Raw genomic sequence first — 114240 nt, 5'->3', positions numbered from 1 at the left:
GCCCCGACCTCACCCGCCCCGCCCCGGGCGGGGCGCGCACCCGAACCAGCACTGCCGTACGAGGACGTCGACGGCGAGCGCCGATACCTGCACCTGGCAGACGTCGACGGAGGCATCGTCGCCACCACCGCCGACGGACAACCACTGGCCAGGACCGACGAACACGGCCAGCCCATCCGGGACACCGACGGCAACGACGAGCTGATCTGGGTCGACTCCGACGGCTACGAGGTACCACCCCCCGAGCTGGGCTCCGAGCACGACGACTCCGGTAAGAAGGGCGGCGCACTGTCCCGCCTGTTCACCATGGCCGGTACTCGCGGGCACTCCGACACCGACGACGCCCCCACCGTCGACTACTACGACGCCAACGGCGTCAAGATCTCCGGCTTCGACGTCGTCCCGCCCGGCGCCCCACCGGTATCCAACACCCGCGCCCGCGGCAAGCGGCTGCTCTACGCCGCCGGCGGCCTCGTGGGACTACTGACCGCCAGTGCCCTGGTGCTCGGCGTGGCCATGGGCTCGTCCCGTATCCCCGCCCAGGGGGCGATCAGCCCCAGCGAGGCCACCGCCTACCGCCTGTCGACGTTCCCCGTCGAGTCGGCGGCCAGCTTCGGCGCCCGCTACCTGACCGCCTGCTTCACCCACGGCGACAGCGCCCAGATGGAGCAGCGATCAGCGACGCTGACCTCGATGGCCGCCGGCAACGTCGCTCGAGAGTGCGGCTGGCAGTCCGGCGGGAAGACGCAGGACGCGTCCTCTGTCGTGTTCAACGGGTTCGTCGCCCCCGTCGACGGGTACGAGACCGGGCAGGCCGCGTTCTTGGGCTTCGACGTCGTCATCGACGGCGAAGCCATGGCCACCAGTGTGCCGGTGTGGGTCGGCCCCACCGAAGGCGGCGGCATGGCGATGCAGATCGTCGGTGACGTCGGACTGTCCCCGACGATCCCGGTGGCCGCCGCGCCGATGCCGCAACCGTCCCGCAACGTCGACCAGGAGCTCGGCGGCGAACTGACCGGCAGCGTCATCGAACCGTTCCTGACCGCGTGGGCGGCCAGCGACGCCCGCCAGATGAACCTGCTCACGGCCCGCGAAGCCAGCACCAACGTGCGCAACGGGCTCGACGGTGCGGTGACCCGGCCACAGGTCCGCACCGTGGTGGCCCACCCGGACAAGCCGATCAACCCAAGCCAGCCCGTCACCTACGACAACGGCGACACCGTCACCGTCAACGTCGCGCTCACCTGGACGATGTCGAACTCCGAGGCCACCCAGGAAGCCGGGTACCGGCTGTACCTGGTGCGCGAGGCCGACCGCTGGCTGGTCACCGACATCCAGAACGGGATGATCGACAACTCCGGTTCGCGCTCCAGCGGCGAGGGCGGCTACAACGACGCGCCCAGCAGCCGCGATTCCAGCTCCAGCGGCGGACTGTCGTCGAACAGCCCCACTACTTCCGCCGGAGCTCCCGGCGGATCCAGCAGCGGCGGACTCGGGTCGGTCGACGACCTGCAGTCCGGCGACGACTCCTCAACCGGGGAGTCGGGAACCAGCAGGCCGGACACCCCCTGACCGGCAGGCTTCACCACCCAGCGGCGCGGATCCACCCTGGCTCCGCCCACCACAGCAAAGGAGCACACCATGTCTCTGGTTGACACGATCCTGGCAGCCCCTGACGTGGCTCAGCACGTCAGCTACCTCGCCCAGCAGGCGCCCGCGACCGGCGGCGGTGGCGGCGGTGGCGCCGGCCAGGGCGAGGAGGGCTTCTACTCGATCCTGCGTCAGATCGGCGGGTTCGTCCGCAACGCCGGCCTGCTCATCCTCGCCATCTGTGTCGTCGCGGTCGGTGTCGTCGCCGGATTCAAGGCCGTGTCCAGCAAGGACGGCGGCGGCATCCGCGAAGCCATCTCCTCCCTGGGAGCCCTGCTGATCGCCGGGCTGATCATCGGCGGCGGAGCCACCCTCGTCGGCTTCGCGATGCAGTTCGGTGGCGAACTCGGATAGGGGCCGCCCAGCACCCGCTCCGACACCCCGGTGACCAGGAGAAATGATGACAGTTCCGTACGCCACGGACTACACGGCGATCGTTCATCACCGCTCCCGCATGGCCACCGCCAACGACATCAACATGTCGGGCCTGCCAGGCGGCGGGCTGGACATGCCCGCCGCAGGGTGGGGGATCGGGGGCATGGCGGTCGCGGCGGTGCCCGTCGTGCCGCTGTGGTCGCTGCTCGTGCCGGTCTCGGCGTGGTTCTCGGCACCGGTCCTGCTGTGCGTGTTCATCGCCGTCTACTGGGTGGCCCAGCGGGACACCGAGGGGCGGGAGACGTTCGCGCAGCGGATCCAGCTGACCGTGATGCGGATGTTCAAGCAGCCCACCCAGATCGCGGGCATGGCGGCTGACAAAGAGCCCACCCACTTCACGTGGGAGGCCATCGTAGCCCGTCCCGCAGGAATTGATGGGCCGGCGCTTCCGGTCCGCCAGTACGAGCACTACGGCTACGTCGACGAGATGCCTGCCGAACCGATCCAAGGACGGCAGTGGCCCGCCGCCGACGAGTCGGTAGCCCAGTGGCAGCGGCGGGTATGGCTCGAGTCCGGCGGTCAGCTACTGGCAGAGACATTCGAGCAAGAAGGTGCAGCATGACGTTCTTACTGATCATTCTCGGGTTCCTAGGCGTGTTCCTGGTCGGACTGGTCGTCTTCATCCAGGTCGTCGCGCCGATGCTGCGACGCCGCAAGAACGCAGCATCGGCCGCGACGGAGGGCGAGCGGCCCGAGGAGACCACCGAGGAGATGATCAATCGGCTCGTCGATCAGCGGAAGACGCGTAAGCAGGAGAAACGCCTCAACTACAGCTACGCCGAGGACGACCCCTTCTTCTTCATCTCCGGTGACGAGGTGTGGGTCGGGGTGGTGCCCGAATCAACGCAGGATTCCTTCCGTACCGCCAGCGAACAAATCGCGATCGTCGGCCATATCAATGACCTGTACCGGGGCATCCTGCGGTTCATGCAGCAGCTCGGAGACAAGGGCTTCACGGAAGTGCGCTGCCACGAGACTGTCCGGTTCCAGCCGGCCAACGTGGCCCGCTGGGAGCAGCAGTACCTCAAGCAGGCGTGGAACCCGTCCGCCCTGTTCAACGACCTACTGCACACAGGAGTGGCGCCGCACATCGCCGACTCCACCCCGGAGCGGCGCCGGATGATCATGGTGCGCATCGGCGTGATCAACGGCAAGACCACCGTGGATCCGCTGTCGGCACTGATGAACGACGGCATCGCCGACGAGCACTACGAAGCCCGCGAGCTCGCGTTCATGCGCAACCGCGCCCGCCAGTTCTACGACCGCATGGCCCAGCACGGGGCACTTCCCATGGACAGGTCCGACCTGTCGTGGCTGGTCCGCAAGACCATGTCCGGGCATTTCCAGCCAGATCCGGAGATCGGCTACTCGGCAACCCGGCCGTGGCGGGCCCAGTGGTTCGACATGTGGGCGTCGGCGACCGGGCGCGTTCTGCCGGATGCGGTGGAGATCCTGGAACCCGACCCGGAGAACGGGATCCCGCGCCGGTCCTACGTCACCACCCTGACTGTGGCGAATGTCCCCGAATCCCACATGGAGTTCGGCGAGTCCTCGGCGTGGGGCAAGGTGCTGCGTGACCTGCCGTACCCGGTCGAGGTGTCCTGGCGGTTCGCGCTGATGGATGAGAAGGCCTGGCAGAAGTTCGCCAAGAAGCGGATCGGTAACCTGCGCGACGAAGCGGCCAACCGCAACCAGGCGGCAAACAACCCGCCAGACGCCCAGACCGGCGATCTCCGGTTCGATCGCACCTGGGACGCCGCCGAAGAACTGCACGCACAGCTGCAACTCGAGCCAGCGCCGGTGATGATCGGGCAGCTGCGACTGGTGGTGGCCGCCCCCTCTCTGAGCGCACTGTCCGACGCCGTCCGCGAGGTCAAGAACGCGGTGACCACCATGACCTTGGAACGCAAGCGGGGCGTGCAGCTGGCCCTGCTGGAAGAGCAGCTTCCAGGGAAGGTCAACGTCGAACGCATCGGCAAGCAGTTCCTGTCCAAGCACGCCGGCGGCATCGACATCGGGGAACGCTGGTCCAGCATCGAGACACTGGCCCTGCCCCGCCTGGATTCCACCCCCACCGTCGGCGATCGCGCCGAGTTCAGGGGAGGCGTAACCAAGGGGTGGATGGGCCACCCGATCGGCTACAGCGTCGAAAACGGCGCGATCGTCCACTTCGACCCGTTCGTGGCGATCGCCCGCGACAACGCCGGCGGAGTCGCCATCATCGGCGCCTCCGGATCCGGCAAGTCCTCCCTATCGCTGATGCTGTTCTTCTGGCTGTCAGAGTCGGGCGTGCAGACCGTCGTCGCCGACCCCAAGAACGACTTCGAGGCCTTCTGCCACTACGTGGCGTTCGGTGACCAGGTCACCGATCCCCGCTTCGAGGACGAGGCCCAGTCCATGGACATCGAGCTCGGGGGGCCGGACTCGGCGTTCACAGTTATCAATCGCGATTTCTGGGAGCAGACCGACCTCATCGACCTGTGGCGCGGCCGAGCCGGGATGCTCGACCCGTTCCTGCTGTGCGACGACGTGCGCCGCGGCGCGAGCCTGGCCCGCGAGATCATTCAGCAGCTCATCGCCGATCCGAAGGAACGCAAGATCATTGATCGGGCACTGCAGACGATGCAGTCCGACTACGACCGTGTGACCAGCGAGGAAACCGACACAGGGGAGCCGAAACCGTTCGCGATGGGCCTGCGGCTGGTCGCCGGTTACATCGGCCAGGAGATCGAAAATCTGAACACCGATTTCCTCGGCCCCGAACAGGTCAAGAAGATGGGCGCCGCCGAGCAACTGGCCATCCGTGACCGCATCAAGGACCTGGAGGCGGTCGCCGACCGGCTCAACCGTGCCGCCGAAGAGGACTTCTCCAAGCTGCTGTTCGGAAACGGGGAGGACACCGGTCCGGCGACGGGAAATCTGCGCACGCTCGACAAGCGGCGAACCGTGATCACGCTGCGCGGTGTGGATCCGCCGAAGAAGGACAACCCGGAGGAGTGGTCACCCAAGGAGCGCAATGCCGCGGCAGCTCTCTTCACCGCCCTGTACCGGATTTCGGACGTGATGCAGTCGGTCCGGAAGGTCCACAAGCCGAATGGTCCCGCAGACGCCCCTCCGCAGCGCCGTCCGCGCGCACTGTTCGTCGACGAGGGCTACATGATCACCCGTATCCCGGCTGGCCGCGACCTGATCCAAGTGGCGTTGCGGCAGGGCCGGTCGTTCAACTTCGTCGTCGTGTTCATCTCCCAGCAGGCCTCCGACATCGCTGCCCTGCAGTCCAGCTCCGGCGAGGGGGACGAGGTCTCCACCAACCAGTTCCCCACCATCTTCGCGTTCTGGCAGGACTCTGACACCGAGGCGCTGGCCGCGCTGCGACTGCTGCGCGGCAGCATGGACGACGACGACCCGACGGTGGTCCGCGACCTGGCCAGACGGCTCACCAAGGCCGAAGGAATCCTCGGCACAGGACGCTGCGTGATGAAGGACGTCGACGGCCGAGTGGGCCCGATCCAGACCGACATGCTGTTCCGGGAGCTGTGGGCCGCGGTGGAAACCAACCCCAACTTCCGGCCGCACGTGCAGAACCAGCGGATAAGTGCGCAGGGCCGGGACTGGGAGACCGTGTCGGACACTCGCGACATGCTGCGCACCGGTGTGGTGCGCGGCGTGATCGCCGAGCACCACACTGCGACGTCCACGGTGTTCGAGATGGACGAGTGGGACCACTACCTGGAAGACGAACCGGCCTGACTCCGCATACCGTGCGGAGCTCACAGCGTGCTCGAGCCCTGGCGGCATGCCCCCGTGCGACGATGCACCCATCGGAGACCGCACACCCCACAGGAGTTCTGCTCGAGAAGGCTTCTGGGGGCGACAAGGAGACAACTCGTGCCCCGTACCGCTGTGGCCATGCTCGCCGGACCGGATCGTGCACTGTCGTGGGCGGATCGTCATGCACGGTCCCTCTACAGGGCCGTCATGGTGTCGATGGTCGCCACGGTTTTGCTGTGGCAGGCCCACGCACTCGCCGGCACGGCCGGGCTGGCGGTCTTCGGCACCGCTCTGACGGCGGTCGGCGCGACGGCGATCGGCTACCGGCGGGCGCCACAGCTGACGGGCACGCTGACCTCTACGGTCGCGGCGACCAGTCTGGTGATGATCACCGCGACCGCCATGGACCCGCTGTGGATGCTTGTCGGGGTCGACGAGATCGCCTTGATTTACACGGCACTGTTCGTCGTCATCGCGCTCTGCGCCTGGATCATGCCCTCCACGGGGGTGCACCGCGGATGGACCACCGTCGTCGGACAGGCCACGGTCGCCGCGACCCTGCCGCTGACGGTGTGGGCGACCGGCACCAGCTGGCGGGGGCTGGTGGTGGTCGCCGGCGCGGCTGCCGCGTTACTCGTCGTCGGCCTGCGGATCCGCAAGGTGCCTCGGCAAGCGCGGGCCCGCGGATGGCGTAGAGCTGTCCGCGGCGTCGTGATGGCGCTGGTGGCGGCCGTGCTGGCGATGTCAGCCGCGATAGCCAGTTCCGGTCAGGCCAGCGCAGTCTCCCTCGATCCTCGGGAGTGGATGGGCGCTGCCCGAGACGCCATGGTGTGCTCGGTGACCAGCCCAAACTTGTCTCCGGAGCCGGTCGGAACCGGGCCGGAGAGCCTAATCTCGAACATCAACTTCGGTGGTGCCGAGCAGCCGGGGCTGGGGGCCGCGGAGCAACCACCGCAGTACGCCGACGTCGCCACGAACTTCACCCGCGCCGGCCAGGAGGAGAACTACTCCCTGGGCAGCTACACCCTCTACGAGGTCGCCGGGCTGCGCGGCCTCAAGTGGGTCAACTGGCAGAAGACCCCGGACGGAGACGACGCCTGCGGGTTCGGGCCGTGGACGTCGGTGATGGTCGGGAACTTGCTGTTCAAGATCACCGTGTATGGGTTGCAGACCACCCTGGCGTTCAAGGAGTGGGCACAGGTCGAGAACCCATTGGCGATGCTCTACGACAAGGCCAACCCGATCGTCGCTGAGGTGTTCACCAAATTCGTGATGCCCATGGGTGGCGTGATGTTCACGCTCGCCGGGGTCGCCATCGGGGTGCGCGCAACTCGCACCACAGGGCTACGAGAAGGTCTCGGTGATGCCGCTGGATCGCTCCTGGTTCTCGCTCTGGCAGCGTTCGCCTACACCGGCGTGACCGCAGCCAGCTTCACCAACCCCAACGGCAACGGTTTCTACATGACCGCCGAGTTCCTGGACACCACAGCGGCCGGGCTGAACAACGCCTTCGCTGAGGCGGTGTTCTCGATGATCGACGGTAACGACACCACGATGTGCCAGCGGCCCGCCGGCGGCGGCGGTGACATCTCCCCGGTGGCGCCAGGCCAGCGCATCACCTCCTGCATCCTCGCCGAGTCCCTGGCCTACAAGCCGTGGGCCATCGGACAGTTCGGTGTCGCCGGCGCCAACCCCATACCGACGTCGACCCAACCAACTCGGTTTTCTAACCCCCTGGTGGACGCTGAACCGGCTATGGACCAAGGCAGCGGAGGGGCCAACGAGGCCGGACTGCCCTGCTACAACAACGTCCCCGACCACAACGGCATCGGCTGCGGTGACCTGCGCTCCTACCTCATCGCTCAGGAGGGAGGCCCCAGCATCTCGGCCCGTGTCAGCGCCTGCGTCAGCGGCGGGGCCGGCGCTGACACCGGTGACGAGGAAGCCGACTATGAAGTCCTCGCACGCTGCGAGCCCTACCACGCGGTGGCCGCGGACCTGTACCAGCAAGCCGAGTCCGGCGGGGGCATGCACCCCAGTAAGGCGGCTGACATCATCGGCGCCTACCAGGGGCAAGGGTCCTTTCCTCACGTAGCGCAAGCCTTCGCCTCGATGATCGGTGTCGTCGTCACCGGTGTTGGGCTGGGAAGCATGGGCGTGATCACCCTGCTGTGGCACGCCTGGCTGTGGGCGCTGTTCGTCATGGGACTATTCCAACTGCTGTGGGGCGCCTACCCCGGCAAGTCGAAAGTCGCCGTGCAGTGGGCGACCAACGTGCTGTCGACGTTCGCCCAGCGCCTGTTGTACGGCTTCGCGATGACGCTGATGATCTGGGTCATTTCCGTAGTGTTCTCAATGCAGATCAACACCGGAATCAAGATCCTGTGGACCATCCTGGTGCTCATCGCCAGCTGGATGATGATCCAGAAGATTCAGAACGCCGCCGCCGACAAGGCACCCAACATGGCTCGCTACGGCAAGGCCGCCGGCGCCGCTCCCGCCGCCGCCGCCGGCATAGTCGGATACAAGGGCCTATCTGCAGGCGTCAAGTACACCGGACGCAAGGCTGCCGTCGCCGGCGGTGCCGCCGCTCGGGGAACTGCGCGGGCGACCCGGGCCGGGACGATCGGCGGGGGCAAGGTGGCAGTGCGAGGAGCCCGGTGGGCCGGTTCCGCCGGCAGCGAGTTCGCGCAGCCGGCGCTAGATAAGAGCGTCGCCAAGACTGAGGCGGCACGTGCCCGGATCGGTGAAGGCCAGGGGACTTTGGTCGACCGGGCGCGCGTGAAGGCGTCGGATGCCAGTGGTGTCGCCCAAGAAGTGGGCGCTCGCGCCCGCTACGCCGGGCAGCGTACCGGGAATGTCGTTTCCGGAGCGGCCGGCCGTGCCCGCGACGCGATGGGCCAGTCGGCGAGCGCCCAGCTCCGAGGCGTCAAGGGAGCCCGCACCACATTGCATGAGTCACGTCAGGGACAACGCGCTGAACAGAAGGAGTACGAGATGCTGCGCCGGGAAACCCGCCAGGAAGACCGCGAGATGCTGCGCCGCGAGAGAGCAAAGCGGGCACGAGATCGGGAGAAGGCGCTCCGCTACGCAAAGGAGGACTTCGGCATGGGGGCCCCGATCAACCGTCCCGGCCGAGGCGGGCGGATCTGATGACGAGTGCCGTTCGCGACACCGACCACCTGCGTGAGGAGACGCGTCGATGAATGGCGACGATCCGGTGGCCGCGCCAGAGTCAACCATCCCGGCAGTTCCTGAGAGCGAGGATCTGGCCCGGTCTCCGCATGACGTCGAGGAGCGCACCAGCAACTCCGACGGGAGTGGCCCTGGCGACTCCCTGGCGCCGGCGTGGGACAACGACGCACTGAGGGTGGAGGTGCTGCTCGACGAGGACAACCCGCACCAGTCCGTCATGGAAGTTCTCGCAGGCGATCTTGAGGGGCGGCTCGGGGCCGTCATCATCGACTTGGGGCCCATGGAGGTGCGGGCCTTACTGCACCAACTCGAGGACGTGCTGCTGGCCCAGGAGATCGCCGAATGGGAAGCCGAGGGCAACGACGTCGAGGACTTCCCCCTGGAGCGGCAGCAGCGGAGCGTAGCGGACTACGACGATGACCTCGACGGGGACGATGAAGGCGACCTTGAGGACATGCCGCGGCGCGGAGTAGATCGCTACACCGACCCCCTTGCGGTGAAGACGTGGCTCGGCCAGAACTACCGGGTGTTCGGGGTGAGGGTCCAGTACCTTCTGGTCGGTCTCGCTGTGTTCGTCGGGCTGGTCATGGCGGTGTTCGGGGTGCTGCTGTGACTGCGGCGGAAGCGGCACATCACGACGAGCAGGCCAATGCGTTCGGCCTGTTCGGCAAACCGGTAGCGCGGTGGCTGATGTGGGGCGCACTGATCGTGCTGTGCGCCGGATGGGAATCCGGGGGCGAGCTGGCCCGGCAAGTCCTGATCACCGTCGCGTTAGTTTTCTCCGCCGCGCTCGTCTTCGACATCGTCGCGACAGCGGTCGTGACGACGGTGGTGCGGACAGCGCGCAAGCGCCGCGTCCACCGTGCTGCCGCCGCGAGCAGAAGCCATCGGGTGCGGGAGGAACCGCGGCCAGCGCGACGAAAGGCAAACCGATGACCACCCGTGTACGTGTCGTAGCCGGCGCCTTACTGACTGCTCTCGCCCTGACCGCATGCGGCTCCGGCGAGGAATCGGGAGAGGCGGGCACCGGCCCGGCGGTACAGCCCTCTACGGCACCGTCGACCATGGCTGCCCCGGCAACCCCAGGTATGGACGGAACTCCGCTGCCAGAGCCCACCCCCAGCCGCGGCGACGACGCGGACTCGGTGAAAGCCGCCGTGGAGAAGTTCACGATCCACTGGGCCTGCTACCGCACGTTCGCCCAACAACCGCAGAAGGAGTGGTTCGACAGCTGGTCGAACCTGGCCGCCGACGAGTTCGTGCAACGCCAGCGGATCGCGTTCGTCGACACCTGGTCATGGGCCTGGAACGAAGAGACCCAGGTGATCGGCTGCCAGCGCAAGGACGAGGTACGGGTAGCCGACACCGGAGACGGCACCTCGGTAGCCCGCATCACCGTTGACCGCCACCTCTACCACGCCGATGCGCGAGCCGCCGACGGCCGCGTCGAGACCAAAACCTACGACGTGGCCGTCGAGACCTCGGCCACCAAGATCCCCACCGTGACCGGCGCCGCTGAGACCCGGCCTGAGGCCCCGTTCCCTCCCCGCCCCGAATCCCTCGAGCGCTGAGCACAGGAAGAAGAGAATGACCCGCCCCGGACGCCCCTCACCCCTACCCGGCCCTCGCGGCCGCGCCGGCGGGGCCGCGTCGCAGGCGGGAAAGAGGCAGGCCAAACGCGCCACCGAAGGGGCGCTAACCGCTGCAACGGGAGGCGCTAGCAAGGCGGCACTGGCGCTACTGCCGTCCCCGATGGACTCGCCGGAAGACCGGAAGAAGAAGCAGCGTCGCCGCCGCATCCTCTACACCGTCGTCGCCCTGGTCATGGTGCTGCAGATGCTCATCGTGGCGACCATCGCGATGACCGTCGCGACCTCGATGCTCGGCGGCATCACCGGGTCGCAGTCCCCGCAGAGCGCCGGCGAGTGCGTGGACGTCACCGCTCAGTCGGGCAGCCCAGACGCTCCGAGACCCAGTCGCGGCAACGGACAGATGGGCTACCCGGTAGACCCGGACGTGCCCGAGACTTCACCGTTCGGGCCCCGCTGGGAGAGCTTCCACGATGGCCTGGACTTCGGCGGCCCCCTCGGAGCCCCGATCTACGCCGTCGCCGACGGCGTCGTGAAAGAGGCGGGACCAGCCTCCGGCTACGGGCACTGGATCATCATCGAGCATGAGATCGACGGCGAGAAGGTCGACAGCCTGTACGGGCACATGTCCGCCGCTGGCGTCCACGTCAAGGCCGGAGACAAGGTCAAAGCTGGCCAGCACATCGCCGACATAGGGAGCGAAGGGTTCTCCACTGGCCCGCACCTGCATTTCGGCGTGTACCCGGGCGGCTGGAGCCAAGGCGGGGGAGTGGACCCGAAGCCGTGGCTCGACAAGCTGCGCGCCGAATCGCCGGCTCCCGACACATCAGACGGCGACCGCCCGGCAGCCGAGCAGGTGTCGAACCGCACCGGGCCGAGTTCTGGGGGCCAGCCAGAAGGCACCGTCACCGCCGCAGACTGGGACAAGCTCGCTCAGTGCGAGGCGGGTGGAAACTGGGCCATCGACACCGGCAACGGCTACTCCGGTGGACTGCAGTTTTCGGCCCAGACCTGGACGAGTTTCGGTGGCGACGAGTACGCGCCGACCGCAGCCAAGGCCACGCGTGAACAGCAGATGGAGGTCGCGAATAGGGTTCTCGCCGAGCAGGGTTGGGGAGCGTGGCCGGCGTGCACCAACGGCACCTACCCGGAGCTCAAGCAGCTCAAGCCGGCGCCGCCGGGCACCTTCGTCCGTGATCGCGATGACGCCGAGCAGGGCGGTGACTTCGAGGACGGCCTCGGGCACATCGTCACCACCGCCAAGGACTCGGGCATCACGATGGGGGTGGCCGTGGCGAAGGCTTCGGGAGGCAGCCCTGTCACCGCCGGCGCCGCAGACACCGAGGCCTACGCGGCCTCGGCGATCAAGGTGGGCATCGCGGCTGCAGTGGAAAAGCACCTGCGCCAGGACGAGCAGGTGCAGGTCCGTCCTGAGCATGTAGTCGGCGGCGCCGGCATCGGCTTGGAAGCGGGAGAGTACTCGGTCTCGCGGCTCGAAGAGCTGATGATCACCAACTCCGACAACACCGCAACGAACGCGCTCATCGACAAGGTCGGTGGCTTCGACGCGGTCAACAGCGTCATCTCCGATGCAGGAGTGTCCAGCGGATACAGCCTCGGCAACATGATGATGGCGGCGCCGGGCGCCACCCGCTCAGAGGTGTCCGCCAGTGGGGCTGTGGCCTTCCTGTCCGCGGTGTGGAAGGCCTCCCAGGGCGGCGGCGGGTTCATCACCAAGGACGGTGCGGCCCGCATCGTCGAGCTGATGAAGCGGCAGACGGTGCGCACCAAGCTGCCCGCCCACATCCCTACAGGGAAGGTGGCGAACAAGACCGGAGAGAACACCGGCGTCTCGCACGACATCGGCTTCATCTGGCCGGAGAACGGCGACCCCGTCGCCGTTGCGGTGACCACCACGTTCAGCGGCGGCCCCAGCGCAGCAGACTCGGCGATCGCCGATGTCGGCAAGCTGATCTACCAGGAGTATGACGCCGACGCCGCCGCCGGCGCAGAGAGCGCAGGAGCCAGCGAGGGACTGCCGCCCACTCCGGCCGAGATCGGCAGCGAGGACCGACTGCAGGTGGACGCGGTGCGAGGGATGCGCACCGTGGTCGCCGAGTTCCCAGAGGTCAAGACGATCGGGGGGTGGCGAGAAGACGAGCGCAGCCCCGACCACCCGTCGGGGCGCGCCATCGACGTCATGGTCCCGATGGACGACGAGGGTAAGAAGCTCGGAGACAGGGTCGCCAACTACTTCACCGAGCACGCCGACGAGCTCAACGTCGTGTCCGTCATCTGGCAGCAGCGCTACTGGGAGGGCGGCGAATGGTCCGACATGGAGGACCAAGGCGACCCCACCGAGAACCACATGGACCATGTCCACATCTCGTTCCACGGCAACGGCGCCCCCAACGATGACACCACCTACAACGCGCCAGGCGGCGGGGAGGAGACCGACGAGTCGCGTCAGATCGAACGGGCTGACACCGACGAGGAGACGCTGTCGATGACGTTGACCCCGGAGCAGCAGGCCAACGTCAAGGCTCTCATCATCAAGGCCAAGGAGTCCGATCTCGATCCGCCGAAGCGGGCCGCGGTGCTGGCAGCGATGCTGTCCGGTCACCAGGCCAACTTCATCAACATGGACGCCGAGGAGAACGTCAACAAGATCGGCATCTTTGCCCAGGCGCCGTTCGGCGGAGAGTCCCAGCAGCAGCTGATGGACCCGATGCGTCAGGCCGGCAGGTTCATGGACCGGCTCGAAGAGATCGCCGAGGACAACGCCGGCTGGGCCACCGACCCCGGGCCGGAAGTGCTGATCGAGATGTACCCGGAACGGGCCTCCCTAGAGCAGGAACTCGAGCGGTGGGAGCCGCTGGCGACCGAGGTCATCGAGAACCTGTGGGACGACGAGAACGCCCAGGAAGGCATGCGGCTCGAGCGTCTGTCCGAGAAGGACTCCAGCTGCGCGGTCGGCGCCGGACAGCCCCTGGAAGAAGGGACGGTCCCGCCGGAGTTCGTCAAGTGGATCGAGCTCGGCGCTCAGGTCTGCGAAGAGGTCGACGCGCCGCTCCTGGCGGCCCAGCTGGAAGCCGAATCCGGTTTTAATCCCAGGGCTGTGAGCGGGGTCGGAGCGCAAGGCCCGGCCCAGTTCATGCCCTACACCTGGCCGCAGTGGGGCAGCCCTCGAGACGAAAACGGCAAACCAATAGGGCCGGTGGGTACGGGCGACCCGTTCAAGATCAGTGACGCGGTCATGGCCCAAGCGGACTTCATGTGCGCACTCAGTGACCAGATCCGCGGGTGGATCGACGACGGCAGCGTCAAGGGCGACCTGATGGAACTGACGATCGCTGCCTACAACGCCGGCCCCGGCGCAGTGCAGAACGCGGGAGGCATGCCCTCCGGCGGCGACTACACGACCCAGACCCAGCCGTACGTCGCCAAGATCATGGCCGCGCGCGGCAAGTACGCCGGGACCGGCAAAGTCCGTTCCTCGGGGGATCGGGGGAGCCGACCGTCCCGGAGTCGCGCCGTCAGCAAGGACGACATCGGAGCCCAGGCCCTCGAGGCCGCCCGCAAGTACGAAGGTGTCCCCTACGTCTGGGGAGGGAAGACCCCTGCCGGGCTCGACTGCTCGGGCCTGATCACGATCGCTTTCGCGGACATCGGGTATACCGTACCGCACGGGACGAAGGCACAGGTCGAAGTGGGAACGAAGATCGACGTCGAGGACGCTCGCCCCGGTGACATCGTGTTCTCTCGGTTCGAGGGCAATGGGCCGGAGCACGTGGCGTTCGTGGTCGAGCCAGGCAAGTCCTACTACGAGGCCCAGATGACCGGCGTGCCAGTGGGCGAGTACGAGCGGTGGGCCGCCGACTCCGTAGTGGTCCGCTACACCGCCGACGACCTCAAGCCCGTGCCGGGCAAGGACTAGAACGCCACAGCCCGCAGCCCGGGCCGGACGATGAGGGCTGAAATCAACGACAGGAGAGAACCTGATGAGAGCCGTTCCGCGTCGCCGCACCACCCTCCTGGCCTGTGCCGTGGCACTGTCGGCGGCCGCTGGCTGCAGCAGCGACCCCGAGCCGGAACCGCCGCCGGCGGCGCCGATCATCACCACCTCGGGACCTACGACTCCAACCGAGGACTGGCCCGTCCGCGCCCTCGGGGAACCCCTTCCGGAGGCAAAGGCGGCACAGGTGGACCGGGAGGACCCGGAAGCGGTCGCCGTCGAGGCCCTGCGGATCATCTACACCCGGGACACCACCCGCGAAGAGTCTTCCGGGCAGTCGTTCGCCCGCGCGGCAGACCTGATGACGGGCAAGCTGCGGGACGAACTCGTCATCGGTGCCACCAGTGCACGGCCGTCGCTGCAGTGGAGCCAGTGGGTTGCTGCGGAGGCGGCGATCGCCGCGGAGGCTGAGGTCACCCCGGAAGAGCACCCCGCCGACGAACCTGACCTGTGGCGTCGAGTGGTCGAGGTCCGCGAGTACGTCACCGCCGCCGACGGAACCAGAATGGGGGCGTTCCGTTCGGTGCACTACGCCGACGTGCGCAAGGAAGACCGCGGCTGGGCGGTCGATGCTATCCAGTTCGGCGAACGGCAGCCCGCCGACCGCTGACCGTCCAGTCCCCACCGCTTCTGCTGGTCACGGCGACACCACACCGGCACAACCGGACTTTAAGGTGATCGGCATGAACAGAACCGACATCCTCGACGCTCGCGGGGACAGCGCCCGAGGAGACGGTGCCGCCGACGCGGGCCGCTCTCTCAGCGGCATCCTGCGCGACCGTGTCCGCTACGCCAGGATGGATCAGGCCCTCAAGGCAGTCGCCTTCGGCTCGTTTGTCGCCGTCGCCGTGATGCTGGTGCTCGTCGTACTGGGACATGCACTGGCTGCAGTGTGGGTCGGCGGGATCGCACTGTCGGCGGCCGTGACCGCCCGATTCCTCGCCGCAACCCAAGGGGCCTCAGCGGTGATCGCGTCGTCGGCGACCGCAGCTGTCGCCACTATCGGTGCCGGCCTCACGGTCGGGGCCTCGTGGTGGGAGACGGTGATCGCGTTGGCGGCGATCGGCGTGACCCTGATCCCGATCAACCGGCGTCGCACGCGCCTGCCGGTGGTGCCGGTCGTCATCGCCGGACAGTGGTCGACGGTGGCGCTGATGCTGCTGGGAAAGTGGATCAGTGTCGCTGCCCCGGTAGCCGCGCTCGCGCTGTGCATTGCCCTGGTCTATGCCGTCGGCGACCGGGCCTCCGATCAGCGGGTAGCGCGAGCCAAGGCGCGGTCGGGCATCCAGGCCCGGACTATGCCTGTCGACCCCATGGCTATCGGCACCAAGGTCCCGCCGGCGATGTCGGTGCGCAACATCGAGGTTGGGATCGAGGCCGAGCAGGAGACGGCGAGCGTGCTGTCCACGTTGGGCCCGGAGTACATCGTGCTGCACTCTCGGAAGATTCCCGGTTCGGCCGCTGACTTGGACCACCTCGTCATCGGGCCGCACGGCGTGGCGCTGGTGGACTCCAAGTTCCGCGCTGGCGAGATGTCCTACCGGGAGCTCGATTTCGGGCAGGTGGACGAACGGGTCCTTCCTGATGGGCACAGCGCCAGGGGTCGCACCGACGCGTCGGGGAACGCTTTGCCTCCGCTGCAGGAGGCTGCGGTGGACGCGGCGATGGAAACTGATGATGCGGCATCGCCGGACCAGCCGGATGAGGCGCTGCCGCAGGCGGCGCTGGAGGCCCGCCAGCGGGCCTACGAGGTGTTCCGGGTGGCTGAGTTCTCCGGCAAGCCCGAGAAGGTCGGAGAGTGGTACTTGAACGGCTACCCGGCCAGTGCTGCCCTGGCGTCGTCAACGGCGTGGGAGGCTGCGCAGATCGAGAAGGCGCTCAAGATGCCCGAAGGCACCACGATCCCGGTGCTGCTGTCGATCCACGGCGCCCGGATGGACCGGGAGGCGGCCGCGATTCCGTTGTTCGATTCCGTCGGCGTCTACGAAAGGGACGCGGTGGTCACCCACTCGAGGGGGATCGCCGCAGCCATCCGGGAGCTGCCCACGGTCATCACCGAGCAGCAGAAGATCGACGATCTGGCCGTCGTGGTGGACGACCTGTTCCCCAGGTACAGCTGACCAGGATGAGACGGCCGCGGCCCCGCACCGGGATGGTGCGGGGCCGCGACGTCGCGTAGGGGAGGGGGCTGCGACCTGTTAGCCGAGGGCCCAGTGCTTCGGCCCGGCCGCGGCGAGCGCCTGCGGGCTGGTCGTCTCAGCGTTGATGACCCGCTGGTCCGGGCGCGTGTCGAAAGACAGCGGTAGCTCGGGTCGGTCTGCAGCAGCCACCGCGGTGATCACAGCGGAGAAGGCGAGCCCGATGAGTACCGGCCACAGGCTTGTGAACTCTCCGGCGCTGTACGGGTGGATCAGTGTGAGGGCGAACGATAGGCCCGCGGTGCCGGCCACACCGATCAGGGAGATGGCCGTGTTCTTCTGGGCGACGAGTCCGAGCAGCATCAGCGTGCCGATGCCGACGAGGACAGTGGCGCCACTGGAGATGAGCGAATCGAACATCTGCCGCTCCTTTCTGGTCTGCAGGTACCACACCAGTATGCGCACTGGGCATGCCGCTGTGAAAGGGTATCGGATTCCCTTTCCGGAATCCGCTTCCACCAGCACCAATCTGGTGGGGCTGCTGCAGAACTACCGGCGTCCGGTAAAGAGCGCCAAGAGCATCATCATCCCCGTCGGATCCGCGATCGCCGCCTTGCTGGGGTCGCCATCTTGGCCAGGAGCGGGGCGAAGTAAGGACTGCAGCTTCTCGCTGTCCATGGACTGCGTGCCCCGGCGAATCTCCCGCAGCAGTTGGCGGGCGCTGCCGGCCCGCTGACGCCGGGTCGCGCGGCGCCCGGCGTACCCGGGCGGGGTCTGTTGTTTGCCGGAGAACGGTTTCGCGGTGACCGGTCCGTCTGCGTCGGTGTCGCCGGCCGCTTCGGCGGCGTTGCGGCGAGCGCGTGCCTCAGCCCAGGCGGGGGAGTCAACGTCGGGAGCCGGGTTGTCTTCGCCGGCCCAGTTGACCAGCCTCGGGTCAAGGTTCGGTGAGGCGCCGCCCTGCTGGTCGATGTAGTCGTTGAAGACGTCCTCGAGGGTCTGTGGCGCTGTGGGGGTGGTGAAGTCGGCGGTCTCGTTGACGGCAGCACGAGCCTTGGTGCGCTCGTCGGCGGTCATCAGCCCCCACGCTTGCGGCCCGTTCTTCTGGATCGCCTCGAAGCGGGCTGCGGCGAGCTCTGCGCGGCGGGCGGCGTCGGCATGGCGGTCTCGCCAGGAGGCCCATACGTCGGGCTGTGAGCCGTTGACGTCCATCCGCACCTTGTAGCGAGCCATGCTGGCTCGAGCTTCGCCGAGCTCGAGCCACGCCTGGCGTGCGGCGGGGTGGCAGGACTTGAGGTCGATGGCCGGCATGAGTTTCTGCTGGCGCAGGCGTTCGGCGTGGAGTAGGCGGCCAGTGGCCAGGTCTCGGGCGAGAGTGCGTAGTTTCGGGTCTTTGGGGTCGGTGGAGGCGAGGGTTTCGATCGTGTCCTCGAGCTCCTTCTGTCGGTTGGTGGAGCTGTTGAGCTCGTTGTTCGCCAGGACCAGTGCTTCGTCGTTGCGTTGGCGGTCTTGGGCTGCCTTCTCCCAGGCGCGGGTGCCTGGATTGGCGGCAGCGAGGCGGTCTTCGATGCGCTTGCGGGTCGCCAACAGAGAGGTGATCTTGGCCCGGGTGTGCTTGGGGCAGCGAGGTCCGGGCTGGGCGCGACACATCGGAAGCGGGGTCCTCTCGACGACAGGCAGGCAGTGGTGTAGCCCATTGTCTGGCATCGTCGTGTCGCTGGCCGGAGCGTGCCGCCGGTAAATATGCGTGAGACCCGAGCTTGGCTCGGGCCTCATCACGTATCGGAGATAACCACACGGACCACTGAAGGCAACCGATGCGACGTGACGGTAGTGCCTGAACCGCCACGATTTGATCCCGGCCATAACCGGGATGTCGCAGTGCACGACGCCTTTGACTATAGAGGGTCCGCACTCGCTTTGCACGGACTGGCAGTGCGAAATGCGGTTCTCAGTCGAGTTCGGCGGCGAGTTGAGCAGCAGGAATCCAGTCGGCGCCGAAAATCTGGGCCACCCCCGAAAAGGTTGACGCATCAGAGTTAGTGCTGGTCGCGGAGGCAATGAGCCTTGACAACATCACCAGACCGGCCTGCTCTTCGATGGTGCCCATAGCCGCCAAGAGTGACCATGCGCACACTTGGTGATTTCGGTGTGCCCTCCCCATGGTCTGCTCCGCCAACAGCCCGCTGTAGCGCGCCTGGTGGAACAGCCCTCGCCGCGGAGTGTCGGTCGCGAAGGTGCCGTCAGCGAACTGCTCGCGCGCCTGCAAATTGATTGCCGTCGGGGTGTTGAACACCACGACCGGTGCCTGCCCTCGCTGGAACCGCATCCGTTCCGCTTCGGCGTTCGGGTTCGAGCCGTAGATGCGAGCCACCGGAACGCCGTGCGCCTCGAGCATGTCCGCGACCGGGTGCGCGGCCGTGGAGACCATCTCGGTAGCCACCAACACCTGATAGCCGCGCTCGAGCTCCGCGCGCACGGCGTCGACCGTATGCTCGGCGCGGATCATCGAGGCCTTCTGCCGCAGCCGCACGATCGCGGCGAGCCCGCGCGCGACGTCGTTGCCGGAACGGGCAATCTTCATCTCCCGCCGAAAGTCGCCCCACTCCAGCTCGTAGGCCCGCCACTGGTCTGGCGTGAGTTCCACGAGCTCGACGTCGAACGGGGGAGGGCCCCACGGGGCCGCACGGTTGAGCATCAGCGGGGGGTCGTGGCGCAACAGCACATCGCGGACCTTCGCGATCTCGCGTTGCTGGACCTGGAGAGACTGTTTGGCCTCCTTGGTCCAGGTCCACTTGCCGTAGGAGGTCTCCAGCGGCGTGCCCCGCGCCGCCAGCGCCTTGCCGAAATCGGCCCACTGGGCCGGCGGATCGCCGTGCACCTGGGCGAACAGCGACGACAGGTAGCCCCACTCGCCAGGATGATGGCCCGGGGTGGCGGTGACCGCCAGAACGAACGGGGCCTTCTCGGCGGGTGCGTCCAGTCTGGCCAGTCGGCGCATGTAGTCGGTGCGTTTGGAGGCGTGCCGGAACTGGTGAGCCTCGTCGGTCACCACGACGTCCGGGGCGATCTTCGGGCGGCCGTTCCGGGCGATGAGCTTGCCCAGGCTGTCCGACGGCATGATGATCCACCGCAGGTCGTCGTCGCCGAGCGCGGCGATGGTGCGCCGCCACGACGGGATCGTGATCCGTGCGGGCCGGTCCACGGTGATCAGCACAGTCTGGGCTCCCCGCATGCGGGCAATCACCTTCGCCGCGGCCACCGAGATCAGGGTCTTGCCTGTGCCGACGGAGTTCGCCAAGTAGATACCCCTCCACCCTCTCTGGGCCGCGGTGGCGATGGCGCGGACGTCCTCTCGCTGCTCTGGCCGCAGCGTCATCGGTGCCGACGTGGCCCCCGGCCCCTTGTTGCCGTTGAGTTCGTCCTCAAGCCAGCGCAGGTACGAGTAGGGCTTACTGGCGTAGGGGTGCAGCGCCTCTGGCAACTCCGTTCCGACGTAGGCGTGTGCGGTGAGCGCCTTGTAGTAGGTGACACCGGGCGGCTTCCCTCCGTCCAGTCCCCCCCAGGGGAGTTCGAGGAGCCATACGCGCTGGCCGGCTGGGATCGCTGGCAGGGCAGGTTTAGCAGAGGGGCGCCGCGTGGACTGCGACTTACCCCGCCGAGGCTTGGACTTGCTTCGGGACCGGGTAGCCATCAGCCGATGGCGGCCTGCACCCGCCGGAGCCGGGACTCGGCCTTGAGTCGCATCTCCTGGTTGTAGTGCGTGGCCAGCGCGAACGCGGAATCAACGAGCGGGCGGGACTGCTCAGTGATCGGCTGATCCGCGACCGCCCGCAGCAACACGGCCACCGCGCGGGGCCCCTCCGGGGAGGCCGCGAGAATGAGGCGGGCGTTGGACTTCTGCACGGCGGCGCAGACGATTCCGCCGGAGCGATCGGTGATGAAGGTGCGGAGAGACTGGGAGAGGGCCCACTGCCCCTGGGTACCGCGGTCGGCGCAGGCGTCGAGAGAGTCGGCGACTGCGAAGAGGAACTGCAGAACGCTGTCGTCGGTGTAGTCGGCGGGAGAGGCCACAGTGTGCTCCTGGTCGGTGCTGGCGGGTTCGCTCGCCTCACCCTAAGGGCCAGGCGTGTCGGCGATCGGGTTCGCCGGATCGGGTTCACACGAGACGGTGGCGGTGCCGTCCTCCTGGTGGTGTGCGACGACCTCGCAGAACCATGCCGCCGGCGTGGAGCTCGATGCGGCCAGCGTGGTCTGCGCCTCGTGAACGGAGTCGGCGAGTGCGGCGTCGCGCAGGGCGGAGGTCTCGTGGGCAGCTCCCCCCAGCGAGACCACCATCAGGGCGCAGGCTGCGCAGGCTGCTGGGGCGAGGACGTGGTCGCGCCACCACAGGGCTCGCCCCAACGTCGGAATGGTGCGGTGGGCGGCCGATCCGGTGATCAGCAGGGCGATGGCCACGACGACGGTGGCGACGGCGCCGAGGGCTGCCATCGCCACCCACAGGGGGGATGCGGCGGCGAGAGAGACCTGGTCGGTGGGGATCGTGGTGACGACAGGGGTGGGGTGGGTTCGCATGGTGGGCCTCGCTAGGGAAACCTGCACAAGGCAGGTGTCGGGCAAGACGGAAAAGGTGGGGTGGGTTCTCCGATTTTTTCACGGTAGCGCGCACCTACGACAGTGCATGAACCCCAGGTAGAGGCGCTATCGGGCGGTCATTCCTGGTGGGGGAGCGCCGCGTAGTAGGGGTTGGAGCGGGATGCGTTCCGGGTGGCTTGGCCCGAGGCCTCGAGGTACTTCTGAGTGCTGGCCAGGGTCGAGTGTCCGAGCAGGTCCTTGAGGACGTGCACGGGCACGCCGCTTTCGGCGAGCGCGATCGCGAAGCTGTGACGAAGCCGGTGGGTGTTGGCGCCGGGTGTCGGGGTGATGCCGGCACGGGCATAGGCGCGTTTGGTGCGGTACTGCACGGTGCCGCGGGTGATTCGTTGCCCGTCAGCGCCGACGAACAGTGGCTGCTCTGGGGCGAACTTGCGCCACGGCTTGCGCTTGGACCGGCGGCCTACCGGCACGGTCTCGGGGAAGCGGCGGGCCCTGCTGGCCAGGTAGGCCTCCAGGATCTGCGTCAGGCCCTCCTCGGCGACCAGGATCCGGTACTTGGAGCCCTTGCCGAGGATGCGGACGGTCATCGTCCCCGGCTCCTCGTGGTGGGGGGAGAAGTCGCCGATGTTGAGGGAGATCATGTCTCCGGTTCGGAACCCCAGCAGTAGCCCGGACAGGATGAGGGCGAGGTCCCGCTCCCGCCAGTCGTTGGGGCTGTCAGGGTCGGGCATGGCCAGCTGTGTCAACATCCGGTGCACATCGGGTTCCTCGAGGGACTTCGGCGGCGCTGGTGGTGGCCCGGCGTTGCGGTTGGGGACCGATTTCATCGGGTTGGACGCGATGTATTCCTGGTCAACCAGGAACTCGCACAGGCCATTCCACGTTGACCAGCAGCGTTTGAGTGAGGAAGTGGGCCGCCCCTTGAACCGTGTTCCGAACGCTTTCCAGAGAACCGTCTTGTCCAGCGCGTCGGACACGGTCAGTAGGTCGGAGGGCGTTCCGGTGTGGGAGGTGATGGCCTCGCAGATCCCTGCGTAGTCGCTGCGGTAGGCCCGCTGTGTGGCGTCGGCCTGACCGGACTTGTACGCCATGAACTGATCGAAGGCTGTATGCAAGAGCGTGCCCGAGAGGTTGCCGGACCCTGGGGTCGGGTCGGCGGCGGGCGCGCTGGTCATGCGTACAGCTCCTCGGGCGTCGGTTGAATGGAAACAGTAACGGCCGGCCTTGCCGAAGAGTAGGAGGGTGTGGCGCGCCCGCGTCCGGCGAGGCGTCACTCTACATCGGTAGAGGGTCAGGTTCCCTGTCCGTAGACTACATGGATAATAGACATTATCCATGTTGGGGGCGTGTGACCAGCGTGAAAATGTCGCGTATCTGTCGATTCTCAAACAGTCTGTCAATTTCTCACTGGCGTGTCACACGATTCGCAGGAATCTGTCACCAGTCTCGACGTCTCGGATGACTGGCAGTCGGTCCTGAACGAACTCGCCGACTCCTGATCTGAGCCACCGGGCGGACCAGAGCGGCCCGGCAGCCCACTCGGGTGCCGGGCCGTAGCTGTTGGAGCGGGTACCGCTCAGCAGGCGTCAAGGACGCGCGAGATCGCGTCCTGCTCGGCCGGGGTCACCCACAGCCCGTAGGCGCTCTTGACCTCGACCTGGGTGGCGACGTAGGTGCACCGGTACGGCTTGTTCGATGGAAGCCACGTCGCGGCGTCCCCGTCGCCCTTCTGCCGGTTCGCCGAGGCGTCCACGGCGACGAGATTGCGGGGATCGTTGGCGAACGCGAGTCGCTTCTCCGGGGACCACTGCTGGGCCCCGGTCTGCCAAGCGTGACTCAGCGCCACCCTGTGGTCGATGTCCACGTCGGAGGTGCGGTCGCGCGTGTACGCGATCGTCTTGCCCGTGTACGGGTCGTCCTGCAGGGTGCCGGCGGTGACGGTGCACCTGTCACGCATCTGGATGTTCACCAGGTCGCGGCGAAGTACGTCCTGGCGCTGGTCGCACCCGTTGCCCCCGTACTCGACCGGCACGTCGTCGTCCCACGCCCGCCCAAACTCTGACCGCGAGTAGCCGGTCTTCGGTGCCTTGCCCTTGACCTCGAGCCCCGCGAGCGCGGCCCTGGTGGCCCCCACATCGACCGTCCAGTCCCCCGCCGGGCTGGAACCCACCGGCTCCCCGGACCCGGTGGAGCCGAACAGGTCCTCCACCGCATCCGCCAGCGGATTGCCCGACGGGCTTGACGCCTCTACCGGCTCCTCTGCGGCCTGCTCGACGTGCACAACGTCGTTCTGTGCGGTGGGCGGGTTGACGGTGCCGACGTCTTCCCCCGAGATGTAGAGCAAGCCGGCGGCGACAGCGATCACCGCGGCGAATGACGACAGGCTGGACTTGCGCATCAGGTTCCTCTCCTGTGGCTGTGCAGTGTTCTCCGATGGGGTAATCGTCCCACCGTTTCCTGCCCGTGCAGTACCGGCGCGCTCCCCGAAGTGGCACCGCGCGGCCACACCCCCCGATTAGTCCCGCAGGCAGGAGTTGACCAGCTGAGCACCAGAACTCACCGGGCTCATCGCAACCGTCTTGCGCCCATCGGGCAGCCGGGTCAGGGTGCGGGCCTCGGCGGAGATCGCCAACACCTTGCCGGTGAGGTCCACGGCGAAGATGGCGGCGACGGCCTCGATCGCCCCGTCGTCCCGACGGATCGTCACCCCGACCGTGAGGACCCCGTCATCGCGCTCCTGCTGGACCGCCCTGCCCACAGATAGGCGAGGGGTCGACATCTCCTCGTCGATCGTCTCCACGACCAACGGGTCAACAGGGCCGCAGCCCGACGGCGGCGCCACTACGAACGACGGTGTCGCCGGCGGCCGTGCTGCTGGCTCCTCGTCGGATGCCGGGATCAGTCCGGCTGCGCAGTAGCCGACGGTGAGCAAAACGACCACGCTGAGGACAGCGATCGCCACAGCGGGCATGACCTGCGGGGAAAGGGTGCGTTCGCCGTCATCGTTGACGACTGTGACGCGGTCCAGCAGGCCCTTTTGGCGATCCCCCTCAGGATGCGCCACGTCGGTCCTCTGCGCGGCCCGCCCCCGATTCCTCAAGGCGCGCTAGCCGGTTGTGCGGCTGCATGGCATCACGGGTGTAGCGCCACTGGTGCAACGCCGTCTTGTAGAGCCGGCCGGTCTCGCTGCCGCCGAGCGCGGCGCGGGCGGCCGCGATCCCGGCTATCTGGGTGGCCCACCTGTCGCTGGTCTGCACGGCGGTGATGGCCCGTCGCCGTGAGGCGACGGCGATGGCTACTGCGAGGATCATGCACGACACCGCGGCGATCCCACCGGTCACTGTGTGGACGCTGCCGGCGGAAGCCGTGACACCCAAGCTGAGCGCGACAACGCCCAGCAGCAGAGAGAACGTGGGTACGGAGTCCCGTCGCGTCGGCCACCGGGAGGAGGCGACCGCGTGGGCGGCCAGCCAGGCCCCTTCCTCGGTGCCGGCCAAGGTCTTGACGATGTCGTTGCTGACCAGCAGGGTCCGCGGAGCTCGTCTCGAGGGGCGGGGCGATCCGGAGACGGTGACACCGCCCGTGGTGGTGATACGAACATCGGCAGGGCGGGCCGCGTCAGGGATGGTTCGCGCGGCCTCGCGGGCGGTGTCGAGCCACCATTCGGCCGCGATCCGGCGACTGGTTCGCAGCTCGTGCGGCTGACTGGCCGGGGAGGGCGTCAGGTCGTCGAGTGAGGCGTTCATGCGAGGTACCGCCGACTCGGGGCGTGGACAGCCAGCACAGGGCTGGCGTCGAGAGCTGCACGAAGAGACTCCTCACGAGTCGGACGCACGCCGCGTCGGTACAGGTCACGTTGCCGCTCCTGCGGCAGGGTCCCGGCCCGCCACGCGTGTTGCTGCCGTGCGAGCCAATCGCCGAGCCGGTTCCCCGACGGCGCGGTGTAGCTGCTGGGAACGATGCTGTCACCGTGTTCGTCGCGGTAGGCGTCGAGCTCACCCAGTAGCTCGCGCCATCGGCTCCCGGAGCGCCACCGCCGGCCCCGGGACCGATCTTCTTCTCCGCTCCAGGAGAAGCCGATGTCGTCGAGTTCGCGGACCCTCGAGGCGGGCAGGGTGCCAGCCATCCGTGCGGCTCGCACTCTGCGCACCCACACCCCCAGCGCGAAACCGCTGTCGGTGACCAGGCGAGGAGGGACGCCCCTGCCGGGGTGTGCGTCCCGCCAGCGCACGTACTGGCGCACGGGATCAGAGTCGGCGTCGAGGGTCGGATCGTCGAAGGTCATGGGGACATGCTCTCAGCGGGTCATGCCGCCACGACGGATCTAGAAGCCCTTCGGGGTCTGGAACAGCCGCCGCATGAAGCTGTGCAGGGCCCGGCTAGTCATGTCGGCGTCGGTGGCGGCGTTGTGGGCGTTGACGTACTCGACGCCGTTGGCCTGGCAGAAGTCCTGGTTCGTGGAGCCGACGGTGCCGTGATCGAACCGCTGCCGCAGTCTCATCGTGTCGATCACCCGAGGGGTACCGATGCCGTGCGCGCGCAACCACGTCTTCTCGAACTGGGCGTTGTGGGCGACCAGCGTGGTGTTGGGGTCGGACAGCAGTGTGGCAAGCCGCTTGTACTGGGCTGAGGTGTGGAACGGGGTCCGGTTGTCGACCATCTCCGGGGTGATGCCGTGGACGCTGGTGGCCCCGGTGCCTTGGCTGTCGCGGATCCGCTGGTCGATGCCGTGCAGTGAGTCGATACGTTCGACGACCTTGCCTTGCCCGTCTGTGACCACGACACCGGTCTGGATGATCTGCCCCTTGCTGGCGGAGCGGGAGTTGGTCTCGAAGTCGACGGTGACGTAGCGGCGGTCGGGGTTGGTGGTCGGGTCGTAGCTGCCGTACAGGTCTCGCACCGCCTGATCGGGCGACTTGCCGGCGTACACGGCGTCCTGGATCAGGCTGGCGGCCCTTTCCTGGCTAATCCCCCGATAGGCGGCCAGGTCGCGGGCGGTGGAGGCGTTCTTCTCCATCGACGACGCCGACCCGGGGTTTTTCACCCAGCCGAACGTGGACTTGTTCGGCCGCGGCCCGGCCGGGTTCTCCCGCTCGGTCTCCCATCGCTGCCACGTCGATGCCAGTTTCTCCTGGTGGTCGGCGATGGTTTTGCCGCTGGCGTCGAGCGGGTCGTCAACACCAATCCGGTAGTAGCGGGTCTCCCGGTCGTCGATACGGGCGGCGATCACCCCGTACTTGAGGCCGGCGGTGTGCAGGTACTGCGCCAGTTGGGCCCGGTACTCGGCGGGTGGCCCGTCTGCCCACGCGGCGGCGTCGGAGCCGGTCTTGCACTCGAGGAACCCGTCGATCGTCTGCCCCCCGTCGCTGGACAGGACAGAATCGACGTTGACCCCCTGGTACGGGATGTCGGGGTTGTGCCACGTCGCCTTCGCGGTCATCACCGTCACGTCGGGGTTGTCGGCGGCGAACTGGCGCACGATCACCGGCTCCCACGCATGCCCGCGGCCGAGCGGCCCGGTCGCCGAGGAGATGGACAACGCCTGCGCCTCGACATCGGCGTCGGTGATGGCGGTGAGCTTGGAGTTCTTGATGTCGGTTGTGGTGCGGTGGGGGTCCACGCCCAGGATCGCGCCCACGTCGGAGCCGCCGATCCACTGCTGGCGAGCTTCCAGCCACTCCCTCGAGCCCTCCTCAAAGTCACCGAGCTTGTGGCAACTGCCCAGGGTGTCGCCCGTCCATTCGGGAACCGGGTCGCGCTTGCCAAGCTCGAGCGCGGCCTGCGCTGTGATGTCCTTGTACTCCTCTACCGGGGCGTTGGCCTCCAGGTAGGCGCAGTGGGCGTCGTAAGCGTCGGCGCGGGCCTGCGCGAGTTGCTGCAGGGCGGCGGGGTCGTCGTCACCGGCAGTGGCCGATTGGGTGGCGGCGAACGTGGCGGCCGTGGCCTCGCGGCGCTCACGGGCAGCATCCCGGGTGGCGAGTAGCTGCGTGAACTCCTCCGAGTGGATCCGGTCGTCGATGTGCTGGCGCAGCTCCTCATCCGACAGGGCCGTCAGGTCGACGGCTCCGGGTTCGGTGTGGTGAATCTGGACAGCCTCGGCAGCGACCTTGGCCTTGTGCAACGCGATGTCCGCTGCGGTGATGTCGTCGATGGTGGCGGCGAGTCGGGCGGCCACCCGCCCCTGATCGGTGTCCAGCAGTCCGCTGTCGATCAGCGCGAGTTCAGCTTCGAGCTCGAGCTTGCGATCTGTGAGTTCTTGCACCCGTTGACTGGCGGCGACCACGGTGTCGCCGGGCTCCTTTGGGCAGGACCGCGGTCCACCGGGCTCGTTCGGGGATCGACACATAGGGCCTCGATTCCAAGGGTGCCAGCAGGGTTACTCCGATGACCCCGAGTTTAGAGGCGCCGCGTGCCGGGTCGGGACGTTCGGAGTAGCGACCGATGCTGCCCAGTCTGAGCGTGATCCGATGATGAACACTGGGCCAATCGTGGGCTTGCGCCCACGTGGAATTGCATGTCGTCACTGGTCAGGGGCATCTGCTCCCCCAGCTTTGTGGGCTGCAGCGATAGCGGCGTGGACCGAGGCCAGCAGCTTGTCGCCGAGGAACCGGGCGAGTTGGGCGCGACCCTTGTCGTCGTCGAGGCGGCAGCCGAGCACGTCCTGCAGAGTGAGGTCGCTGCCGGACCGCAGATGGGCGGGCACACGAAGCCGAGAACGCAGACGCGTGGTCCGCAGCTCTCCGTCGGCGTCGACATCTCCAGTCGGCACAGGCCGAGAGAGCGCGACGGTGAAGAAGGTCGGGGTTTCGTGCTCGACGGGAGGGACCCGGTAGGTGCCTACGACGTCAGCGGCCACGAGGAGACGGTTCAGGCGAGGATTTCCACCGAGCGGGCAGGCGAACAGGTGGCCGTCGCCCTCGCGGTGCCCCCACCGTTTGGTCCGTTCGGTGTACTCCTTTGCCGCGGTGATCTCGGCGTTGGAGTGCAACCGCAGAAGCCGCTTGACCTCGCGGGGTGAGACTTCCGGGGTGACGGAGGCGCGTTCGATGGCCCGGTAGGACAGTGCCAGACCGTCGGTGGTTGCCCGGTAGACGGCCTGGCTCTCTTCGAGTTGCGCCTCGGCGCGCTCCATCTCAACGGAGTTGGCCGCCAGGAGCGTCATAAGTTCAGCGCGACGCGCCAGCAGGGACTCGCGGTCCATCAGGCACCCCTTTCGACTGGTCGGCTGCTACGAGCCTAAAGGCCGGCCATGCCGGCGCCAGGTGACAGGTCCGGCGGCTGATCCGGGCCTGTGCGGGAAGCCTCCAACGCGGCGGCGACCCTCCCGGAGAGAGCGTCGAGGGTACTGCTGTGCCGGCGAGCGAAGTCGGGAGCGGAGGCCAATTCGGCGCCCCGGTCCCGTGCGTGTGGGGTGTCCAGGAACCGGTCCAGCTCGTCCACGGCTTGCACTAGCTCCCGATGCGCGGCGACCAGCGGCACCAACTGCTGCTCCCACACCTGCTCGGCGCGGGCGGTGAGCTTTTCGATGTCCCGCCTGGACTGTTCGTCCTCGGCGCGGCTGGCCAACCGCCGGCACTCGACGACCTCACCTTCCAGCACCTGCAGCTTGTGCAGCAGGCCCCATGTGGAGTCGAGGATGTCGTGGTAGACGGCACTGGTGTCCCCCAGCGCCCCGCTGCGGTACGACGAGGACTGCAGGATGTGCACCGCACCCATGACGATCGTGTCGGCGGCGTCTGCGCGCTCTCCGGGAAGGAAGTCGCCGCGCAGTATCCGGCGTGGGCCCAGCCCTTCGGTGCGGGTAGCGACGGCCGTTGAGACCTCCCCGGCTCGCCGTTGCAGACGTTGATGCACCAGGACCCATACGAGCGGCAAAACGATGAGACCGGCCAGGACCGCGAGCACAGGCGGCGCCCCAGCCAGGGCGGTTCCCGCCCCCACGATCGCGGCCGCCGCAACCGCCGCGGTGCCGGCGATGCCGCGCAACACATCCGGTTCCTGAGAGGCGCGGGCATGAGCTGCGGCGGCCACGGAGTCGCCGCGGAGCGGATTGGCCACCGACACCCAGGATCGACCGTTGTTGGTCAGCGTGATCCCGTCGTCCATGAGGCCTCCTCGGTGCGGGGTCGGGGTGTCAAGGGTGCAGGCTATCGCCGGGTCCGGCCAGCTGTGGTGGGGCGCGCACCGCGAGCTCTGGGAGCCCCGTTGACTACCGCGTCCTCGCGGAGCGCTTGGGCCCGGGCCTCCTGCCGCAGCATCGGGTACCGGGTGGCGATCTGCCGCAGAACTCGACCCTTGACGACGGCGCCGACAAACTCGTGGTCCTCCCGTGTCGCGTGGCGGCGCAGGAAAGTGCGAATCGAGTCGTACTCCGAGCAGCGGTGCCGGAGGTAGTTGACGCTCAATCGGGTCAGGAACTGGGGGTCGGAGTCCAGCGTCGCCGGCCGCCCGTCAGGGTTGCGGCGGTTGTAGTGGTCGATGGCTTGACGGAACAGGGATGCGGGCGACATCTCGGGAACAGTGATCTCGATCTGTTCGGCCAGGGCGATCAGGGTCTCGCGCCGGTAGCGGCGCTGCGGGCCGGTCACGAGCGGCCCCTCTCGGTGGGCACGGCGGTGCGCTTGCGCCCGAACCGGAACCGGGACGGCTTCTCCGCGGCAGGAACCCACTTCGGGGCCTGCGCTAGGACGGCCCCGAACGCGGCAGCCGCTGCAGGCTCGGGGACCAGGTCTGCGCGCCCGGCTTCGGCCCGCACCGCAGCCAGCACCGCCGTGTCCTGCCCGAATCCTCCGGTGACCTCCACGATCGGCTGTGTCGAGGTCGCGGTGCGGTCGGCGTCCCACGCCTGCTGCACCTCCTCGTGAGCGATCAGACCTGCCACCACCTGCTGCATGTGGGCGGTGGTGATCTGCCGAAGTCGGGGCCCGGCCAGCTGCCGGCGGCCCAGCGGCGCCGGGAAGTCCATGTCCACGTGGGCGGGCCAGGAGGAGCGTTCGGTACACAGTCGGTCTCGCCCGGCCGCCACCTGCGCAGCGGCCGCATCCCACCATGTGCGGTCTTGGGAGGACAGGTCGATGTGGGCTGCGGCAGCGGCGTCGGCGACCACGGCCCGGTCGACACCACGGGACCCGCCGAGCCGGTCAGTGTAGGTGAACGTCACCGACGCCTGTCCACGTCTCGAGAACGCGACGACAGCCACGGTGGCGGTGGAGGCACCAAAGTCCAGCACGGTGACGTGGGATGCCGCCGCCGGAGGCACCGTCTGTGCAGCGATCGCCTCTGGCCACGAGATCAGGGCGGTGTGTGGGGTGAGCCGAGCCAGGGCCCGCTGGTAGTCCGCTGCCAAGCCGTCCGGCCACCACGCCGGGTGAACCCCCACCAGCACGGTCGGTTCGGCGCCAAAGTGGGCGGCGGCAGAAGCCAGCGCAGGGCCGATGGCGACGCTGACCAAAGTGGCGCCGGACAGCGGGACATCGCCGATGATCTGAGGCGGTTTGTCGAGCAGCAGGTCGGGTCGGGGTACTCGGTCCACGGCTTGGCCTACCCAGGTGGAGGGGTGGGGGATGCCCTCGAGGTCCACGTAGGTGCTCGGGCAGTATCCGGCCTGGCCCTGCACGGTCAACACGGCCGGTTCGGGCGCGGTCGATGGCTGCGCGGCGGCTGCAGTGATCGTGGCCGAGCCGAGATCGACAGCCATCACCGGGTGCATCAGACAGGGGCCTTTCTTCTCGGGGTCGTCAGCGGCGGAGGTTGAGCGCTACCAGCATGCGGCATGGTCATGTCGGCCGTAGGGCTAGCCGGCGGGGCGGCGACATGAGGCGGTGCGAAGATGAGCGGCGAATCGGAGAAGCCGCAGCCGCACGAGAAGGGCCCACTGGGTGTGAAAGGCAACAAGGTGTCCACAGGGATCAGGTCGGCGTCGAGTCGGGCGCGGGAAAGCTTCGCGGGCCTGCCCAGCAGCTCGAAGACAATCATCGGTGCTGGGGCGCTGGTGGTCGTCATCGGCCTGCTGATCACGGTGACCGTGTTCATGTGGGGGCGCGATCCGAAGACCGACACCGACGCCTACCGTGGCCTGCTGGTCGATACGGGCGGGCAGGATCTGCCGGCACCGACGTTCACCGGCTGGGTCGGACAGCCCCGCGAGGATCCGCCGGGCGCGGTGGAGCCCGATGGGTCGATCACCGATGGGGCGCCGGCGGATTGTGTGCCCGGTGGGGAGCTGCACCGCGCCGCCCAGAACGTCACCCGGTCGTGGTCTTCGGCCTGGTCTGGGCAGACACTGAGCCTGGTGGCCTACAACGCGCAGATGGACATCGACATCGCTAACCCGGAGCCGCAGTCGCTGTCGGTGATCGACGCCTGGACCAAGGCGTGCCCGCGCACCACCTTCGTCAAGGACGGCATCCACCACGTGCAGAAGGTCCAGATCCTGCCCGTGGAGGCGGACTACTGGGGCATGGAGGACAACCGGGTCCATGTGGTGACGCTGACTCGCGTACGCGAGGGCCGCAACCTGGGTACCACCACCACCCTGTACGCGGTGTCGCGCTACCGGGACCTGACGATGCAGGGGGCGTTGACCATTCGCGGTTCGGTCACCGACGATGCGATTTCCACGCTGAACCTGCTGTGGGAGCGGCAGACCATGAAGGTCAAGGCGGAGTACAACACCTAGTCAGGCTGGCGGTTCAGGAACAGGTATCGCCCGGGGTGCGGGTTCGGACGTCTGGGCCAGCTCTCCGAGGAACGCCCGCTCGAACACCTGCCCCGCGGCGCCGTGGCGGACCTTGATCATCACGACCTTCAACTCGTCGGCCGTGTGTCCAGAGTCCTGCCCACCGACGGCGTACGGGCGGTGCAAGCCGATGATGACGTCCGCGTCCTGCTCGAGCGAACCAGACCCGCGGAGGTCATCGGCGCGCGGCAGCCGGTCGCCTTCGACGCTCGAGCGATTGAGCTGAGCGGCGACGACGGCGGCGACGTTGAGCTCCTTGGCCATGTCCTTCCAGCCCTTGGAGAAGTCCCCCAGCTCCTCGTGCTGAGCCTTCGCGCCGCGGCCACCGGGCGTACTCATGCGCTGGATGAAGTCCTGGAACGCGATGTCCAGATCGGCACCCTCGTCGCGGAACTTCATCCGTGCCGCAGCAAGCACCCGACGCTGATCGGCGAGCGTGGAGGCCTGGTCGTCGATCACCAGATGCCAGTTGCGGGTGATGTCGGCCTGCACCTCGGCGATCTTGTCCCAGCCGTGCGGCGGGATGTCTTCGGGCCACTTGTAGCGGTCCCGCTTGTATAGCTTGACCTCCGCGCACACGATGAGCTCGATGATCTCCTGGGCCGGCATCTCGTTGGAAAAGAACACAACCCCGGCCCCGGATTTGCAGGCCGCACGAAGGAAGTCGATCACCACGGACGTCTTACCGACACCGGGGCGGGCCGCGACGAGAGCCAGGTGCTTGCGCTCGAACCCGCCCGGCAGATACCCGATGCGCCGGCGGTTCGGGTCAGGGTCGTAGACCCCGTCAAGGTCCTTCCATCCCGTCGGCACGCCCACCAGCGGAGAATCCATGGTGCGGCGTCGCTGCAGTTCGCGCTGGTACTCGGCGACCTGATCGGCGAACTCCGGCAGCGTCACCGACACGTCCGCGCCGGTCTCCCGTAGCGCGTCGAGCTCGGCGAACACCTGATCAGGGGTGGCCCGCGAGGCCAGCATCCGCGACATGACCTCGTGCACCTGGCGGCGCTGGGTGGCCTCGAGGACCCGCTGCAGATGCACCCGCGGCACCGCCACCGTCAGCGACTCGGTGACCAGCCTGGTCACCGCGGCCGGGCCGCCGACGCCGCTGAGCAGGTTGGCCTCGTCGAGGGTCTGCACCACTGTCGGGGCGTCGATGGCATCGCCCACCCGCGCCAACGTCGTGATGGCGTGGAAGACCGCCCGGGTGTCGGGCGTGGTGAACGACTCCGCCGTCAGAACCGGCAGCGCCGAGCGCTGGAACTCGGCATCGCCGTCGAGCAGGGTGCCCAACACGACTCGCTCGGAAAGGGCGCTGTAGTCGCCGGCGTCGGGCGCTGCGCCGGCAACGCCCAGACTGTCGTCGTGGGGGTGGGGTTCGGTCATGGGAGCGGAGCCTAACGACGAAGGAATGGCGTGTGCGGCCTCTAGCGGCGCTGGCAGGCCAGAGACTCGTGCAGGCGCCGCGCAGGTTCTGGCATCGGGCCGGGTTCGGACAGCACCGATCCGGGCATGGGCTCGACGTCGGCGCCCAGGATCGACACCCTCAGCACCAGCCCCGGGGTGTCCAGCGCCCACGGGTGGGTGTGCTCCGGGGCGGCGAACGTCTTGGTCACTTGAGAGTCGATGACCCGCGCATCGTCGGAGAGCAGATGGAACCGGCTGGTCTTACGAGGAGACAGGGCGTCCTGCACCGCCCGGAGTAACTTGTCACCGTCCGGGGTGCCCGAAGGGGCGAGACGCGCGGGACGCTCCCCCACCGGCTCGACGGAGTCGCAGAACCCGGCGAACGGCATCCGCGCCGGCCACGGCACCGTCAGGCAGGCAGCGACCTGGACTGGGCCGTTGATCGGTGTCCAGTCCCCTCCGGCCTGCAGGAGGGCTCTTCGAGTGATCTCGTCGCGCCAGGCGACGAGTTCCGACCCGTTCTCGCGACGAATCTTCCCGGCGGCGACCGCCCGCATCGACCCCTGGGTGACCGGAACACCGTGCGCTACGAGCCAGAAGACACCACCTGACGCATCGTCCAGTCCCCCTCGGAAGTCTGTGGCGACCCGCCCGTCCCCAGTGCGTGTCCCGTCCCCCAGGTGCCGGACCGTGGACGCGGGCGCACTGGTGCGCCCGGAACGGCCCATCGTCTGTCGCCGCGGAGGAGCAGGCCGCAGCGGTGCCGCAACACCTGTGGAGCATTGGCTACACAAGTGGGACGAGGCCGGGATGACGCGGAACTGGCAGCCAGAGCACTGCTTGTGCGTGCCCGACTCCAGCAGCTGCCCCAGGTCAAGGGAGGTCATGCACCGACCTTATCGACGCCTCATGCCGGCCCCTCCTGGCCGCGAAATGGGTCAGGAGCAGCCGAATCGAGATAGTGCTGCAGTGTCGTGGCCGCGTGATTTGATGGGGCCATCGGAAAAGAACCCACCCCACACAGCGAAGGAAGACCGATGACGACCTTCACCCGCCAGACCCACCCGACCAGCTGGATCGGCTACACCGCCAACCCGACGAAGCCGACCGCCGTCAAGCGCGCCGTCGACGGCGAAGAGGTCACCGTCCCGGTCCGCCCCGACGTCTACGTCCGCGAGTTCACCTCCGTCCTCATCAAGGAGATCACGACGTCCGGGCGTGAGGGACGCGGCGGCACCCGCTCGGTGTCGGTGACGTTCGACGCTTCATCCTCGGAGACCGGCAGCGACAAGCGCCTCAAGCACGACTTCTCCGCCTCCACCGTGGAGGGCTCCGACGTGCACAAGGCGGCCGCCTGGTGCCACGAGCACAAGCAGCCGGTGTACGTGGCCATCGAGACCCGGCGCCGCTACAAGAACAAGTCCGGCGAGGTCATCCCCTACACCACCCCGATGCACGTTCTGCGAGGCTCCGAGCCCGACGGCACCCGCGCCAACTCCAACATCACCGGCGAGAACTGCGCCAACGTGATCGCTGTCATCGGCCCCGCCGACGACCCGGCCAAGAACATCATCAGCGCCGAGGCCGCCACCGACCCCACCGAGTGGGAGCAGTTCCGCCACAACCGTGACGGCTCCACCCCGCCCGAGGGCTGGGTACGCGTCTTCACCACCGACGGCCAGCCCGCCGGCGCCATCACTGTCGCCCCCGAGACGCCCGCCGCGACAGCCCCTGGCGCCACGGTCGACGCGCAGGCCGTCGCCGATCTCATCCTCGCCGCCATGCGCGGCGACACCCCAGAACGGCCGGTGCAGCGGCTCCGCTCCGTCGAGGGCAAGCAGTGGGAGACCGTCAACCTCGACGGCCGTCTCAACCCGGCCTCCTACGTCGTGCAGGCGATCCGCTGGACCCGCAAGGACGCGGTCGATCTGATCCAGAACGCGGCCTACGCCGACCCCGACACCGCCGCCCGGTTGGGTGACGAGAAGCTGGGCCGCGCTGCCACCGACCTGATCAAGCCCCTCATGTGGGCGGCAGACAAGGTCCAGGAGGCCGCCGTGGGCTACCAGCGGCAGGCCGAGCCGTCGTGGCGTGAGGCCGCGAAGTGGGTCGCGCAGGTCACCGCAGCCGAGCAGCCCTACAATCTGGCGTTCGTCGAGGATCGACACGCCGGCGGAGAGTGGATCAAGGCGGTCGCCGCGGCCGCCGGGGAGCTGTACTCCATGGCGCTGCAGATCGCCTCCGACATCGTCGGCGCCCCCACCGATGGCCCTTCTGACGGGGGCCCCGACGGCGGTTCCGGCGGACCCACCCCCGCCCCGGCCCCACAAAGCCAGGCGCAGCAGCCGCCCGCCCCGGCGGCGGAGCCCACCGGGCCGCAGGCGATGCTCGCCGACAGCGCGGAACTGGTGGCCCGCTGGGACGCGCTGATCGAACAGGTCGGCATGGCCGCCTACGTCGACCGCCTCAACCCGATCCTCGAGCGCACCTTCGGCACCCACCTGTCCACCCAGATCCCCGCCGACCGGTTCGCCACCGTCCTGCAGGCCTGGGAGTCCGACCCGGCCCGCTTCTGGGAAGCGGCGAAGGACGCCGCGCAGGCAACCGCCGCCTGACCGGGAACCAGCAAGGAACACCCATGCACAACGCCGACACTTTCGTGCGTCGCCCTGTCCAGGTCGAGGCGGTCCACTACCGCGAGGTCGCCCACGCCCGCGCGGTCTACGACCTGATGGGCTGGCAGCAGGACGACGACTTCGAGACGTGGCTGGCCGACTGTCACGCGGACCAGGACCACGAAACGACGCTGTACCTCGACGGAGGCGCCGCCCTCCGCCTCGGCCAGTGGGTCGTGCGCGACCCCCACACCGGGCACGCCCACCCCATCGACCACGACGACTTCACCGCCGACTATCAGCAGACCGGCCACACCCCGCCCGGCCACCCCACCGACGCCCAGGTCGTCGATGTGCTTGCCGCCCTCCCGGCCCGTCTGCACGCCAACGACTGCGGGAACACTTGCTGCTTCTGGATCGAAGATGACACCGGCGCCGACATCTTCGACGCCGACGCCGACGCCCGCCCGGCGGTGGCGGCCTTGGCGGCGGCGCCAGCCCTGGCCCGCAGTCTGGCCGCACTCCGCTCCGCCGTCGCCGCCGCCTACGCCGAACTCGACACTGGTGGCCGGCGAATCCTGGACACCCAGATCACCGGCGGACACCACGACATCGACCTGACCGTCCAGCGGGACGGCGACACCCTCACCGTCATCGCGTGCGACGGGCGCACCTGGACCATCACTGGACCACCGGAGGATCCGATCATCCGGGCCGCCGACGGCGCTGGCGTGTCCACCACCCGATACCTCGGCGCCCGCATCCTGCGCGCAGTCTCCGACTCCCCTCGCCTCGAGGGGCGTACCGATGGGTGACTAGCAGAGGATCGCCACCGTCACGAGCGCCGCCACCAGCCATGCTCGCCGTCGCGCCACCAGTCAGCAGGGCGAGGCCGGCGACACCACACCGGCAAATCGGGGTGGGATGCTGCCGTCGCAGGGCCCGACGTAGGGATGCCGCAATCGGCCGATGTCGTACCCGACTGATACACCACGAGATGAACCCCGAACAGGGAGAGGAGGAACTGATGCCCGCCACCGTCGAAGTGCTGCGCGCGTACCGGTTCTGCCTCGACCCGGCCGAGGCACAGCGGCAGGCGCTGGCACGCTACGCCGGCGCCGCCCGCTGGGGCTTCAACCAACGACTCGGGGTTCTGGTCGACGGTCACCGCCGGTACCTGCAGGAGGTCGCGTGGACGACCTACAGCGACGACGTCGACGAGGCTGGCGCCCGCGCTCTGGTCAAGGCCCGCGGTGGAGTGGACACACCCAGTCTGGCCGCGCAGTCGCGTGAGCTCACCGCCCTGATCGCCGACCACCGCGACCGCGCGGCCTCTGACCCGGAGGCCGAGGGGGCGTGGCTGCACACGATCAACCGCCACGCCATCATGGCGGGGATGCGCAACGCCGACCGCGCCTGGTCCAACTGGCAATCGTCGCACCGCGGCGAGCGGGCCGGTGCCCGGGTCGGCTACCCGAGGTTCAAGAAGAAGGGCCGCGCCCGCGACACCTTTTCGCTGTTCCACGACGTCAAGCGCCCCGGCATCCGGTTGGCCACCTACCGGCGCCTGCGACTACCCAACATCGGGGAGATCCGGCTGCACGACTCCGGCAAACGCCTCGGCCGCGCCATCGCCCGCGGCGACGCACTGATCCAGTCGGTGACCGTGTCCCGCTCCGGCCACCGCTGGTACGCCTCCGTCCTGGTCAAGCAGCAGCAGCCCGAGCCTGGCCCGACACGCCGCCAACGCGCGGCCGGCACCGTCGGCGTCGACCTCGGCGTCAAGGCCACCGCCGCCCTCTCCACCGGCGAGCTCGTCCCCAACCCGCGCGTCAAGCGGCAGGTGGCGGCGCGGATCGCCAAGACCAACCGAGCCCTGGCACGCTCCAAGAAGGGCTCCAACCGCCGTCGCCGCCTGGTGGCCCGGCTTGGGCGGCTGCACCACCTCGAAGCGCTCGAGCGGGCCCGTCACACCCACGCCCTGACCAAGCGACTCGCCACCGGCTGGGCTGACGTGGCGGTCGAGGACCTGCACGTGGCCGGCATGGTGCGCTCCGCCCGCGGCACCGTCGACGCCCCCGGCCGCGGCGTCCGCGCCAAGACGGGCCTGTCGCGGTCCATCCTCGATGTCGAGCCCGGCGAGATCCGACGCCAACTCGACTACAAGACCGGTTGGTACGGGTCCCGGCTCCACGTCGTGGACCGGTGGGCCCCGACCAGTAAGACCTGCTCCGCCTGCGGCTGGGTGAAACCCAAACTCGGCCTTGGTGAGCGGACGTTCCAGTGCGACGAGTGCGGCCTGGTCCTGGACCGGGACGTCAACGCCGCACGCAACATCGCCGCCCTCTCGGCGGCCGTCCCCACGGAGGGTGGGGACGCTAAAGCGCGTGGAGGTCCCGTGCCCGAACCGCCTGTCGGCGGCCACGGTGCGGGACCATGGAAGCGCGAAGGCCACCTTGGTGGTCACCGTTCGGGAGCAATCCCGAACCCATCCCCAAACGCCCCACCCCGGGGCAAACACGCAGCGTAGGGTGCGCTCCCCACGCGAGCGGGGATGGTCCCACGCAGCGTAGGGAGTGCGCTCCCCACGCGAGGCGCTCCCCACGCGAGCGGGGATGGTCCGAGACCGTCTACAAGCAGCACGTGTCCACGACCGCGCTCCCCACGCGAGCGGGGATGGTCCCCAGGACAGGACGTCCCCCGACACGTCCTGCCCGCGCTCCCCACGCGAGCGGGGATGGTCCGGCGTACGGGGTGCTCCATTGGCCCACACGCTCAGTGTTCTCCGCCGGAACACGAGCGGCCCGCGACTAACACCACACCGGCAAGAGCGGCTGCGATGCTCTCCTTCGAGACCGCAACCCGCAGTCTCACCGCCCGCATCTAGAGCAAGGAGAAACCCATGAGCCAGGGCGACACCCCCATCACTCTCGTCGGCAACATCGTCGCCGACCCCGAGCTGCGCTTCACCCCCTCCGGGGCGCCGGTGGCGAACTTCCGCGTCGCCTCCACCCCGCGCCGATTCAACTCCCAGACCAACCAGTGGGAGGACGGCGAGGCCCTGTTCCTGACGTGCAACATCTGGCGCCAGACGGCCGAGAACGTCGCCGAGTCCCTGCAGAAGGGTATGCGCGTCATCGTCACCGGCCGTCTTCGGCAGCGTTCCTACGAGACCCGCGAGGGCGAGCAGCGCACCGTCTACGAGATCGAGGTCGACGAGGTCGGCCCCTCCCTCAAGTTCGCCACCGCCAAGGTCACCCGCACCTCCCGTGACAACCAGGGTGGCGGCCAGCAGGGCGGCTACGGCGGAGGCCAGCAGCAGGGCGGCTACGGCGGAGGCCAGCAGCAGGGCGGCTACGGCGGCGGCCAGCAGCAGGGCGGCTACGGCGGCGGCCAGCAGTTCCAGCAGGGCCAGCAGCAGGGAGACATCGACGACCCGTGGGGGCAGGCTCCCGCCGCTGGTAACAGCGGCGGCTTCGGCGGGACCGACGAGCCCCCCTTCTAGCCCCCCTGAGCGCCGGCACGCTCACGAGCGATGACCGGAATGTCGGCCCCGCACCATCCGATGGTGCGGGGCCGTCCTACTCTCACACCAAGGAGATCCCGCATGAGTACCCTGCACCACACCGTCCGCGCAGCCGTCCACCAACTCGTGGCGGGGCTCGAACAGCATGCCGTAGCCGATCCGGCCACCTGGCAGCGCTTGTGGTGCGACCCCTCCCCTCGCCACTTGGTACCCCGTCGGCCCCGCGCAGTCCCCGACCGGCCGGACCTGGGGGTCACCGACCTTGCGGCCGGGACGGCGACGTGGCGGCCTACCGAGGACGAGCCGATCGCCGCATGGCTACAACTGGAACTCGCCGGCGGCCGCCCGCAGCTGGCGGGCCGGGCCATCGACGTCCGGGGACGTGCGGTTACGGTGCCGATCGCCCCGAGCGCCGGCATCGCAGAGTGGGCCGCGCACATCCCGAATCCGCAGGCCTGACCCGTCGTGTGCCGGTCGAAGGAGCAGGGCGGGCAGCGCTGCCACGCACACGCCGCCGCCGCCCTCGCCGCTACCGCCGCCGAGCTGGGCATAGCCCCCCTGGACATGCCGCCGGCCGGCGCGGACAGGCACGCGGTGAGCCGCTACCGGGAAGCGCTGACCGACTACACCACCACCGCCCGGGGCGCGGCGAACCTATGGGCGGTAATCGGCACCTACCCCGACAGTCACCCGACCCGCCGCGAACTCGAGCGGGTTTTCACCAAGGCGGTCAAACGCCGGCAGGCCCGCGAGGACGCCTACACGCAGTGGAAGCGCGACAACGGCAAGCCCGCCGAACCCCGCGACATGCTCACCGACGACCAGTGGTCCGTCACCAGTGGCGACCGCTGCAGCCGCTGCGGGCAGTACACCTCGAAGGCCAGCACGCACACCTGCCCCACCCGGCTGACGATGTTGCCGGTCACCGCGCCCAGCAGGTTCGCCTCGCGCGCCGACGGGAGAGGCGTCGAGCAGGTGCCGATGCTTGAGGATCTGCCCGAGATGGACTTCGCCACCGCCCAGGCCATCCTCAGCGACCTCAGTCCCACCGAAGACTTCGAGCGTTCCGTGATGCGCGACCTGGACAGCGCGATGGCTGATGACGCTTTCGCCAGCCCCGGAGAGATCGCGGACGGAGTCGCTGTCGGCGAGAAGGTGCGCCAGCTCATCTCCTCGACGGCCGACAGCAACCTCGAGGAGGCGCTGTTCATAGCGCATGACGGCGGGGTCTTCCTCGACTCCGATGGGTTCGACCGGCTCCAGTCGCACCTCAAAGCCGACACCGCCCAGCGCCTCGGGGAACGGATCCACCGCCTCGATCCGGCGATCGCCCCGGCACGCGCCGAGGCGATCGCCGACCAGGCGATGCGGGCGTGGGCGATGAACTACTCCCACGACAAGTACGGCGAGCAGACCCTGGCCCCCTACCACCAGGCCGCCGAAGCCCTGGCCGCCGGCCGTGACCCGCTGGCCGGGCATGCTCTGGACAGCCCCGAGTACGAAGCCGGCATCACCGTCTTGGCCCAGTACCAGGCCACCCAGGAGTGGTTCGCCGACCGCGGCGTCACCGAGGTGCGCCTACACCGCGGCATGGCCTACTACGACGCCGAGTACGAGCCCCGCGACATGACGAGAACGTCGATCCCGCCCACCGACCGCGACGACGGCGAGTACCGGTGGGTTCCCGGCTGGATTCCTGCCGAGGAGCTGGAGGACTATGACACCCCCACCGTCATCGACCACGTCCGGAACAAGCCCCTGTCCTCCTGGTCGGACAGCGAGGAGGTGGCCGGCATGTTCGCCGAAGACGATGAACGCAGCCTCGGCTACATTCTGGCCACCACCATGCCCGTCCAGCGGATCCTCTCGATACCGCGCACCGGAAACGGGTGTCTCATTGAGCGGGAGGTCGTCGTCCTCGACGGGCCCGGCGGCGCCACGATCAGACCGAACTACTAGACCGAGTCCGCTTCCGCCACGAACGTGCTCACCAGGTCGGCGACCTGCCCGGCCAGCGGCCCATCGGGCAGGCTGTGCTCGCCACCAGCGAGCGTGACAAGGCGGGTACCGGCCCCGAACTTGCGCAGCACCTCCGTCGCGGAGTCCGGGTCGGCGACGCTGTCATCGGCGCCGGCCAGCAGCAGCGTCGGCGCCGGGCCGCGAAGCTCGAGCTCGCGGGCATGGTCCTTGAAGGCGATGTTGGTGGCCAACGCCGAGACCGGCAGGGGCGGACCGCCGGTGTCGCCGGTGCCGACAAGTTGCCGCGGGAGCGAGGGCACACGCAGGGCCGTCAGCGCGGCCACCACGGCCCGCTGCGCCGGCGACACGCGCATGCTCGGCGAGATGAGCACCGCCGCATCCACCAGATGCTCAGCCAAGGCGTGCAGGCCGATGGTGGCGCCCATCGAGTAGCCGATCAGGCATACCCGGTCGGCGCGACCACGAAGCTCGGCCACCCCGGCTCGCATATCGTCCAGCCAGGCGGTCCACGGCGTCGTCGCCAGCGCCTCAGAGTCCTCCTCGTGTCCGGACAGGGCCAACCGCGACGCGAACACGCCGCCCTGCTCGAGACGGGGCACGAGCGGATCCCACACCGTCCGGTCCCCACCGAAGCCATGCACGAGAAGCGCAGCAGTAGTCACCCCGCCAGTGTGGCGGCTACGAGCCAGCGTTGAACACCCGCGCCGACACAGGGTGCTCGCCGGCAGCCTGGTCTGCCCGCGTACGCAGGTCATAGGCGACGAACGGAGCCAACCGTGCCGCGGCCACGGCCTGCTGGTGAACGAGGGCATCACTCGACCACCGTTCGTCGGAGCCCAAGAAGTCCTGCACGGCCTGCCACGCGGCGTCAACCGAAGGGAAACCATCCAGGACCGTGTAGGTGGCGGCCTCCCGGTCGGGCTCGACCGGATTGAACACGCGAGCGGAGTAGCTGGTCATAGCACTCACGATAAGGCGGAGGGCACCCCTTGCCGGCCACCACAAGGAGACTGCTGCAGAGCCGTGCCCATGGTGTCTAGTGGGGGCATCGGAGAGAACCCACCCCAAGGAGGCACCCGATGAGCACCCCGCTCAAGGTCACCGACCGCGTCCCGTTCGAGTCCACCCTCGGCACCGACATCAGCCACGCCAACGACGTCACCGACGCCCTGCGCATCGCGAACCTGGACTGGGGGCTGATCGACGTCCCCAACCCCACCTTCCCGATCCTGTGCGACGACGGAGTCATCAACGCCAGCCTGCCCGACCGGCGCCTGCTCGTCCGTGACGACAACGGCGTGGTCCTGTCCACCGTCGGCTCCCGCTACGTCCCGCTGTCCAACGCTGACGTCTACGCGATCGCCGACCACGCCCGCACCCTCGGCGCCCGCTTCGACTCGGCCGGGGAAACCAACCACGGCCGCACCACCTTTCTGACGATGACCATCCCCGAGGCCTCCGTACGTATCGGCGGCCATGACCCCATCGACTACAAGGTCATCCTGTCCACCTCGAACGACGGAGGCGTCGCGATGAGCTCCGTGACCGCCCGGCGCCGGGTCTGCACCAACGGATTGACGATCGGGATCGGCGTGCCCCAGACGTGGAACATCCGCCACTCGGCCTCCGCTGAGGAGCGGCTGGTCGAAGCACGCAACACCATGACCGGCGCGATTCGCTACGCGAAGGAGTTCACCGCCCGCGCCGAGCAGCTGGCAGCCACCCCGATGACCACCAACGAGTACGACGCCTTCCTCGCCGAGCTCGACCCCCGCCCCGACGAGGACCGCAAGACTGCCCTCACCCGCTGGGAGAACCGCCGCAGCAGCCTCATGGAGCTGTGGTCCACCGCAGACACCCAGGAGGAGGGCCGGCACACCCGCTGGGCGGCGCTCAACGCCGTGGCCGAATGGCTCGACTGGGAAAAGCCGGCCAGAGGCGGAGCCAACGCCGTCGCAATGCGCCAGCTCAACGACAGCGGCGCCGCCACCCGCCAGCGCGCCTACCGGCTCCTGCAGCCCGCCTGAGCAACCCGCACACCAGCGCCCCGACCGCCGATCCCTGGCGGCCGGGGCGCCGTACGTGATAGGACCGCCCCATCGGAGAAACCCCCAAAGGAGCGCGGATGAGCCAGCCCGCCCGCACCTCAGCAGCCCTGTGCCGTGCCCGCCACTGGTGGCCCGGCACCGTCCTGACCGCCCACCACGACGGAACCACCACCACGATCGTCATCACCGCAGTCGGTGACACCCACGTCCTGGCCCGCCGCCTTCACCACCGCGGCCACGACCTCGAGGACGTGGAAACCGTGTGGGACCTGCGCACCCACCCCTGGTCGACCACCACGCAGGACGCCGCCATCGCCTGACCGGCACAACCCAGCCCGGCACGTACAGGTGAGACGATGTGCCCGACCACACGGGAAGGACCAGCACACATGGCGCGCGCCCGCAGGCGACCACCGTCCAGATTCCAGCAGCAGGCCCAGCAGCAGGGGCAGCGACTCCTGAGCGACTGGGCGACCCTGACATGGGTCCAGGACGGAACCAAGCTCGGCCCCGTCCCCCTGGTCGCCGCCAACTGGCTGATCCTCGCGCTCCTGGCCGGCCTGCTCTACCTCGGCACGCCTTCTCGAAGCTGGACAGGACTGGCGCTGGCCGGGTTCCTGCTCTACACCCTCGTCCGCGCCGGAGCTGTCATGCCCCGCCGCCGCAAGGCCCTCACCGCGATCTACACCGCGATGCAGCGGCCCGCAGCCCTCCCCCGCTCCACCAGCACCACCCCGGTAAACCCGGCCTCCTACCTGTCTGTGGCCTCCTGGGGCCCCAAGGCGCGCCCCGAGAAGTTCACCCTCACCGTCGGCCCGGACTCCCCCGCCACCACCGCCCCCTATCTGCGCACACCGCTGGAGCAGGCAATCCAGAAAGCCACCCCACCGCCCCGAGATGGACAGGAGTGGGTCTTCGACTGGGCCGACGCCTCACACGTCACCGCCACGTCCGTGCCAGCCGAGGACCCCCGAGTGTGGCAGCGCGGACACGACCGGAAGATGGCCCGATCGCTCGGCGACCGCACCCTGTTCGACGGGGCCCGCAACGCCGCCGACCACGACTACGCACTCACCGTCGAGGCCCGCACCGAAAGCGAAGCCGGCGGCGCCACCTACCCCTACCCCACCAAGGTCGTCTGGGCATACGGCGGGTTCGACGCCTCCGACCCGCAGTTCCGTGAACGCGTCACCGCCGAGTTCGACCGCAAGGTCCGCGGACCCGGGGTGTGGGTCTACGACTGGACCACCGACGGCGAGCTCATCGCCGAGCTCGTCGCTGACGACGACCTACGCGCCCGCCGCAAGGTCGTCGCCCGCAAGATCACCTCTGACGTTTACTCGCTGATCCGCACCACCAAGAACAGCAGCATCGACTGCGAGGTCACCAAGTGGATGCCCGAGGGCAAGCGCTTCCCCGAGCACTACCCGGTGGCCATCACCATCGACTTCGGCACCCTCAACCTCGGCGACCGCCGCATCCGCAACAAATTCGAGGAAGACTTCGACACCGCCATGGAGGCCAGCCACCCGGGACTGACGTGGCTGTACGACTGGACGCCCGGAGGAACCACCCGACTCGTGGCGACCGCCTACCCCTCCCGGAGCGAAAAGGCCCGCCGCAAAGTGACCGAGCGAAACCTCCGCAACGTCATCGAGTCCAAGTTCGGATCCAGCAAGAACTTTGTCGACTGCGACATCCTCGAGTGGCAGCCCCAGCTAAGCCCAGAGGGGGCAGCCCTCGTGCAGGTTGCCGAGGTCAAGTTCGGGTCAATGGACGTCAACGCCCGGGACACCCGAGATGGATTCCAAGACCACTGGGACAGCCTGAGCAAGGACAACGACTGGCACTACTCATGGGACGCCCCGAAGGGGAAGGTCACCATCACCGCGGTGCCGCCCTTGCCCGAGGCGCTGGCCTTCCCCCCGCCCGGCACCCCAGAGTTCGATGAGGTGATCGCACTAGCCAAGCGCGGAGTATTCCGATTCGGCCCGCAGAAGGGCGGAGGCTGGCTCGACTGGGACCTCGGGGAAACCCCACACGGCCTGATCGGCGGTAAGACCGGCTCCGGTAAGGCCTTGGACACACAGACCCCGATCTGCACCCCGGACGGCTGGCGCACCATGGGCGAGCTCTCGGTCGGGGACCGAGTATTCGACGAGGCCGGACGCCCGACGACCGTCACCGGCGTGTACGACCAGCCGCTCACCGACACCTGCTTCGAGGTCAAGTTCTCCGACGGGTCAACAGTCGTGTGCGACGACCAGCACCTGTGGTGGACCGAGACCCGCACCACTCGGGTGGCCCGTACCCAACAACGCTTCTACGCCGACACGCGCCACCGCCGTCCGTGGCTGGCCCCGGAGACGACCGCGCGACTGCGTGCCGCTGCACAGAAGTGCCGGCCGGACGACACCGCCACGCTCCCGGAGGTCGCAGCACTGGCAGGCCTTACGCCCAACCGTTCGGGTCCGCTTCGCGCACTAGCAGCCTCGATCGGTGCGGCCGAAGAAGTTCGCACCGAGGCCCGCACATACCACTACCGCGAGCAGATCGTGTTCCAGCGCCAGAAGGTGACGCTCTACGAACCGACTGCGCTGGCCGACTTCCTGGTCACCAAGGTCCGCTCTGCACGGTCCGGGTCACTGAGCGAGCACGGCACCGCCGTGATGGCCGCCGCGGTCGGACTGCGCGACGGTAGCAACGACAGGGTGTGCTCCTCAGACCTGGCGCGCACGATCGGCGTGGACAAGCGGCAGGTGAACCAGTGGCTACAGGGCGCCGCGGCCGTCGTCCCTCACTCCCTGGACGAGCGAGTCGTGCAACTCACCGTCCCAGAAAGGACGGTGGTGCGACCGGGCCCAGCAGTCCCCTTGTACCCGAAGCAGGCCCTGCTCGACGCGGTCGCCGATCATGGGGACCGACCGATGTGGGACCAAAGGTCGGCGACGACTCTGGGGCAGGTGCGCACCGTCAACGAGATCCGCCACAGCCTGCGCGCCCCCGGCGGGCACGCGAACCATTCCGTGCCCGTCGCCGCCGCACTGCAGTTCCCGGAGGCATGCCTGCCTATCGCCCCGTACACGCTCGGCGTGTGGCTCGGAGACGGGCACTCCTGGCACGCACAGTTCACCAGCATCGACCCCGAGGTCGCTGACACGGTCCGCGAGGACGGCTACTCCGTCCACACCGTCGGACGCCCCCAGGGCGTCAACGGCAACGTGTGGACCTACACGGTGACCGGGCTGCGGACGCCACTGCGTCAGTCGGGGTTGCTCCGAACCCGAACCGCACCTGGCGGCAAGCACATTCCCCGCGCCTACCTGCAGGCCAGTCAGGCGCAGCGACGGGCCCTGCTCGCCGGGCTGCTGGACACCGACGGCACGGTGGGCGCACACGGTCGAGTGGAGTTCGACAACACCAACCGTCAGCTCGCACTGGACGTCCTCGAGTTGGCGCGGGGACTCGGGTACCGGGCCACGATCACCGAAAAGGCCGCCCGCCTGGACGGTCGAGAGTGTGGCCGCACCTACCGGGTTGCGTTCACCACCCGCGACGTGGTGTTCCGCCTGCCCCGAAAATGCGAGATACACCTCGCCCGAACAGGCAGCGCCAACCCGGAGAAGCACCAACACCGGTACATCGTCGACATCCGAAAGGTCCAACCGCGACCGATGCGCTGCATCAGCGTGGACTCCCCGACCCGGCAATTCTTGTGCGGCGACGCCCTGATCCCGACGCACAACTCGGTGGCCCTGTCGATCGTGCTGTTCTACGCGATGTACCTGCCCGATGACATCGAAATCATCGTCTGTGACCCCAAACGCACCGACTTCACCTGGACTCCGGAGTTCCCGTCAGTGGTCCGGTTCGCCGCCACCGACACAGAAATCTGCCAAGCCGTCGCGATGACGCGAGAGCGCATGGACACCGCACAAACGCTGCTCAATCGGACCCAGGTGCGGAAACTGTCGTGGCTGCGCGACAAGTACGCGGCTGAGCCCGATCTCGAGAGTATCTACGGCCCCGTCCCCAAGCGGACCATCCTGTTCTTCGACGAGATCGCCGACTTCCTCGCGAAGGGCGCGGACAGCGACATGGAGGAGTTGAAAGACGAGGCCAGGGCAAGCCTGGAGAAGATCGCGCGCCTGGGCCGGGCACTGGAGACCAACATCGTGTGTGCCGCGCAGAAACCCGACGCGAAGATCATCTCCACCCAGCTGCGTTCCCAGCTCGGCTTCCGACTCGGCGTCGGACCACTGGATCAGTACGAGTCGGAGCAGATCCTCAACTCCCAGCACGGCACCCGCTTCCCCGAAGCGGGCACCCCGAAGGGGCGGGCATGGGGCTATGACCCGAAGAACGGCTACCGGCAGGTTCAAGTGATGTTCCTGCCGGATGACTCGATGCCTGCACCCTGGGACCCGTCGATGACGTTGCAGGGGGCTAAGGAGCTGTCACGCAACAGGCTCACCGAGATCGGCTACCAGCAGATCACCGTGCCCAACGCGGATGGCGGAGAGGAGCCCCGGTGGGTGATTCTCGACGAGCAGAGCCCGGGTGAAGATGGGGACGCAGCAGCTACCGCGGGCAGTTCCGCGGACGCGGAAAACCACGAGGAGATCGACGAGGCTGGCGCCGAGCCCGCAGACACCGCAGACCCCGCCCCGATGCCCGCACACGAGCCAGAACCCCAGCACGACGACGAGCCCACCACCGCCCCCGTCGACGAGCGCCAGGCGCCCACTACCGCAGACAATCAACCGGACTCCCCCGCCCCCGAACCAATGTCGGCCCCTCGAACCCCCCGCCGGGCCAGCCGCGCCCCCGGGCCAGCGGCTGACAACGGCGCCGCCGACGTCGAGGAGGACGTCGTCGAACCCTCCCTGTGGTCCTGAGAACGCCGCCCGGCATGACCGTGCGGAATGATGCGGGCATCGGAGAACACGCGGCACAGACGCACTCAGTGGGCGGTGTGCGCCAACGAGACGGAGGCGAGCAGTGAGGTTCGTATCGACAGTGATCATGGCGCTGGTCGTCGCCGGAGCCGGCTGGGGATTTCTGACCTGGGCGGCCGACGGCAAGAAGCCGTTCACGGAGGGCTGGTGGCCTGCGCTGTACTCCAACGTCGAGGACGCGGTGAATTTCGGTGGAGACACCATCAAAGACAAGCTGCCGAACCCGGAGAACCTGCCCAAGCCGGACCTCGGGGAGGACATCCCGAAGCTCGACGACACCAGCGGCGAGTTCCAGCAGATCCCCGGAGCCCCGGGAAACCAGAGCATCGACCCGGGCCCGGGAATCCAGCCTCCGGCGCTGCCGGCGCCCTGAGAGGAGAACCCGGACGTGAAGTGGATAGCCGGCATCATCGGCGCCCTCGTGCTGTGGGGCTTCCTCCAGGGCGCCTCAGAGGTGGACCTGGGGCAAGGCAAGGACACAGCGGTAGAAGCCGCCGGAAAGATCGTCAGCGGAGTCGCCGACACAACGGTGAAGCTCCTGCCGCGGCTGATCGACGGGGCAGCCGAGCTCGTTGACAAGATCCCCGACAACGGCGATTACGAACCGCCGACCATCGGCGAGTGAAGGAGCCGAGACCATGGTGATGGGACCAACCCACGCGATGAGTGGGGCCGCCACAGGACTTGCGCTCGGCGCGTTCCTCCCGGCCAGCCTGGGAGGAGCCTCCTCGATCCCGGAAGTCTTCGTCTTCGCCGGCGTCACCGCCGGCGCCGCACTCCTGCCGGACCTGGACACCCCCCAGGGCACGTTGGCCCGCAGTTTCGGGCTTGTCTCCACCGGCGTCGCGCACGTCGTCGAAAACACCTCGCAGGCCATCTACAACCTCACCAAGACCCGCAAGGACGACCCGATCACCAACGGCCACCGCACGGCCACACACACAGTGTGGTTCGCGATCCTGGCAGGCCTGGCCGCCGCCGGCATCGTCGGAGCGTTCGGCAAACCGGGCGCCATCGGGGTGCTGTTCTTCATGCTCGGGCTGGCGATCCGCGGTCTCGCCCCGGACTGGACCAAGAAGCAGGACTGGCTGTACGTGACCGGCCTATCGCTCGCCCTGGCCGTGGCGGTGTGGGTGGCCCTGCCGGCGGCGGCGGGAAGCGTCGCCCTGGGCGCCGCGGTCACCGTCGGCGTCATCACCCACCTGCTGGGGGACATGATCACCAAGCGCGGAGTGCCGCTACTCGGAGGACTGGTCTCGATAAACGGCAAGCGCTGGTGGGACATCGCCCCGCCGAGCCCGCTGCGCATCCGGGCCAACGGGCTGTCCGACCGCATCCTGCTCGCCGCGTTCACCGGCGCGGCAGTGATGCTCACCTACTACGTGCTCGCCGACCCGGCGGCGCTGGGCGCCGACTTCACCGCGGCCGCAGTCTTGAGCTAGGGCGTGCCCCTTGGCCTGTGACTCGTCGATGAAGACCGCACGCATGCGATCCATGAAAACACAGCAGCCCCGCATCGAGGGCGGGGCGCTGGCGAGTGCAGGAGGCCTTCTGGCATCCCGCCTCACCATCATCCGGCAGGCGGTACACCAGTGTCAACCTCTCCGCGCCGACACCTTTCCACTGGTGCCCGATTAGACGAAGTCGAGCCGATCGTCGGTCGCGGCGATCACCGCGTCGATTGCCTCCTTCGCCTTCTGGGCCCGGTCCACGAAGCTGCGGGTCTGCTCCAGCAGCTCCTTGAACTCATCCAGTTCATCGTCGTCGACGATGTCGAGGAACTGCGGCAGTTGCTTCTCCACCGCGGTCACTTCCGGGAGGTGACCGGCGATCTCCTTGATGTCCTGCAGATGCCGGGTGTAGTTGGCGTTCGCCCGCATCTGCGACAGCGCATCCGAGGCGTTGATGATCGGCGCCGCATCCTCGTCGTCGAACCCGCCGTCGACGTCGAAGGCGTCGATAGCCGGCGTCAGCGGGGTAGGCGGCGCGTCGGGCTCGTCGTCGTCACCGGCATCGAAGGTGTCGCTCCCAGTGGCTTCTCCGCCTCGGCCGTCCCGGAGAGAGCCGGAACCGCCGTCACTGGCCGAGTGGTCGTCGGGGCGGCCGTCGACTTCGTCGAACTCGTCGTTGTTAGAGACGTCCACAGTTGAGCTCGAGCCACCAGCGGCATCGGACAGTGCGGAGTCGATGACATCCTGGACGGTGTCGGGGCTGGCGTCCTTGTCGTGGATCGCGGCGGCGACGCGGTCGCTGATGGTGTCCACCAGCTGCAGGTCGCCACTCATGCCGCCGCCGAGCTCGCGCAGAGTGCGTTCAGGGATCGTCAGGTCGCCGGGGTCTACACCGGTGCGGTCGGAGATCGCCCACAGCATCCACGACACCCTGGCCATGCGGTGGACGTGCGAACGGCTGTACGGCTTCCCCGTCACCGGGTTCACCGTCGTGCCGCCGAGGCGCCGCAACATCAGGTCGCGGGGGTTGGCGTAGCCGAGCGGAACCCACGCCTGCCGTCGGATGATCTCGACCACCGTGTCGTAGAACGTCTCCGCAGCGTTGATGGCCCGCTCCACCAACTGCTCGGCTTCGGCTTCACTGCAGGGGCCCTCGCCCGGAGCGGCGACCTCACCGGCGGGGCGGGGGCTGACCTCCTCGCCCGGGCCGAGGACGGCGTTCATGGCGTCGTCGACGTCGCTGCTTGCGGTCATGGAGCCTCCCTGCGGAGCAGTCGTGTGCGGTAGGTCGATGCTAAGTGCCGGTCATGCCGCCGCCCCGCCGCCGAAGATTCCGGCGGCGGGGCGGTAGGGGTGGCGACGGTCAGGCGGGGGCGAACTGGCCGGCGTTGCCGGCGCGGCCACGGTGCAGCGCAGCGGCGAACGAGCCGTCCTGAGGGGCGTACATGCGGGTCGGGGCGATGCGCGCAGGGTCGCCGGCGATCGCGTCCAGCGCTGCGTAGCGGGCCGAGGGATCGGAGGAGATCCGGATCCCGTGGGGGATAACCCGCTGTCCGGCGGGAAGCCCCATCGTGGACCGCAAGTGCGACTCCATGGCCCGAGCTCGTGCGGTGTTGCCGCCATCCTTGAGGATCGACGGCGGCAGGTTCAGCACGATACTGCCGTCCGGCTCCGCCCGCACCGAGTACTGCACCCGCTCCTTCTTCATCACTGTGCGGAACCCGCCGCCAGGTACAGGTTCGACGGTGGGGATGAGCTGCGTCTTGGACTGCGACAGCCGCCGGATGCGGTTGACGACCTGCCCGGTGTTTGCGAGATCGACGGCCTTGGAAGCCTTGGGGTTCTGGGCTGGGTCGCGCTTCCACTCGGTCGGCGGGTCGATAGGTTCGCCGGTGGCGACGTCGGTGGCCCGGCTGGGCCACAGGGTCTCCGGCAGGCGAGCGATGCCATGGGTGTCGGCAGCGTCGAGCACGTCGCGCATGGCGCCCACGCGCATCGCCGACATCGTGGAGTAGCTGAGCCGTTCGGGCGGCAGGGATGCGGCGTCGTTGGCCAGACCCTCCTGCTGCAGGCGCAGGGGCTCACCGGCCCGTGTCGCCCGGTAGGCAGGCTGAGCCTCGTACTTGGCTGCGAGGCGGCGGCCAACGGCCACGACATGCGGGCAGCGCCGGTTCTTCTGGTAGGCGGGGCACTGGCACTGCAGGCCTGCGTTCCCGGACTGCCCGTCGATGCCGATAAGTCGGCCACCGGTCTCGGGGTCCTTCCACACGGCGACATGCCCGGAGACATGCCAGTCGTCGTTAGACCCGTTGAACGTGACGGCGGTGTCCCACACGCGGCTCCCGTCCTCGGTCACGGTCATGGCTTCCTGCTTGTCGCCCGACCGCAGTGCGCCGGCGACCTTCTGCTTCGTCTGCGGATCGACGACGTAATGGCTGTTGTCGGTGGTGCCCTTGAGCGACTGGAAGATCGTGGGCGGCTTCATCGGGACGGGTTCTCCGTTCTCCCGCGCTTGCCGGGCCATCGCCTGGTAGGTCAGCACGTTGCGGGTGCGGACCTGGTCAACCTCTTCGGACGGTCCGCCGATGACCGGGCACCGATGGCTGGAGTTGAGCGAAGCCCACCGGCCACAGGTGGGGCACCTGGTTTCCTGGAGCGCTTCGGCCAGGTCCGCGGCGTTCTCGAACTCGTGTCCCTCGACTGTCTTGTTCTTGGAGAGGAATCCCGCGTGAAGAGCCTTGCCGATTGAGGGATGCTCCATCAGCTCGTCGACCTCTTCGGGCCGTGCCCGGAAGTAGCGGGGCGGGTAGGTCTTGCCGGACTTGGCCGGGTGCATCGTCACCCGCAGCAGCCCGTTGTTCGGGTTGTAAGACACCGATTCGACCCAGTTGGACACCTTGGGTTCGCGGGCCTTGAGCTCAGCCAGCGCTGCTTGCCCCTCCTTCTCACACTTGCGGCGCATCTTCTGCACCGCGGCGGCCCCCATCAGCGGCTCCCCCAGGTTCTTCTCGTCCCGTTCGAGGGCGGCGCGGAACTTGGCCACGGTCATCCCCGGGGCCTTGGCGTCGAACACCGCCTGGATCTCCTCCTCGCTGCGGGAGGCCAGCATCTCGCGGCGATCAAGGATGCTCTGGTGCTTATCGAGGATCTGGGACCGCTCGGAAACAGCGTCGAGAGTGTCCGTCAGGTCGGTGTTGGGGCAGGCCTTCTTCTCGTGGCCGAACTGGCCACATGCGGCGCAGCGGATAGCTCCGTCCCCGGGGGGCAAGGTGTAGGTGCCTAGTCGGTGGCTGTCGTCGATGGCCGGCCGCGGCGGGTTGGCCTTGCGGTGCGCAGCGAGCATGGTCTGCGTCTTCTCCTCCATGGCGGCCATCGCGTAGCGGGCCCGGCCAGCCTGCCCGAGGTCTGCTTGATCCTGGGCGCTGACCCCGGAGATCTGCAGGGAGTCGCGGTAGTCGTCGGTGAGGCTGATGTTGGAGAAATTGCCCTTCTCGTTGATCTTTGACAGCCACTCCGCCTCTGCCTCGGCGTACGGCACACCGCGCCGGCGAGCCTGGTTCTCGATGAAGTTGCGCCTGGCCGGGACGAGCCGTTCCATCACTGAGACGATCTTCATCGACGCCACCATGTCGGCGCCGGTGTTCTGCTGCACGCTCTTGAGCGCGCTGCCGTTCTCGTGCTTGCCGGAACGGAGGCGCGCGATCTCCTGGTCGATGCGGGTGATGACGCCGGGGTTGGTCTTGGATTCGCCGTAGCGGCGAGCGTCGCTCATCACGCCTTCGGGTAGCTCCTCGACCCGGGCGCGTAGCTCCGTCCACGCCTTGATCTGCTCGTCCTTCGGCCAGCTGTCGAAGTTGGAGAACTTCTCGTCGGCTGCTTCGACTTCGTGGCGAAGCTGGTGCTGCATCGACTGCAGGTTCGCGTCGTGGTCGACGGGGTGCCCCATCATCCGCTGGAACGACTTGGCCAGTCCGATCATCGCGGACCGCCCCTTGTTTTCTCGACACACCATGGGTCTTGACCCTCCTTGGGGTGGTTTCTCCGATGGCAGTGACGATGCCGGACTACAGACCCCCTGTCAACGATTTCTGTCCAGGTTTCTGTCCACCTGATCATGCAGGCCACGGCGCTGACGGCCCCGCTGGTGCAGGGGGCCTCGCCGGGGCAACAGGGGGCGTCGGCACCACCAGCACCAGTGGTGCCATTGGTGCGACCTCTACAACTGGCAGGTGCAGAAAGCGGGGCGGGCGCCGCCGACGCAGCACCCGCCCCCACTGGGCCACCGATCCGGCGGCGAGACAGCGCAGGAACTACCCCTGACCCACCTGCCGCGCACGCTCGAGGTCCCGGCGGCGCTTCTCCTTCAACCACGGGCGCATCAGCTCCACCGAGTGGTCCACCGGCCGCTCGGTCACCTCCACCAGACCGGCAGCAGCCAGGGACTCTAGGTAGTCGGCAGGGTTCGACGGATCAAGCCAGATCAGGTTCGGCTCCCCCGGCACCCAGAACTCGCTGCCGTCAGCACCGCGCCCCGTCACCACCGACAGCGGCGCCACCGCGCCGGTGAACGGCAGATAGTCGGTGCGCACGCACACCAACGGAACGTCCGCCCGCCACTCGCCGCGGGCGACCAGCTCGTCGGACTCGCGGCCGTCCTCGTCGAAAAACGGCACCATCTCCGGGATACCGAACGGGCGGCGGCCGGCCGCACCATCGGTCGCGCAGGCGGTCAGCTCGTCCCGCTCGTCCCCGTCCAGTTCAGCCCAGCGCCCATCGTCGACCGCCGAGGCGTTGATCTGCCGCTGCAGCAGCAGCCGCATCCCCGTCGCGTGATCGGCCAGCAGCGCAGCCACCCGCACCTGGGCCGTTTCCAGCCGGGCGCGCTGCGCCTGGTACTCGTCGTAGGCCGCCTGCTGCTCCGGGTCGAGCTCGGCGACCGTGGCGAGATCGTCCTCGAGGTCGTCGTCGTCGCCGACGAGCATCAACTCGTCAGCAGACAGAGACCCCTCGGGTGCCGGGTCGAGCCCGAGCCCGTCGATGGCGGCGTGCAGTTCGGCGATCGCCGCCGGGGCCTCTCCACCCACGAGGACCGCGACAGCGTCATCTGCCGAGTCCGCGTAAATGCGGGTGCGGTTATCGCTCAGCGCCGCGGCGTTGACATCTACGAGGTAGGGCCGCCACTGGCCGATCATGGGAAGCACACGACCGTGTGCGGCGCCGATGTCGGACTCGTGCGCATCCTGGGTGACCAGCGGCGGCGCCGCCTGGTCAGGGTCCAGGAAGGGCAGCTCCGCCATCGTGGTGGCGGAGATCGGTGTGACTGCGTCGGTCTGCTCGGGCGAGGTCATCGTGGGTCCTTTCTCGGCTGCTGTGGGGTCACAGTATCGGCGGGGTGTCGGAGGTGTGGTGTATGAGGCGGCGGGCTAGTCACTGGCTGGCCCGCACGGTGTTGAGGAGGACACCCCGGACGGTGTCGGCGAAGAGCCCCGGGGTCACGCCCTGCGCCACGATCGCCTGGTCAGGGACGAGGGCGTCGTTGACACTGCGGGTCAGGCACCACAGCACGGTGGCGCCGCTGGCGACGACGTCGGTGAGCGTGGCCTGGAGCCTGCGGGCTTCCTGTGGGTCGGGGAGACGACCGTCGGTAAGAACGACGAGGAGGCGGGCGCCCCGCCGGCGGATGAGGTCGGCTTCCTCGCATGCGGCCGCCACCGCGTCGGCGTATCCCGTGGACCCGGAGCCGCTGTCGCGCACGTGCGGGACGAGGTGAGGCGCGGAGCCCGCCCGGATCAACTCGAACGCCTCGCCGCCGAACCCCCACACGGCGGCGACGCCACCGAGGTCATGCGCTCCACAAGCGACCGCCCACATCAAAGGGCAGGCCCTGCGCATCCAGGGCGCCATCGAGGCGGAGGTGTCGAGGACGGCTGCCACAACAATGTCCGGTTCATCCTCGACCTCTGGGATGTGCCGGGTCCAGGGCGTCGCGGTGACGGGCGTGCCGCGGTGCTGTTGGGCGGCCATCCGGACGAGCTCGCGAGGGTCGGCCCGCCCGATCGGGGTGCGAGACGGGCGGGCCACCGTGGCGATCTGCCGGGCCTTGGCGACGGCCAACGCCGAGCGTAGGTCCGTGCGCAACGCCAGGTCGTCGTCTGTCGGCGCCAGGTGGCGCAGTGATCGGTGGGCGGGCAGGCCGGTGCCCGCCCCTGCCGCCCCGTGGTCGGGGTCCAGGACGACTGAGCGGCGCTCCGTCTCGTCGCCCAGCTCCTGCCGGAGTTCGGCGACACGGTCCAATGCGTCGGTCTCGATCATCTCCAGGTCGGTGGTGGCGTGTCGGGCCGCCAGCGCCAGCAGGGTCGGCGCACCGGCCCGGTCGCGGTACCCGGGCAGGTGGGTGTCGGTCAGCTCGATCCACCTACGGGCAACCGCCATCAGTGAGGACCGTTGGTCTGGCGAAGCCAGCAGGTGCCGCCAGGCGGACAGGAAATCGCGCATTGCCGACACCCCGAGGTAGTCCACCAGCGGAGCCTTGATCCGTGCCGTCGCCGCGGCGGGCAGGATCAACGCGTCCGTCCGCGGGCAGATGTCGGTGAGCAGATGGAAGGCGACGGCATCGTCGGATCCGGCGACAGGGGCGCGGGCCACCCACGTCGCCGCAGCCGGAAGGAGGTACCGCAGCGCGGGCTGGCGTCGGTTCAGCTGAGCCTCGGCACGGATCTGATCCAGCCGCATCATCGTCTCCGCCAGACGACGGTCGCGCGGGGGCGGCGCTGTGCGCCAGGTCGAGACAACCAGGGGTGCGCACACGGCGGCCACGCGGGCGGCGGCGGCAGGATCCTGCAGCTGGTAGGTCAGCGAGTCCACGCGGGCGCCCTGCACTGCCCGGGACAACCCGGCAGGCTCGGCGTCGATGACAGCGGTGTCACCGTCGAGGTAGGCGGCGGTCGAGCTCTCTGATCGCCCCGGCGGAATGATGCGCACGGCGGCCACCGGACGACCCCAGTCGTGCAGCATCCGCTGCACCGACTCTTCGGTGGTGCGCCACAGAGCCACGCTCACCGCCCCTCTTTCCGCCCGGTCGAGCGGTACGGGACTTGTGTACCAGCCGGTCATGCCGCCGGCAGCTCGCCGACCGGCGCCGGCGGCAGGGGGTGTCGATACGATGCGCACACACGGATGAGGCGAGCGGGGCGAGGTGCGACCGGGCGATGTTGCTGTTTGGGTTCGGGTTCATCCCTGAGGAGGACGAGTTCGACGACGAGGAGCTGGACTCGACGTACATCAACATGGTCACCGCCACAGGGCTGCGCGTCTGGGGGAAGGCGTCCTCCCCCACCTCACGGCAGGAGGTGGGCTCCTCCGATTCGCAGTCGCGGCTGGACGCGCTGGCCTCCATCGCCCGGGAGATCGAGGAGCAGTGTGCTCCCGGAGAAGTCCCACCCCACGTGACCCTGGGAGTGGTCAACGTGGACGACGAACTGGCGGCCGGCCCGAAACCTGCGCAAGGGCTAGCTCGAGCGTTCGCCGACGCTGTGCACGCCGAGAAGACGATGCGCGCCGACCCGGCGACCTTCCTGGACATGCTCGTGCAGCTCACCCCTGACCTGGCCCGCGCGGTCCGCGACGCCTACATCCCGCGCACCCTGGCGGGGCGCAGCGACGTGGAGATCATCCGAACTGTCGCCGAGACCGGACAGCCGATCGCGCTCGGAGGGCCACCGGGAGCCGGCAAGACCACACTGTGCCGGGAAGCGCTCGGCGACAAGCTGATCATCGTGCCGTGCTCCTCGGCCACCACCTGGCCTGACCTGGTCGGGCTGCACCAGCCGGTATCCGGCCCGGAGGGGCCGTTCAAGTGGGTCGATGGCCCGCTGTGGCAGGCCATGGAGCAGGGGCGGCCGCTGTTGCTGGACGATGCCGGCGCGCTGCACCAGGGGGTGCAGACGGCGCTGCACCCGGCGTTGGATGCTCGCCGTTCCATCGACGTGATCGACCGCCCGGGCACGCAGCATCTGCGCGCAGCCGACGGGTTCAGCCTGCTGTTGACCTTCAACCCGGGCAACGGGCCCGGGCTGTCGGAGCCGGTGCGCAACCGCATGGCGTTGATCGTCGACGTGCCGACCGATTTCGCGACTGCCACACAGCTCGAGGTGCCGCCGGCGGTGGTCGATGTGGCCGAAGCGCTGCAACGCAGAGCAGACGCCGACCGGGCCGACGGGATGGACCGGTGGGTGCCGTCGCTGCGTGAGCTGCTGGCGGCCCGCGATCTGGCCGCGGTGGTGGATGTGGAGTTCGCGGCTGAGGCGTTGGTGTCGAAGGCCCCGACATTGGCGGATCGGGAGGAAACGATCGAGATGTTCCGCCGCCGGCTGGGTGAGCAGTTCGCCTCCGGTGGAGCGATGACGTCCGGTGCCGCGCACCGTACGGCCCCGAGCACCTGGTGAACCAGGTGTGGGGTCCGAGCTTTCTCGGGCGCGGACCCCACACCGGCTACCCGGCTTCGGCCAGCGGCTCCTGCGGGCGCGGCTCGCCCTGCAGCATGGTCGCCCCGAGCGGATCGCGGTCCAAGGCGATGGTGCGGGCCGCGAAGTCCAATGCCTCGCTGGTGTGAGAGATCAGCACCACCGACGGGAACAGCTGCCCGAGCGCCGAGATCACCGCCCGGCGCCCCTCCTCGTCGAGGTAGTTGGTCACCTCGTCACCGAGAACCTGGTCGGGTACACCGCCTCGGGTGATCTGCAGCGTGATGCCGAGACGAAACGCGAGCCCGGCCCGGGCCTTCTCTCCACCGGAGAGGGTCTTGGTCTCCACCAGGGTGCCGTCCAGCAGCTCCACGCGCGGCACGAAGTCGGAGTCGAGATGGAACGCGACGTGCTCGCCACCGAACCGGGCCAGCAACTCGGTGGCTGCCGCCGAGATCTGCCCGGTGTACTCGGCCAGCAGCTCCGAGCGCAGCGCCCCGATGGCCTCCGCCGTGCCGGCGGCCACCTCCGCAGCGTCCAGGGCCTCCCGCTTGGCGTCCCACTTGGCTCGCTCGCCCTCGACCCACGTCTGCATCTGCATCAGCGCGACCTGCGCCGACCCGAGAACCTTGTCGGCGCGGGCCGCCTTGTCCACGGCCTCGTCGTAGTCGCTCTGCAGGCGCTGCTGCTCGGCGACCGCCTCGGCCACCTCCGCCGGGTCAGGGGCATCGACGACCTGCTCCTGCGCCACCTGCACCTGCCCGGTGGCGTGGTCGGCCGCCGCGCGGGTCTCGCTGGCGGCCACCAACACCTGCCGCAGCTGCCGCAGCTGGCCGACCTTGGTCTTGGCGGCAGCGTGCGCGGCCAGCCCAGCGTTGAGCAGGGGCTCGCCGGCGAGGTCGTCGTCGGCGGTCCCGTCGAGCGCGGTCACGGCGGCCCGCATGTCCGCGGCTCGCGCAGTGGCGGTGCCCTCCGCGGCGTCCGCGTCCTGCCGGGCGCGCTGGGCGTCCCGGTCGGCGGTGTCGGCCTCGCGAAGAGTGGCCTCGATGTCGCTGATGCGGCGGGAGGCCTGCTGGTGTGCGGCCACGGCGGTGCGCCGGTCGGCGACCGCCTTGTCGGCCCGCGCCTGCACTGCGGCGGCCTCCTCGTCGAACTGGCTGATCAGCGCGTCGAGGTCGGCGACGTTCTGCCGACAGGTCGGGCAGCACGCCGACCCCGTCTCGGCCGACCGCAGCTGCTGCACCGCCTTGGCCAGACGCTCCCCCTCGGCGTTCGCGGCCGCCTGGGCGTTGAGCGCGGACCGCTCGGCGTCGGCAGCCCGATCCCGGGCGGATGCCGCCTCGTCGATCTCGCGGGCGAGAGCGTCGCGGTCGACCTGCTGCACAGACTGCTGCGCGGTCTGCAGCCGGGAGTGGGCCCGGGCTGCGGCGCCCTGGGCGTCCCGGTAGGACACACCGACTCCCACGAGAAGCTGCATCCTCTCCTCGAGGGCCGCGATCTGCTCGTCCAGGTCCCCGGTGTCGGTGCCGTTGGGGCACTGCTCGCGCGCCGCCTGTGCGGCCTCGTCGGCCCGCTGCCGCGCGGATTCGGCGACCGCGCGCGCGGCGACGACCTTGTCCAGGCTGTCGCGCGCGGTCTCGGTGGCGCGGCGCAGCCGGTCGACGGTGGCGCTCGCGTCAGCGAGCAGCGACCGGGCGTGGTCGCGCTTGGTGGTCGCGGTCTCGGCGAGCCGGGCGCACTCCTGGGTTTCCTCCTGCGCCTCGTCGAGGTTGGCCTCGGCCCGCTGCAGCTCCTCCGCGTCGCCGGGCAGCGCCTTGGCGGTGGTGGCGGCCTCGCGGGCGGCCTCGCGGGCCTTCTGCCGGGCGCGGGTCAGCGGAGCCAGCCCGGTGTGGTGCTCCACGAGCGCCTGCACCTCGGTGGGGGTGGCGGTGGCCAGCGTGTCGACCTCGCCCTGGCCGATGAAGTTGGCGCCGCGGAACGAGTCCTTGGGCTGACCGAGGATGCGAGTCATCTCTGCGGTGAGCCGGGTGGGGGTCATGCCGTCGACGGTCTCACCGTTGATGGTGAGCGAGGCGTGGCCAGTCTCCTTGATCTTGCCCTTGGGGCGGGTGCGGGTGAGCCAGCGGGAGGCCTCGATCCGGTCCCCGTTGTGGATGAGAGTGACCGCGCCTCCGCAACGGTCGGACTCGTCGCTGCCCCGTCGGCGAAGGTCCGGCAGGGAACCATTCTGGCCGGTGTCGCCGTACAGCACGAACGGCACCAGCGACAGCAGGGAGGACTTGCCGGAGCCAGGGGCGCCGACCATCGCGATCAGACCGTCGTCGGTCAGGTCGATGGCCATGTCGTCGAGGGAACGGAAGTTGAAGCCGTGCAGGTGGGTGATGCGCATCACGATCTCCGATTGCAGGTGGGGTGGGTTACTCGGTGTCGACGGCCACGTCTGCCAGGACGCGGCGGGTCCGGTCGGCGACGCGGTCACGGATGGAGCCATTCAGCCCGGCCAGCGCGCGAGCCACGGCCCCGTTGCCGTCGGCGCGGCGGGTGAACTCGCCGACGTAGTCGGTCACCCGTGCAGGCCCGGTTTCCCCGGTCTGACGGGACTCTCCGGGTCGGGCAGTCAGGGTGGTCGAGTTGATGTAGGAGACACCGAAGAACGCGGCGTCGCCGGCCAGGTGCGACCACTCGATGGCGGCAGCCCTCAGCGCCGGCTTCTGCGACGGGGACGCTCCACTGATGCGCTGGCGCAAGATCACTCCGCCGTCCCCGGTGAGGGAAGCGGACTCGGGGTCGGTCATCGTCTGGGCGAGCAGCCGGGCCCGCACCTGCTGGTCGATCTCGTCGACCGACAAGGTGGCCGCGTCGATGACCGGAAAGTCGATCTGCGGACGCTGCCACACGTACCGCGGGGTGACCGTCACCCGGCCGTCGTCGGTGAGGGTCACCTGCAGCCACCCACGCCCACAAATGTCGTCTGAGAACCCTCGACTGCACAGGCTGCCGGTCATCCAGACCTGCCCTCTGTCACGCCCATCATCGGGCCCGAAGCCGGGGATTGGGCCGAGGGTGTGGTAGTCCGACAACAGGTAGTGGTCGAAGCCGCGGTCCGCCCACTGTGCGGGGATCACCCGCTCCGCTCCATGGCGCTCGTCGGCGCCGAAGAGCCGGCCGTCGGCGGCGAAGATCCCGTGGGCGAACAGCAGGTTGACCCCGCCCTCCAACGGCTGCGGGTCGATGACAATTCCCCGCTCGGCCAGCGCCGGGTCGAGCCCGTTGTGCGAGACCAGGTGCAGGTACAGCGGCACGTCCGGGTCGGGCTGGTGGATCTCGTAGTAGCCCGGGTGCGGGGTGACCTTGTCAGACTCGGGGCGGGTGGGGTCGGGGAAGACGGTGTAGCTACCCAGGTGGGGGCGGTGCAGCGCGGAGACCGCCGAGCGGTGACGCCCCGAGCCGTTGTCGTGGTTGCCGCCGTTGCCGATACGCCAGATGAACCGGTCGTCAGGAGAGGCGTCCACGCGCAGGTCGTCGACGCGCAGCGCCACGTTGACCGACTCGGGGCTGGGCTCGGAGACGTGGAACAGGTCGCCACCGTCGACGATGCCGTCCACTCCGGCGCCGAGCATGTCCTCGTAGACGAGCTTGTGGGCGGCGTACCCGTCGACTTCCCGCAGGTTCAGCCCTGACGGGTGCATGCGCATGCCGCGCATGCGGTAGCCGAGGTGCTGGCAGCCGAGCACTCCGATCGTGTAGCTCATTGAGACTCCTTCCGGACGGTCGCCGGTTCTGCGGGTTTCTCCGATGAGCACATACTCTCAGCCCATTACGACACCTGTGGCACCCCACAGGTGTGGGTCGCAGGCTGGGCGTTTGTTCGGGAATTATTCGGGTTGGTGCTGCAATATCGGGCGGATCGCTGCTATCGTCAGGCCCATCGGAGAACCACACGCCCACCCCTTCTGCACGAGACGGCTGGAGCAACTGGCTAGGCGGATCGCTGCGGGGGAAGCACAGAAAGGCCGCACCGATGACTGCGCCCACCCGCGTCCAGTCCCCCAACAAGCCCATCCGTAAAGCCCGCATCGCGGCACCCCGCACCGCCTGCGAGGTGAACATGGACCTGTTCGAGCCCTTCGAGTACCGCGACGGCAAACTCACCCCCAAGGAAGTGGACAGGGCGCGCACCGCCATCGCCGCCTGCCAGGCCTGCCCACGCTTCCGGGCCTGCGCTTACGAGACCGCTTGCGTCATCGACGGCACAGCCAACCGTGGCGTCCCACCGGTCGCTGTCGTGCAGGCCGGCGTCCTCTTCGACGACGACAGCAAGCCTTACGGGCACACCGCGAAGACCAAGGAGCCAAAGCAGCCGAACCGCAAAAGGAGCACCGGCAAGACAGCTCCTACGAACGCCCCCGCGCTCGAGCTCGACCTCGGCTTGGACCCTGCGATGTCAGAGGTCGCCGACTACGTCGTCGCTCGGGTCAACGGCACCGAGGTGTCCTGGGTCCCCGACATAGACCTGACACCGCCCCGCATCAACCAGCGCGGTGTGCACTTCGCACTCGGCACACAGGCGCTGGAGCAGACCGTCACCAGGCACCGTCTCAATCAGAAGAAGCGCCCCTTCAACCCCGGCGCCCGCGAGATCCTGGAGGCCCACGACGAGCAAGAGGTCATCCGGCTGGGCGTGGAGCGCGGCATGCCGCTACACCGGTTGGCCGCGAACCTGCGCACCACCTGGCACCGCGTGGACCGTATCTGCGCGAGCTTGGGCATCGACCCGCCGCACACCCGCTGACCCCGGACAGAACACGCCAGACGGCCCCCGCCCCTTCCCCAAGGGCGGGGGCCGTCTGGCGTCTGCCCTAGCCTGCGCCCAGGCCCCGGAACGGGGCGGTCAACGTGGAGACCAGGCGCGTACCGATCGTGTCGGCGTACTCACGCCACACCACCGCGACCATCGCATCGACCAACGCCGCTTTCAGCGGGGTCGGCAAATGCGGCACCGCGTCTCCCCGAGTGGTCTCGTTGAGTAGCCGCATCGTCTGAGGGAACCGTACGGCCGCATCCTGGTACCGCCACCCCGGAGTCGCGGTCAGCCCATCGGCCAGGACCGCAGCCGCTGCGGAGCGGGCCGGCAGTGTCTGCTCGCACTCGCGTTGCAGCCCGGCGAGCTCGCCAGCGTCGAGGGAGCGCACCGCCTCCAGGAGGCCGGTCAGTCGTGCAGCCTTTTCCCTGTCGAGATCCGGCTCGCAGCGGACCTCATCGGCAGGGGGCACCCGGCTCAGGAGTCGGCGTTGGGATGAGCGGCGGCCACAGCCCGCTGAATGTCGCTCAACGTGCTGTCGGCCCGCTCGAGAGCGGCCAGCGCGGTCTCTCTCTCGTCCGACTCCGACAGCGCCGTCACCATCTCACGCAGCCGCGGCAGCTCCTGCTGGGCGCTCTCGAGCTGATCCTGCGTGACCTGCGACCGCAGCAGCGCTGACAGCTCCTTCACGCCGTCCTTGACGCGCGACTCATGGGCCTTCACCGCGGCCGAGAACACCTTCGTGTCGCACGCCTCCTGCAGCTGATCCTTCTCATCATCGTCGAGCTGGAGGACGAAATTGAACTTCGGCATGGGTGCCCTTTCTGGTCGATGAGCCGCCGCGACGGAGCGGCGATCGGAGGCTTACGGGCCACACTCTAAGGCCGGGTCATGCCGCCTCGATTGTCGCGAGAACCGGCAGGGCCGGCGGAACCGGAGTTGGTGACATGACCGCTGCAATAGGGGGCGCCAGCACGAGTCGGCGATACGATGCGCGCGTGGCTACGACGACGACGCTGACACCCCTCCTCACGGACGGTGCCGCGCTGGACAGCGACCTGATCGAGAAGTCCTGCACCGTCCTTGGCTTGCTGTCCAACCCGGCCCGACTGCGGCTGGCGGTGGCGATGTACCGACACCCGAACAGCACTGTCACCCAGCTCGCCGAGGACGTCGACCTGTCTCCCGACCGTGTCTCGGCCCTGCTGCGGCCAATGCGGCACGCGCGACTGGTCAGCTACGTCGTCACCGGACGGTCAGCGAACTACCGGATCACCGACGAGCTCGCCAGGTCGATCGTCGTCACCTGCCTCGCAACCCGTTAAGGCCCGGGCCTCGCCGACTAGAACGGGGGCGGGTCATCGTCGAAGTCTGAGCTGGCCCACGCAGACGGGGCCGAACCGGCCGGTGCCGAACCGGCCGGTGCCGCCCCGGCCGCGCGGCCACGCCCAACAGCCACACTGCGCACCGCATCTGCGTTCGCTCGACCATCGGCCTTCTGCCGCGCCGCTACGTGACGGGCCATCGCCGCATCATCGAACCCTGGGCGGCCGGGAAGACTGCGCAGTGGGCCGCCGGTGTCCCCGTCGGGAAGCAGGTGAGAGAACTGCCGGCGTAGGTCGGTGATCCAGGCCTGGTTCGCCGCCAACCACCTGTCGGGGTCGGTGAACGCCTCGACGAACACCGGGTGCGAGCCAAAGCTGAGCCCGGTGATGGCGCCGCCGACGAGCATCCACGGGTAGCGGCCCGTCGCGGCCGGCGGCGGCGATGACCGGTACAGCTCCAAGTGCGAGTCCGGGACGCGGTTGCCCAACCGTGCCAGCTCGGCAGCATCCAACAGGCCATAGCCGACGGCCAGGCGGGTGATCTGCTTCCAGATTTCGTCCTGCAGCCCGGTGGCGGTCTGCAGGATCGACCAGAAGCCGATACCGAACTTGCGGACCTCCCGGTGCATCCGCGCCAGCTGATTCGACAGCGCGATCCTTGCCTCGGACGAGCTCCGTGGATCGACCGGGCCGCCCCACCGGTGCGCCTCGTCAATGTCTACCTGCACGTTCAGCGGGGTGCCGCGGGAGAACTCCTGCTGCCCGACCAGCTCGAGCGTGGTCAGCAGTTGGCGGATGATGCGGGCCTTTACGTCATCGGAGTCCAGCAGCCGTAGCGCCGCCCCCACCGCGTCGTCATCGCCGTCGCCGTCGCTGCTGACCCGGATACGCGACAGGTCGGCGCTCAGATCCAGGATCAGCCAGGGGGCGGGCTCACCCGGCTTGGGCGACATCACCTCCCGCATCAGCCCCCAGGCGTCGCGCCGCTTGTCCTCCGGGTCGAGCTCAGCCTCGCGGGCGCCGGCGGCGATCTTCGCCGCCCCCGACGGCGAGTACGGCGACCACAGGGAGTGCAGCGCCGCGAACGGAGCGAGGAGGCGGGCGAACGTGCGCTCGCCGTCCTCGTCCAGCGCCCCGGCGGGCAGCTTGTCGAGCAGAGCGGGGTCGATGGGTTCGCCATCCGGCCCCACGGGGATGCCCTCGCTGTTGGTGCGGCGCAGCCGGATCGTGCGCCGCACCCGATCCTGCTGCTCGCGTCCGGCGTAGATCGTGCCCGCGGGCAGGATGTCGTCGAGGTAGCCCAACAGGTACCGCATCAGCACGTCCGGTGCCGCGAGCGTCCAGTCCCCGGTCTGGCAGGCGGCGTTGACGGCCGCGGTGTCCCGCAGGGCGGATTCCAGGGCCGCGCGGGCGGCCGCCACCTGGTCGTCGGCGCCGGCACCGAACGCGAGATTGCGGAACCACCCGGCCTCGGCCAGCAGCAGCAGGAACAGCGGCGCGTCCTTGCGTAGCCGCAGCGATTGGGAGAGCCGAGCAACGGTGACGCGGCGGCCACAGGCGGCCGCGAGACCTTGCAGGGAGAACGGCAATCCGAACTCACTTGCGAATTGGCCTTGCGGGTCCAGAACCAGGTGCCCCTTGTCGGTCCACCGCAGGTCGGCGGCCAGCATATACGAATGAAAATTCGACTTGCCGGAGCCAGTGGCGCCGAGAGAACAACCATGCACACTCCCCTGGGGCCCCGAGAAATCCGGCAGGGTGAACGGCACCAGCACATCCGACCCCCGCAGAGGCCCGATGTACGCCGGCGTGTGCGCGTCGGCCATCAACTCGTCGGCCATGGCCTGGTCGAGGACCCGCACCGGGGTGCCCGTCGCCGGCGACGTCGACAAGGTGGACCCGTATCGGGCCCACCGCCCGTCCCCGCCGTCGCGGAACACCGCCTCCACCTTCACCTTCACCGAGCGGGTGTCCGTGTCGTTGCCGGCCCGCTCGAGTGATTGCCCGCGGGCGATGTGCGAGGCCAACGGCGAGGTCGGCGCAAGGTCAGGGTTCACCGTCTGCACCGCGGTCACCGTGCCCAGCCCCAACTCCGCGGAGCCGTCGGTGTACTCGTTGCGCAAGGTCACCATCGACCCGAGCAGCGGGGAGCCGTAGGCGGAGCGCTGCAGATTGAGCACCACCGAGGTGCAGTCCGAGGGTGAGCCGACCACGGCGATGGGATCAGCGGGGGAACCGGTCACAGGGAGCTCCTTCACGGGTGGGTGTCGGCGCGACACTATCGCCGGCCCCCGACACCTGTGGCGCCCGCGAAGCCCACCACGCCCACGCACCAGCCGAGGACACGCCGGGCCCACCACCCGGTAGCGTGAACAGCACCCACGAGTTCTTTGCCAACTGAATGAGAACCCGCCGACCCGACCGCGTCCAGGCTGGTCAACAAGCGTCATCCCCGCACACGCGGGGCTCAACCCAGCAGAGCGTGGACGTGCAGGTGCCAGCCGTGGTCATCCCCGCACACGCGGGGCTCAACCGCAGCGCGAGGTGATCGCGGACGCGCTCGGTGCGATCCCCGCACACGCGGGGCTCAACCGTAGGCCGCCTTCGGCTCCATCTCGGCGTTGGCGTCATCCCCGCACACGCGGGGCTCAACCCCCGTCTTCCCTGGTCACAAGCTCGTGGGCCTGGTCCTCCCCGCACACGCGGGGCTCGCCCGGACACTGCGGCTACGTCGGCTGTGCCGAGGGGGTCCTCCCCGCACACGCGGGGCTCGCCCTCCCGTGGCGGCGATAAACGCGGCGTCGGTGTCGTCCTCCCCGCACACGCGGGGCTCGCCCCCCGTCCGCGTACGCCAGCAGGTAGTCCGGGATGTCCTCCCCGCACACGCGGGGCTCGACCCTATGGGCGCCTCGTCGAAGAACTCAAGGACAGGTCCTCCCCGCACACGCGGGGCTCGCCCCACACGAAGCGCAAGCACGACACGCCGCACCGTGTCCTCCCCGCACACGCGGGGCTCAACCCAATCACCGCAAGAAGAGCAATGAGAACGCCGAGTCCTCCCCGCACACGCGGGGCTCGCCCCTGAAGATCGACCGCCAGAGAGTCTGGTGGCGTAGTCCTCCCCGCACACGCGGGGCTCGACCGGCCGGTCCTCCGATGATCGACTTGCCGCGTGCGTCCTCCCCGCACACGCGGGGCTCGCCCTTCCACGTACCAACGACTGAACGGAGAAGGAATGTCCTCCCCGCACACGCGGGGCTCGCCCGCTGCTGCTGCAGACCGCGGTCGTGAAGCGGCTGTCCTCCCCGCACACGCGGGGCTCGACCCAATGGCGCTACCATCCCATCAGCGCCCAGTCGTCCTCCCTGCACACGCGGGGCTCGCCCGTGGCCACCCCAGGCGTGGACGGGTCCGGTGTCCGTCCTCCCCGCACACGCGGGGCAGTTTCTGGCGGACATGCGACCATGGATTGGTGGCAGTGGCATCCCTGCAATTGCGGGGCTTGGCCGATTGCGTCGCTGGTGGCGCAGGTGGGCAGTGCCCGTCCTCGCACAGTGCGGGGCTCGACCCGACTGGGGTAAACGCGATGACATCCCTGCATGCCAGTGGGGCTTGGTTGTCCTCCGGTAAGGAGTGCGCCTGCGGCGGCGCGTCGCTCGTCAGGGTATGAGCGGCGCGGAGAGAACGGGCCGTGGACTGCGCAGTGGCCGGGGGCTCGTTGTTGTCGCGTGTCGTTAGCACGTTCCTCCTATAGGATTTGCGGTAATCGGAGAAAACACGGCCCACATGTGGGTCAGGGAGGGGCATCCCGTGAGTGCCATCAAGAAGAAGGCTTTCGCGGTCAGCGCGCTGACGCTCGGCGGTATCGCCGGGGCCACCGGAACGGCATATGCCGCACAAGGTGGTGTGAGCACAGAGCTCCCCGACAAGGCTCGGGCGTCCGCCACCGAGTCGCCGCGCGGCGGCGGACAGGGCGGTGTCGCCACAGAGACCCCTTCCACCCCGGCGCGGAAGGCGGCCAAGCCTGCCCCGACTATCGCCCAAGCGGAGCAGCCGCGCGCCACCAACGCCACCGCGAGTGGCCCGGCACAGACTCCTCGCGCGACCTCCGGCGGCGGCCAGGGAGGTATCACCACCGAGGTTCCCTCCGACCGCAAGTCGGAGCGTTCCACGACCCCCACCAAGTCAGCCACTGCCCCTGAGCGCCCGTCTTCGGCGCCGGCGACGGCGTCGACGCCGCAGTCCCCGGCGACCACCACGGGCACCACCGGCGGGGCCACGGCCCGTCAGGCGTCGAACGTGACCCCCACGCAGCAGACGCAGACCACCGCCGCCCAGACGAACACCACCACCGGCGGGGCCACGGCCCGTCAGGCGTCGAACGTGACCCCCACGCAGCAGACGCAGACCACCGCTGCCCAGGCCCAGCAGAACGTCTCCGGCCAGCAGGGCGCTACGCAGGAGACGAAGCAGTACGCCGACACGACCACCGCGGCGGAAACCGATGCTGGAGCCGGGGAGGCGGCCGCGACGGGCGCCGACGATGCCGCCCCTTCGGGGCAGGGCGGCGTCCTCACCGAGATGCCCGGTGCGGAACCCGACCAGGCGGAGGCCGACACTGCGGGCGGCGCCGGCGGTGACGCCCCTGCTGACGCTGTGGACAGCGACGAGGTGGCCGACGATGCCGCTGGGGACTACACCAAGCGTGTCGAGGCGGCCAGCCAGACCCCGACCTCGGGCAGCTTCGATGCGGCCAGCCCAGCCGATCCGAACGGCGTGGTGTCTACGTACGTCGAGACCCGCCAGGCCGACACCGGCGGCACGAGCGGGGTCGAGGTAGGGGCGGCTACGCCGAATGTGTCCACGGGAACGGCCGTCGAGTACAGCGGCACCTCCTCGCATGTCAGCAACACGACGGTCGGCGGCGGGGAGCAGGCCACTGCGGCGCAGACCTGGGATGTCTCCAACGGCAACTACAACGCCACCTGGTCGACCTCCGGTGGTGTGTCGGGGACCGGCGGGTTTTCGGCTACGAACACTCAGACCGCGCCGAACGTCGGCACCGCAGCTGTGGACGGCCAGTGGTCCTCCCCCGCCGGCGGTGTGACCGCCACCGTCACCGGTGGCGCGAACCTGCACAGCTTTGGTGTGCATGACGCTACCGGGTCGGTGGATGTCCAGACTCCGTTCGGAAGCATGCAGTTCCAGTTCTGACCGCAGCGCCGCGTGGCCCCCGGGGACTCCTCGGGGGCCACCGTCATTTCTTCGGAGGAAGCGGCGGCATGCCCGGCGCTTAGGGTGGACGCACCATCAGCGATCACCTCCGATTGCCGGTCCCGGCAACGAGGAGTACCCGCGAGGAAAGGGGACAGACGACGCCTTCACGGCCCGTCTACCAACCATGGCTGAGCATGACGACTGGGACGACGACTGGGACGAGGACGACCAGGACGTAGAGCCGTACGTCCCGAACGGAGACGCTTCGGCGCCGACCGCGCCCGACGGTGAGAGCACCACGGTGCCCGCCTCGTCGGGTCCAATCCCGCCGGCGTACAGCGACGAGCCCGACCACGAGCACGACGACTACATGATCGCCGCCCCTCCGGTCGAGGAGTTCGCTGAGCGGCCCACGGTGGCCCGCTCCCGAAACCGGCCGACTCGAGCCCGCGCGGTCACCCAGAGCGGCGAGAGCACCGACCTGGACCCCATGGCTACGCCGGAGCCGGAGCCGGAGCCGGGCCGCCGGCGCGGCTGCCTGGTAGCCGGCTTGGTCCTCCTGCTCGTCTCGGCGATCCTGGCCGTCATGGCCTGGGCGCTCGTGACGATGGGGCCGCTGTCGGGCCTGCTCGGTGAAGAGGACGAGGATCTGGCATTGCCTCCCGCGTCTACCTCATCGGCCCCTCCCATGAGCTCGTCGACCACGACCGCGGAGACCAGCCCCCGTACCGCCTCCCAGGCCGCCGATGAGGAGTGCTCCGACGCCCCGCGTGGCACGACAGCAGGGAATGGGCCCGGGTCACGAGACAGCGGCCCGGAGGTGATCCTCGCGTTCGACCACGCCTACTACGTCGACCGCAACGGCACCAAGGCGCGCGGATATATGTCCGACGAGATCACCGGCACCACCGCCGAGACACTGCAGGAAGCGATCGACGCACTTCCCCCGGAGACGTCGCACTGCCTCAAGATCAAGCCGAAGCCGGAGGAACAGGACGTCTACCTCGTGGAGCTCATCGTGTTCCGCGGATCCGGAGACGACATCGTCAAGGACGTCGACGAGCAGACCATCTACGTCGAGAAGAAGGACGACAAGTACACCATCGTCGGCATCATCAACGACTAGCTGCGGAACCTCGAGACCGCGCTGGGGTGATGAGCCATCAACGCGGCCTGCGCTTGACCGACGAGCCGCGCGAGCAGCCCCCGGACCTCGGACTTGGCGGCCTGGTCGACCACGTATTGCTGGTACGGCTCGATAACCCGGGTCCCGGTCAACCCGGCGCACGCCTGGGCAGCCCGCTGGCCGGCCAATGCGGCGACCTCGTCCATGCCTGCCTGCGCAGGGGTGGTGAACTCGATCTTGACCGCCCGGCCGATCGACGCGCCGGCCGGGACGGCGTACGTCACCCACGGGCGCACCAGGTCGCGCCAGTCGGCCAGCAGGTCGTCGAGCAGATGTGCCCACGCCGTCGCCCGCCGGTGCCCGCACCGTGGCGGCCTGGCCGAAACCCGCAATGCCTCCACCCCGTGTCGCGGAACCAGGAACTGGCCGGCAGGCACCACGGCAGCGGCCACCGCGCGGTCCCGCCGCCGCGAGAGCCATGACCTGGTCGGCTCCCGTAGCTCCTCAACGGCGGCCCACTCGGTGCAGTAGGTGCTGGCCGTGTCCTGCTTGGGCAACGCGGCCACCGTGCCCTGGGTGGCGTAGTCGATGTAGCCGTCGATGATGGCCGCGGCGTCCACTGCGTCCAGCAGGTCGCACAGGGCCGTAGCGGTGTCCGCGTCGGCGGACTGCACCCCGGTGGCCACGGAGAGCAGGGGGGTGACCAGGCCACCGTCCATCCACGCCGGGGTGTCGTTGTCGAACAGTTCCACCGCGACCGACATCTCGCAGAGCGCCATCACGGCCGAGCGCACCTGGTCCAGGGCCGAGGAGACGGGCACGACCATCGTTTTGCGCCGCACGAGCATCGACGAGCTGTCCGTGGCCACGGCGGCGATCCACGCCAGCGTGTCGGTCTGCTCCGCGGCGACCGCGCCGTCCACGCACACCATTGCCGACCCGGTCTCGGGTAGAGGCGGCAGGTCCGTCAGCAGCCCGGCCTGACGCAAGTAGGAGGTCAGGTCCGTGTACGCGGCGGCGCTGTCGGTGACGCCGAGCAAGCCTTCGGCGGCAGCGATGGTGGCGGCGATGTCCACTACCGAGTCATCGGTCATGCGGCTCACACTAGAACCGCTCCCCGACACCTGTGTGGTGGCGGTGCCAGTGGCGGCATCTATGCAGGCAACACCTCATTTTTGGGTCGGGAGGCGACATGAGGTTCTGCTACCGTAATGGGCACATCGGAGAAAACCATTCGGCATGCCACCAGATTGTCCCGGTGCGTGCCGATGCACAGCACCAAAGGGGACCGCCATGGTTCGTCCAACCGCGTCTCGACCGTCGCGGATCCGCGTAGTTGCTCAGTCCATCGGGGCTCTGTCGGCCACCGCTGTACTCGCCGTGGGCCTCGCCGCGCCGGCAAGTGCCCAGGACGCGGGGACACAGCAGCTGCCGGACCTCCAAAAGATCCTCAACCCAGGCGGCGGCGAGGGGGGCCTGCCTTCCATCCCTGGATCGCCGAACCTGCCCGACATGCCCGGACTTGGCCAGACTGGCGGTGGAGAGCGGGCGGTCGCCGAAGGCATCAAGACCGCCGCTGACCCGTTCGTCCCCGAAGGCGGGTTCCGCGAACAGATGACGAAAGCCCCGTCCAACGGGGTCGAGGAATCCACCAACCCCACGTGCGCGCCCAACGTGTTCATCGGCGTGCCCGGCACCTTCGAGATCAACCGCGACGACGACCCGGACCAGCCGGTCGGCCTCCTCGGTGGGTTCGTCGAGCCGTTGAAGGCGGCCCTCGGCGGGCAGCTGTCGGCGACCTTCATCAACTATGACGCCGACGCCGGCGTCAACGGCACGGCTTACCAGCGGTCCATCGACAGCGGCGTCAAGAAGACCCTCGCGACCGTCATCGACGTCGCTGACCGGTGCGACGGCGCGCAGATCTTCATCGCCGGGTTCTCCCAGGGCGCGGAGATCGCCGGTGACGTGGCGACAGAGATTGGACAGAAGCGCACCCCGGTGGACCCGGGGCGTGTGGGCGGTGTCGTCCTGTTCTCGGATCCGAAGCGGGACGAGAACGCGAACCTGATCGTCGGTACCGCGCAGTCTCAGCCCCTCCTGCCGCAGATCATCACCGGCGCCATCGACGAAGCCTTGAAGGACCCGAGCTTGGCGCAGCTGCGTAGCGCTATCGACCCCATCAACGACCTGTCTCGCGCGTTCGGCGGCGGAGACATCCTGCCCGGCGCACTGGGGGCCCGGCAGCAGGGCCCGACCGCGCAGAGTGGAAAAGCCACGACCGGTGACACCAGCACCGGCGGCACCGGCGGTGGCCTGCCCGAAGTCAGCGGCGGCACGAGGGGCGGCGGCACGAGCGGCGGTGGCCTGCCGAGTTTCGACGACGGAGCCACCGGAGGGGGTGGAGCCACCGGAGGGGGGCTTCCGGAGATCGGCGGCGGCGGGTTGCCGCAAACCGGCGGCGGCGGGTTGCCGCAAACCGGCGGCGGCCTACCGGAGATCGGTGGCGCCAACTACGAAGCCGACGGCACGCTCAACATCAACAACGGCCTGTACATGCTGCCCTACGGGGCGTCCGGCCCGTCCGTGGTCTACGGCGACTACAAGCGGCCCGCCGGCGGCGGCCCCGGCATCATCCTCGTCAACGACGAAGACACCGCACCCGCGGCCACTATCAGCGGGCAGCAGATCCTGGACAGCCTGGGCTCCGACCTGATGGGCCCCAACGCCGAAGCCTTCGCGAAGGCGTTCCGCAACGGCCTGTGCAACGACGCCGACTTCGTGTCCTGCCTGTCCACCTACCTCGAGGACGGCAGAAAGCTCGACATCGACGGCGCGAAGAAGCAGCTGATCGTCACCGAAGACGACAAGCAGCAGCAGATGATCGAGGAGCGGGAAGACGGGGCGTTCCACCTCGTCGGCGACGAAGGGGACAACCGCTACGCGGCGAACCTGGTGACCGCTGACGGTGAACCCGCCGATCTAGAAGCACTAGCCGAGATGTGCCTTGGCCGCGGCTCCGCCGAAGAGTGCGGCGGCTCCCATCTGCCCGCCGGCCTCGAAGAAGCCACCGGCGAGAACCGGCCCGAAGATGCGACCGCTCTGGTCGTGGTGCCCGACGACGTCACGACAGGCTGCGAGACCAGCCCCCGTAAGGAGGACTGCAGCAACGGCGTCACCCGCATCGAGATCAAGTCCGTCACCGCGGTTCCGGCCGATGACGCTCTCCGCTCATTCTGGGAGACCCCAGAAAACGCGTCGGCCCTCAAAGTGATGCAGGCCTACACGCACGCCCTGCCCGGGCAGGTAGCCGCGGCGCAACAGGCAATCGCGGACGACACCACCGACCTGTCGGTCCCGGAAGGCATCACCTACCTGGTCAACCCGGCCACCGCCGAGACCAAGGAGCTGGCCGTCGGCGAGGATGAAGGGGACCGCCCCGGCACCGTCGCGGTCGCGGCCGACGGCACCGAGAACAGCATCGGCGCCGAGGAAGCCCGCTCCCTGCTGTCGCAGGGCTGGCGCCTGGGCCGCAGCGACGAAGACGAGCGGACACGCCCCCGCGCTGTGGAAGCGCTCTACGGCATCGGCGGGTGCGACGACATGACCCTGCAGGACTGCATCGCCGCGTACGCCAAGGATTCCGGCCAGATCGAGTCCGCCGTCTCGACGGGCTCGTTGGTGGCGCAGGCGGCACGAGCGGAAGCGCCCGCCCCTGCGGGCGAGGACGTTCCTGCGGGCCAGGCCGCGAACGCCGAGGACATCACGGCGGCCCGCGAAAAGCTGCCCGCCGCGTTCGCCGAGGAGTGCTTGACCAAGACGTTCGAGGAGTGCGTCAACGGCGCCCCGTCACGGGATGTGCCGTCACTCCCGCCGGTCACCGCCGGACAGGATGACGCCAGCGATGCTCCACGCCAGAGCGGCCCGGCGCCGACCTCGACGACGACCAGCTCCTCCCCCAAGAGCTCGCAGACGCCGACGCCCTCGTCCTCGGCGCCCGCCCAGGGTGGCGGCGATGACAACGGCGACGTGGACCGCACCACGGACAGCCAGAGCGAGACGCGCGACTACACCTCCACGCCTGACACCACTGCTCCAGAAGCGGGGCAGGCCACGTCTGAGGGACGCGCCGCAGGAAGTGCCCCCAGCACCTCCACCGCCGCCGAGGCCGGCGGGGCGCCCAGCACCTCCACGGCCGCGGACGCCGGAGGGGCGCCGAGCACATCGACTCAGGCCCAAGCCGGGCAGGACCCCTCGACGCCGGCGACGACGACGGCCACCAGCCCGAAGAATGAGGACGCCCAGTCGGGTTCTGCGCCCAGCAAGGAGCTGGTGGACGTGGAAGCCATCACGATGCAGGCGGTCTCCGGTGGCGGCCTGTCCGGTAAGCGGGAAGCCGACTTCGGCGAGCTGACCGGCCGTGTGGCCTCCCCGTGCGTGCCGGGCGACATCGTGTGCTCGCTGCCGGAGGACTCGCAGTTGGCGCGGTCGCTGGTGCAGCTCGGTAAGAACATTGCGGTCAACGTCAACGATCTGGACAGCGCTGAGGGCGCCACACGGATGGGCGGCATGCTCGCCGTCCAGGCGGTTGACACCGTGCTGCAGGTGACCGGGCTGCCCGAGCTCAAGCTGAGCCCGGAGACCATCATGGCGATCATCAACCTGGTGGCCGGTGTCGGGCTGATCCACATGGGTGATGTGCCGTCGGGTACGGCACTGATCTCCTCGACGATCACGCAGCTGCCGACCGCGATCCCGGAGGTCATCGAGCAGCTGCAGGACATCCCGGAGATCATCGCCGGACTGCCTGAGGCCGGAGAGAACGCGGCGAAGAACCTGGGCCTGGTCACTGACCGGGTCGGTGGCGCGTTCGACAACGCCGGGCTCGGCAACCCGACGAACCTGGCGAACCTGCCGGCGATGCTGCCCGGTCTGGTCCAGGCGCTGGTGCAGGACAACACGGGCCTGATGGAGATCGCCACGAACCCGATGTACTACACCTCGGGTCAGAAGCATCAGGCGTTCGACACCCTGCAGGTCGCTGGCGACACCAACGCCATCCAGTGGCACCAGCGGTGGCTGACCAAGCTCGGAGAGGAACTGACCGCGCGCCAGTAACCGCGCGGCGGGTGCACGACGAAGCGGCGGGTCCTCCTCGAGAAGGGCCCGCCGCTTCGTTGTTGGGGGCGGTCAGCGGCCGAGCGCGGCTGCGGTGATCGCCTCGGAGATCGCTGCCGTGGCCTGCTCGCGCAGCGGACTGTCACCGACCGTGCGCAGGGCGCCGAGCATGTCCACCAGGGCGTGCGGGTCGGACTCGGCGGCCACCTCACGCAGGTCGACCAGATGGACGCCGTCGGCGACGTCCACGGAACCGTCCGGGTTGATCACCGCGAGCCCAACTCCCGACGCGGAGGCCTGCTGCTCGGCGGGGCGACGCTTGTCGGGTGCCGGCTTGGTGTCGGCGGCCTTGGAGGCGGGCTTGCTGTCGGCCGGAGGGTCTGTCTCGGGGGCCGTCTCATCCGTTTCCGGTGTGGTCGGCTCGGCTTCCTTCTGCGTCTGCGGCGCCGAGTTCTCGGCAGGGGTGTCGCTCTCTGGACCGGTGGTTTGGGGCGCAGCACCGGAGGAGCCCTGGGGGGTGGTCTCGGAGGCGTCGGGTCCCGCGGTGGCATCGTCGGTGACGATGCTCAGCTGGGCGTCGTCCTCGGCCGGCGGCGCCGTGGTGGCGCCGGGGGCGGCCACCGAGTTGTTGCGCTGCTGGCGCATGCGCGGCTTGTTGGGTCGGGCGAATCCACTGGCGGTGGCGGTCATGGTTCCTCCTGGGGGTCGGTCAGGTGTGGCCTCACCGTAGGACCGGGGTACGACAGCTGTGGTGTCGCGCCGGCCAGAGGCCATGCGGCACTTTTCGGCCTGCACAACAGGGGGGCGCCAGGACTAGAGCGCCTGCAGCTCCCGCCATTGGGCGCGCAGCGCGTCGTACTCGGCCATGAGGGACTGCCAGTCCTGCCCCACCGAGTTGTCCATGCGCTGCTGCACTGCCTGTAGGCGGGCCCAACAGCGCGCCTTCGCGGTCCTGCGCAGCAGTCCTGGCACATCTGCTGACGCCGGGGGGTCGCTGAGCCACACCGGTGTCAGCAGTGGGTGAGCCGTCTCGTCCAGGACCTCGAACATGGCGTCGTTCCACACGCGCGCGTCCTCGGTGTCCGGGGCGGGTCGCCCGGCAGGGAACATCGCCGCGGAAGCCTCGACGACCTCGGCGAGCTGGGCGCCGATCACCCCGGCCAGGGAACCGCCCCCGTACCAGCAGGCGTCCTCGATCTGATCTGGGTCGTGGATCAGTAGCGCCGCGACAGAAAGCTCGGCCTCACTGGGGCCGACCCTCGCCGCAGGCTGCGGTTGGGCCTGTGTGGGCCGGAGGGCTGCCGTGGTGGCCGCGCGGCCGCGCGCGGGCAGGTCGGAGACTTCGATGCCCACCCAGTCGGCGGCGAGCCGGGTGTACTCGCGGACCAGGACGGGGTCGGTGACTTCGGCCAGACGGCGGGCCACGGCGTCGCGGGCGCCAGCCTTCTGCTCGGGGAGCGACAGGTCGTAGGCGGCGATGTCGGCGCGCAGCAACGTGCCCAGGAGGGGTTTCCGGGATTCCACCAGCGCCGCCAGTGCCGAGTTCCCCGCCGTGGAGCGCACATCGCAGGGGTCGCCCTTGCCCGGCAGACCGCTCAGGTCCAAGCAGGTGATGGTGCTGGTGAACCGCTGCACCGCCAAGAAGGTGCGCCAGGCGGCCGCGCGGCCGGCGTCGTCGTTGTCAAAGCCGGTGACGACTTCACCGCCGTCTCCGATGCGGGCGGCGATCAGATCCGCATGAGCGTCGGTCACCGCGGTGCCGCAGGGCGCGCACGTGTTCTCCAAGCCGGCGTCGACCATGGCCATCACGTCGGTGTAGCCCTCGACCAGGATCACCTGACGGCGGCGCAGGATGTGTCGACGGGCCAGGTGCAGCCCGAACAGCACCTCGTGCTTGGTGTACAGCGGAGTGTCCCGGGTGTTGAGGTACTTCGCTCGCGAGGTCCCGTCGAGATCCCGTCCCGCGTACCCCACCAGACGCCCCTGGGCGTCCCGCAACGGCCACAGCAGCCGATCGTGGAAAACGTCGTACCAGCCCCCGTTGCGGCCACGGCCGGTCATGCCGGACTCGGCCAGCGCCTCGGGGTCTATCTCGCCGGTCACCGTGCGGTGTAGTCGGCCACCGCCTGGGTTGAACCCTAGTTCCCATAGGGCTGCGTGATCTGCCGTGAAGCCGCGGTCTGCCAGGAACCGGCGGGCCGGCAGCGCGTCCGGAGACTCGAGCAGCCACGCATGCAGCAGTGGCTGGCAGCGATTGAGCGCGTCCCTCAGCGGGGCTCGAAGATCCGGGGTGTCGGCCTGCCCGTCCGGTTCGGGCATCGCCAGGCCGACACGACCCGCCAGTGATTCCACAGCTTCGCGGAACGTCAGGCCCCCGACGTCGGTGAGGAGGCTGATGGCGTCGCCGTCGGCGCCGCAGCCGAAGCAGTGGTAGCGCTGCGAGTCGGTCGAGACGACGAACGACGGGGTCTTCTCGGCGTGGACCGGGCACAGGCCCTTGAGCCGGCCCGCCCCAGCCGGTTTGAGGTCGGTGTAGTCGGAGGCGACGTCGACGAGGTCGACCCGGTCGCGCAGAGCGGCCAGGAACGCCTCGGGTAGACGCGCGGTGCGTGGCCGCCCCGTGAAGGTGTCGGTCACGGGAAGGGCTCCCAACTAGCGGGGTGGGTGCTGCTACCGCAGAAGCCTAGTGCCCACCTCGGCGAGGTGTGTTGCGGGCGGCGCGGCGCTGACGCTGCCGGGCTTTCTCCCGGTCCCACCAGTCGCGCCGCGTGGCCCGCCATTCGTCCTCATCGGCCCGCCACGCCGAGTATCTGTCCTGTCGCGCGGCCGCCAGAACGTCCCAGTCCACGGGCCCGGCCTCGAGGGCTTTACGCAGCGACTTGCCTCCGCGGGATGCGGACTTGAGCTCGTTGGGGCCCCAGGCCGGACAGCCGTGAGCGCGTAGAGCATGCAGCGAGGCGGGGTCGTCTTCTATCCAGGCCAGGATCGGGTTCTGTTCCGCGTACCGCTCCTGCCAGTTCCACCAGTGCCGCAGCTTCACCTCCACCGCCGGCCGCGGACCGTCCAGTACGAAGTGCCGGAACTGGACAGGCCCCATCGGCACGTCGTAGCGCTCGAACCAGCGCAGCGTGCGTCGTGCGTGCTGCTCGGGGCGGGTCGTCGAGTACGCCAGGTCGATGTCGAGCTCGTCGAAGATGCGTCGCGCGGTAACCAGCCCGGCCTTGATCGGCTTGGCGCGGCCGAAGTTCTTGTGGAACTCCTTCCACTCCTTCTCCCGGCTCGTCGGCGCCTCGATCAGGTGCTCAAACGGGCGCATGTCGGCTAACACGCCGTCGATGTCGAACACGACGGCCGGCCCCGGGTCGTGGAGGGGTTCCTTCCAGGGAGTGTCGGCGTAGTGAGACGGAGAACCCACGGTGATGCCCCTTCGCCCCAGTCCGACAACGGCCCACGTTCAGCCAGTACCTGGCACACAGTATGCGTCACCGCGTCGCGCCCCTCACGGCACCCCACCGAAACACCACTGCGTCCAGTCCCCCTCGTGGCCAGGATTAACACCGTAAACCTGCGGGGGCGAGGAAATGAGAGGGGCCGTCTCGGTCGCCGGTCTCCCCGGCACCCGAGACGGCCCCTCTTACGTGGACCTCAGCGACTCAGCCGTCCTGGCCGGTGTGCTCCTTGATCGCGTGCACCAGCCGCCGACGCTGATCATGGCCCAGGCCGCCGAGCCGACGGTTCTCGGCGATGCTGCACCGCTGCATGAGGGAGGCGGCCTTCGTTACGCCGACACCACGCATCGCCTGCAGCAGGTCCTGGGTCTTGGTCTTGTTGATCGCCTCAGCGTGCTCGGCGTACGGGCCGAACTCGCCTTCGACCAGGGAGGCGACGTTCACCTTGCCCGCGGCGATGTCCTTCTTGAGCGCTGCGCGCATCTTGCGCACGGTCGCCGCCTTCTCAAGTGCCTGCTGACGCTGCTCCGAGGTGAGGGGGGGAAGAGGCATGTTCTCTCCATTCCTGTTCTCCGATGCGGTGCTGGTCACCGCGGTGGAGTCATTGTCCCAGCAGGTCATGCCGGTGTGCGGTTCCAGCGCGCCGCGCTAGAGGATGGGCGGCGAGGGGTCGGTGTCACCGACCCAGTCCTCCTCCCCCGGCGCGTCCGGCAGTTCCTCCTCGAGGTACGTGCGAGCGGACAGGGCCGCGGTCCTCAGATGCGAATCGAGGACGTCGTACATGGCGATGAGCGTGCGCTCGCACCACTCCTTGGTCTCGGCGCGGTCGTCCTCGTCGTCGAGGTTGACGGTGCGGACGGCGGCGATGCGGCAGGCACGCTTGGTGTCCAAACGCTCCCACTGCAGCGGCCCGGCCCCGATCCTCTCCTCCCACCGTTCACGCTCAGCGGCGAGATCATCGAACACCCGCTTCGTCGGCGCCTTCTTCTTGAGGTCGAGGTACACCTCGGTCCGAAGCTCGTCGAACGCGAAGTTCAGCCGCCAGTTGCCGAACGGGCCGAACGCGAAATCCGACCAGTTGAGCAGCCGCCGGGCCGGGATGTTGATCCCGCGCCTCTGCGCGTTGACAGCGGTCAGCACTTCGTTGATGAACTCCTGTCGGACCGCGTTGAGCGGGTTCGTCGACTCCGCATCGCCCGAGGTGGACTTGACCGCCTTCTGCCAGTTGTTGGGGCGAGAAACCACGGTGAACACCGGTGCCCGCGTGGAGGCGTCCCCGATCTGCACCACCGACACCTCCACCCCGAAGAATCCAATGCTGCTGTCGGTGCGCTCGTTGAGCCAGTCCATGGCACTGCGGTGGTCCTCACGGAACCGGGTGGAGATCCACACCACCACGGAGGCGTTCAACCCGGCCGCGTACACGACGCTCTGCCCCAGGTGCAGGTGGTTGGTGGGCTCGAGCTGGTTCTCGATGACGACCGTTCGGCCGTCCTCATCCTCGGCCTGGATGTCGAGCTTGAACTCCCCGACCTGCACCTCTGTAGTCACCACTGACAGGGACATGCCGAGCACGTCGTCGAGCACGTCGATGTTCTCCGCCAGCCACGGAGTGAACGCTCCGGACTCCGTCGGCCACACGTCCCGTATGTCCCTGATGCGCTGCACACGCCCGAGATTGCTGCTGTCCAGTGCCATGCCGCGCACCCTAGCGGGAGGCCGGCGACCCCGCAGCGACAACGCTCGGAGGCTGCCTCTCGCCCGACGGGCCCCGGCATGCCCCGCAGATACGATCCCGGCAATCGTCGATCACGCTGGGAGGTACAGCGCCATGTGCAGGTGCGAGGACGACGGGGGCCGCAGGTGCCCCAGCCAACGCGACCCGGTCCGCAGGGCGATCGCCGTAGCCGCACAGCTCGTCGCACGCTGGGACAAGCGCCACCAGGAAGCGCTGGCCCGCGGCGACCAGGAAGCCGCGGACAAAGCTCTGGACAGGTTCGTCGCCGCGCTCGACTCCCTCGGCGAACGCGAAGGCCGCGTCCGCGATGCCCTCCGCGCGGCCATCCCGCCCACGCGGGCTGACGAGTACACCACCGACCGGCTCCGCGCCATGGACGTCGACGAGCTCGGCGAGGCCCTGGCCGGCCTCAACGACGACCCCATCGCCGCGGACCGGGTCGTCGCCGAGATGGTGCGCCGTGACGACGAAAACCAACAGCTTCACGACCGGCTGAGCGTCGAAGCCATCGCCGGCATGGACGACTTCGACCGCTACACCGCGTGGGTGCGCACCGCCGAGCACCCGGAGTTGCGGGCCCGGATCGAGGACCAGTGGCGCCGCGAGGGCGTGAACCCGGCCGCAATGACCGGCACCGACCCCTTTGCTGCGGACAGCGCCGACGACGGCCCCGACCTGTCCGATGAGGACCGCCAGCGTCTCGCCGAGGGCTGGCAGACCCTGTCCTGGCGCAAGTACGCGGCGCTGGAGGAGTCACTGATCACCAACCCGGCGCACCGCACCAGCCTGGAGGAGATCAAGGCCCGCGGCACCATCAAGGAACTCGAGAGCGAACTACGCCAGGAGTACAGCCAGTACCTGGAGGAGCTGCACGTGCGGGCCGAGGACGCCTGCCGCGGCACCCTACTGAACCGCAAGGGCACGGCCCGGCGGGTCGACCCCACCGCGATCCTGCGCGGCAACGTGGTGATGCTGCGCGCCTACGCCTCCGAGGAACTGCGCTCCTTCCTGGCCAAGGAAGGCGGCGGCGTCTCGTACTCGCGGTGGCTGTCCGAGCACAAGCAGTCCGCGGACGCGCCGACGTCGCAGCGCCGGTTCGAGGACCGCGATGTCGTCGCGTAAGCCGGCGAAGGTCCAGACGTTCCGGGACCGCCAATACCCGGCCTCGCTGCAAGAGATCCTGGACGCCCAACAGCAGGGCGCCCAGGCGGTCAACGACAACCTCCCGCCGGTGGTCTGCCCCTACCGCGGGACCGGTGAGCAGGAAATATTTTTGGCCGCGATGTGGCACCGCGGCTACCGGCACCGCCAAGACATCATCCGGGCCGCGACCAGCGGAGACGACCCCGACTAGCACCCCTTTCCGGAAGGGTATCGACGAAGGGATACTGCATCCCCCATCCGCCAAAAATGCCCTATACGCAGGCAAAACGGTGCGCTACTGTCGTCGTCATCGGAGAGCCACACGACCCGGAGAAAGGACCCCGCGATGCGAATCATCATGGCGACCACCACCCACTGCACCCTGTGCCCGCAAGTGATGAAGCGACTGGACAAGCTCGGGGTGGACTACGAAGCCATCGACATCGCCGTCGATACCGGAATGTACGACCTCGTCGTCAACGACCTCGGTCTTCGCCAGGCGCCCGCGTTCCTGCTCCTCGACGGCGACGACCCCGCCACCGCGACCGTGCTCGACCACCTCGGCGCCTACGACAAGGACCGGCTGCTCGAGTGGCAGACCCGCACGCTCAGCGTCGCCGCCTGACCTGACGACCCCGCCCCTGGCCCGGCCCCGAACCACTCCGGTTCGGGGCCGTTCGGCGTACGTCTCCCCTAGCGCAGCTCGCGGGCGATCGCGCGGCGCCGCTGCTGGGACCTGCTGCCCTTACGGCCCCGCCGATCCCCACCCGGCCGGGCAGTGGCAGCCGCGGCCTGGGCACGCCGCGAGGCCAACTCGTCGGCCGTGGCCGCGCGGGCGGTGACGATACTCATCGCTCCTCCTAGTTCGCTCGTCGATCCACTGGCTACCCATGCTCCCCGCGCTCTGGCCGGTTGCAGCAGTCAGAACACTCCCGGGGCCGGCATGCTCGCGTGCGACGATGACAGGCATCGGAGAACCACCCCACCGCTGGGAGAGACGATGACCGACGCGTTCACCGCCCTGTGTCGACAGCGAACCGACCTCGAAGCGCGCCTCGACAGCGCACGACAAGTGCTCGACGACCGGTCCGGCGCCTACAACGCCACCACCGATGGTCTCGCCGAAGCACTACGCCGGTGGGAGACCAGCACAGGCCAGCCCCCCGCCGAACAGAGAGCACTCCAAGAGCAGTACCTGAACGGCGAACGCGCCGCAGCCACCGAGTACGCCACCAGAGCACGACGTTGGGGCGCCCAGCCACACGACGGCCCCCTGCACGCCCTCCCCTGCGGAGACGACCCGCAGCTGACCGCCCCGATCCTGCGGCATCGCCTCATGGGCACGTTCCGCCTGTCCCCCGACCCCGACACCAGCAGCCGACTGACACTGCTCCGCGTCGCCGACGACGGCACCCGTACCCGCCGCACCTTCGACTACGGCAGCCACATCGACGCCAAGCTCCGAGACGAACTCACCCTCGCCACCGTGCTGCGCCACCTCATGCGAGCCGCCGGCAACCACGAACGGATGCTCGCGCTTCTCGGTGAGACCGCCGGCCACTTCATGCCCGCCCTGACCCCCTAGCCCCCCTTCGAGGAAAGGACCCCGACCGTGTGCCTGTCCAGCAAGGAACCCAACGGGCCGAAGCAGTGCCCCAGCCACGCCCGCGCCGCCCAGGACAGCGCCGCCCAGCAGGTCGCTGTCCTGGAGAAGGACTACGACGACACCGTCACCCAACTGCAGGCGCAGATCCCCGACAGCCCCACGGTCGAGCAGCTGGTCGCCTTGTACCCGGAGAACGAGGACTTCATCCGCCACATGCAAGAGCAGGGTGAGTCCGTCGGCCTGCACCCCGAGTGGACAGACGAGGACGGCCGGCCCCTGCTGATGGTCGGGAAATCCCAGGACGAGGACGCCGCCCCTGCCCCCGGCGCGGAGACCCCGATCGACACCACCACCCCCATGAAGCCAGAGGAGCGGCCGGTCTCCTTCGCGGACATGGACCGAAAGGAACGCGCAGAAGCGATCCGCGCCGAGATCGACGACGCGATCGCCGAGCTCGGCACCGCCGACGGCTGGCAGAAGTTCATGGACTTCCGGTCCCAGTTCACCTCCTACAGCCTGACCAACGTCCTGCTGATCCAGGCCCAGTACCCCAACGCAACGATGGTCGGCGGCGCCAAGTCCCGCTGGAACAGCCTTGGCCGCAACATCCGCAAGGGAGAGAAGGCGATCTGGATCAACGCGCCCTGCACCCGGCGGATCAAGGAAACCGACCCCGACACTGGCCAAGAGAAGACCGTCACCCGCACCACCGGGTTCAAGCCCGTGCCGGTGTTCGATGTCTCCCAGACCGAAGGCGACCCCCTCCCCGAACAGCCCACCTACACCACCACCGCACTGTCCCCCGGACAGGCACCACCCGGCATGAAGGAAGGCCTCGAGTCCGACTTGAAGGCCAAGGGCTACACCGTCAGCTACGAGAACACCGGAGACAAGGGCGGCTGGGTCGACTTCCGCGCCAAGCAGGTCGTCATCGACTCCCGCGCCAACGACCGCGAGCAGGCCGTCACCCTCGCCCACGAGCTGGCCCACGTCGAACTCGGGCACGGCGAGAAGGTCAACCAGTACCACCTCGGCAAGGGCGGCAAACGCGGAGACATGGAGGTCGAAGCAGAATCGACCGCCTACGTCATCGGCCGCCACTACGGCATGCGCGACCACTCCAGCCGCTCGTTCTCCTACATCGACGGCTGGGCGAAGGGTGACAAGGAGAAGGTCCGCAGGTCCGCCGAAGCCGTCGTCGGAGCCACCAGCCGCATCCTCGACCGGCTCGGCAAGTTTCAGTGACCATCGACAAGGAGACCAAGATGGGCACCACCCCCACCCGCCGCTACGAAGCCACCGTCACTGACCCCGATACCGGTGACAAGCACACCTTCACTGCCGCCACCGAAGATGCCCTCGAAGACGCCATCGAGGCCTACTTCGGTGGCGACGACGCCCCCGACACCTAGCCTTCGGTCCTCTGTAGGTGTTGGCAGCGGCGACGCCCCCGACGACTATCCCGTCGCCGCTTTCGGCAGCAGGTGCGCCGAGACCGTCTGCGCGGCCTCGGTGATCTGGTCGGCCAGCACGGTCAGCGACCTCAGCCAGGAGGCTGCGCGCCTCATCGCCTCGGTGTCGACCTCGACCATCAGCGACGACGCCAGCGCGCCGTAGCGCACCGTGACGAACAGGCAGTCGCTGAGCACCTCCCCGTCGGGGCCGCGCTGGTAGAACGGTTCGACGTGCACGGGAATGTCGCCGAGCAGCCACGCGGAGGCGTCGTCCACCTCGGTGATCACGTCGAAGAACTCGTGCAGGTTCTGGGGAGCGGCGGGCGGCGCCTTCTCGGCGCGCTCGCTGAGCACTGCTGCGGCCAGGGGGATGTCCACGGAGTACATGGCAGGGTCCTCTCGTCGGGGTCGGACCCTCACCGTCTCAGCGGCCGCCGCCGGTGCAGCAGGCCGCCCATCGCCCAGTTCCCGACCGCATCTGTCTCCGCAGCCGCATACTGGCTGCATGGACGAACCCACCCCATCCCTTGTCGTTGATGCCGTCCGACGAAGCCTCGCCGAGCACGGCGTGGAACTGCTGCACGAGAAAGTCGCCGCATGGTTGCGGTGGATCCAGGAACACAGGCGTGACCAGGACAACAACCGTGGCGGCCCCGCGACCAAGGACCTCGACGCCCACGAGTGGTGCCACCTGATCCTGTACGTGCACGAAGCCGCCCCCAAGGGGCCGGACAGCCTCACAACGGACGATGCCCGCAGCTCAGTGGCCAGACTCGTCGACAAATGGCTGGGCATCCACTACTGGAACCTGCTCTGTTTCGCCGACACGGACGACTTAGACGACGACACGGACGACTTAGACGAGGAGGACGACGAGCCCGTCACCATCGTGCTGCCGCTGGCGGTGTTCACCAAGGCACTGGCCGTGATGTCCCTGGTTTCCGCGTCCACCAACGCCCTCATCTCCGCGTGTGTGGAGGCCCACGGTGCGCCGCCTACCTTCAGCGCGACCGATCCCATGGCGATCGAGGACTACCCCGAGCTCGTCGAGATGCTGGCGGTGCAGACCCGCATCAGCCAACTGACCTCGGTCTCCAGCATCATCGCCGGGCTTATCCGAGATACCGCGGGAGACATCGAAGTCCAGGACAGCCTCGTCGAGAAGATCATCGAAGAACTCCAGAGGTTCTGCGACCTGGATGTGGTGCGCGACCTACACGCGACACCTCTCGAACCCGCGTTTTTGGGAACAGTCAGAGATCTGGCTGTCCGTTGCGCCGACACGGTGGTACAGCTCGGCGATGCGCTGGAGATGGCGGACCTCGCCTGATCCGCCAGAGCCGTATCGGAGGCTCCGTGGCTGCCTGCAACGCACCCGGCCGCCAGAGGCAGGTGCCGAAAACACGCGTCTCGCTGCGTCACCCCGTGAGGGGAAGGTCGAACAGTCCGCCGTCTGTGGTCGGCGCGCCGGGGGTGTCGGGCTGGATCCGGGCCACATCCTGCTCGGTGAGGAGCTGCCCGGGGTCGAGGGCGTCCATCGCGCGGGTCAGGCCCACGTAGGCGAGCATCAGCTCGGCGTTGTGCTCGTCCTCGTCGACGCCCGGCATGGGGGTCTCGATCTGCCAGTTGCCGTTGATCCGCACCCGGGGAAATTCGAGCCCCTTGGCCTTGTGTGCGGTGGAAGCGATCAGGGCAGCCCGTGACCGGGGAACCAGGTTCTCCATCGCGTCCCGCACCACGTCCAGGCCGTGGTCGTCGACGAGCTCCACGAGGGTCTTGAGCTCGGAGACGCCGGGGCTGTTCTCGACGTACTCGGTCAGGTCCGACCAGGTGCTGAACGCGGCCAGGGACGGGTCCTTCGGGGAGATGCCGGCCTGTAGCTGCTCGGCGGAGTCGCAGAACCGGAGCGCCGCGGCGCGGTCTCCCTCGAGCGCGGTCGCCTTCCCTGCCTTCTGCGCGGCGATCACCTCGGCGATCGCATCAGCGTTGGTGCGGCATAGCACCGCATCGACCGGCTGGTCTGTCGTGATCAGCCGGGACTGCTTCGCGGGGTTGCCGCGCACCCGCATCGTCTCGCCCAGCTGCTGCAGGTAGGTGTTGGCGGCGGCGGCGATGGTGTCACCGAACCGCCACGACTGGGTCAGGGACCGCTCGACGGCGTCCGGCACATCGTGCAGTGCGTCCCGGGCCCCGGTGAAGCCGTAGATGGCTTGGGCGCTGTCTCCGACCATCACCCGCTGCAGATGGGACTGTGCCAGGACGATCTCCCGCAGGATCGGGTTGAGGTCTTGGGCCTCGTCCACGATGAGGTAGTCGCCGTCGCGGCCGACCCTTGGGGCGGTGTCGGCCCACATCTTTAGGTAGTGGTCGTGCTGGAACTGCACCTCGAAGCGTTGTGGGTCGAGCACCAAGCGCCACGCCCGCCGCGCGAGCGGCAGTACCTGCTCGATCATCTGATCGCGGGCCAGGCCGTCGACGCCCACCTGGTCGGGCACGTGATGCGGGCCGATGCCCTCGTCAGTGGTGCGGCAGAACTGCTCCAGGGTGCGTAGCGCGAGCCTGGTCATCACGTACTCCGACAGCACGCGCGGACCAGCTCCCCCTGTCGGCAGCCACAGCTTGGTGGCGCCGAGTGCGTCGATGGTGTCGCGCCAACGCGGGCGCGGCGCGTTGAGCTTGCCCAGAAGGGCGGCGTGGGGGCCGGTCTTGAGATGGCGGAACGCCAGCGCGTGCGCGGTGGACGCCTCCACCGACTGCGGGAACCGGGACTTGGCTTCGCGGGCGACGGAGGCGTTGAACGCCAGGTACAGGCCGCGTCTCCGCGGCCGCCGAGAGGCCTCGAGGCGGGCTAAACCGAGAACCGTGGATGTCTTTCCGGATCCGGCGCAGGCCGACACCGTCAGCTGCTGCCCCTGCTGGAACACGTCCACGATGTGAGCCTGCTCATCGGTGGGCATGTGCCCGCCGAACGCGGCCTTGGTCTGCTCATTGGTTGGCGGCGGCGGGTCGAGTGCCGGCGGGCCGGCGACCGTGATCTGCTCTCGCGGCACCGACGCGGCCGCCGGCGGAAGAGTGTCCAGGGGTTCGAGGTCGGTGAGGTTGCGCCGCTGCATCATCGCGGCGAGCAGGAGCCCACAGGCGTGCGCGTCGTCCAAGGCGCGGTGCGAGTTGACCGCGGGGAGATCGAACTCGTCAATCAGGTGGACGAGCTTGTTGGAGGGCATCCGGAACTGCTTGCGGGCGGTGGCCAGGGTGCAGACCCCCTGCCAGGTCGGGGCGGTTTCGCCGAGGCGCTGGTACTCGGCGGTGAGGAACCGGTTCTCGAAGGCCAGGTTGTGCGCCACCAGACCACTACTACCGACGAAGGTACGGAACTCGGCGAGCACCGTCGCCAGCGGCGGCGCGGACCACACCTGTTCTGGCGTGATCCCGTGGACGCGCTGTGCGGCCGGGTTGAGAGGGACGTGCCGACCCGGATTGGCCAGGGAGGAAAAGCGGTCCATGGCTGTCCCGTCCGCGGCGAAACGGACTGCGGCGATCTCGATGACGCGAGCGACGTCGGCAGTGCCCGTGGTCTCGACGTCGACCGCCACGAACGGCGCGCGGGTCAGGATGCCCGGCTGTCCGGGTTTGGGACGGCGCACGGTCCGTTGGGTGATGATGGGCGTGGCGTGCTCAACATTCATAGTGGGCTACTCATCTGGGGTTGTTGCCTGCGGTCTTCTCCGATGGGGCACAGGGTAACCCCAGGGTGTGACACCGCCCGCTCGCGCTAGTGGTCACCGTCTGGTCTGGTGGTGGCCCAAGTAGGGCTTACGCGGCGAGACGCTTCACCAGGGTCTGGCGAGACCAGCCGATCACCTCGCAGATGTACTTCCGTGTCGCTCCCGCGCTCAGCAGCGCCTCGGCCACGGCCGCCCGGTCGGTGGGGGCCACTGCGGGAGGAGGGGTGTTGTTGCGCCACGCCGCCAGGCACCGTTCGATGACGATCTCGTCGACGAGATCGTCGTCCTGCCTCTCGGGGGAGCTCGTGTGGGGTACAGCGTCCGGATCGTCGATGCTGTCCTCTTCCCACGCCAGGGCAGGCTGCCAACCACGCCGTTCGGCCAGTCGCTGCGCCCGCCTGGATGGACCCTGTTGGAGCTGCAGATCGTTGAACACGGCGGCGATGCGGCGGGCTGCCGCTGCGGTCAGACCGGCGTGCTCCTGGTTGAGGAACCAGTTGAGGTGGTTGTAGGCCCAGTTGCACCGCTGCGCGAGGTCGGTCTGGGGCCATCCGGCCGCCACCAGAGCCTGGAGTCGTCGGCGGCTGCCTACACCGTTGACCACGGCGTCGTCCGGGGCGTCGCGATAGCCGAGATGAACGCTGTCGATAGAGAGGGCGAGCAGGTTCGTGGCGTGGCGGCGGGAGATGACGAAACCGTCGCCTCCGGGGTGTGCGTGGATCCGTTGGACGACGCAGTCGGAGGTGCCGAGGCGGGCCGCGATGTGGCGCAGAGGCATCCCTGCGGCGACGAGCTGGCGCAGGTGCTGCTGGGCTTTGTGCCCGTCCACGTAGCTGGATTCCCAGCGGCCGTAGAGGACCATGCGCTTTCGGTGTGCTGCGTAGTGGGTCGCGCAGCGTCCCCGTTTCTCCGGGCGTCGTTCGCAATGGTCGTGAAGGCATACGGGGCGAGGTGAGGTCATTGGTGGGCTTCTTCTGGTTCCACGGGTCGGTGAGGCCCCGTCATAGGGGCTGGGCGGGACTCATGGTCTCAGCCACTCTTGCCGATGCAGCACTGCGTAACTGCTGGCTGGAGTGGGTTTAGAAGATGTGGGTGATGTTGCTGTCGATGGTGGCTACCTGGGTGTGGTCCTTGCCCCAGCGGGTGAGGACCGTCGCGGCGGTAGCTGCGTCGACGGGAGTCCACAGGGTCATCTCGCGCATCTGTGTCTCCTTGCCGACGTAGGGGACGGCGCAAGCGGGGAGCAGCATAAGGCTGTAGGTGGCGGCATTGGAGCGGTAGGCGACCACGTCGAGGTCCGACAGTTCTGAGTAGCCGTAGGTGCGGGCTAGGTTGCCGGTCTCGGTGATCCACCACCTGCCGGCGGGATCGTTGAGTCTGTCGCGCTCGGGCCCCGGTAGTACGTCTTCGGGCCAGGTGCGGCAGTACTGGGAGGCTGCTGTGATCGTCATGCCGTGGTGGTTAACGAGGTGCCTAGCTGCGTCCCGTCGCGCGATGGCCGAAGTCGTCCAGGTTGGCGCCCCCGCTTCGGGCACCCACGTCTCGGCGAGCGTCGAGAGGATGTGCTCGAGATCGGCGTCGAGGGTGTCAGCGTTGTCGTGGGAGTCGATCGCTGCCGCCAGTGCCCCCAACGTAGCCAGGTGGGGGTCGCTGTCTCCGACCGTCAGCACTGAATCCGGCACGACGATTTCGGCCCAGAGTCCGGAACGCGGGCTGTACCCCCACTGTCCGCGGTAGGAGTTGATCTCAAGAGGGTGTGGCAGGTGCATGGAAGTCTTTCCGACAAGGGGCGGTGCACTGGCGACGGTATCGGCTGCACATGCCGGTGTGCGGTTCTGCTGCACGCGGTTGGACACGGCCACGCGTTGACCGTTGGGTTCGACGCGGGCGGGGCCTAGACTGTAAGGCATCGGAGACGGCCTACGGGATGGAGGATCGGATGACGCAGACAATGTCGCGTGCGGAAGCGATTCGTGCCGCCCAGGCCGAGCGCGCCCAACGCGCCGAAGCGGAAGACCGTGCCGCGGAGTACGCGGCCGCGGCCAGTCCTGGGAAGCGACCTAAGGCCGCGGCCAAGTCATCCTCGGTGAAGGTGGACCGCCCTCGGTCTACGTCTCCTCTGGTTCGTCTGATGTCGGGTGCCGCTCTCGTGGCCATCGTCGGCGCCGGGGGCTGGACCGTGGTGTCCATGAGTGGCGGCAATGAGCCGATGTCCGTTGAGGATCAAGCGTCGGCCTCAGCCGGTGAGGCTGATGTCGCGCCGGTTGTGCGTCCCTCCGCTCCTGTGGGGCCGCAGTCTGGCTTCGATTCGGATGCGATGGCCACCCTGGTCTCCAAGCGTGAGGCTGAGGCCGAGAAGCGCAAGGTGGAGGCAGCCAAGGAGAAGCGGGAGAAGGAAGAGCGGGAGAAGGCCGAAAAGGAGCGTCGCGACCGTGAGGCCGCGCAGCGGAACGCCGCGGCTCCCGCGCCGGCCTCCGCCCCGGCTGCCGCGCAGGCCCCCGCCCCGGCTGCCGCGCAGGCCCCCGTGTATCAGCCGCCGGCCCCGGTGTATCAGCCGCCGGCTCCGGTCTACCGCGCACCGGCTCCCGCCCCTGCCCCTGCCCCGGCGCCAGCCCCCGCACCGGCCCCCGCGCCGGCTCCCGCCCCGGCCCCTGCCCCCGCGCCGGATGTGCGTCTAGCCCCGGTCGCGCCTCCGGTGGTCAAGCCGGTTCAGATCCGCTGATCACGTCAAGACGACGCCGGCGGCGCCTCCTGTGCAGAGGCGCCGCCGGCGTCGTCTAGGTGATGCGTGTGGGGAGGCCCGCCCCTCGGTCGAACCTCCCCACAACACCCATCGTGATACTGCCTCTCCAGGCTGACACGGCTTACCGATCAATGTGCCGGTTCGCCGGGTTCCGTGAATACCGTCACGGTCGTCTTCGAGGGACGATTCGAGTGGAGCGACGACCCGGGCGTGGGGACCTGCTGGTCATGGCGAGCTACTAGCGGCGCCGCCAGCGCATCAGCAAGTGCTGTCAGGAACCGGGAGGCCAGAAGGTCGGTGTGGTCGTCCAGGACTGTGCCCGGCTCCCAGGCCGGGCGTTCCTGCTGGCGTCGCTCGAGGCCTGCGTCCATCACCGCCTTCCGCGCGGCGGTCTGGCTGTGCCCACTGCCAACTCGGTGCAGACTTTCCCCGTTGAACATCAGCGGAGGCAACTGCTGGTGGCCCAGCGACAGATGTTCACGGACCTGGGCGTCGAACGAGGCGTCCCCGGTGCGGCCCCACCGGCCGGTCATGTCCGACAGATCGAGAACCCTGACGACGTCGCCGACGTCGGGCAGGTGTTCACGGAACCAGGCGACCGCCCTCAACGGCGCCGGCGTCGCGGTCTCATCGGCCAGGGTCGGTCCGGTGACAGTGCCGGTGCGTAGCAGGGGGTACGGCAGAACGAGCATGCCGTCTGCCGGTAGGGCTGAAAGTGCGGCCGAGTCGGGTTCGCGGTAGCGGGTCGTGTCCACCAAGGCCGCTAGCGCCGCCTGGCAGGGCGGGCTGAGAGTGTAGGTGGCCCCGTAGCGGATCTGATCAGAGCGGGTCTTACAGAGGCGAGCCACGTGCCGAGCAGTCGCCGACAGCCCATCCTGCGGCGGCGCCGGCAATGACGTGAGAGCGAGTCCGTGTCGGGCTGCGAGCCACTTCGGCATGATCTCGGCGATGTCTGCGCGGGCCCCTCCGCCGGTGGCCTTCCACCACTGCAACGCCTGCTGCTGTTCGGGCAGGTACCGCATCAGCGCTGCCTGATCGGTCGTGAGCCAGTCGGCGAAGGCGTGGGCCCATGCCGTCGCCTGCCGTGCAGCGCGGGGCGAGCTCCAGCGGGCAGTCTCGTCACCGCGCGCCATCTGTGCCTGCCAGCGGCTCACTGGTATCCCCCCGGCCCGTACGCGGTGGCCAAGGCGTCGGTGACGGCGCCCGGAAGAGCCTCGAGCAGTGACTGTGCGTCAGCGGTCAGGGTTGCGACTCCGTCGGGAAGGTAGCCAGGAGCCTCCTCGTCGATCGAGATCCACAGCAGCCGCACGCCGGCAGCATGCAGCTCCTGGATCGCGTGCGCCGCGCGCTGAGGGGACTGCAGCACGCTGTCGGAGATGATGACCAGGAGCCTCGAGTCGTCCGGGTAGTGGTCCAGTTCCAGTCGAGCCCGGAGGAGGTCCAGCACTTCCGGTAGAGCGCCGGAGTGGTTCACAGCGCCGGGCTCGGCGGTCTCGAGCGTCGGAACATGCGTGGTCGATCCGGATTCGATCAGGTGGGCAGAGGTGTCGAAGGTGGCGAGCGCGACAGTGCTGCGCGCCTGCCGGGCACGGGCCGCGGCGGCCTCGACGACCCAGGCGGCGCCCATCGCGGCGTCGAGCATGTCGTGCATCGACGGAGAGTGGTCGATCGCGATGCCCAGGCGCAGCGCGGGGGCGCGCAGAGTTCGGCGCCGCTTTCGTTGCCATGGTGTCGCGGTTCGGGGAAGGCCGAGCTGCGCCTGCGCGTCTGCCTGCATCGCCTGTTCGAGGTCAAGTCGGCCCGGCGGCACGGCCTGGGAGACGGTGGTCTCGTCCAGTCCCCGGTCGCTGGCCCGGTCTAGGCGGTTCGCGACGAGGGTCACCGCATCGAGCTCTGCAACGGTGGCCGTCCTGGTCGGGTAGTGGGTGGCGGGAAGTCGCGCGGTCACAGCTGGGTTCCTTCGGGTCGGAGGCAATCGGGTGTTGCCAGTGATAGTGCCTGTGGGGTGTGCCGACTGTGGTGCCACAGCGCCAGCAGGGCCGCGCATACTGGGCGCCACACGCTAACCCACCCCTGCGACACGACGAAGGATCCCACCCGATGACCACCACCCTGGCCGCCTCTCACGACACCCTTCCCGTTGCCTGGTGGCTGCGGAGGGGGACGCTCCGCCCTGGATCGGATGATCCGATCGGGATGCTGCTGTGGCGAGACCCCGAGGCCGGCACTCAGCTGGTGGCCGCGCACCGCAGTCGGTCCGGAGTGCTGCTGTCGGCTGACCATTCGGTGCTGATGAATGAGGCCCGTCAGGCGTTCACCGCCGCGACGCCAACGCAGGCGTACTCGGGGGTTACGCAGGTGGCCGTCGAGGGCGGTAGCCCGACCTATGACCAGCTGCTGGCTCTGATCGAGTCGCCACCGGCGAAGGGGGCGCTGTACGCCGACGTGGAGGCCAACGCAGACGCGGCGCTGGCGCACACCGCTTCACGTCCTGCCCCGCAGTCGGCATCAAACCCCGCCCAGCCTTCTGCGCCGGCGGAGGTCGCCGATCCGGTGGTGCTTGCCGACGGCCGGATCTACCAGCCTCGCCCCATCGCTGGTAGCACTGACGTCCAGCTGCTGCGGCAGGCGCGCGGCGCCCTGTTCACACGGATCGTTGGCACGTCGGGCAACGGCAAGACGATGCTGGCCCAGGCCGCGTTCGGAGACGACCTCATCGTGGTTGAGGGCCACGGAGCGTTGTCGGTCGACGACCTGGTCGGCAAGTGGGTCCCGCGGGATGACGGGCCGGGGTACCGGTTCGCCTACGGCCCGCTGGCAGAGGCGATGCGTCAGGGCAAGGTGCTGCTGATCGACGACCTGACACGTGCACCCTCCGACACAGTCAACGTGCTCATGGGGCCCGCCGACGACCGTCGCATGCTCGTCATCGACGCGCTGCCCGACGAGCCGGTTCTACACGCCGCCGAGGGCTTCCACATCGTGGCGACCTATAACCGCACCGGTGTCGCGGTCCGCCCCGTCGACGAGGCGATTATGCGACGGCTCCCACTCGAGATCGAGGTAACGACCGACTACGGTCTTGTCTCCTCGCTTGGGGTCGACCCGCGTCTGGTGCAGGCTGGCAGGCTGCTCGCCGCGCGGGCATCGTCGGCCCGAGACGCCGGCCGCCCCACGGTGTGGGCGCCACAGACCGATCATCTACTCAAGGCGCAGAAGGCACTCGACATGGGGCTCGGCGACCATGTGGCCGCGTCGATGCTGCTGGCGGCCTGCCCTGAGCCGCAGCACCTGCCGCAGGTTCGTGACGTCCTCATCGAGGTGTTCGGGCACGACGTCGGACCCCTGGTGCAGCAGGAGCAGTCGTGACCGCGCTGCCCCGATGGATGCTCCCCTCACCGCAGCCAGCGGACTCGGCGGAGCAGAAGATGCTGATAGTCACCGTCAGCGGAGACGGCGGGACGTCGGCTGCACGACGGGTGATGACGGCCGTCTACCTGTGGGCGCGGCACGCTGGAGTTCCCCCGCCTGAACTGGGGAAGGCGCGGCGGTACGGCCCGCATGTGGCGGTGCCGTTCCGCGAGACCCCGGCGATCGCGGCGAGCGAGCAAGCGGCAGCGGAGATCAGGGAGCTCTTCGACTCCGGCGGAGGATCCACCCTGCTGGGAGCGAACGACACCGGAGCTCACGTCCGGGAAGTGTGGTGGGGCTAGACCACGACCAGGTCGACGAACTGCATGTTCGCCACCTGTGCTGCCGCGGTCACGCCCCCGGTTCCGACCAGTAGATCCAGCTCCTGGCGGCCGAAGACCCGCTGCATCGGCTGTGCGTAGGCGCGACACACATCAGCCCATGGCCCCGCAGTGACGATCCCATCGCGGAAGACCACGACCACGCCATCGTCGTAGCGCAGCGCGGTGCGGATATGGCCAGTGGAGACGTAGCTGTCGCTGGTGCCAGGTGAGATGGAGAGGTCGTTGGCGCCGGCCTCGTGAGCGCTGTCGTCCGCCGAATCGAGCCGGATGATCATGGAGACACCTACCGTGCAATCCCTGGGCCGTGAGCACTGCTCATCATGCCTGCTCGTAGGCGGCGCGGCCAGAGGTGCGCGACTATCCGGCGCCGTCCAGTCCCCGCGCGGTTCAACTAGCGGTGGTGTGCGTCAGCTGCCCATCGTCGGTGAAGTGGGCGGTCACTGTCCAGCCCTCTCGCCAGGTCAGCCTCATGGCGGTGCGGTCGCGGCGCTCCTGCCGGGTCAGGTGCCGCAGGGCCGCGTAAGCGCGCACTGCCCGCCGGGCGTCCGTGGGCTGCACCGTCCATGTCGAGGGGTCCAGCGTCTGGCGGACCGTGGTCGGGGTGGGCGCGGGCAACTCGAGCGCTGGGTGCCGCAGGGCCGCGTGCATGACCATGCCGTCTACGCCGAAGGCGAACGACGTCCACCAGCGGTGAATGGACGCGGCTCCGACGACGAGGCGGCGGGCGTCTCCAGGTTCGAGCGCCAGCCGTGCAGTGGTGAACACCGGCATGTCGCGGGCCTGACCGAACTGGCGGGCCAGGTCCGCCTGGATCCGTCGGGGCGGGGTCACGTTGGGGGATGCCCAGCCCCACTCCCAGGTGCCGTCCTTGTCGACGCCGATGATCTGGGTGTCACAGTCCAGCGTCCGGCGGCCCTCGAAGTGCGAGGTGCCCATCTCGGGATGGAGCCGCCACCGCGGGGTGGAGCCGATCAGCGAGACGAAGTGCAGTTGGTGTTCGTGGGCGTAGAGGCACCCTCGATCGACGGCGTCGGCGAGAGTTCGGCGTTGGGGTGCGGCGGTGGTGGTCACAGCAGGGGTCCTTTGTCGGGAACGGCCTCACTGGTGAGGGTAAGGGGCGCCCGTGCCGCGGAGTCTCCGCGCTTGCCTTCGCTGCGTACAGCGCAGAAACGCCCCGCACCAGATTGGTGCAGGGCGCTTCATCCCCACAAAGAGAACCCACCCCTGGGAACCCTGCGGGATGGCTCATCGAGCCGTGCCGACGAGTGTAGACCACCGGAACCGGTCCGTCACCGGCTGCCGGCGCCGACACCGTCGGGAAGGCCGACGAGTTCGCCGTCCGGCCAGCGAGCAGCGCTGGGAGGAGGCTGCGCGGGACGCAGCACACTGCCCGAGTCCCCGTCGCGGTAGCTCTGCCACAGGCCTCGCAGATGCGTGAACGTGGCCCACTGCCTGTCGTAGGTGTCCGGGTTGATCAGCTGGGGCACCACCGCGCTGGGTGAGACCGCGATCGCGAGCAGATGGTCGGGCCGGGCGTAGGGCCAGCTCTCCCACACTCCCCTCTCGGTGTCTGTCACATGTTCGTCGGCGTGCAGGGCGTTGAGCAGCTGCATGCCCACGCTGGGCGAGAGCGGCTTGGTGAGGCCGTGCCGATCGTCCTTGGTCTTGAAATCGCCCACGTACAGCCGTCCTGCGGCGCGGAAGACGATGTCGAGTGTTCCAGCGACCTGCAATCCGTGGTTCCAGACGGTGACCTCGTTGGCAACGGCCTGGATGTCCCATCGCTGCCAGAAGTCCATGAGGACGTCGGCGAAGGCTCCCTCGCCGTGGGCGTCCAGGACGTCGCGCTTGTCGTCGACGGCGCCGGCGGAAACAGCACCAAGCTGCCACTTGCCGATGGCCTCGGCGAACTCATGCACACGGTCCCCGCGTTCTGCGGCGGCTCGTGCGACGAGGTCGGGAGTGGCGGAGATCGCGGCTCGTGCGGCGCGGGCCTGCGCTTCGCGGTTACGCCCCTTGGCTTTGGCGGCCTCCACGGCGCGGCCGATGTGGGGGTATCGCGTCAACAGAGCTTCACTGTCCTGCCGGATCCAGGCTGCGGTCGCGTCTTGGACGTGGGTCATCTGCCAGCGGGTGAGGCGTCCACAGTCCGGTGAGACGCCGGTTTCGGGGGCTGGCCCGGGGTCTCGAAGGTCGGGGGCCATGCCAATCACCGTGGTGATCGACGGGACCTGCGGTGGACTGCTGGTGGACCGGGCGTACATCCGGCCCCAGGGTGTGGTGTGTGCCAGGTGAGGGTCTGTCATCGGGTTCCTCGGGGTGGGCGATGGGGGCACCGTATCCCTCGGCCGTCCCGGCTGTGGTGTTCAACGGGGCTGGCCCTCGCCATCTCCTCGGCGAGGGCCAGCTTCCCCATGCAGTATTTCTCCGATGGGCTCGCAGTAACGTGAGCCTGTGCGACAGATTTCCCACCACGAGATACCTGAATCGCGCGTTAAGAATACAACGCAGACCCCACCCTCGCGATACGTACTGACATTGTGCACATTGGGAGTGCGGGTTAATTGTTTGCTGATCCGGCCGCAACTCTAGAAGGGGCCCTCAATGAATACCGCTGAGCTCGTCAACTACTCCGTCGAAGGCCAAGGCCCTGCCCTGGTGATGCTTCACGGCTTCTTCATGTCCACGGCGCTTTTCGATGGCCAGGCAGAGCGCTTCAAGGCAACCCACACTGTCGTACGGATCGACTCGCGCGGCCACGGCCAGACCCCGCACGGCCGGGCCGCCTACTCCTTTTGGGACCAAGCAGAGGACGTGCGGGCCGTCCTGGACGCCGAGGGGATCGACTCGGCGGTCGTGGTGGGCCATTCGCAGGGCGGGTTCATAGCGCTTCGCCTAGCCCTGGCGCATCCCGAGCGGGTCCGGGGACTGGTCCTGATCGCCAGCGAATCCGGGCCCTCCCCCGAGCCGGAACAGCGGGGGTACCAGGAACTGTTCGCGGCCTGGGACGCCCACGGCCCCGTCCCCGAGCTCACGGGGCCCCTGGCCGCGCAGATCATCGGAGACCCGCAGGTGGCAGAGCGTTGGTCCACCTACTGGCAATCGCGAAAGGGCATCCCCGTGGGGCCTGCCGGCGACTGCCTGCTCCACCGAGACGACATTACAGACCGGCTGGGCGAAATCGTCTGCCCAGCCCTGATGATCCGCGGCAGTCTCGACCAGGCAATCGACGCCGAGAGGGCACAACCGCTGATCGACGGACTGCCCGGACTAGAGGCCGCCGTGACGGTCCCCGGCGCCGCTCATGCTCCGCATGTGACGCACCCCCACGTCTGCGACCCAGCGATGGAGGTGTTCCTCGACGCTCTCGATCGCTGCGGCCGAGACTAAGCCCGAACGCCGAGGTACATCTGCCAACCCGCCGAGGCCGATGGCGGGCTCCACAGGTTGACGGTGAGCCCGAACTCGGTGCCGTCATCCGGGTCACAGATCCGCTGCACTGGGTCTTTTCGACCCAGTGCAGGGTCCCCCAATTCCCACATTTCGCGGAACTCGGAGATTTGTTCAAGCCTGGCGTAAACCTCGTCATATTCCGCCCTGATGGAATGTAGAGCGGCGAGCGAGCGCGACCATGAAACCGTTAAATGAGTTTCCTCAAACCAGTCGCACATAATGCGCTTCGCGTCGTCACATTCCAGTAGCCAATAGAGGACGTTCCCATAGTCCTCAATCCCCCGGAACACCCGACAGTATTCATTATTTGCGTAAAGGACATTCCAAGCGAGATCTACATATCCGGCCAAATGGGGACTCAGAGCGTCAACGTAAGCGCGTTGGCCCTCGGTGATCGTCGGCCGCTCCAGCTTCGTCGCAAGAGGGCGGGGCCCCTCACCGGCCAAGGCCAGAGCATGAGCGACCTGGTGGTCGGAGGCGCCTACGGCTGCGGTCAACGCGAGGACCAGGTCCGTGGAGACATTCTTGGCGGCGCCACGCTCGATTTTCTCCACGTACGAAGCAGAGCACTCCGCCAGCTTCGCGACCTCCTCGCGCGACATCCCCTTACGGCGGCGAGACTTCACTGCGTGCCGCAGCGGAACATGACTGCGATCAGTCCTCTCCCGAAGGTTCCGCAGATACGCCCCTAGCGTTTCTTGCTGCGCCACTCCGGTCACCTCTCAACATCGGCAAGCCATGTCATTCGCCGTCACAATATGGCCCCCCACAACACTATGGGCCACCCAGGTCTATATCGAGCAATTACGCCATGCGGAGTGCGCCGGCCAAGGAAGTGGATCAACCCTGCCCGGGTGGCGCAGCCGCGGATCGTCTGGCCGCGCGGGGAGTCTGGTCCCCCCGTGCCACACCCAACCCGCATCACTTCGGCTGTCGCACAACACAGCCACGTCCTCACCAATGGAGGCCGTGAGCCCTCGCTCGACGAACCACTGCCCTCGGTGGCTACCTTCGATCGTCGCCCACACCAGAGCTCCGGCGGACTCCTGCTCGCACCAGCGCGACAGAATCGACTCGGCGACCAAGTGCTGGGCGATCGTCTCCGCAGCCGCACCTGGCACGCAGGCAGCGATCTTCGGCATCGACGCACACGCCGTAGCGAAGGCATCGTGCGCCGGCCCCGGCTCCACCCACGGCAGATCATCACCGGAACCGGTGACCGAGGCTGCGAGATCCCCCGCCGGCGAGACCAGCTTGCACCTGTACTCCGCGCCGCTCACTTGCACGTCGATCGGCCGCCAGTGGGCACTGGGAACGTACCTGCCGGTGGCGGGGAGCATGACGAACTCGAGGTCGGCGGCAGGATGCACCACTTCTGGGCGGCCCGGCACAAACGGGGCCGCGGAGCCGGTCACGTGCCCACCTGGCTGAACCAGAGCGGCTCCGATCCCACCGCTGCGATACTGGGCGCCGACATCGGCTGTGCCCCGGCGGCCATGCCGAAGACGAGCATGACCATCGACAGGAGCACTCCTCCGAGCATCGCTGCCAGGATCACGATCGCGATGATTCTCTTCTTGTTCATCGAGGCCTTCCTGGTTGTGTCTGGCGGCCTGGTCAGCCGCAGGAGGCGTTGCGCATAGTGTCACGACAGTTCGTGCCGCAGATCAGATCGGCATCGTCCAGGCGCCCTCGCGCTTCTCCTTAGCGTCCTTGATGGCGGCGGCCACGCGATCCGCCCACTCTTCCGGGAAGTGCAGTGGAGCATCCACCGACGCCATGAGGGTCCCCGAGGAGTGGCTGCAACGCACGTCCTGGCCCGGGATCCACCACACCCAGGTGGTGGTGGAGGTGACGGCGACGGCCTCCCAGAATCCGGTGACCTTGCCGGCATCCCGGTGCGAGATGCGCACACCGCGGTCCTCGCCGACGTCGATCACGCGGCCGGTGAAGCGGCCCGGCAGTGCGGCGGCGAGATGGCGAGCGTGGTCCTTTTCCAGCAGCATCGCTGCGGTCGTGGGCATTGGAGGTGTCCTTTCACGTGTTGGTGTCCACTGCGGTCGCAGCGGGTGACTCGACGATCCCACCCGTGGTGCGAGATGCAGCATCCGTGAGCCCCACGCCTGGACAGGTTGTGCTCGCCGGGCTCTTGCCGCTGCCTCAAGCAGGGTTTTGAGGTCACAGGCCGGTAATGTGGCGGGCATGTCTGAGGGCCAGATGAGGTTGGCTGAGTTCGCCGCCACCCGCCGGCGCGAGCTGGGCTTGTCATATGAGCAAGTCCAGCAGCGCGGTGGCCCCTCAGATACCCGCATGCGCGCCATCGAGAACGGCACAGGGCCCGCCCTTCGGTCCTCCACACTGGCCAAGATCGACGCCGCGCTGAGGTGGGCCGAAGGGTCCTCGCAGGCCGTGCTCAACGGTGGCGAGCCCACGCCCCTGCAGGACGCAACATCGGTCGCTGACCCCCTCGCCCTCGACGAGGGCAGCTTCGCCGTCTCCAACGACGAGATCGCCGCCATGGTGGCCAGCCTCCGCCAGCTCGACCACGAGTTCCAGACCGTCAACAACGCGGTCGTCGCCGACCCCGGGCTCCATGGCGCCTATCTGCACCACACCTCCGTGGTCTCCACCATCGTCGGCCACTGGGTGACCAGCCTGCTCGAGAGGAACGTGCGGGAGGGTCAACCACTGCCGCCGATGCTGGAACTGGCACTGGGCCCCTACCTGGATGCCGAGATGGTCCACGACCGCTCAGACTTCGAGGAACAGCAGTATCGACGGTGGCTCGCGGGAAGAAGCGTCACTATCAGCGCAGCTCAACGCTCCACGTTCCTCAAACGCCTCGACCGCGCTACCCGCGCTACCTGACCTCGACAGAGCCACGATCCAAGGAGGACGCCCCGTGTCACACGATGACAAGGCGCCACGGGCCGAATCCGCGCTGCCCACTATCTCCGAGCGCTTGAACATGGCCCTGTCCTTGCTCTACCCGGACGCAGACGACCTCGACACCGCTGTCGCAGACCAGGTGTCTGCCACCTCCCCGGCGACTGTCACCGCCTCCCACATCGCAGCCCTACGCGCCGGTGACGTCAACGCGGTGCCAGCGGAAGTCGTCGACGCCGTCGTGGGGTCGATCCAGCTGTCCCGAGAGCTTCTGTTCGGTGATGACCCGGAGATCGTGCTGCCCGCGTGGGCGAGCCTGCAGGCGCTACGAGAGCTTCAATCCACCACTCCACGCCTCGTGCAGCTCAGGTCCGGGGCAGAGCTGAGCCCTCAGGCTCGCGACGACCTTCTACGCTTGCTCAACCCTCGTCAACGGAACGGACGGCCCGACCGGTGACCCGCCGTCCCCCACCGAGGAGCGAGCCGCAGCAGATCGCGGCGGAGATGGTCGAGGAACTGCCCTTCCGGCGCCCCTGGGACATCGACGAGTTCACCGCGGCTGTCGGCCTGCGCACCGGCAAGCCCATCACCGTCGAACCCCTGCCGGCTTCTCTCCAGGACGAGATCACCGGACTCTGGGTCCCCGACCCCCACATCAACCGGATCTACGTCACCACCCGCGGAGACATGTCCTACCAGGAACACATCCGGTGCCACGAACTGGCGCATGTCGTCCTCGCCCACGCTGGTCGCGACGAACTCGACGCCGACTCCTACCGGGCACAGCTGTCGCGCATCGCCCCCAACTTGCCGGCGGCCTTCCTTGACCAGCTCGGCCCGGCCCGGGTGTGTTTCGCCGCCCGCGCCTCGTACCTGTCCGAGCTCGAGCAGACCGCCGAGTGGATGGCCACGCTGATCCAGGCTCGCGCTGACACCATGCGCGGCAACGTCTACCTCGACGGCCACGACACCAGCTCCTATGCCATCGCCGAACGACTGCTCAATGTCCTGGGGTGGAAGTCGTGACCGCCACTGTGGTCGTCACCGCCATCTGCCTCATAGTGGTCTACGTGGCGGTCCGACGGTTCGCCACGCTGCGGACAGCGGGCCCTCTCGCCCACTACCTTTCCGCTGCCCTGCTGTGCTTCGGACTCGGCAAGCTCGCTCGCACCCCCGTGATCTCCGACGACTGGATCGACGGCTGGTTCCACTCCTGGTCCGGCGTCTGGAACATCACCGACCTCGCCGGCATGTCGCTGGGCGTCGCTGGCGCGATCTTCCTCGTCCACGCCGTCGCAGGCATCGTCGGCCGGCCCTTCCCGACCTGGGCGCTCCCCGGCACGATTGCGATGGCCTGGGCAAGCCTAGGCATCACCTTTGCGATGTCCCCGGTACCGCACGCCCCAACCGCGTTTATGACTCGGGACTTCCCGCTGACCGGCTGGTTCGCCGCCTACTGGCTGATCTACCTGACCTACCTCGGGATCCCGTCGCTCAACATCGCAGTGCTCGCGAGTAAAGCCGCCAAGGTGTTTCGACGGGGCACGGCCCACACAGCCGTGCTGTCGGTCGCAGCGGCGGGCTTCGGCGGCTTCCTGTACGTGCTGCACAAGGTGATCAACTTGGCCGCCGAGAACTTCGACGTGCTGCCCTGGTACGCCGACAACGCCCCGACGATCTCGCTGCTAGTGCTGTTGCCCACGCTGCTCATCCCAGCGTGGGGACTGCTGCTGATCCTCAACGCTGCCACACAGGTCAGGCTTGCCCGGCTTTCGCTTCTGCGATCGCGGCTCGCGGAGTGGGAAGCGGTGCACGCCGGCGACCCTGATGTCGCTCTGGACCGCTCTCTACTGCCGTCACGGAACTCGTGGGCCTTGTGGAAGGCCACGCAGGACCCGGTGACGACGAACCGGATGCTCATCGAGCTCGCCGACTCGGCTACCACCAGCGCGCCCGTGGAGTCAGGCCGGTCCTGAGTACGGACTGTCCGCCTGCGCGTCCTGTCCCTCCCCGTTGCACGGGTGTGCCGGGGCTGCTGGTGCCCGCGCCACCGCAGTCCCCGCTTGCACTCATCGTGTGCCACTCCCCTACGGGGCCGTGCTCCCCTGTGGGGCCATCCTCCCCAATGGGGCCATCCTCCCCTATGGGGGCTGTTGCCCCTTTGGGGTGTACCACCCCTGTAGCGGGTACGTCACCACTGGTGCCTGTGGTGCCATTGACACCACTGGTGGGTCGTTTCTGGAGTGACTGAGGCGCCATGATTATGCGCCCCTGACCTGCGGCTACTGGATTACGGCAGGCGAGTCGAGTCGCGGTCGAACAATGCCCGCTCTGCAATCAACGTCGTTCACATACGGGAACGCCTGATCGAATCGACCGCCGCTTATGACCTGCGCCGCGCCAGCGCCGGACTGTCGTTCGCCTCTTCCTGGGCGGGTACGCGCGGGGCTAGCTCGCCTCGTAGTCGCGGTCGTCGAGATCTCCGTCGAGGTCGACCACCTCGGCGTCGTCGGCGGGATCGCGGTCCAGACCGCTGCTACCGTCTCGGGGAAGCCGGTACTTGTCGTAGAAGGCGTTGTCGCCTCTCTCGTCTGCCTCGCGCTTGTCGGCGAAGAACCGGTAGGCGGTGCGGGGGGCCACCTTCGCAATCGCCGCGGCGGTCTCGACCGACTCCGCCTTCTCTAGTCGCCACTTGATCAGCAGCCGCGCCTTTTCCCTGGTCACGGCCTCCTTTCGGCCACCGGTGCGGCCGCGGGCGCGAGCGGCGGCCAGCCCTGCTTGTGTCCGTTCAATGAGGAAGTCCCGCTCCAGCTCTGCCAGCGCGGCGAGCATGATCAGCATCAGCTTGCCCTGGCTGGTGGCGGTGTCCATGCCCAGGTTGAGCACTACGAAGCGGACACCGTGCTCGGCGAAGGCGTTGGTGATGCGGAGGGTGTCGATGACGCTGCGGCCAAGGCGGTCGAGATGGGTGACGATGACCGTATCCCCCGGCTGGAGGGAGTAGCACATCTTCTGGAATTGCGGCCTCTTCAAGCTCGCCCCGGAGTAGCGGTCGCTGTAGAAGTCGGTGCAGCCGGCGTCGCGGAGGGCGTCGATCTGTCGATCCAGGTTCTGGTCGGTCCGGCTCACCCTCGAGTAGCCGACCGTTCTGCCCGTCAGGGGGACCTCTGTTTCGGGGAGGTTCGCGGGGCGGACGGTCGTTTTTCGGGCGAATAGCTCCTTGAAGGGGCTGTCGGCAGGCGCCGTCGCGCCGTGATCGGCTGCGTTTTGGGTACTCGCCATGTCGGACTCCTCTTCTTCGGCGCTCTGCGGGGCTCACACTGCCACAACTCGTCATTACCGGCGATTTCCTGCGGCAACACGATTGGCAGTCGAATCACCTGCACCGACGGTATCTGCTGGGTCCGACAAATCTGCCTGCCGCAATCGCTCGTTTGCGGCAGGGGCCCGACCCCGGCTTCAGCCCCCAGATTCCTTACTGGGCTACCCCTAGACTACGGGTAGGACGTGTCGTAGTGCTACCGCCGTCCCATCCGATAGATCTCGCTCTAGCCTTATCTGTAGCGGTATCGGACGCTAGAATCGAAGGCGGCAGCGCGGACAGGGCGCGGCACCCGAGGGGTCGACACCACGCCCCCCCACTCCGAGGAGATGAACGAGCAATGAGCAAGAGCGACTACTACCGGAAGCTGAGTGCCCGAGTCGACCAGGAGCCGATCACCGTCATCGAGATGCGCGAGCTCCGCGACATCTTCGGCGCGACCCGGCTCGGCGCGGCTGTCACCGAGGGCATCGCCAAAGATCTCGCCGGCTACGGCATTGGCCATCTCCCGGACCCGCTGCCGCTATACCAGGACGAGGAGGTCCGCCTGTTCCGCCGCGGGACCCGTCTGGCTGATCTCATCGAAGCCGTCACCGAACCCAGTGGCGGCGGTGACGAATTGCTCGCCGCGTACGCAAACAACTCCGACGGACAGATTGTCGAAGCGCTCCGGGCGCTTCTCGACGGCCACTGATTGGCTGGCCCCCGCTGGCCTTACACAGGGCGCCCGAATCAACTGGTCTGAGTTATTACTATTCTTCCGAATAGGTCACCTTCCCGGCCTTAGCCACTTGTGCCAAATGCGCCGTTTTAGGCACGTCACTACACCGATAGAGCGTACGCTGCGGTGGCCCGAATCCAGCCTGCCCCTGACGGAGCACCGCTCCCCTGCCGGAGCGCCACGGCACCATAACGGCATGTAGACGCGCTCTAGTCGAGGCCTTGTGACCGAGCGCGGGCACTGGGCAACGCTGGGCCTAATGAAGTCACCCACCGATTATGGAAATCGTCGTACCATATCCAACACGCCTTAGGACTTACCCCTCAACAGGAAAGGCGGCCATTATGTCGCGGCGTGTTCTGCCGGTGTTCACCGACGATCTTGACGGTTCTATAATCGACGATCCGAACCATTCTCCGACCCGCCTTGCGATTGACGGAAAGGAGCTAGAAATAGACCTTTCCGCACCCAATAGGGACCAGCTCCTCGCGGCCCTGGCCCCCTACATCGAGAACGCCCGCCGCGTCACCGGCACTCGCCGGCGCCGCGCGGCTGCCCGGCCTGCAGCTGGGCGCGACAAGCGGCTCAAGATCCGCCAGTGGGCCGCGGCAAACGGGTACGAGGTGGCGAGCCGAGGACGCATCGCGGCCGACATCGTCGACGCCTACGAAGCCGCGCGCTAGCGCGTCGGACAGCAAGGCCCGGTCAAGCTGCGCCGGGCTGGTCTGGCCGGTCGACGAGCGCTCCGTACACCTCTCGGAGGAGATCGTCGTAGCCGTAGCCGTAGTAGCCGGCGACGAGGAGAGCTTCCCGCTCGTCGCGTCGAACCTGGTCGTCGTCCCGATCCACCGGGCCCGCCCCCTTCACGCTTCGGAACTCGTGTGCACCCGATCAACTTTATGCCCCGGTTCGGGGCCAGTCACGTCCACGCAAGGGCTTCTGTGGTCTGCTGCTCGGGTTCGGCGAGCCGGGCCCTCGGCCAGGCCTCGAGCCGCCGCATGCGGGCTAGCTCTGCGCGGGCGATGTCGCGATGCTCGACGGGGGTTTGGCCGTGGGCCCACTGGGTGGCGATGTCGACGTCTTGCCTCGACCGGCGATGGGCATGACGTCACTTCCCCTGGTCGAAGCGCTTTTTCACCCTGTCGAGCAACGCCATGGCCGCCGCGTTTTGGACAACGATGAGGAGGAAGTTGCCGGCTTGGTCTAGGACCATTGCGACGACCTCGGGGCCCGCCGCATCCACGATCCCAACAGCGACGTGGGTCGTTATCCCGGCAGTGAAGAGCCCGGCCAGGTCCGCGACTCTCCGGGGCGGCGATGAGACCGGCGCGGCCGGGAAGTCCTCGAGAGCGCGCGTGAGCGCTGGAGCGTCATCCTCGCGTTGGGCTTGCCGGCAATACAGATGCGCGAGTTCCGATAGCTCTGCCTTGAGTGGGGACGGGAACTCGACTACCTCACCGTCTCTCCGGTCGTCCCTTCGGTGGTACCGCTTGCCATCCACTGTGTCGAAGGTGCTGGTGACACTCCCCCCGAGGTAGCGGAACTGCTGATCGAGCAGCTGCCTGGCAGGGTCCGGCCGGCCCGATTTGAGGGCTTCGCCCGCTTGAGTGGACTCCTCATCGCCTTCGAGGGACACAACGCGGACAGCGACGTCCTCACCCCCGATGGTGAGGGTGGCGCTGATCTGCGACTCCCAGTGCCGTGCTCCGCCGGCGAACGTCTGCTTCTTCGTGGCCATGCTCCCCACCCTAAGCCCAGCTCGTTCCGTCGTCGTAGCCCTTGTCTGGCACGGGGAAGGGGCTGCGCCACGTAGAGCGCAGCCCCTCAGAGGTGCCGGGCCGATCAGTCCAGGCCGACGGCCGTGATGCGCCCGATGGGGATGCGGCGGTCGTTGGCGAACTGCACGGTCAGGTGGTCGACGCCGACGATGTCACCGATGAAGGCGTAGTGCTCGCCGCAGGAGTTGCGGGCGATGACGACCGCGTTGACGCGGCCCCAGTGGGCGCCGATCCGGTCGGTGATCAGGCGGGGCAGCTGATCGCGGTGGTCCTGGTCGTCGAGCGCGATGCGAAGGGAGTGCGGCTTCTGGGCGGCGAGGTTGTGGGCGGCGGCTGTGGAGCGCTGGGGGCAGGTCTCGACGGTGGCGGTGGGGTCGATGTCGGCGCTGTGTCCGGCGATGGTGGCGAAGGCGGTGGTGGCGTACATGGCGGGCTCCTGGCTGGGGTGGGTTCGTGTTGTGTCCCCACGATCTCCCGGCCTTTTGGAGATGCAGCAGGCCGCAGACGCCCGCGCGGTGTGCCGCTACCGCTCTCCAGCTACTGCCCCCAGGTGACGGCGAGGGACGGGAGGCGCATGGCGGCGCGGCCGACCACCGTTAGCCACCATGACTCGGGCAGGACGCGCCCGTCGGGCAGGACGCGCCAGCCGGAGGTTCGTAGTCCGTCGATGGTGGTTTCCGGGTAGATGCGGGCTTCGGCGCCGGCGGCGAGGCGGTCCACCCACGCGGTGGTGTACTGCACTAGGGCGTCGACCTCGATGATCGCCCACTCGGGTAGACCTCGTGTGTCCCATCGCTGGACGGTGCGGGGGGCGATCTGCAGCCACATGGCGATGTCGGTGGTGGTTAGCCCCAGGGCGGCGCGGATCGTGCGGAACGTCGCCCCGTCGATGGCGGCTGGCTCGGTGCCCCGGTCTGCCCGCTCGGGGGCGGGCAGCTCGGGGATGGTCCAGACGTGGGGTGGCCCCCACATGGGGAACTGCTCGATCATTTAGCGCTCCTCGTGGGCGCTGGCGCGGCGGACCGTGAACGGCGCCGACGGGGTGAGGTCGCCGACCACGGTCCAGCCCGCGGCGTTCAGGGCCGCGATAGCGCGGGCGGTGTGGGCGTCGGTCCAGTCCTCGATGTCGAGGTTGTCGGCGTCGGGCAGGCGCCCGTCTCGGATGCGTACGGCGATGGTGTCGACCTGCCCGGCGGGGCTGCTGATGACGATGCTCGCGTCGTAGACCTCGACGGTGGTGTTGGTGTCGCCCAGGTCTTCGACGAAGTGGGTGTCTCCGGTCTCGGTGAACTGGGCGGTGAGCTCGTCGTAGGCGGCGTCCTGCACCGCGGCCCAGAACTCGACGGTGGTGGCGGTGCAGGTGAAGCCGGCGTCCTGGATGTGGCCGTGAGCGGGGCCGTAGGTGAAGCAGGCGTCGACGATGGTGTCGAGGTTGTACTCGCTGGCCTGGGCGTTGCCGCCGGCCTCGATCGCTTCGGTGATGTGGTCGCGGACGTCGTCGCGGGTGGTGAAGGTCTGGGACATGTCGGCCTCCTGCCGTTGTGGGATTGGCCTGGTGCCAGTTCCCTGTCGTCTTGTCGTCCACGCTAATCGGCGGCCCGGCCGGTGCCGCAGCATTCGGCTCGGAGGGTCAGTTGATGCCGACGGCGACGAGGCGGTGCAGGGGCGCGCGGGCGCCGGTGGTGAACTCGATGGCCATGCCGGTAGCTGCCCTGATCTCTCCGTCGAAGGCGAGCAGGCGTCCTTGGCGGGAGGTGACGACGACGGTGCCGTAGACGGGGCGACCGTGCTCGGCGAGCCTCTTGTCGATGAGGTCGCGGGCTTCGTCGCGGCCGGTGAGGTTGGTGTGCTCGACGGTGACCGCGTGCAGGTGGCGGCGCAGGATGCGCAGGACGTCGGCGAAGCTCGAGCAGACGGTGCGGTGGACCGGCATGGGGCCGGAGGGGTTGGGGACGGGCTGGGCGGTCATGGCGGGGCCTTCCGGGCGGGGGTGGGTTCTGCCCGGCCAGCGTCTCCCCGAGGGGTCGGGGTGTGGTGTTGCGGCGATCGCCCGCCTCGCCGCGGCCGCGAGCGGAGTGGACAGCCCCCCCTTGTGTCCGCGCGGGTTCTAGGTGATGGCGAACAGGCGCTGCACGAGGGCTAGGGAGGCGGCTGCGCGCGCGGTCTTCTGGTTGGTGCCGGCGCCGGTGTCAGTGAGTTCGCCGACGGGAGTGGTGATGGTGATGGTGGTGGTGAAGCCGCCGTCGATGGGCGCGGTATCGACGTGGGGCGCTCCGCTGTGCAGGGCTGCGGCGAGGTTGTTGATCCAGGCTGTCGGCGATTTCACGGCGTTGCGGTACTTGCGTGCCCGGTCGGTGGGGGTGGCGCCCAGGACGGCGGCGAGGTCGTTGTTCTGGCGCACCAGCTCGGGTACGTCGGTGTGTGCGAGGGGGCGGGCCGCGTTGGTGACGTCGGCTGGTGTCGACGGCAGGGAGCTGGCCGGTGGCGGGGTGGGTGACGGTGCTACAGCGCGTGGCGCCCCTTCGTCGGCGCTGGCGGGGGCGTCCTGGTCCGCGCGGGCGGGTGGTTCGGGCACTTCGGGTTCGTCCTCGGCGGAGCCGGCAGGGGTGAAGCCTGCGATGACGCCCACCAGCTCCCACAGCGCCTGCTGCATGGCGGCCTTCTTGACGGTGCTGGAGTGCCAGCGGGTGAGCCACTGCTCGTGGTGGGCGCGGATCGCGAACACCGGGGCGTGGGGCTGGCCGAACTGGCGGACCTGCATCTCCGGGGATCCGGCCGGGGCGTCGGCGAGCTGCTGCCAGACTGACAGCACCGAGTTCGCCGAGTGTGGGGCGGTGGCGCGCAGCGTGGCGACCAGCTCGCCCAGCAGGGGCCGCCACCGGCCGGTGTCATCGGCCAGCAGAGCCGCCACGACCGGGGCTTCGAGGTCGCCGCCTGCGGCGCGGCGGCGCAGTTCGTCCGCCAACTCGTCCTCGCAACCGGCGGGGTCGGCGATCAACGCACGGGCGGTGCGCAGCCACTCCCGGCCGGACAGCGCCTGCAGGTCCACCAGTTGCGCGGGCTCGGCGGCGGCCGGGGTGGCCGGCCGCTGCGGGTCGGGGCCCGCGTCTGGGGCGGCAGGCGGCGGAGTGGGGGTGGCCGGGGCTCGTACTCCGGCCAGGATCTCCACGAGTTCCCACAGTGCCTGCCGCTCGGCCAGTTTCTTCGATGCCCCGGTGGTCCACGAGGACGTTACGCCCGCGAACGTCACCTGGGCGGTGAAGGTCGGCAGGTGGGGCGGGCCGGACTGCCGGTAGTCGAGCTCTGGCGATGGGTGCGGGGTCTCCTCGTTCTGGTTCCAGGCGGAGATCGCCGACGCTGCGTACTGCGGAGTGAGCTGCTGGGCGGTGGCGAGGATCTGCTCGAGCAGGCCCGTCCACCCCTGCCCGGTGGCCCGCATGATCACGGCGAGCTGGCCGCCGTCCAGATCGCCGGCCTCGGCTCGGCGGCGCAGCTCCGCGGCCAGCCCGTCGGGCAGGGCGGTATCGGCGGCGATACGTAGGACACGCAGCCAGTCGCGGCCGTGGGTGCGCGAGTAGTCGCCGGCCGCGATGGTCGTGGTGGCCTGCCGGCGTCGGGTCGCGGACGCCGCGGCCGACTTCTGGGCGGACTGCTTCCGCACGGTGCGGTTGATCGTTTCGGCGAGGTCGTCTAGCTCTGCCGGGGTGTACGGCGGCTCGGCGCCGTCGATGTGGGCCAGCACCTGGCGTTGGGTGACTAGGTCGGCGTAGCGGCGCAGCGGCGAGGTGGCGTGGGCGTAGGCGGGCAGCTGGAGCCCGAAGTGCCCGCGGGCGACGGGCTGGTAGGTGGCGGGCCGCAGGGTCTGGTTGATCCTGGTGGTGAGTGCCTGCACGTCGTCCGGGCCCATGGCGGGGTGGGCGGACAGTTCGGCGTTGATGTCGGCGAGCAGGTCGCCGGCGGGCGGGGCGACTGCGGACCGTGCATGGTTGCGGAACAAGATCGGCAGGTCAAGGCCGATGGCCCAGCGTGCCAGCGTCGCGTTGGCCGCCACCATCAGCTCCTGCACGATGAGGTAGGCGGCCGGCACCTGGTTCGACGGCAGGGCCACCAGGCGGCCTTCCTCGCTGGTGATCATGCCGCGGAGGGCGTCGAACACGGCGAACGCGCCGGCGGCCCGGCGGCCGGCGATCAGGGTGCGGGCCAGCCGGTAGGCGGCGTGGATCTGCTCGCGTTCGGGGTCGTCGGAGTCCGGGGAGAGCGCGGCGCCGACCTGCTGGTGGGTGTAGGGGATGGTGTCGCCGGCGGGCAGAAATGCGCGGGAGATCTCCGAGGAGAACAGCTCGCCGTTGGGTGCGAACCGCATGGCGATGGACAGGGCCGGTCGAGGCTCGGTGGGCGACAAAGTGGCGGCGGCCTCGAGTTCGCGTCCGAGCATGGGCCTGACTTCGTTGCGCAGGTAGAGGGTGTGGACGCGAGAGAGTGCGACCCGGTCTTCCGGGGAGCCGACAGGGATGGCGTCGGCGACGGCGGCGACATACACGGTGGCGTCCCAGCCGTACTCGTCTTCTGTCACCGTCACCGCGTCGTCGCGGTCGAGGCTGCCTGCCCCGTCGATCATCAGCGCCGTCATGGTCGCCATGCTGCCACCTGGCGTTTCAGGTGTGTCGTCCGGAACCGGACCCGGGGTCGGGTCCGGTTCCGGCCGGTGTTCACACGGCGCGAGCGACCGCGTTCACCGTGGCCAGGGCGCGCATCTGCTCGTCGGTGAGCGAGGCGAGCAGCCGGCGGGTGACGCGGCCGCCGTGGGCCGCGCGGCCCAGGAGGTACGCGGTGTGGTCCTCGCGCAGGGCGTCGTCATCCCACACGAGGTAGGAGCGCCCCTTGGGCTTGCCCTTGGAGCGGGCCCAGTCGGAGCGCACGGCGCCGTCGAACTGCATGAAGACCGGGATGGCGCCGTTGACGTCGAAGCGTCCGTCGTAGATCGCGGCGGTGAGCGTGCTGGTGTCGAGTGCGGTCATGGTGGGCCCTCCTTTCAGGGCGTGCCGAGGGGGGATACGAAACGGCGCCCCACCCGGTGTCCGGGTGGGGCGCCGCGAGGTGCTGGGTGTCAGCGTCAGGCGTTGGGGTGCCTGCCTCGCGGCGGGTGGATGTGGGCACGCTTCGGTGACCACGGGGTGGGCTGGATGTAGTGCGGATAGGTCATCGTCGGTGCTCCTTTCTCGTCGCGGGCGGGGCTGGTGTTCCGGTCAAGTATCGAAGGGGCGGGGCGGTCTGCAGCAGATGCCGGTCAGGAGCCCTTGCCGAAGCGAAGGCCGGCCCAGATGCCGGTTCGTCTGCTCGGCTTGCTGGAGAGAACGGCTTCTCTGCAGTTGGCCAGGACGGGGCAGGTCTTGCAGATGGAGGCGGCCTTGCGGAAGCGGTTGAGGTAGCGGGCGCGGGACTCGCCTTCGCCTCGTGCATCGAACAGTGGGGCCATGCCTGCGCAAGCGGCTCCGGACAGGCTGGGGCCCCTACTGATTTCCTCGAGCAGGCTCTGGCGTGACATGGGCGTCCTCCAGGGTCGTGTGTGGTGCCTCTACTGTCGCGCGCACTTGTGTCGCAGCCCGAGGATGCGGTGGGAAAACGACGGCCGCCCCGGCCCGCGCGGGCGGACAGGGGCGGCCGCGGGTTGGGGGGTCAGCGCCCCGGAGCTAGCCCGGCGTGGCGGATGGCGTCCTGGACCTGCGGCGGGAGGCCGTGCCAGATTCCGTCGTTGTTGACTGCGGTGGCGACAAGGCTCCAGCCGCCGACAGCGGCACTGAGGGAGCCGATTGCTGCGGCGGTGCCTAGGAGGATCACACCGAGTTCTGCCATGGGTTTCTCCGATCTTGAGGGCCCGCCTGCCATCGGAGGCGGACAGCCAGGGTGTCCTGCGAGAAGGATGTTACCGGTGTTGCGTGTCGGGCTGGGTATCTATCACGGCCGGATGGAGGTGGGGTGGGCCTGAAATGCGGTCCGGGGCTGAACCCTTTGCGGGTTCAGCCCCGGTGTCAGCAGGTAGGTGCCGGCGTTGTGGTTGTCAGTAGCCGACGGTCCGCACCGGAATCTGGTGCTGCGGCGGCAGGTGCGGGTTGAGGCCGTTGGCGACGAAGTTGTTCGCCTCCACCGAGCCGATGATGGCCCGGTTCTGGACGTCGGTGGCCCACGCCTGGGCGCCCTGCACGGCGACCGGGTTGGAGGCGACGGCGGCGCCAGTGCCGAGGCTGGCGGCACCGCCGGCGACAGCGGCGCCGGTGCCGGCGGCCGGCACCCAGATCGGGGCGGTAGCGG

The 114240-nt window shown here is 68.7% G+C and carries 105 protein-coding genes, 1 pseudogene and 1 CRISPR repeat array (1 of these 107 only partly in view); of the genes and pseudogenes, 47 read left to right on the top strand and 59 right to left on the bottom strand.

All coding sequences use genetic code 11. The features are described 5' to 3' along the window. The 11 genes from ACH0BZ_RS09130 to ACH0BZ_RS09080 all read left to right on the top strand — a co-directional run. Positions 1–1572, top strand: partial view of a conjugal transfer protein gene (locus tag ACH0BZ_RS09130; protein WP_406897875.1) — the 3' portion only. Its footprint begins 213 nt before the window's first position; only the last 1572 of its 1785 coding nucleotides appear in the window; the start codon falls outside the window, past its left edge; its stop codon occupies positions 1570–1572. A gap of 69 nt (positions 1573–1641) precedes the next feature. Further along, the gene (locus ACH0BZ_RS09125; protein WP_406897874.1) at positions 1642–2004 is read left to right on the top strand and encodes a hypothetical protein; all 363 of its coding nucleotides are present in this window, start codon (positions 1642–1644) and stop codon (positions 2002–2004) included. Between the two features lie 46 nt (positions 2005–2050). Next, entirely contained in the window at positions 2051–2647 is a 597-nt protein-coding gene (locus tag ACH0BZ_RS09120) for a hypothetical protein (protein ID WP_406897873.1), read from the top strand. Next, entirely contained in the window at positions 2644–5835 is a 3192-nt protein-coding gene (locus ACH0BZ_RS09115) for an ATP-binding protein (protein WP_406897871.1), read from the top strand. Before ACH0BZ_RS09120 ends, ACH0BZ_RS09115 begins: the two co-directional genes overlap by 4 nt. Before the next feature lie 228 nt (positions 5836–6063). Further along, complete coding sequence (locus ACH0BZ_RS09110; protein ID WP_406897869.1) at positions 6064–9009, top strand: hypothetical protein; 2946 nt, start codon at positions 6064–6066, stop codon at positions 9007–9009. Between the two features lie 49 nt (positions 9010–9058). Then, positions 9059–9664 carry a hypothetical protein gene (locus ACH0BZ_RS09105; protein WP_406897868.1) on the top strand — a complete coding sequence of 202 codons (606 nt, stop codon included), beginning with the start codon at positions 9059–9061 and terminating at the stop codon, positions 9662–9664. Continuing rightward, the gene (locus tag ACH0BZ_RS09100) at positions 9661–9987 is read left to right on the top strand and encodes a hypothetical protein (protein WP_406897866.1); all 327 of its coding nucleotides are present in this window, start codon (positions 9661–9663) and stop codon (positions 9985–9987) included. The genes ACH0BZ_RS09105 and ACH0BZ_RS09100 overlap by 4 nt, the downstream gene beginning before the upstream one ends. A gap of 152 nt (positions 9988–10139) precedes the next feature. Further along, positions 10140–10622 (top strand): hypothetical protein, encoded by a 483-nt coding sequence (locus ACH0BZ_RS09095; protein ID WP_406897864.1) that lies wholly within the window; start codon positions 10140–10142, stop codon positions 10620–10622. A 181-nt stretch (positions 10623–10803) separates the two neighbouring features. Beyond that, a complete protein-coding gene (locus ACH0BZ_RS09090) occupies positions 10804–14577 on the top strand; it encodes a serine hydrolase (RefSeq protein WP_406897862.1) in 3774 nt (1257 codons plus the stop codon). A 64-nt stretch (positions 14578–14641) separates the two neighbouring features. Beyond that, positions 14642–15265: a hypothetical protein gene (locus ACH0BZ_RS09085; protein WP_406897860.1), complete on the top strand. Its 624-nt coding sequence runs from the start codon at positions 14642–14644 to the stop codon at positions 15263–15265. Between the two features lie 73 nt (positions 15266–15338). Further along, positions 15339–16775, top strand: a complete 1437-nt coding sequence (locus ACH0BZ_RS09080) for a nuclease-related domain-containing protein (RefSeq protein WP_406897859.1) — start codon at positions 15339–15341, stop codon at positions 16773–16775. A gap of 78 nt (positions 16776–16853) precedes the next feature. Here ACH0BZ_RS09080 and ACH0BZ_RS09075 read toward each other — a convergent pair whose 3' ends face one another. The 15 genes from ACH0BZ_RS09075 to ACH0BZ_RS09005 all read right to left on the bottom strand — a co-directional run bounded on the left by ACH0BZ_RS09075 (position 16854) and on the right by ACH0BZ_RS09005 (position 31083). Further along, entirely contained in the window at positions 16854–17213 is a 360-nt protein-coding gene (locus ACH0BZ_RS09075) for a hypothetical protein (RefSeq protein ID WP_406897858.1), read from the bottom strand. Between the two features lie 129 nt (positions 17214–17342). Beyond that, complete coding sequence (locus ACH0BZ_RS09070; protein ID WP_406897857.1) at positions 17343–18440, bottom strand: hypothetical protein; 1098 nt, start codon at positions 18438–18440, stop codon at positions 17343–17345. A 301-nt stretch (positions 18441–18741) separates the two neighbouring features. Next, entirely contained in the window at positions 18742–20274 is a 1533-nt protein-coding gene (locus tag ACH0BZ_RS09065) for a DEAD/DEAH box helicase family protein (RefSeq protein WP_406897856.1), read from the bottom strand. 209 nt (positions 20275–20483) lie between these two features. Further along, positions 20484–20864, bottom strand: coding sequence for a hypothetical protein (locus ACH0BZ_RS09060; RefSeq protein ID WP_406897854.1), 381 nt, complete (start codon positions 20862–20864; stop codon positions 20484–20486). A 42-nt stretch (positions 20865–20906) separates the two neighbouring features. Further along, a complete protein-coding gene (locus ACH0BZ_RS09055) occupies positions 20907–21365 on the bottom strand; it encodes a hypothetical protein (protein ID WP_406897853.1) in 459 nt (152 codons plus the stop codon). Between the two features lie 137 nt (positions 21366–21502). Beyond that, positions 21503–22561 carry a tyrosine-type recombinase/integrase gene (locus ACH0BZ_RS09050; RefSeq protein ID WP_406897852.1) on the bottom strand — a complete coding sequence of 353 codons (1059 nt, stop codon included), beginning with the start codon at positions 22559–22561 and terminating at the stop codon, positions 21503–21505. 401 nt (positions 22562–22962) lie between these two features. Beyond that, positions 22963–23784 (bottom strand): HNH endonuclease family protein, encoded by an 822-nt coding sequence (locus ACH0BZ_RS09045; RefSeq protein ID WP_406897850.1) that lies wholly within the window; start codon positions 23782–23784, stop codon positions 22963–22965. Positions 23785–23901: 117 nt separating this feature from the next. Then, on the bottom strand, positions 23902–24450 hold the full coding sequence (locus ACH0BZ_RS09040; RefSeq protein ID WP_406897849.1) for a hypothetical protein: 549 nt from the start codon (positions 24448–24450) through the stop codon (positions 23902–23904). Next, the gene (locus ACH0BZ_RS09035; protein ID WP_406897847.1) at positions 24437–25132 is read right to left on the bottom strand and encodes a hypothetical protein; all 696 of its coding nucleotides are present in this window, start codon (positions 25130–25132) and stop codon (positions 24437–24439) included. Before ACH0BZ_RS09035 ends, ACH0BZ_RS09040 begins: the two co-directional genes overlap by 14 nt. After that, entirely contained in the window at positions 25129–25671 is a 543-nt protein-coding gene (locus ACH0BZ_RS09030; RefSeq protein WP_406897845.1) for a helicase associated domain-containing protein, read from the bottom strand. The genes ACH0BZ_RS09035 and ACH0BZ_RS09030 overlap by 4 nt, the downstream gene beginning before the upstream one ends. Positions 25672–25710: 39 nt before the next feature. After that, entirely contained in the window at positions 25711–27669 is a 1959-nt protein-coding gene (locus ACH0BZ_RS09025; RefSeq protein ID WP_406897844.1) for a YqaJ viral recombinase family protein, read from the bottom strand. A 237-nt stretch (positions 27670–27906) separates the two neighbouring features. Beyond that, entirely contained in the window at positions 27907–28587 is a 681-nt protein-coding gene (locus tag ACH0BZ_RS09020; RefSeq protein WP_406897843.1) for a hypothetical protein, read from the bottom strand. A 35-nt stretch (positions 28588–28622) separates the two neighbouring features. Further along, on the bottom strand, positions 28623–29492 hold the full coding sequence (locus tag ACH0BZ_RS09015; protein WP_406897841.1) for a hypothetical protein: 870 nt from the start codon (positions 29490–29492) through the stop codon (positions 28623–28625). Positions 29493–29533: 41 nt separating this feature from the next. Beyond that, positions 29534–29974: a hypothetical protein gene (locus tag ACH0BZ_RS09010; protein ID WP_406897840.1), complete on the bottom strand. Its 441-nt coding sequence runs from the start codon at positions 29972–29974 to the stop codon at positions 29534–29536. Next, entirely contained in the window at positions 29971–31083 is a 1113-nt protein-coding gene (locus ACH0BZ_RS09005) for a hypothetical protein (protein ID WP_406897839.1), read from the bottom strand. Before ACH0BZ_RS09005 ends, ACH0BZ_RS09010 begins: the two co-directional genes overlap by 4 nt. Positions 31084–31215: 132 nt before the next feature. Between ACH0BZ_RS09005 and ACH0BZ_RS09000 the strand changes: the two genes are divergently transcribed. Beyond that, positions 31216–32064, top strand: coding sequence for a hypothetical protein (locus ACH0BZ_RS09000; protein ID WP_406897838.1), 849 nt, complete (start codon positions 31216–31218; stop codon positions 32062–32064). Here the strand turns inward: ACH0BZ_RS09000 and ACH0BZ_RS08995 are convergent, their stop codons facing one another. Further along, on the bottom strand, positions 32065–33510 hold the full coding sequence (locus ACH0BZ_RS08995; protein ID WP_406897837.1) for a replicative DNA helicase: 1446 nt from the start codon (positions 33508–33510) through the stop codon (positions 32065–32067). It abuts the gene before it with no gap. A 41-nt stretch (positions 33511–33551) separates the two neighbouring features. Then, positions 33552–34088 (bottom strand): hypothetical protein, encoded by a 537-nt coding sequence (locus tag ACH0BZ_RS08990; protein ID WP_406897836.1) that lies wholly within the window; start codon positions 34086–34088, stop codon positions 33552–33554. 480 nt (positions 34089–34568) lie between these two features. Between ACH0BZ_RS08990 and ACH0BZ_RS08985 the strand changes: the two genes are divergently transcribed. From ACH0BZ_RS08985 to ACH0BZ_RS08960, 6 genes are all read left to right on the top strand, one after another. After that, positions 34569–36146 (top strand): hypothetical protein, encoded by a 1578-nt coding sequence (locus tag ACH0BZ_RS08985; RefSeq protein ID WP_406897835.1) that lies wholly within the window; start codon positions 34569–34571, stop codon positions 36144–36146. Between the two features lie 23 nt (positions 36147–36169). Then, the gene (locus ACH0BZ_RS08980; protein ID WP_406897834.1) at positions 36170–36961 is read left to right on the top strand and encodes a hypothetical protein; all 792 of its coding nucleotides are present in this window, start codon (positions 36170–36172) and stop codon (positions 36959–36961) included. Positions 36962–37173: 212 nt separating this feature from the next. Beyond that, a complete protein-coding gene (locus ACH0BZ_RS08975) occupies positions 37174–38676 on the top strand; it encodes an RNA-guided endonuclease InsQ/TnpB family protein (RefSeq protein ID WP_406897833.1) in 1503 nt (500 codons plus the stop codon). A 372-nt stretch (positions 38677–39048) separates the two neighbouring features. Further along, positions 39049–39651 carry a single-stranded DNA-binding protein gene (locus tag ACH0BZ_RS08970; RefSeq protein ID WP_406897832.1) on the top strand — a complete coding sequence of 201 codons (603 nt, stop codon included), beginning with the start codon at positions 39049–39051 and terminating at the stop codon, positions 39649–39651. Between the two features lie 102 nt (positions 39652–39753). Beyond that, positions 39754–40131, top strand: coding sequence for a hypothetical protein (locus tag ACH0BZ_RS08965; protein WP_406897831.1), 378 nt, complete (start codon positions 39754–39756; stop codon positions 40129–40131). A gap of 6 nt (positions 40132–40137) precedes the next feature. After that, positions 40138–41631, top strand: a complete 1494-nt coding sequence (locus ACH0BZ_RS08960) for a hypothetical protein (RefSeq protein WP_406897830.1) — start codon at positions 40138–40140, stop codon at positions 41629–41631. Here ACH0BZ_RS08960 and ACH0BZ_RS08955 read toward each other — a convergent pair. After that, complete coding sequence (locus ACH0BZ_RS08955) at positions 41628–42314, bottom strand: alpha/beta hydrolase (protein ID WP_406897829.1); 687 nt, start codon at positions 42312–42314, stop codon at positions 41628–41630. The two genes, ACH0BZ_RS08960 and ACH0BZ_RS08955, sit on opposite strands and share 4 nt — an antisense overlap. A 16-nt stretch (positions 42315–42330) precedes the next feature. Next, entirely contained in the window at positions 42331–42612 is a 282-nt protein-coding gene (locus tag ACH0BZ_RS08950) for a hypothetical protein (protein WP_406897828.1), read from the bottom strand. Positions 42613–42731: 119 nt separating this feature from the next. On the opposite strand from ACH0BZ_RS08950, the gene ACH0BZ_RS08945 reads away from it, so the two are divergent. From ACH0BZ_RS08945 to ACH0BZ_RS08920, 6 genes are all read left to right on the top strand, one after another. Beyond that, entirely contained in the window at positions 42732–43679 is a 948-nt protein-coding gene (locus ACH0BZ_RS08945; RefSeq protein ID WP_406897826.1) for a DUF932 domain-containing protein, read from the top strand. Positions 43680–43777: 98 nt separating this feature from the next. Next, positions 43778–44020: a hypothetical protein gene (locus tag ACH0BZ_RS08940; protein ID WP_406897825.1), complete on the top strand. Its 243-nt coding sequence runs from the start codon at positions 43778–43780 to the stop codon at positions 44018–44020. A 69-nt stretch (positions 44021–44089) separates the two neighbouring features. Then, a complete protein-coding gene (locus ACH0BZ_RS08935) occupies positions 44090–48598 on the top strand; it encodes an LAGLIDADG family homing endonuclease (RefSeq protein WP_406897823.1) in 4509 nt (1502 codons plus the stop codon). Between the two features lie 103 nt (positions 48599–48701). Continuing rightward, the gene (locus ACH0BZ_RS08930) at positions 48702–49031 is read left to right on the top strand and encodes a hypothetical protein (protein WP_406897822.1); all 330 of its coding nucleotides are present in this window, start codon (positions 48702–48704) and stop codon (positions 49029–49031) included. Between the two features lie 15 nt (positions 49032–49046). Next, on the top strand, positions 49047–49283 hold the full coding sequence (locus ACH0BZ_RS08925) for a hypothetical protein (protein ID WP_406897820.1): 237 nt from the start codon (positions 49047–49049) through the stop codon (positions 49281–49283). 13 nt (positions 49284–49296) lie between these two features. After that, a complete protein-coding gene (locus ACH0BZ_RS08920; protein WP_406897819.1) occupies positions 49297–50100 on the top strand; it encodes a metal-dependent hydrolase in 804 nt (267 codons plus the stop codon). A gap of 192 nt (positions 50101–50292) precedes the next feature. Here the strand turns inward: ACH0BZ_RS08920 and ACH0BZ_RS08915 are convergent, their stop codons facing one another. From ACH0BZ_RS08915 to ACH0BZ_RS08900, 4 genes are all read right to left on the bottom strand, one after another. Further along, positions 50293–51363: a hypothetical protein gene (locus ACH0BZ_RS08915; protein WP_406897817.1), complete on the bottom strand. Its 1071-nt coding sequence runs from the start codon at positions 51361–51363 to the stop codon at positions 50293–50295. Between the two features lie 109 nt (positions 51364–51472). Beyond that, positions 51473–54121, bottom strand: a complete 2649-nt coding sequence (locus ACH0BZ_RS08910; protein WP_406897816.1) for a hypothetical protein — start codon at positions 54119–54121, stop codon at positions 51473–51475. Between the two features lie 298 nt (positions 54122–54419). Further along, positions 54420–55457, bottom strand: a complete 1038-nt coding sequence (locus ACH0BZ_RS08905) for a hypothetical protein (protein WP_406897814.1) — start codon at positions 55455–55457, stop codon at positions 54420–54422. Between the two features lie 79 nt (positions 55458–55536). Further along, positions 55537–57168 (bottom strand): hypothetical protein, encoded by a 1632-nt coding sequence (locus ACH0BZ_RS08900; protein ID WP_406897813.1) that lies wholly within the window; start codon positions 57166–57168, stop codon positions 55537–55539. A gap of 149 nt (positions 57169–57317) precedes the next feature. Between ACH0BZ_RS08900 and ACH0BZ_RS08895 the strand changes: the two genes are divergently transcribed. Further along, positions 57318–58553 carry an AAA family ATPase gene (locus ACH0BZ_RS08895; protein WP_406897811.1) on the top strand — a complete coding sequence of 412 codons (1236 nt, stop codon included), beginning with the start codon at positions 57318–57320 and terminating at the stop codon, positions 58551–58553. A 46-nt stretch (positions 58554–58599) separates the two neighbouring features. Here ACH0BZ_RS08895 and ACH0BZ_RS08890 read toward each other — a convergent pair whose 3' ends face one another. Next, positions 58600–60960, bottom strand: coding sequence for an AAA family ATPase (locus tag ACH0BZ_RS08890; RefSeq protein WP_406897810.1), 2361 nt, complete (start codon positions 60958–60960; stop codon positions 58600–58602). 28 nt (positions 60961–60988) lie between these two features. Further along, positions 60989–62323, bottom strand: coding sequence for a hypothetical protein (locus ACH0BZ_RS08885; RefSeq protein ID WP_406897808.1), 1335 nt, complete (start codon positions 62321–62323; stop codon positions 60989–60991). 269 nt (positions 62324–62592) lie between these two features. Between ACH0BZ_RS08885 and ACH0BZ_RS08880 the strand changes: the two genes are divergently transcribed. Next, on the top strand, positions 62593–63363 hold the full coding sequence (locus ACH0BZ_RS08880; protein ID WP_406897806.1) for a hypothetical protein: 771 nt from the start codon (positions 62593–62595) through the stop codon (positions 63361–63363). 67 nt (positions 63364–63430) lie between these two features. On the opposite strand, the gene ACH0BZ_RS08875 is transcribed toward ACH0BZ_RS08880, so the two are convergent. Then, on the bottom strand, positions 63431–63844 hold the full coding sequence (locus ACH0BZ_RS08875) for a hypothetical protein (protein WP_406897804.1): 414 nt from the start codon (positions 63842–63844) through the stop codon (positions 63431–63433). 5 nt (positions 63845–63849) lie between these two features. After that, positions 63850–64185, bottom strand: coding sequence for a hypothetical protein (locus ACH0BZ_RS08870; protein WP_406897802.1), 336 nt, complete (start codon positions 64183–64185; stop codon positions 63850–63852). Positions 64186–64370: 185 nt separating this feature from the next. Between ACH0BZ_RS08870 and ACH0BZ_RS08865 the strand changes: the two genes are divergently transcribed. After that, positions 64371–64697 carry an ArsR/SmtB family transcription factor gene (locus ACH0BZ_RS08865; RefSeq protein ID WP_406897800.1) on the top strand — a complete coding sequence of 109 codons (327 nt, stop codon included), beginning with the start codon at positions 64371–64373 and terminating at the stop codon, positions 64695–64697. Between the two features lie 17 nt (positions 64698–64714). On the opposite strand, the gene ACH0BZ_RS08860 is transcribed toward ACH0BZ_RS08865, so the two are convergent. Continuing rightward, entirely contained in the window at positions 64715–66940 is a 2226-nt protein-coding gene (locus ACH0BZ_RS08860; protein WP_406897798.1) for a hypothetical protein, read from the bottom strand. 202 nt (positions 66941–67142) lie between these two features. Beyond that, positions 67143–68142: direct repeats of the CRISPR family, unit length 25 nt; unit sequence GTCCTCCCCGCACACGCGGGGCTCG. A gap of 365 nt (positions 68143–68507) precedes the next feature. Here ACH0BZ_RS08860 and ACH0BZ_RS08855 point away from each other — a divergent pair. Together ACH0BZ_RS08855 and ACH0BZ_RS08850 are read left to right on the top strand one after the other, a co-directional pair. Continuing rightward, positions 68508–69911, top strand: a complete 1404-nt coding sequence (locus ACH0BZ_RS08855; protein ID WP_406897797.1) for a hypothetical protein — start codon at positions 68508–68510, stop codon at positions 69909–69911. 187 nt (positions 69912–70098) lie between these two features. Further along, the gene (locus ACH0BZ_RS08850) at positions 70099–71040 is read left to right on the top strand and encodes a hypothetical protein (protein ID WP_406897796.1); all 942 of its coding nucleotides are present in this window, start codon (positions 70099–70101) and stop codon (positions 71038–71040) included. Here ACH0BZ_RS08850 and ACH0BZ_RS08845 read toward each other — a convergent pair. Further along, complete coding sequence (locus tag ACH0BZ_RS08845) at positions 71037–72134, bottom strand: hypothetical protein (protein ID WP_406897795.1); 1098 nt, start codon at positions 72132–72134, stop codon at positions 71037–71039. The genes ACH0BZ_RS08850 and ACH0BZ_RS08845 overlap by 4 nt on opposite strands. A 286-nt stretch (positions 72135–72420) precedes the next feature. Between ACH0BZ_RS08845 and ACH0BZ_RS08840 the strand changes: the two genes are divergently transcribed. Continuing rightward, positions 72421–76158 (top strand): cutinase family protein, encoded by a 3738-nt coding sequence (locus ACH0BZ_RS08840; protein ID WP_406897793.1) that lies wholly within the window; start codon positions 72421–72423, stop codon positions 76156–76158. Positions 76159–76230: 72 nt separating this feature from the next. On the opposite strand, the gene ACH0BZ_RS08835 is transcribed toward ACH0BZ_RS08840, so the two are convergent. The 5 genes from ACH0BZ_RS08835 to ACH0BZ_RS08815 form a co-directional block, all read right to left on the bottom strand. Beyond that, on the bottom strand, positions 76231–76848 hold the full coding sequence (locus tag ACH0BZ_RS08835) for a hypothetical protein (protein ID WP_406897792.1): 618 nt from the start codon (positions 76846–76848) through the stop codon (positions 76231–76233). A gap of 123 nt (positions 76849–76971) precedes the next feature. After that, entirely contained in the window at positions 76972–78795 is a 1824-nt protein-coding gene (dnaG, locus tag ACH0BZ_RS08830) for a DNA primase (RefSeq protein ID WP_406897791.1), read from the bottom strand. Positions 78796–78841: 46 nt separating this feature from the next. After that, positions 78842–79573: a hypothetical protein gene (locus ACH0BZ_RS08825; RefSeq protein WP_406897790.1), complete on the bottom strand. Its 732-nt coding sequence runs from the start codon at positions 79571–79573 to the stop codon at positions 78842–78844. Positions 79574–79811: 238 nt separating this feature from the next. Continuing rightward, on the bottom strand, positions 79812–80159 hold the full coding sequence (mihF, locus tag ACH0BZ_RS08820) for an integration host factor, actinobacterial type (protein ID WP_406897789.1): 348 nt from the start codon (positions 80157–80159) through the stop codon (positions 79812–79814). Between the two features lie 96 nt (positions 80160–80255). Beyond that, complete coding sequence (locus ACH0BZ_RS08815) at positions 80256–81305, bottom strand: DUF4268 domain-containing protein (RefSeq protein ID WP_406897787.1); 1050 nt, start codon at positions 81303–81305, stop codon at positions 80256–80258. 133 nt (positions 81306–81438) lie between these two features. Between ACH0BZ_RS08815 and ACH0BZ_RS08810 the strand changes: the two genes are divergently transcribed. The 3 genes from ACH0BZ_RS08810 (at position 81439) to ACH0BZ_RS08800 (ending at position 83113) form a co-directional block, all read left to right on the top strand. After that, positions 81439–82467: a hypothetical protein gene (locus ACH0BZ_RS08810; RefSeq protein WP_406897785.1), complete on the top strand. Its 1029-nt coding sequence runs from the start codon at positions 81439–81441 to the stop codon at positions 82465–82467. After that, positions 82454–82699: a hypothetical protein gene (locus tag ACH0BZ_RS08805; RefSeq protein ID WP_406897784.1), complete on the top strand. Its 246-nt coding sequence runs from the start codon at positions 82454–82456 to the stop codon at positions 82697–82699. Before ACH0BZ_RS08810 ends, ACH0BZ_RS08805 begins: the two co-directional genes overlap by 14 nt. A gap of 135 nt (positions 82700–82834) precedes the next feature. After that, complete coding sequence (locus tag ACH0BZ_RS08800) at positions 82835–83113, top strand: glutaredoxin family protein (RefSeq protein ID WP_406897783.1); 279 nt, start codon at positions 82835–82837, stop codon at positions 83111–83113. 68 nt (positions 83114–83181) lie between these two features. Here the strand turns inward: ACH0BZ_RS08800 and ACH0BZ_RS08795 are convergent, their stop codons facing one another. Further along, positions 83182–83340, bottom strand: a complete 159-nt coding sequence (locus tag ACH0BZ_RS08795; protein ID WP_406897781.1) for a hypothetical protein — start codon at positions 83338–83340, stop codon at positions 83182–83184. Between the two features lie 148 nt (positions 83341–83488). On the opposite strand from ACH0BZ_RS08795, the gene ACH0BZ_RS08790 reads away from it, so the two are divergent. Genes ACH0BZ_RS08790 through ACH0BZ_RS08780 form a run of 3 tightly spaced genes read left to right on the top strand, consistent with a single transcriptional unit; the run spans position 83489 to position 85506 of the window. Further along, a complete protein-coding gene (locus ACH0BZ_RS08790) occupies positions 83489–84073 on the top strand; it encodes a hypothetical protein (protein ID WP_406897780.1) in 585 nt (194 codons plus the stop codon). Between the two features lie 27 nt (positions 84074–84100). Further along, a complete protein-coding gene (locus ACH0BZ_RS08785) occupies positions 84101–85339 on the top strand; it encodes an ArdC-like ssDNA-binding domain-containing protein (RefSeq protein ID WP_406897779.1) in 1239 nt (412 codons plus the stop codon). Then, complete coding sequence (locus ACH0BZ_RS08780; RefSeq protein WP_406897778.1) at positions 85336–85506, top strand: hypothetical protein; 171 nt, start codon at positions 85336–85338, stop codon at positions 85504–85506. Before ACH0BZ_RS08785 ends, ACH0BZ_RS08780 begins: the two co-directional genes overlap by 4 nt. 45 nt (positions 85507–85551) lie before the next feature. On the opposite strand, the gene ACH0BZ_RS08775 is transcribed toward ACH0BZ_RS08780, so the two are convergent. After that, positions 85552–85935 carry a hypothetical protein gene (locus ACH0BZ_RS08775; protein ID WP_406897777.1) on the bottom strand — a complete coding sequence of 128 codons (384 nt, stop codon included), beginning with the start codon at positions 85933–85935 and terminating at the stop codon, positions 85552–85554. Between the two features lie 118 nt (positions 85936–86053). Here ACH0BZ_RS08775 and ACH0BZ_RS08770 point away from each other — a divergent pair, with 118 nt between their 5' ends. Further along, on the top strand, positions 86054–86878 hold the full coding sequence (locus ACH0BZ_RS08770; RefSeq protein WP_406897775.1) for a hypothetical protein: 825 nt from the start codon (positions 86054–86056) through the stop codon (positions 86876–86878). Positions 86879–86966: 88 nt separating this feature from the next. Here the strand turns inward: ACH0BZ_RS08770 and ACH0BZ_RS08765 are convergent, their stop codons facing one another. From ACH0BZ_RS08765 to ACH0BZ_RS08755, 3 genes are all read right to left on the bottom strand, one after another. Continuing rightward, on the bottom strand, positions 86967–89234 hold the full coding sequence (locus ACH0BZ_RS08765; protein ID WP_406897773.1) for an exonuclease domain-containing protein: 2268 nt from the start codon (positions 89232–89234) through the stop codon (positions 86967–86969). Positions 89235–89361: 127 nt separating this feature from the next. Continuing rightward, on the bottom strand, positions 89362–90135 hold the full coding sequence (locus ACH0BZ_RS08760; RefSeq protein ID WP_406897771.1) for a hypothetical protein: 774 nt from the start codon (positions 90133–90135) through the stop codon (positions 89362–89364). Positions 90136–90352: 217 nt separating this feature from the next. Further along, positions 90353–90955, bottom strand: a complete 603-nt coding sequence (locus ACH0BZ_RS08755) for a hypothetical protein (RefSeq protein ID WP_406897769.1) — start codon at positions 90953–90955, stop codon at positions 90353–90355. Between the two features lie 257 nt (positions 90956–91212). Here ACH0BZ_RS08755 and ACH0BZ_RS08750 point away from each other — a divergent pair, with 257 nt between their 5' ends. Further along, complete coding sequence (locus ACH0BZ_RS08750; protein ID WP_406897768.1) at positions 91213–91995, top strand: hypothetical protein; 783 nt, start codon at positions 91213–91215, stop codon at positions 91993–91995. 149 nt (positions 91996–92144) lie between these two features. Here the strand turns inward: ACH0BZ_RS08750 and ACH0BZ_RS08745 are convergent, their stop codons facing one another. Both ACH0BZ_RS08745 and ACH0BZ_RS08740 read right to left on the bottom strand, forming a co-directional pair. Further along, positions 92145–93170 (bottom strand): hypothetical protein, encoded by a 1026-nt coding sequence (locus ACH0BZ_RS08745; RefSeq protein WP_406897766.1) that lies wholly within the window; start codon positions 93168–93170, stop codon positions 92145–92147. Further along, complete coding sequence (locus ACH0BZ_RS08740; RefSeq protein ID WP_406897765.1) at positions 93167–93964, bottom strand: hypothetical protein; 798 nt, start codon at positions 93962–93964, stop codon at positions 93167–93169. The genes ACH0BZ_RS08745 and ACH0BZ_RS08740 overlap by 4 nt, the downstream gene beginning before the upstream one ends. 152 nt (positions 93965–94116) lie before the next feature. Here ACH0BZ_RS08740 and ACH0BZ_RS08735 point away from each other — a divergent pair, with 152 nt between their 5' ends. Beyond that, positions 94117–95385 (top strand): AAA family ATPase, encoded by a 1269-nt coding sequence (locus tag ACH0BZ_RS08735; RefSeq protein WP_406897764.1) that lies wholly within the window; start codon positions 94117–94119, stop codon positions 95383–95385. Further along, the gene (locus ACH0BZ_RS08730; protein WP_406897763.1) at positions 95382–95729 is read left to right on the top strand and encodes a hypothetical protein; all 348 of its coding nucleotides are present in this window, start codon (positions 95382–95384) and stop codon (positions 95727–95729) included. The genes ACH0BZ_RS08735 and ACH0BZ_RS08730 overlap by 4 nt, the downstream gene beginning before the upstream one ends. Here ACH0BZ_RS08730 and ACH0BZ_RS08725 read toward each other — a convergent pair. The 3 genes from ACH0BZ_RS08725 to ACH0BZ_RS08715 form a co-directional block, all read right to left on the bottom strand. Next, positions 95726–96046 (bottom strand): hypothetical protein, encoded by a 321-nt coding sequence (locus ACH0BZ_RS08725; protein ID WP_406897762.1) that lies wholly within the window; start codon positions 96044–96046, stop codon positions 95726–95728. The genes ACH0BZ_RS08730 and ACH0BZ_RS08725 overlap by 4 nt on opposite strands. 112 nt (positions 96047–96158) lie before the next feature. Further along, positions 96159–96842, bottom strand: a complete 684-nt coding sequence (locus ACH0BZ_RS08720; RefSeq protein ID WP_406897761.1) for a DUF6882 domain-containing protein — start codon at positions 96840–96842, stop codon at positions 96159–96161. Positions 96843–97060: 218 nt separating this feature from the next. Continuing rightward, on the bottom strand, positions 97061–97975 hold the full coding sequence (locus ACH0BZ_RS08715; protein ID WP_406897760.1) for a hypothetical protein: 915 nt from the start codon (positions 97973–97975) through the stop codon (positions 97061–97063). Positions 97976–98375: 400 nt separating this feature from the next. Between ACH0BZ_RS08715 and ACH0BZ_RS08710 the strand changes: the two genes are divergently transcribed. Continuing rightward, positions 98376–99161 (top strand): alpha/beta fold hydrolase, encoded by a 786-nt coding sequence (locus tag ACH0BZ_RS08710; protein ID WP_406897759.1) that lies wholly within the window; start codon positions 98376–98378, stop codon positions 99159–99161. Here ACH0BZ_RS08710 and ACH0BZ_RS08705 read toward each other — a convergent pair. The 3 genes from ACH0BZ_RS08705 to ACH0BZ_RS08695 all read right to left on the bottom strand — a co-directional run bounded on the left by ACH0BZ_RS08705 (position 99158) and on the right by ACH0BZ_RS08695 (position 101248). Beyond that, complete coding sequence (locus ACH0BZ_RS08705) at positions 99158–99934, bottom strand: helix-turn-helix domain-containing protein (RefSeq protein ID WP_406897758.1); 777 nt, start codon at positions 99932–99934, stop codon at positions 99158–99160. The two genes, ACH0BZ_RS08710 and ACH0BZ_RS08705, sit on opposite strands and share 4 nt — an antisense overlap. A 701-nt stretch (positions 99935–100635) precedes the next feature. Beyond that, positions 100636–100809 carry a hypothetical protein gene (locus tag ACH0BZ_RS08700; RefSeq protein WP_406897757.1) on the bottom strand — a complete coding sequence of 58 codons (174 nt, stop codon included), beginning with the start codon at positions 100807–100809 and terminating at the stop codon, positions 100636–100638. 82 nt (positions 100810–100891) lie between these two features. After that, positions 100892–101248, bottom strand: a complete 357-nt coding sequence (locus ACH0BZ_RS08695; RefSeq protein WP_406897756.1) for a hypothetical protein — start codon at positions 101246–101248, stop codon at positions 100892–100894. Positions 101249–101426: 178 nt separating this feature from the next. On the opposite strand from ACH0BZ_RS08695, the gene ACH0BZ_RS08690 reads away from it, so the two are divergent. The 4 genes from ACH0BZ_RS08690 to ACH0BZ_RS08675 are packed head-to-tail and all read left to right on the top strand — an operon-like array spanning position 101427 to position 104086. After that, positions 101427–102092: a hypothetical protein gene (locus ACH0BZ_RS08690; RefSeq protein ID WP_406897754.1), complete on the top strand. Its 666-nt coding sequence runs from the start codon at positions 101427–101429 to the stop codon at positions 102090–102092. Between the two features lie 34 nt (positions 102093–102126). Further along, positions 102127–102567, top strand: coding sequence for a hypothetical protein (locus ACH0BZ_RS08685; protein WP_406897752.1), 441 nt, complete (start codon positions 102127–102129; stop codon positions 102565–102567). Further along, positions 102564–103136 (top strand): hypothetical protein, encoded by a 573-nt coding sequence (locus ACH0BZ_RS08680; RefSeq protein ID WP_406897750.1) that lies wholly within the window; start codon positions 102564–102566, stop codon positions 103134–103136. The genes ACH0BZ_RS08685 and ACH0BZ_RS08680 overlap by 4 nt, the downstream gene beginning before the upstream one ends. Further along, a complete protein-coding gene (locus ACH0BZ_RS08675) occupies positions 103133–104086 on the top strand; it encodes a hypothetical protein (protein ID WP_406897749.1) in 954 nt (317 codons plus the stop codon). The genes ACH0BZ_RS08680 and ACH0BZ_RS08675 overlap by 4 nt, the downstream gene beginning before the upstream one ends. A 472-nt stretch (positions 104087–104558) precedes the next feature. Here the strand turns inward: ACH0BZ_RS08675 and ACH0BZ_RS08670 are convergent, their stop codons facing one another. Next, entirely contained in the window at positions 104559–105392 is an 834-nt protein-coding gene (locus ACH0BZ_RS08670; protein ID WP_406897748.1) for a recombinase family protein, read from the bottom strand. A gap of 380 nt (positions 105393–105772) precedes the next feature. On the opposite strand from ACH0BZ_RS08670, the gene ACH0BZ_RS08665 reads away from it, so the two are divergent. After that, positions 105773–106126 (top strand): hypothetical protein, encoded by a 354-nt coding sequence (locus tag ACH0BZ_RS08665; protein WP_406897747.1) that lies wholly within the window; start codon positions 105773–105775, stop codon positions 106124–106126. 371 nt (positions 106127–106497) lie between these two features. Beyond that, positions 106498–106836, top strand: a complete 339-nt coding sequence (locus ACH0BZ_RS08660; protein ID WP_406897745.1) for an Lsr2 family protein — start codon at positions 106498–106500, stop codon at positions 106834–106836. Between the two features lie 22 nt (positions 106837–106858). Here the strand turns inward: ACH0BZ_RS08660 and ACH0BZ_RS08655 are convergent, their stop codons facing one another. From ACH0BZ_RS08655 to ACH0BZ_RS08605, 11 genes and pseudogenes are all read right to left on the bottom strand, one after another. Further along, complete coding sequence (locus ACH0BZ_RS08655) at positions 106859–107002, bottom strand: hypothetical protein (RefSeq protein WP_406897744.1); 144 nt, start codon at positions 107000–107002, stop codon at positions 106859–106861. A 259-nt stretch (positions 107003–107261) separates the two neighbouring features. Further along, entirely contained in the window at positions 107262–107891 is a 630-nt protein-coding gene (locus ACH0BZ_RS08650; protein ID WP_406897743.1) for a hypothetical protein, read from the bottom strand. 104 nt (positions 107892–107995) lie between these two features. Then, entirely contained in the window at positions 107996–108358 is a 363-nt protein-coding gene (locus ACH0BZ_RS08645) for a hypothetical protein (RefSeq protein ID WP_406897742.1), read from the bottom strand. 110 nt (positions 108359–108468) lie between these two features. Beyond that, positions 108469–108921, bottom strand: a complete 453-nt coding sequence (locus tag ACH0BZ_RS08640) for a hypothetical protein (protein ID WP_406897740.1) — start codon at positions 108919–108921, stop codon at positions 108469–108471. Further along, the gene (locus tag ACH0BZ_RS08635; RefSeq protein ID WP_406897738.1) at positions 108922–109455 is read right to left on the bottom strand and encodes a hypothetical protein; all 534 of its coding nucleotides are present in this window, start codon (positions 109453–109455) and stop codon (positions 108922–108924) included. A 106-nt stretch (positions 109456–109561) separates the two neighbouring features. Further along, positions 109562–109900, bottom strand: a complete 339-nt coding sequence (locus ACH0BZ_RS08630; RefSeq protein WP_406897737.1) for a hypothetical protein — start codon at positions 109898–109900, stop codon at positions 109562–109564. 138 nt (positions 109901–110038) lie between these two features. After that, positions 110039–112570, bottom strand: coding sequence for an RNB domain-containing ribonuclease (locus tag ACH0BZ_RS08625; RefSeq protein WP_406897735.1), 2532 nt, complete (start codon positions 112568–112570; stop codon positions 110039–110041). Between the two features lie 70 nt (positions 112571–112640). Continuing rightward, positions 112641–112949 (bottom strand): hypothetical protein, encoded by a 309-nt coding sequence (locus tag ACH0BZ_RS08620; protein ID WP_406897734.1) that lies wholly within the window; start codon positions 112947–112949, stop codon positions 112641–112643. Positions 112950–113218: 269 nt separating this feature from the next. Further along, a complete protein-coding gene (locus ACH0BZ_RS08615) occupies positions 113219–113476 on the bottom strand; it encodes a WhiB family transcriptional regulator (RefSeq protein ID WP_406897733.1) in 258 nt (85 codons plus the stop codon). Positions 113477–113607: 131 nt separating this feature from the next. Beyond that, the gene (locus tag ACH0BZ_RS08610; protein ID WP_406897732.1) at positions 113608–113784 is read right to left on the bottom strand and encodes a hypothetical protein; all 177 of its coding nucleotides are present in this window, start codon (positions 113782–113784) and stop codon (positions 113608–113610) included. A gap of 205 nt (positions 113785–113989) precedes the next feature. Then, positions 113990–114240, bottom strand: a pseudogene (locus tag ACH0BZ_RS08605) (hypothetical protein); the annotation flags it as partial.

This window comes from Dietzia sp. 179-F 9C3 NHS (assembly GCF_045369825.1).
In the GTDB taxonomy this organism is placed as follows: Bacteria; Actinomycetota; Actinomycetes; order Mycobacteriales; family Mycobacteriaceae; genus Dietzia.
The sequence above is the reverse complement of the archived record's forward strand: the minus strand, read 5'-3'. Positions and strand labels throughout refer to the sequence as shown.

Excerpts from the sequence above, each read along its gene's own strand:
- ACH0BZ_RS09125 (WP_406897874.1), top strand. The coding sequence starts at position 1,642 with ATGTCTCTGGTTGACACGATCCTGGCAGCCCCTGACGTGGCTCAGCAC.
- ACH0BZ_RS09120 (WP_406897873.1), top strand. The coding sequence starts at position 2,051 with ATGACAGTTCCGTACGCCACGGACTACACGGCGATCGTTCATCACCGC.
- ACH0BZ_RS09115 (WP_406897871.1), top strand. The coding sequence starts at position 2,644 with ATGACGTTCTTACTGATCATTCTCGGGTTCCTAGGCGTGTTCCTGGTC.
- ACH0BZ_RS09110 (WP_406897869.1), top strand. The coding sequence starts at position 6,064 with ATGGTGTCGATGGTCGCCACGGTTTTGCTGTGGCAGGCCCACGCACTC.
- ACH0BZ_RS09105 (WP_406897868.1), top strand. The coding sequence starts at position 9,059 with ATGAATGGCGACGATCCGGTGGCCGCGCCAGAGTCAACCATCCCGGCA.
- ACH0BZ_RS09095 (WP_406897864.1), top strand. The coding sequence starts at position 10,140 with ATGGACGGAACTCCGCTGCCAGAGCCCACCCCCAGCCGCGGCGACGAC.
- ACH0BZ_RS09090 (WP_406897862.1), top strand. The coding sequence starts at position 10,804 with ATGGACTCGCCGGAAGACCGGAAGAAGAAGCAGCGTCGCCGCCGCATC.
- ACH0BZ_RS09085 (WP_406897860.1), top strand. The coding sequence starts at position 14,642 with ATGAGAGCCGTTCCGCGTCGCCGCACCACCCTCCTGGCCTGTGCCGTG.
- ACH0BZ_RS09080 (WP_406897859.1), top strand. The coding sequence starts at position 15,339 with ATGAACAGAACCGACATCCTCGACGCTCGCGGGGACAGCGCCCGAGGA.
- ACH0BZ_RS09075 (WP_406897858.1), bottom strand. The coding sequence starts at position 17,213 with ATGTTCGATTCGCTCATCTCCAGTGGCGCCACTGTCCTCGTCGGCATC.
- ACH0BZ_RS09070 (WP_406897857.1), bottom strand. The coding sequence starts at position 18,440 with ATGTGTCGCGCCCAGCCCGGACCTCGCTGCCCCAAGCACACCCGGGCC.
- ACH0BZ_RS09055 (WP_406897853.1), bottom strand. The coding sequence starts at position 21,365 with ATGCGAACCCACCCCACCCCTGTCGTCACCACGATCCCCACCGACCAG.
- ACH0BZ_RS09050 (WP_406897852.1), bottom strand. The coding sequence starts at position 22,561 with ATGACCAGCGCGCCCGCCGCCGACCCGACCCCAGGGTCCGGCAACCTC.
- ACH0BZ_RS09045 (WP_406897850.1), bottom strand. The coding sequence starts at position 23,784 with ATGCGCAAGTCCAGCCTGTCGTCATTCGCCGCGGTGATCGCTGTCGCC.
- ACH0BZ_RS09035 (WP_406897847.1), bottom strand. The coding sequence starts at position 25,132 with ATGAACGCCTCACTCGACGACCTGACGCCCTCCCCGGCCAGTCAGCCG.
- ACH0BZ_RS09030 (WP_406897845.1), bottom strand. The coding sequence starts at position 25,671 with ATGACCTTCGACGATCCGACCCTCGACGCCGACTCTGATCCCGTGCGC.
- ACH0BZ_RS09020 (WP_406897843.1), bottom strand. The coding sequence starts at position 28,587 with ATGGACCGCGAGTCCCTGCTGGCGCGTCGCGCTGAACTTATGACGCTC.
- ACH0BZ_RS09015 (WP_406897841.1), bottom strand. The coding sequence starts at position 29,492 with ATGGACGACGGGATCACGCTGACCAACAACGGTCGATCCTGGGTGTCG.
- ACH0BZ_RS09005 (WP_406897839.1), bottom strand. The coding sequence starts at position 31,083 with ATGGCTGTCGATCTCGGCTCGGCCACGATCACTGCAGCCGCCGCGCAG.
- ACH0BZ_RS09000 (WP_406897838.1), top strand. The coding sequence starts at position 31,216 with ATGAGCGGCGAATCGGAGAAGCCGCAGCCGCACGAGAAGGGCCCACTG.
- ACH0BZ_RS08995 (WP_406897837.1), bottom strand. The coding sequence starts at position 33,510 with ATGACCGAACCCCACCCCCACGACGACAGTCTGGGCGTTGCCGGCGCA.
- ACH0BZ_RS08990 (WP_406897836.1), bottom strand. The coding sequence starts at position 34,088 with ATGCGGGCGGTCGCCGCCGGGAAGATTCGTCGCGAGAACGGGTCGGAA.
- ACH0BZ_RS08985 (WP_406897835.1), top strand. The coding sequence starts at position 34,569 with ATGACGACCTTCACCCGCCAGACCCACCCGACCAGCTGGATCGGCTAC.
- ACH0BZ_RS08980 (WP_406897834.1), top strand. The coding sequence starts at position 36,170 with ATGCACAACGCCGACACTTTCGTGCGTCGCCCTGTCCAGGTCGAGGCG.
- ACH0BZ_RS08975 (WP_406897833.1), top strand. The coding sequence starts at position 37,174 with ATGCCCGCCACCGTCGAAGTGCTGCGCGCGTACCGGTTCTGCCTCGAC.
- ACH0BZ_RS08970 (WP_406897832.1), top strand. The coding sequence starts at position 39,049 with ATGAGCCAGGGCGACACCCCCATCACTCTCGTCGGCAACATCGTCGCC.
- ACH0BZ_RS08965 (WP_406897831.1), top strand. The coding sequence starts at position 39,754 with ATGAGTACCCTGCACCACACCGTCCGCGCAGCCGTCCACCAACTCGTG.
- ACH0BZ_RS08950 (WP_406897828.1), bottom strand. The coding sequence starts at position 42,612 with ATGACCAGCTACTCCGCTCGCGTGTTCAATCCGGTCGAGCCCGACCGG.
- ACH0BZ_RS08945 (WP_406897826.1), top strand. The coding sequence starts at position 42,732 with ATGAGCACCCCGCTCAAGGTCACCGACCGCGTCCCGTTCGAGTCCACC.
- ACH0BZ_RS08940 (WP_406897825.1), top strand. The coding sequence starts at position 43,778 with ATGAGCCAGCCCGCCCGCACCTCAGCAGCCCTGTGCCGTGCCCGCCAC.
- ACH0BZ_RS08935 (WP_406897823.1), top strand. The coding sequence starts at position 44,090 with ATGGCGCGCGCCCGCAGGCGACCACCGTCCAGATTCCAGCAGCAGGCC.
- ACH0BZ_RS08920 (WP_406897819.1), top strand. The coding sequence starts at position 49,297 with ATGGTGATGGGACCAACCCACGCGATGAGTGGGGCCGCCACAGGACTT.
- ACH0BZ_RS08915 (WP_406897817.1), bottom strand. The coding sequence starts at position 51,363 with ATGACCGCAAGCAGCGACGTCGACGACGCCATGAACGCCGTCCTCGGC.
- ACH0BZ_RS08910 (WP_406897816.1), bottom strand. The coding sequence starts at position 54,121 with ATGGTGTGTCGAGAAAACAAGGGGCGGTCCGCGATGATCGGACTGGCC.
- ACH0BZ_RS08905 (WP_406897814.1), bottom strand. The coding sequence starts at position 55,457 with ATGACCTCGCCCGAGCAGACCGACGCAGTCACACCGATCTCCGCCACC.
- ACH0BZ_RS08895 (WP_406897811.1), top strand. The coding sequence starts at position 57,318 with ATGTTGCTGTTTGGGTTCGGGTTCATCCCTGAGGAGGACGAGTTCGAC.
- ACH0BZ_RS08890 (WP_406897810.1), bottom strand. The coding sequence starts at position 60,960 with ATGCGCATCACCCACCTGCACGGCTTCAACTTCCGTTCCCTCGACGAC.
- ACH0BZ_RS08885 (WP_406897808.1), bottom strand. The coding sequence starts at position 62,323 with ATGAGCTACACGATCGGAGTGCTCGGCTGCCAGCACCTCGGCTACCGC.
- ACH0BZ_RS08880 (WP_406897806.1), top strand. The coding sequence starts at position 62,593 with ATGACTGCGCCCACCCGCGTCCAGTCCCCCAACAAGCCCATCCGTAAA.
- ACH0BZ_RS08870 (WP_406897802.1), bottom strand. The coding sequence starts at position 64,185 with ATGCCGAAGTTCAATTTCGTCCTCCAGCTCGACGATGATGAGAAGGAT.
- ACH0BZ_RS08850 (WP_406897796.1), top strand. The coding sequence starts at position 70,099 with ATGGCTGAGCATGACGACTGGGACGACGACTGGGACGAGGACGACCAG.
- ACH0BZ_RS08845 (WP_406897795.1), bottom strand. The coding sequence starts at position 72,134 with ATGACCGATGACTCGGTAGTGGACATCGCCGCCACCATCGCTGCCGCC.
- ACH0BZ_RS08835 (WP_406897792.1), bottom strand. The coding sequence starts at position 76,848 with ATGACCGCCACCGCCAGTGGATTCGCCCGACCCAACAAGCCGCGCATG.
- mihF (WP_406897789.1), bottom strand. The coding sequence starts at position 80,159 with ATGCCTCTTCCCCCCCTCACCTCGGAGCAGCGTCAGCAGGCACTTGAG.
- ACH0BZ_RS08815 (WP_406897787.1), bottom strand. The coding sequence starts at position 81,305 with ATGGCACTGGACAGCAGCAATCTCGGGCGTGTGCAGCGCATCAGGGAC.
- ACH0BZ_RS08810 (WP_406897785.1), top strand. The coding sequence starts at position 81,439 with ATGTGCAGGTGCGAGGACGACGGGGGCCGCAGGTGCCCCAGCCAACGC.
- ACH0BZ_RS08805 (WP_406897784.1), top strand. The coding sequence starts at position 82,454 with ATGTCGTCGCGTAAGCCGGCGAAGGTCCAGACGTTCCGGGACCGCCAA.
- ACH0BZ_RS08800 (WP_406897783.1), top strand. The coding sequence starts at position 82,835 with ATGCGAATCATCATGGCGACCACCACCCACTGCACCCTGTGCCCGCAA.
- ACH0BZ_RS08795 (WP_406897781.1), bottom strand. The coding sequence starts at position 83,340 with ATGAGTATCGTCACCGCCCGCGCGGCCACGGCCGACGAGTTGGCCTCG.
- ACH0BZ_RS08790 (WP_406897780.1), top strand. The coding sequence starts at position 83,489 with ATGACCGACGCGTTCACCGCCCTGTGTCGACAGCGAACCGACCTCGAA.
- ACH0BZ_RS08775 (WP_406897777.1), bottom strand. The coding sequence starts at position 85,935 with ATGTACTCCGTGGACATCCCCCTGGCCGCAGCAGTGCTCAGCGAGCGC.
- ACH0BZ_RS08770 (WP_406897775.1), top strand. The coding sequence starts at position 86,054 with ATGGACGAACCCACCCCATCCCTTGTCGTTGATGCCGTCCGACGAAGC.
- ACH0BZ_RS08765 (WP_406897773.1), bottom strand. The coding sequence starts at position 89,234 with ATGAATGTTGAGCACGCCACGCCCATCATCACCCAACGGACCGTGCGC.
- ACH0BZ_RS08760 (WP_406897771.1), bottom strand. The coding sequence starts at position 90,135 with ATGGTCCTCTACGGCCGCTGGGAATCCAGCTACGTGGACGGGCACAAA.
- ACH0BZ_RS08750 (WP_406897768.1), top strand. The coding sequence starts at position 91,213 with ATGACGCAGACAATGTCGCGTGCGGAAGCGATTCGTGCCGCCCAGGCC.
- ACH0BZ_RS08735 (WP_406897764.1), top strand. The coding sequence starts at position 94,117 with ATGACCACCACCCTGGCCGCCTCTCACGACACCCTTCCCGTTGCCTGG.
- ACH0BZ_RS08725 (WP_406897762.1), bottom strand. The coding sequence starts at position 96,046 with ATGATCATCCGGCTCGATTCGGCGGACGACAGCGCTCACGAGGCCGGC.
- ACH0BZ_RS08715 (WP_406897760.1), bottom strand. The coding sequence starts at position 97,975 with ATGGCCCCCGACCTTCGAGACCCCGGGCCAGCCCCCGAAACCGGCGTC.
- ACH0BZ_RS08710 (WP_406897759.1), top strand. The coding sequence starts at position 98,376 with ATGAATACCGCTGAGCTCGTCAACTACTCCGTCGAAGGCCAAGGCCCT.
- ACH0BZ_RS08700 (WP_406897757.1), bottom strand. The coding sequence starts at position 100,809 with ATGAACAAGAAGAGAATCATCGCGATCGTGATCCTGGCAGCGATGCTC.
- ACH0BZ_RS08695 (WP_406897756.1), bottom strand. The coding sequence starts at position 101,248 with ATGCCCACGACCGCAGCGATGCTGCTGGAAAAGGACCACGCTCGCCAT.
- ACH0BZ_RS08690 (WP_406897754.1), top strand. The coding sequence starts at position 101,427 with ATGTCTGAGGGCCAGATGAGGTTGGCTGAGTTCGCCGCCACCCGCCGG.
- ACH0BZ_RS08670 (WP_406897748.1), bottom strand. The coding sequence starts at position 105,392 with ATGGCGAGTACCCAAAACGCAGCCGATCACGGCGCGACGGCGCCTGCC.
- ACH0BZ_RS08665 (WP_406897747.1), top strand. The coding sequence starts at position 105,773 with ATGAGCAAGAGCGACTACTACCGGAAGCTGAGTGCCCGAGTCGACCAG.
- ACH0BZ_RS08660 (WP_406897745.1), top strand. The coding sequence starts at position 106,498 with ATGTCGCGGCGTGTTCTGCCGGTGTTCACCGACGATCTTGACGGTTCT.
- ACH0BZ_RS08650 (WP_406897743.1), bottom strand. The coding sequence starts at position 107,891 with ATGGCCACGAAGAAGCAGACGTTCGCCGGCGGAGCACGGCACTGGGAG.
- ACH0BZ_RS08645 (WP_406897742.1), bottom strand. The coding sequence starts at position 108,358 with ATGTACGCCACCACCGCCTTCGCCACCATCGCCGGACACAGCGCCGAC.
- ACH0BZ_RS08640 (WP_406897740.1), bottom strand. The coding sequence starts at position 108,921 with ATGATCGAGCAGTTCCCCATGTGGGGGCCACCCCACGTCTGGACCATC.
- ACH0BZ_RS08635 (WP_406897738.1), bottom strand. The coding sequence starts at position 109,455 with ATGTCCCAGACCTTCACCACCCGCGACGACGTCCGCGACCACATCACC.
- ACH0BZ_RS08630 (WP_406897737.1), bottom strand. The coding sequence starts at position 109,900 with ATGACCGCCCAGCCCGTCCCCAACCCCTCCGGCCCCATGCCGGTCCAC.
- ACH0BZ_RS08625 (WP_406897735.1), bottom strand. The coding sequence starts at position 112,570 with ATGGCGACCATGACGGCGCTGATGATCGACGGGGCAGGCAGCCTCGAC.
- ACH0BZ_RS08620 (WP_406897734.1), bottom strand. The coding sequence starts at position 112,949 with ATGACCGCACTCGACACCAGCACGCTCACCGCCGCGATCTACGACGGA.
- ACH0BZ_RS08615 (WP_406897733.1), bottom strand. The coding sequence starts at position 113,476 with ATGTCACGCCAGAGCCTGCTCGAGGAAATCAGTAGGGGCCCCAGCCTG.
- ACH0BZ_RS08610 (WP_406897732.1), bottom strand. The coding sequence starts at position 113,784 with ATGGCAGAACTCGGTGTGATCCTCCTAGGCACCGCCGCAGCAATCGGC.